At 60.2% G+C, this 115,343-nt stretch carries 92 protein-coding genes, 3 tRNA genes, 1 other RNA gene and 4 pseudogenes (2 of these 100 running past the window's edge); 54 read left to right on the top strand and 46 right to left on the bottom strand.

Going from position 1 to position 115,343, the window contains the following annotated elements; translation table 11 throughout:
* The 5 genes from kynU to Q1W70_RS06575 form a co-directional block, all read left to right on the top strand.
* Positions 1 to 911, top strand: partial view of a kynureninase gene (gene kynU, locus Q1W70_RS06595; RefSeq protein WP_166590373.1) — the 3' portion only. Its footprint begins 334 nt before the window's first position; only the last 911 of its 1,245 coding nucleotides appear in the window; its start codon lies beyond the left edge, outside the window; its stop codon occupies positions 909 to 911.
* A 31-nt stretch (positions 912 to 942) separates the two neighbouring features.
* Positions 943 to 2,358 carry an amino acid permease gene (locus Q1W70_RS06590; RefSeq protein ID WP_166590374.1) on the top strand — a complete coding sequence of 472 codons (1,416 nt, stop codon included), beginning with the start codon at positions 943 to 945 and terminating at the stop codon, positions 2,356 to 2,358.
* A 104-nt stretch (positions 2,359 to 2,462) separates the two neighbouring features.
* Complete coding sequence (locus Q1W70_RS06585; RefSeq protein WP_166590375.1) at positions 2,463 to 3,779, top strand: OprD family porin; 1,317 nt, start codon at positions 2,463 to 2,465, stop codon at positions 3,777 to 3,779.
* Between the two features lie 85 nt (positions 3,780 to 3,864).
* Positions 3,865 to 5,577, top strand: a complete 1,713-nt coding sequence (locus tag Q1W70_RS06580) for an LVIVD repeat-containing protein (RefSeq protein ID WP_185818523.1) — start codon at positions 3,865 to 3,867, stop codon at positions 5,575 to 5,577.
* 97 nt (positions 5,578 to 5,674) lie between these two features.
* On the top strand, positions 5,675 to 6,700 hold the full coding sequence (locus Q1W70_RS06575; RefSeq protein ID WP_166590377.1) for a porin: 1,026 nt from the start codon (positions 5,675 to 5,677) through the stop codon (positions 6,698 to 6,700).
* A gap of 296 nt (positions 6,701 to 6,996) precedes the next feature.
* Here Q1W70_RS06575 and Q1W70_RS06570 read toward each other — a convergent pair whose 3' ends face one another.
* The 9 genes from Q1W70_RS06570 to Q1W70_RS06530 all read right to left on the bottom strand — a co-directional run bounded on the left by Q1W70_RS06570 (position 6,997) and on the right by Q1W70_RS06530 (position 15,195).
* On the bottom strand, positions 6,997 to 7,983 hold the full coding sequence (locus Q1W70_RS06570; protein ID WP_166590378.1) for an amidohydrolase family protein: 987 nt from the start codon (positions 7,981 to 7,983) through the stop codon (positions 6,997 to 6,999).
* Complete coding sequence (locus Q1W70_RS06565; protein ID WP_166590379.1) at positions 7,980 to 8,552, bottom strand: 3-hydroxyanthranilate 3,4-dioxygenase; 573 nt, start codon at positions 8,550 to 8,552, stop codon at positions 7,980 to 7,982. The genes Q1W70_RS06570 and Q1W70_RS06565 overlap by 4 nt, the downstream gene beginning before the upstream one ends.
* 10 nt (positions 8,553 to 8,562) lie before the next feature.
* Complete coding sequence (locus tag Q1W70_RS06560; RefSeq protein ID WP_095169511.1) at positions 8,563 to 8,988, bottom strand: RidA family protein; 426 nt, start codon at positions 8,986 to 8,988, stop codon at positions 8,563 to 8,565.
* Positions 8,985 to 9,773 carry a 2-keto-4-pentenoate hydratase gene (locus tag Q1W70_RS06555; protein ID WP_166590380.1) on the bottom strand — a complete coding sequence of 263 codons (789 nt, stop codon included), beginning with the start codon at positions 9,771 to 9,773 and terminating at the stop codon, positions 8,985 to 8,987. Before Q1W70_RS06555 ends, Q1W70_RS06560 begins: the two co-directional genes overlap by 4 nt.
* Positions 9,774 to 9,831: 58 nt before the next feature.
* Positions 9,832 to 10,851: a 4-hydroxy-2-oxovalerate aldolase gene (dmpG, locus tag Q1W70_RS06550; protein ID WP_166590381.1), complete on the bottom strand. Its 1,020-nt coding sequence runs from the start codon at positions 10,849 to 10,851 to the stop codon at positions 9,832 to 9,834.
* A 10-nt stretch (positions 10,852 to 10,861) separates the two neighbouring features.
* Positions 10,862 to 11,800 (bottom strand): acetaldehyde dehydrogenase (acetylating), encoded by a 939-nt coding sequence (locus tag Q1W70_RS06545; protein ID WP_302098695.1) that lies wholly within the window; start codon positions 11,798 to 11,800, stop codon positions 10,862 to 10,864.
* A complete protein-coding gene (locus Q1W70_RS06540; RefSeq protein ID WP_302098694.1) occupies positions 11,793 to 12,614 on the bottom strand; it encodes a fumarylacetoacetate hydrolase family protein in 822 nt (273 codons plus the stop codon). Before Q1W70_RS06540 ends, Q1W70_RS06545 begins: the two co-directional genes overlap by 8 nt.
* A gap of 17 nt (positions 12,615 to 12,631) precedes the next feature.
* On the bottom strand, positions 12,632 to 14,086 hold the full coding sequence (locus Q1W70_RS06535) for a 2-hydroxymuconic semialdehyde dehydrogenase (protein ID WP_302098882.1): 1,455 nt from the start codon (positions 14,084 to 14,086) through the stop codon (positions 12,632 to 12,634).
* 152 nt (positions 14,087 to 14,238) lie between these two features.
* Positions 14,239 to 15,195 carry a LysR substrate-binding domain-containing protein gene (locus tag Q1W70_RS06530; RefSeq protein WP_095169505.1) on the bottom strand — a complete coding sequence of 319 codons (957 nt, stop codon included), beginning with the start codon at positions 15,193 to 15,195 and terminating at the stop codon, positions 14,239 to 14,241.
* 216 nt (positions 15,196 to 15,411) lie between these two features.
* Here Q1W70_RS06530 and Q1W70_RS06525 point away from each other — a divergent pair, with 216 nt between their 5' ends.
* Complete coding sequence (locus Q1W70_RS06525; RefSeq protein WP_166590385.1) at positions 15,412 to 15,849, top strand: YciI family protein; 438 nt, start codon at positions 15,412 to 15,414, stop codon at positions 15,847 to 15,849.
* Between the two features lie 40 nt (positions 15,850 to 15,889).
* On the opposite strand, the gene Q1W70_RS06520 is transcribed toward Q1W70_RS06525, so the two are convergent.
* The 3 genes from Q1W70_RS06520 to Q1W70_RS06510 form a co-directional block, all read right to left on the bottom strand.
* Positions 15,890 to 16,759, bottom strand: a complete 870-nt coding sequence (locus tag Q1W70_RS06520; protein WP_166590386.1) for a LysR family transcriptional regulator — start codon at positions 16,757 to 16,759, stop codon at positions 15,890 to 15,892.
* Between the two features lie 85 nt (positions 16,760 to 16,844).
* On the bottom strand, positions 16,845 to 17,306 hold the full coding sequence (locus tag Q1W70_RS06515; protein WP_302098693.1) for a hypothetical protein: 462 nt from the start codon (positions 17,304 to 17,306) through the stop codon (positions 16,845 to 16,847).
* Positions 17,303 to 17,686: an MAPEG family protein gene (locus Q1W70_RS06510; protein WP_166590388.1), complete on the bottom strand. Its 384-nt coding sequence runs from the start codon at positions 17,684 to 17,686 to the stop codon at positions 17,303 to 17,305. The genes Q1W70_RS06515 and Q1W70_RS06510 overlap by 4 nt, the downstream gene beginning before the upstream one ends.
* Before the next feature lie 821 nt (positions 17,687 to 18,507).
* On the opposite strand from Q1W70_RS06510, the gene Q1W70_RS06505 reads away from it, so the two are divergent.
* Positions 18,508 to 19,803, top strand: coding sequence for an ATP-binding protein (locus Q1W70_RS06505; RefSeq protein WP_302098692.1), 1,296 nt, complete (start codon positions 18,508 to 18,510; stop codon positions 19,801 to 19,803).
* Between the two features lies 1 nt (position 19,804).
* The gene (locus Q1W70_RS06500; protein ID WP_004416135.1) at positions 19,805 to 20,440 is read left to right on the top strand and encodes an HNH endonuclease; all 636 of its coding nucleotides are present in this window, start codon (positions 19,805 to 19,807) and stop codon (positions 20,438 to 20,440) included.
* 100 nt (positions 20,441 to 20,540) lie between these two features.
* Here Q1W70_RS06500 and Q1W70_RS06495 read toward each other — a convergent pair whose 3' ends face one another.
* The 11 genes and pseudogenes from Q1W70_RS06495 to Q1W70_RS06445 form a co-directional block, all read right to left on the bottom strand.
* A complete protein-coding gene (locus Q1W70_RS06495) occupies positions 20,541 to 23,813 on the bottom strand; it encodes a DEAD/DEAH box helicase (RefSeq protein ID WP_302098691.1) in 3,273 nt (1,090 codons plus the stop codon).
* Between the two features lie 423 nt (positions 23,814 to 24,236).
* Positions 24,237 to 24,512 (bottom strand): hypothetical protein, encoded by a 276-nt coding sequence (locus Q1W70_RS06490; RefSeq protein WP_302098690.1) that lies wholly within the window; start codon positions 24,510 to 24,512, stop codon positions 24,237 to 24,239.
* A complete protein-coding gene (locus tag Q1W70_RS06485) occupies positions 24,509 to 25,489 on the bottom strand; it encodes an integrase domain-containing protein (RefSeq protein WP_302098689.1) in 981 nt (326 codons plus the stop codon). The genes Q1W70_RS06490 and Q1W70_RS06485 overlap by 4 nt, the downstream gene beginning before the upstream one ends.
* Before the next feature lie 950 nt (positions 25,490 to 26,439).
* Positions 26,440 to 27,697: pseudogene (locus Q1W70_RS06480) on the bottom strand (integrase domain-containing protein).
* A gap of 187 nt (positions 27,698 to 27,884) precedes the next feature.
* Positions 27,885 to 28,281, bottom strand: a transfer-messenger RNA (tmRNA) gene (ssrA, locus tag Q1W70_RS06475).
* Between the two features lie 98 nt (positions 28,282 to 28,379).
* Positions 28,380 to 28,655 (bottom strand): PA2433 domain-containing protein, encoded by a 276-nt coding sequence (locus Q1W70_RS06470; RefSeq protein ID WP_166590393.1) that lies wholly within the window; start codon positions 28,653 to 28,655, stop codon positions 28,380 to 28,382.
* Positions 28,656 to 28,870: 215 nt separating this feature from the next.
* Positions 28,871 to 31,681 carry an FAD-binding and (Fe-S)-binding domain-containing protein gene (locus Q1W70_RS06465; RefSeq protein ID WP_302098688.1) on the bottom strand — a complete coding sequence of 937 codons (2,811 nt, stop codon included), beginning with the start codon at positions 31,679 to 31,681 and terminating at the stop codon, positions 28,871 to 28,873.
* Positions 31,678 to 32,350 (bottom strand): annotated as a pseudogene (locus tag Q1W70_RS06460) (LutC/YkgG family protein). The gene Q1W70_RS06465 and the pseudogene Q1W70_RS06460 overlap by 4 nt, the downstream one beginning before the upstream one ends.
* Positions 32,350 to 33,804, bottom strand: a complete 1,455-nt coding sequence (locus Q1W70_RS06455) for a LutB/LldF family L-lactate oxidation iron-sulfur protein (protein ID WP_302098687.1) — start codon at positions 33,802 to 33,804, stop codon at positions 32,350 to 32,352. The pseudogene Q1W70_RS06460 and the gene Q1W70_RS06455 overlap by 1 nt, the downstream one beginning before the upstream one ends.
* The gene (locus Q1W70_RS06450; protein WP_182343479.1) at positions 33,801 to 34,625 is read right to left on the bottom strand and encodes a (Fe-S)-binding protein; all 825 of its coding nucleotides are present in this window, start codon (positions 34,623 to 34,625) and stop codon (positions 33,801 to 33,803) included. The genes Q1W70_RS06455 and Q1W70_RS06450 overlap by 4 nt, the downstream gene beginning before the upstream one ends.
* 142 nt (positions 34,626 to 34,767) lie before the next feature.
* Positions 34,768 to 36,462 carry a lactate permease LctP family transporter gene (locus Q1W70_RS06445; protein ID WP_166590398.1) on the bottom strand — a complete coding sequence of 565 codons (1,695 nt, stop codon included), beginning with the start codon at positions 36,460 to 36,462 and terminating at the stop codon, positions 34,768 to 34,770.
* A 260-nt stretch (positions 36,463 to 36,722) separates the two neighbouring features.
* On the opposite strand from Q1W70_RS06445, the gene Q1W70_RS06440 reads away from it, so the two are divergent.
* Positions 36,723 to 37,490, top strand: a complete 768-nt coding sequence (locus Q1W70_RS06440; protein ID WP_166590399.1) for a GntR family transcriptional regulator — start codon at positions 36,723 to 36,725, stop codon at positions 37,488 to 37,490.
* 50 nt (positions 37,491 to 37,540) lie between these two features.
* Here Q1W70_RS06440 and smpB read toward each other — a convergent pair whose 3' ends face one another.
* A complete protein-coding gene (gene smpB / locus Q1W70_RS06435) occupies positions 37,541 to 38,023 on the bottom strand; it encodes an SsrA-binding protein SmpB (RefSeq protein ID WP_095169483.1) in 483 nt (160 codons plus the stop codon).
* Between the two features lie 117 nt (positions 38,024 to 38,140).
* On the opposite strand from smpB, the gene Q1W70_RS06430 reads away from it, so the two are divergent.
* From Q1W70_RS06430 to Q1W70_RS06420, 3 genes are read left to right on the top strand one after another with little or no spacing between them, the layout of a single operon-like run.
* Positions 38,141 to 39,544 carry a sodium-dependent transporter gene (locus Q1W70_RS06430; protein WP_166590400.1) on the top strand — a complete coding sequence of 468 codons (1,404 nt, stop codon included), beginning with the start codon at positions 38,141 to 38,143 and terminating at the stop codon, positions 39,542 to 39,544.
* Positions 39,545 to 39,551: 7 nt separating this feature from the next.
* The gene (locus Q1W70_RS06425) at positions 39,552 to 39,986 is read left to right on the top strand and encodes a type II toxin-antitoxin system RatA family toxin (protein ID WP_166590401.1); all 435 of its coding nucleotides are present in this window, start codon (positions 39,552 to 39,554) and stop codon (positions 39,984 to 39,986) included.
* A gap of 7 nt (positions 39,987 to 39,993) precedes the next feature.
* Positions 39,994 to 40,287: an RnfH family protein gene (locus Q1W70_RS06420; RefSeq protein ID WP_436799879.1), complete on the top strand. Its 294-nt coding sequence runs from the start codon at positions 39,994 to 39,996 to the stop codon at positions 40,285 to 40,287.
* A 120-nt stretch (positions 40,288 to 40,407) separates the two neighbouring features.
* Here the strand turns inward: Q1W70_RS06420 and Q1W70_RS06415 are convergent, their stop codons facing one another.
* Complete coding sequence (locus Q1W70_RS06415; RefSeq protein WP_166591417.1) at positions 40,408 to 40,932, bottom strand: outer membrane protein assembly factor BamE; 525 nt, start codon at positions 40,930 to 40,932, stop codon at positions 40,408 to 40,410.
* A gap of 97 nt (positions 40,933 to 41,029) precedes the next feature.
* On the opposite strand from Q1W70_RS06415, the gene fur reads away from it, so the two are divergent.
* Positions 41,030 to 41,434, top strand: a complete 405-nt coding sequence (gene fur, locus Q1W70_RS06410; protein WP_166591416.1) for a ferric iron uptake transcriptional regulator — start codon at positions 41,030 to 41,032, stop codon at positions 41,432 to 41,434.
* A 74-nt stretch (positions 41,435 to 41,508) separates the two neighbouring features.
* On the opposite strand, the gene recN is transcribed toward fur, so the two are convergent.
* Positions 41,509 to 43,182, bottom strand: a complete 1,674-nt coding sequence (gene recN, locus Q1W70_RS06405) for a DNA repair protein RecN (RefSeq protein WP_166591415.1) — start codon at positions 43,180 to 43,182, stop codon at positions 41,509 to 41,511.
* Positions 43,183 to 43,432: 250 nt separating this feature from the next.
* On the opposite strand from recN, the gene grpE reads away from it, so the two are divergent.
* The 8 genes from grpE (at position 43,433) to Q1W70_RS06365 (ending at position 53,897) form a co-directional block, all read left to right on the top strand.
* Positions 43,433 to 43,999 (top strand): nucleotide exchange factor GrpE, encoded by a 567-nt coding sequence (grpE, locus tag Q1W70_RS06400; RefSeq protein WP_166591414.1) that lies wholly within the window; start codon positions 43,433 to 43,435, stop codon positions 43,997 to 43,999.
* Between the two features lie 102 nt (positions 44,000 to 44,101).
* Entirely contained in the window at positions 44,102 to 46,018 is a 1,917-nt protein-coding gene (dnaK, locus tag Q1W70_RS06395; protein ID WP_302098685.1) for a molecular chaperone DnaK, read from the top strand.
* Between the two features lie 297 nt (positions 46,019 to 46,315).
* A complete protein-coding gene (dnaJ, locus tag Q1W70_RS06390) occupies positions 46,316 to 47,440 on the top strand; it encodes a molecular chaperone DnaJ (protein WP_095169475.1) in 1,125 nt (374 codons plus the stop codon).
* 10 nt (positions 47,441 to 47,450) lie between these two features.
* Positions 47,451 to 48,257: a 4-hydroxy-tetrahydrodipicolinate reductase gene (dapB, locus tag Q1W70_RS06385; protein WP_166591412.1), complete on the top strand. Its 807-nt coding sequence runs from the start codon at positions 47,451 to 47,453 to the stop codon at positions 48,255 to 48,257.
* Between the two features lie 258 nt (positions 48,258 to 48,515).
* The gene (carA, locus tag Q1W70_RS06380) at positions 48,516 to 49,652 is read left to right on the top strand and encodes a glutamine-hydrolyzing carbamoyl-phosphate synthase small subunit (protein WP_185818540.1); all 1,137 of its coding nucleotides are present in this window, start codon (positions 48,516 to 48,518) and stop codon (positions 49,650 to 49,652) included.
* A 117-nt stretch (positions 49,653 to 49,769) separates the two neighbouring features.
* Positions 49,770 to 52,991 (top strand): carbamoyl-phosphate synthase large subunit, encoded by a 3,222-nt coding sequence (carB, locus tag Q1W70_RS06375; RefSeq protein ID WP_166591410.1) that lies wholly within the window; start codon positions 49,770 to 49,772, stop codon positions 52,989 to 52,991.
* Positions 52,988 to 53,464 carry a transcription elongation factor GreA gene (gene greA, locus Q1W70_RS06370; RefSeq protein ID WP_166591409.1) on the top strand — a complete coding sequence of 159 codons (477 nt, stop codon included), beginning with the start codon at positions 52,988 to 52,990 and terminating at the stop codon, positions 53,462 to 53,464. The genes carB and greA overlap by 4 nt, the downstream gene beginning before the upstream one ends.
* 28 nt (positions 53,465 to 53,492) lie before the next feature.
* The gene (locus tag Q1W70_RS06365; protein ID WP_166591408.1) at positions 53,493 to 53,897 is read left to right on the top strand and encodes an MFS transporter; all 405 of its coding nucleotides are present in this window, start codon (positions 53,493 to 53,495) and stop codon (positions 53,895 to 53,897) included.
* 9 nt (positions 53,898 to 53,906) lie between these two features.
* On the opposite strand, the gene Q1W70_RS06360 is transcribed toward Q1W70_RS06365, so the two are convergent.
* Complete coding sequence (locus Q1W70_RS06360) at positions 53,907 to 54,215, bottom strand: YhbY family RNA-binding protein (RefSeq protein ID WP_103401041.1); 309 nt, start codon at positions 54,213 to 54,215, stop codon at positions 53,907 to 53,909.
* Between the two features lie 101 nt (positions 54,216 to 54,316).
* Between Q1W70_RS06360 and rlmE the strand changes: the two genes are divergently transcribed.
* From rlmE to Q1W70_RS06275, 17 genes are all read left to right on the top strand, one after another.
* Positions 54,317 to 54,946, top strand: a complete 630-nt coding sequence (gene rlmE / locus Q1W70_RS06355; protein WP_095145062.1) for a 23S rRNA (uridine(2552)-2'-O)-methyltransferase RlmE — start codon at positions 54,317 to 54,319, stop codon at positions 54,944 to 54,946.
* Between the two features lie 202 nt (positions 54,947 to 55,148).
* On the top strand, positions 55,149 to 57,059 hold the full coding sequence (ftsH, locus tag Q1W70_RS06350) for an ATP-dependent zinc metalloprotease FtsH (RefSeq protein ID WP_166591407.1): 1,911 nt from the start codon (positions 55,149 to 55,151) through the stop codon (positions 57,057 to 57,059).
* An 8-nt stretch (positions 57,060 to 57,067) separates the two neighbouring features.
* Positions 57,068 to 57,919 carry a dihydropteroate synthase gene (gene folP / locus Q1W70_RS06345; RefSeq protein WP_302098684.1) on the top strand — a complete coding sequence of 284 codons (852 nt, stop codon included), beginning with the start codon at positions 57,068 to 57,070 and terminating at the stop codon, positions 57,917 to 57,919.
* A gap of 16 nt (positions 57,920 to 57,935) precedes the next feature.
* Complete coding sequence (gene glmM / locus Q1W70_RS06340; protein WP_182343489.1) at positions 57,936 to 59,273, top strand: phosphoglucosamine mutase; 1,338 nt, start codon at positions 57,936 to 57,938, stop codon at positions 59,271 to 59,273.
* 66 nt (positions 59,274 to 59,339) lie between these two features.
* Positions 59,340 to 60,095, top strand: a complete 756-nt coding sequence (tpiA, locus tag Q1W70_RS06335) for a triose-phosphate isomerase (RefSeq protein WP_166591404.1) — start codon at positions 59,340 to 59,342, stop codon at positions 60,093 to 60,095.
* Positions 60,096 to 60,099: 4 nt separating this feature from the next.
* Entirely contained in the window at positions 60,100 to 60,483 is a 384-nt protein-coding gene (gene secG / locus Q1W70_RS06330) for a preprotein translocase subunit SecG (RefSeq protein WP_081786369.1), read from the top strand.
* A 22-nt stretch (positions 60,484 to 60,505) separates the two neighbouring features.
* Positions 60,506 to 60,591 (top strand) — tRNA-Leu (locus Q1W70_RS06325).
* A gap of 96 nt (positions 60,592 to 60,687) precedes the next feature.
* Positions 60,688 to 60,764 (top strand) — tRNA-Met (locus Q1W70_RS06320).
* Between the two features lie 138 nt (positions 60,765 to 60,902).
* Positions 60,903 to 61,361, top strand: a complete 459-nt coding sequence (gene rimP / locus Q1W70_RS06315; RefSeq protein WP_159987310.1) for a ribosome maturation factor RimP — start codon at positions 60,903 to 60,905, stop codon at positions 61,359 to 61,361.
* Between the two features lie 59 nt (positions 61,362 to 61,420).
* Positions 61,421 to 62,902, top strand: coding sequence for a transcription termination factor NusA (gene nusA, locus Q1W70_RS06310; RefSeq protein WP_071485563.1), 1,482 nt, complete (start codon positions 61,421 to 61,423; stop codon positions 62,900 to 62,902).
* A 26-nt stretch (positions 62,903 to 62,928) separates the two neighbouring features.
* Positions 62,929 to 65,454, top strand: coding sequence for a translation initiation factor IF-2 (infB, locus tag Q1W70_RS06305; RefSeq protein WP_166591403.1), 2,526 nt, complete (start codon positions 62,929 to 62,931; stop codon positions 65,452 to 65,454).
* 159 nt (positions 65,455 to 65,613) lie between these two features.
* Positions 65,614 to 66,015, top strand: coding sequence for a 30S ribosome-binding factor RbfA (gene rbfA, locus Q1W70_RS06300; protein ID WP_095169461.1), 402 nt, complete (start codon positions 65,614 to 65,616; stop codon positions 66,013 to 66,015).
* A 3-nt stretch (positions 66,016 to 66,018) separates the two neighbouring features.
* Positions 66,019 to 66,936: a tRNA pseudouridine(55) synthase TruB gene (gene truB, locus Q1W70_RS06295; RefSeq protein WP_182343493.1), complete on the top strand. Its 918-nt coding sequence runs from the start codon at positions 66,019 to 66,021 to the stop codon at positions 66,934 to 66,936.
* A gap of 117 nt (positions 66,937 to 67,053) precedes the next feature.
* A complete protein-coding gene (rpsO, locus tag Q1W70_RS06290) occupies positions 67,054 to 67,323 on the top strand; it encodes a 30S ribosomal protein S15 (protein WP_166591401.1) in 270 nt (89 codons plus the stop codon).
* Positions 67,324 to 67,528: 205 nt separating this feature from the next.
* Positions 67,529 to 69,634 carry a polyribonucleotide nucleotidyltransferase gene (gene pnp, locus Q1W70_RS06285; RefSeq protein ID WP_166591400.1) on the top strand — a complete coding sequence of 702 codons (2,106 nt, stop codon included), beginning with the start codon at positions 67,529 to 67,531 and terminating at the stop codon, positions 69,632 to 69,634.
* A 139-nt stretch (positions 69,635 to 69,773) separates the two neighbouring features.
* A tRNA-Thr gene (locus tag Q1W70_RS06280) sits at positions 69,774 to 69,849 on the top strand.
* A 134-nt stretch (positions 69,850 to 69,983) separates the two neighbouring features.
* The gene (locus tag Q1W70_RS06275; protein WP_166591399.1) at positions 69,984 to 70,289 is read left to right on the top strand and encodes a DUF6388 family protein; all 306 of its coding nucleotides are present in this window, start codon (positions 69,984 to 69,986) and stop codon (positions 70,287 to 70,289) included.
* 82 nt (positions 70,290 to 70,371) lie between these two features.
* Here the strand turns inward: Q1W70_RS06275 and nadC are convergent.
* Positions 70,372 to 71,221: pseudogene (gene nadC, locus Q1W70_RS06270) on the bottom strand (carboxylating nicotinate-nucleotide diphosphorylase).
* A gap of 180 nt (positions 71,222 to 71,401) precedes the next feature.
* On the opposite strand from nadC, the gene ampD reads away from it, so the two are divergent.
* The 4 genes from ampD to Q1W70_RS06250 all read left to right on the top strand — a co-directional run bounded on the left by ampD (position 71,402) and on the right by Q1W70_RS06250 (position 75,582).
* Entirely contained in the window at positions 71,402 to 71,962 is a 561-nt protein-coding gene (ampD, locus tag Q1W70_RS06265; RefSeq protein WP_166591398.1) for a 1,6-anhydro-N-acetylmuramyl-L-alanine amidase AmpD, read from the top strand.
* Complete coding sequence (gene ampE, locus Q1W70_RS06260) at positions 71,959 to 72,795, top strand: regulatory signaling modulator protein AmpE (RefSeq protein ID WP_166591397.1); 837 nt, start codon at positions 71,959 to 71,961, stop codon at positions 72,793 to 72,795. Before ampD ends, ampE begins: the two co-directional genes overlap by 4 nt.
* 192 nt (positions 72,796 to 72,987) lie before the next feature.
* On the top strand, positions 72,988 to 75,018 hold the full coding sequence (locus Q1W70_RS06255; protein WP_166591396.1) for a methyl-accepting chemotaxis protein: 2,031 nt from the start codon (positions 72,988 to 72,990) through the stop codon (positions 75,016 to 75,018).
* Between the two features lie 177 nt (positions 75,019 to 75,195).
* The gene (locus Q1W70_RS06250; protein ID WP_166591395.1) at positions 75,196 to 75,582 is read left to right on the top strand and encodes a hypothetical protein; all 387 of its coding nucleotides are present in this window, start codon (positions 75,196 to 75,198) and stop codon (positions 75,580 to 75,582) included.
* A 4-nt stretch (positions 75,583 to 75,586) separates the two neighbouring features.
* Here the strand turns inward: Q1W70_RS06250 and Q1W70_RS06245 are convergent, their stop codons facing one another.
* Positions 75,587 to 76,363, bottom strand: coding sequence for a TatD family hydrolase (locus tag Q1W70_RS06245; RefSeq protein WP_166591394.1), 777 nt, complete (start codon positions 76,361 to 76,363; stop codon positions 75,587 to 75,589).
* Positions 76,364 to 76,366: 3 nt separating this feature from the next.
* Positions 76,367 to 77,362 (bottom strand): catabolite repressor/activator, encoded by a 996-nt coding sequence (cra, locus tag Q1W70_RS06240; RefSeq protein WP_166591393.1) that lies wholly within the window; start codon positions 77,360 to 77,362, stop codon positions 76,367 to 76,369.
* A 304-nt stretch (positions 77,363 to 77,666) separates the two neighbouring features.
* Between cra and ptsP the strand changes: the two genes are divergently transcribed.
* From ptsP to Q1W70_RS06225, 3 genes are read left to right on the top strand one after another with little or no spacing between them, the layout of a single operon-like run.
* Positions 77,667 to 80,528, top strand: coding sequence for a phosphoenolpyruvate--protein phosphotransferase (ptsP, locus tag Q1W70_RS06235; protein ID WP_166591392.1), 2,862 nt, complete (start codon positions 77,667 to 77,669; stop codon positions 80,526 to 80,528).
* Positions 80,528 to 81,469, top strand: a complete 942-nt coding sequence (gene pfkB, locus Q1W70_RS06230; RefSeq protein WP_166591391.1) for a 1-phosphofructokinase — start codon at positions 80,528 to 80,530, stop codon at positions 81,467 to 81,469. Before ptsP ends, pfkB begins: the two co-directional genes overlap by 1 nt.
* 11 nt (positions 81,470 to 81,480) lie before the next feature.
* A complete protein-coding gene (locus Q1W70_RS06225; RefSeq protein ID WP_166591390.1) occupies positions 81,481 to 83,220 on the top strand; it encodes a PTS fructose-like transporter subunit IIB in 1,740 nt (579 codons plus the stop codon).
* 132 nt (positions 83,221 to 83,352) lie between these two features.
* Here Q1W70_RS06225 and Q1W70_RS06220 read toward each other — a convergent pair whose 3' ends face one another.
* A complete protein-coding gene (locus Q1W70_RS06220) occupies positions 83,353 to 85,884 on the bottom strand; it encodes a PepSY domain-containing protein (RefSeq protein ID WP_302098683.1) in 2,532 nt (843 codons plus the stop codon).
* A 133-nt stretch (positions 85,885 to 86,017) separates the two neighbouring features.
* A complete protein-coding gene (locus Q1W70_RS06215; RefSeq protein WP_302098682.1) occupies positions 86,018 to 88,276 on the bottom strand; it encodes a TonB-dependent receptor in 2,259 nt (752 codons plus the stop codon).
* 208 nt (positions 88,277 to 88,484) lie between these two features.
* On the opposite strand from Q1W70_RS06215, the gene Q1W70_RS06210 reads away from it, so the two are divergent.
* The 4 genes and pseudogenes from Q1W70_RS06210 to Q1W70_RS06195 all read left to right on the top strand — a co-directional run bounded on the left by Q1W70_RS06210 (position 88,485) and on the right by Q1W70_RS06195 (position 93,359).
* On the top strand, positions 88,485 to 89,165 hold the full coding sequence (locus tag Q1W70_RS06210; protein ID WP_166591387.1) for a Fe2+-dependent dioxygenase: 681 nt from the start codon (positions 88,485 to 88,487) through the stop codon (positions 89,163 to 89,165).
* A gap of 3 nt (positions 89,166 to 89,168) precedes the next feature.
* Positions 89,169 to 89,924 (top strand): tetratricopeptide repeat protein, encoded by a 756-nt coding sequence (locus Q1W70_RS06205; RefSeq protein ID WP_166591386.1) that lies wholly within the window; start codon positions 89,169 to 89,171, stop codon positions 89,922 to 89,924.
* A gap of 305 nt (positions 89,925 to 90,229) precedes the next feature.
* Positions 90,230 to 92,434: pseudogene (locus Q1W70_RS06200) on the top strand (alpha-xenorhabdolysin family binary toxin subunit A).
* A gap of 52 nt (positions 92,435 to 92,486) precedes the next feature.
* Positions 92,487 to 93,359, top strand: coding sequence for a hypothetical protein (locus Q1W70_RS06195; RefSeq protein WP_166591384.1), 873 nt, complete (start codon positions 92,487 to 92,489; stop codon positions 93,357 to 93,359).
* A gap of 43 nt (positions 93,360 to 93,402) precedes the next feature.
* On the opposite strand, the gene Q1W70_RS06190 is transcribed toward Q1W70_RS06195, so the two are convergent.
* The 5 genes from Q1W70_RS06190 to Q1W70_RS06170 all read right to left on the bottom strand — a co-directional run bounded on the left by Q1W70_RS06190 (position 93,403) and on the right by Q1W70_RS06170 (position 98,481).
* Positions 93,403 to 94,566, bottom strand: coding sequence for a type III PLP-dependent enzyme (locus Q1W70_RS06190; protein ID WP_166591383.1), 1,164 nt, complete (start codon positions 94,564 to 94,566; stop codon positions 93,403 to 93,405).
* Positions 94,567 to 95,015: 449 nt separating this feature from the next.
* On the bottom strand, positions 95,016 to 96,173 hold the full coding sequence (locus Q1W70_RS06185; protein ID WP_166591382.1) for an osmoprotectant ABC transporter ATP-binding protein OsmV: 1,158 nt from the start codon (positions 96,171 to 96,173) through the stop codon (positions 95,016 to 95,018).
* Positions 96,170 to 96,823, bottom strand: a complete 654-nt coding sequence (locus Q1W70_RS06180) for an ABC transporter permease (protein WP_095169437.1) — start codon at positions 96,821 to 96,823, stop codon at positions 96,170 to 96,172. The genes Q1W70_RS06185 and Q1W70_RS06180 overlap by 4 nt, the downstream gene beginning before the upstream one ends.
* 15 nt (positions 96,824 to 96,838) lie before the next feature.
* The gene (locus Q1W70_RS06175) at positions 96,839 to 97,741 is read right to left on the bottom strand and encodes a glycine betaine ABC transporter substrate-binding protein (protein ID WP_166591381.1); all 903 of its coding nucleotides are present in this window, start codon (positions 97,739 to 97,741) and stop codon (positions 96,839 to 96,841) included.
* Positions 97,742 to 97,764: 23 nt separating this feature from the next.
* On the bottom strand, positions 97,765 to 98,481 hold the full coding sequence (locus Q1W70_RS06170; RefSeq protein WP_095169435.1) for an ABC transporter permease: 717 nt from the start codon (positions 98,479 to 98,481) through the stop codon (positions 97,765 to 97,767).
* Positions 98,482 to 98,809: 328 nt separating this feature from the next.
* Here Q1W70_RS06170 and Q1W70_RS06165 point away from each other — a divergent pair, with 328 nt between their 5' ends.
* Together Q1W70_RS06165 and Q1W70_RS06160 are read left to right on the top strand one after the other, a co-directional pair.
* Positions 98,810 to 100,393, top strand: coding sequence for a peptide chain release factor 3 (locus tag Q1W70_RS06165; RefSeq protein ID WP_166591380.1), 1,584 nt, complete (start codon positions 98,810 to 98,812; stop codon positions 100,391 to 100,393).
* 241 nt (positions 100,394 to 100,634) lie between these two features.
* A complete protein-coding gene (locus tag Q1W70_RS06160) occupies positions 100,635 to 100,892 on the top strand; it encodes a hypothetical protein (protein ID WP_166591379.1) in 258 nt (85 codons plus the stop codon).
* Positions 100,893 to 100,955: 63 nt separating this feature from the next.
* Here the strand turns inward: Q1W70_RS06160 and Q1W70_RS06155 are convergent, their stop codons facing one another.
* From Q1W70_RS06155 to Q1W70_RS06115, 9 genes are all read right to left on the bottom strand, one after another.
* Positions 100,956 to 101,936 (bottom strand): peptide ABC transporter ATP-binding protein, encoded by a 981-nt coding sequence (locus tag Q1W70_RS06155; protein ID WP_302098681.1) that lies wholly within the window; start codon positions 101,934 to 101,936, stop codon positions 100,956 to 100,958.
* Entirely contained in the window at positions 101,936 to 102,904 is a 969-nt protein-coding gene (locus Q1W70_RS06150; protein WP_166588793.1) for an ABC transporter ATP-binding protein, read from the bottom strand. The genes Q1W70_RS06155 and Q1W70_RS06150 overlap by 1 nt, the downstream gene beginning before the upstream one ends.
* Before the next feature lie 10 nt (positions 102,905 to 102,914).
* Complete coding sequence (locus Q1W70_RS06145; RefSeq protein ID WP_166588792.1) at positions 102,915 to 103,826, bottom strand: ABC transporter permease subunit; 912 nt, start codon at positions 103,824 to 103,826, stop codon at positions 102,915 to 102,917.
* Positions 103,827 to 103,837: 11 nt separating this feature from the next.
* A complete protein-coding gene (locus Q1W70_RS06140) occupies positions 103,838 to 104,848 on the bottom strand; it encodes an ABC transporter permease subunit (protein WP_159993744.1) in 1,011 nt (336 codons plus the stop codon).
* Between the two features lie 72 nt (positions 104,849 to 104,920).
* On the bottom strand, positions 104,921 to 106,516 hold the full coding sequence (locus Q1W70_RS06135; RefSeq protein WP_302098680.1) for an ABC transporter substrate-binding protein: 1,596 nt from the start codon (positions 106,514 to 106,516) through the stop codon (positions 104,921 to 104,923).
* A gap of 76 nt (positions 106,517 to 106,592) precedes the next feature.
* Complete coding sequence (locus Q1W70_RS06130; protein WP_166588790.1) at positions 106,593 to 108,008, bottom strand: OprD family porin; 1,416 nt, start codon at positions 108,006 to 108,008, stop codon at positions 106,593 to 106,595.
* 171 nt (positions 108,009 to 108,179) lie between these two features.
* Positions 108,180 to 109,781 (bottom strand): ABC transporter substrate-binding protein, encoded by a 1,602-nt coding sequence (locus Q1W70_RS06125; protein WP_166588789.1) that lies wholly within the window; start codon positions 109,779 to 109,781, stop codon positions 108,180 to 108,182.
* A 303-nt stretch (positions 109,782 to 110,084) separates the two neighbouring features.
* Complete coding sequence (locus Q1W70_RS06120) at positions 110,085 to 111,710, bottom strand: ABC transporter substrate-binding protein (protein ID WP_166588788.1); 1,626 nt, start codon at positions 111,708 to 111,710, stop codon at positions 110,085 to 110,087.
* A 415-nt stretch (positions 111,711 to 112,125) separates the two neighbouring features.
* Positions 112,126 to 112,842 carry an SIMPL domain-containing protein gene (locus tag Q1W70_RS06115; protein ID WP_166588787.1) on the bottom strand — a complete coding sequence of 239 codons (717 nt, stop codon included), beginning with the start codon at positions 112,840 to 112,842 and terminating at the stop codon, positions 112,126 to 112,128.
* A gap of 228 nt (positions 112,843 to 113,070) precedes the next feature.
* Between Q1W70_RS06115 and Q1W70_RS06110 the strand changes: the two genes are divergently transcribed.
* From Q1W70_RS06110 to Q1W70_RS06100, 3 genes are all read left to right on the top strand, one after another.
* Positions 113,071 to 114,333 (top strand): ATP-binding protein, encoded by a 1,263-nt coding sequence (locus Q1W70_RS06110; RefSeq protein WP_166588786.1) that lies wholly within the window; start codon positions 113,071 to 113,073, stop codon positions 114,331 to 114,333.
* Positions 114,326 to 114,886 (top strand): response regulator transcription factor, encoded by a 561-nt coding sequence (locus Q1W70_RS06105; RefSeq protein ID WP_095169320.1) that lies wholly within the window; start codon positions 114,326 to 114,328, stop codon positions 114,884 to 114,886. Before Q1W70_RS06110 ends, Q1W70_RS06105 begins: the two co-directional genes overlap by 8 nt.
* Positions 114,887 to 114,983: 97 nt before the next feature.
* A protein-coding gene (locus Q1W70_RS06100) for an ABC transporter ATP-binding protein/permease (RefSeq protein ID WP_302098679.1) crosses the window boundary here: on the top strand, positions 114,984 to 115,343 show its start. Its footprint extends 1,368 nt past the window's final position; 360 of the gene's 1,728 nt are visible here — the first part of the coding sequence; the start codon lies at positions 114,984 to 114,986; the stop codon falls past the right edge of the window.

Raw genomic sequence — 115,343 nt, 5'->3', positions numbered from 1 at the left:
CGGCGACGCGCCTGCGACCTGGGCGCAGCGTGATCCTGGCGGAGAAGGGCAACTTCCCCACCGACGTGTACATCGCCGATGGCGTGGCCGAACTGACCGGCAGCCAACTGCGCTGCGTCGAACCGGACGAGATCCTCGACGCCCTGGATGAAGACGTGGCGATTGTGTCCCTGACTCACGTCAACTTCAAATCCGGCAAGCGCTACGATATGGCGCGCATTACCGAGCGGGCCCATGCGGTTGGCGCGCTGGTGGTCTGGGACCTGTGCCACTCGGCCGGTGCCATGCCGATTGCACTCAATGGGGTGAACGCCGACTTCGCCGTGGGCTGTGGCTACAAGTACCTCAATGGCGGGCCTGGTGCGCCGGCCTTTGTGTTTGTTGCCGAGCGCCACATCCCGCACATTCGCCAGCCGCTCACGGGCTGGCACGGGCACGCCAAGCCGTTCGATTTCGACCATCACTTCCGCCCCCACCCGACCATCGACCGGATGCTCACCGGCACCGCGCCCCAGCTCGGCGTGCTGGCGCTGGAGGCGGCCCTGGAGGTGTTCGACGGCGTCGACCTGAACCTGTTGCGCGAGAAGAGCGTGGCCCTGGGCGATCTGTTCATCCGCCTGTGCGACGAGCAACTGGCCGACCTGGGCATCGACTTGCGCTCACCGCGCAACGGCGAAGAGCGCGGCAGCCAGGTGTCGCTGGCGCATGAGCAAGCCTACGCGGTGATGCAGGCGCTGATCGCCCGGGGCATCGTCGGCGACTTCCGCGCGCCGGACATCCTGCGCTTCGGGTTTGCCCCGCTGTACATCCGCTATGTCGATATCTGGGACAGCGTGGTCGCCCTGCGCGCCATCCTCGAGCAAAAAGAATGGGATCGCCCGGAGTTCCTGGCCCGCAAGTCAGTGACCTGAGTTCCTCCCACCGATTCGGAGTAAACGTGCAATGACAAAAACAACCAGCACCTTCGAACACTTGATAGACCGCGAAAAAGGCTTGAAGCAGAGCCTGACCAGCGGCCAGTTGTCGATGATCGCCATTGGTGGCGCCATCGGCACCGGCCTGTTCCTGGGCAGCGGTTTTGCCATCGGCTTTGCCGGCCCCAGCGTCCTGGTCAGCTATGGCATCGGTGCCTTGATCGCCCTGTTGCTGATGGGCTGTCTGGCGGAGATGACTGTGCGCCACCCGACCTCGGGGTCGTTCGGTTCCTTTGCCGAGTTCTACGTGGCGCCCTGGTTTGGCTTCGCGATCCGCTACGCCTACTGGTCGTCGATCGTGTTTGCGGTCGGGACCGAGATCACGGCGGCGGCGATGTACATGAAGTACTGGTACCCGGACGTACCGGGTGGCTACTGGATGGTCGCGTTTTCCATGGCGCTGATTGTCGCCAACGCCTTCAGCGTCAAGGTGTTTGGTGCCATTGAGTACCTGTTCTCGCTGATCAAGCTCTGCGCGATTGTGGTGTTCATCCTGCTGGGCGCCTATGTGGTGTACGGCGCGCCGGCCGACTCCTCGATCGGCTTTGCCAACTACAGCAACGACCGGGGCTTTTTCCCCAACGGCTGGTGGGGCACCTGGGTGGCGGTGATCGTCGCGTTCTTCAGCTACCTGAGTATCGAGATGATCGCGGTGGCGGCCGGTGAGGCCAAGGACCCGCAGCGCGCGGTGACCCGTGCGTTCCGGATTACCGTGGTGCGCCTGGTGGTGTTCTACCTGCTGACTATCGCCCTGGTCCTGGCGATTGTGCCCTGGGGCCAGAACAGCGGTGGCCAGAGCCCGTTCGTCACGGTAATGGAAGCCACTGGCGTGCCTTACGCCGGCGCGGTGTTCAACGCGGTGATTCTGATTGCCGCCCTGTCGGCCATGAACAGTCAGCTGTACATCACCACACGCTTGATGTTCAGCCTGTCGCGGGCCGGCCAGGCACCGGCGGTGTTCGGTCGCCTCAACAGCAAAGGGGTACCGCTGTCAGCGCTGCTGCTGTCGTCGGTGGGGATCGGTCTGGCGACGCTGTTGTACCTGGCGTACCCGGAAAAGGCCTTCACCCTGATGATGTCGATTGCCATGTTCGGTGCGATGTTCACCTGGGCCGGGATCTTCCTCACGCACCTGTTCTTCCGCCGCCGCCAGGCCGGTCAACCCCTGGCCTTCAAGCTCTGGGGGTACCCATGGACCAGCCTGGGCGGGTTGCTGCTGATGCTGGCGGTGATGGTCACCACGCTGTTCACCGAAGAGTTTGCCCCCACCTTGCTGTGTGGCATTCCGTTCCTGGCGGTGATCCTGTTGATCTACTTCCTGCGCTTCCGGCAGAAGGCCGCCGTCTCGACAGACGCTCCCAAGCCCTTGCCACTGCAACGGTGAGTGGCGCTGCCTGACCAGGGACGGTCCGGCGTTTTCTGAATCCGAAAACATGAGGGCCAGGCACAGCCCTTGTGGGAGCGGCCCACCTTTCACACGGGGTTGTCATGAATCACGCCAGAACCACCGTTCTGTTGTTGGCCAGCGCCTGCGCGGTGACTTCGTTCGCCGCCGAGCCTGCGCGCGGTTTTATCGCCGACAGCAGCGCGCAATTGCTGCTGCGCAACTCCTACTTCAACCGCAGCAAGGAAGACGGCCGCCGCGATGCCCGCGACTGGACGCAAGGCGTGCTGGGCCAGTTCAACTCCGGGTTCACCGAGGGCACGCTTGGGGTCGGCATGGATGCCTTCGCTTACCTTGGCTTGAAGCTCGATGCCCCGGCGGACAAGTCCGGCACCGGCAACCTGCCGGTACACGATGACGGCGAACCGGCCGACAGCTACGGCAAGGGCGGTGCCGCGCTGAAGCTGCGGCTGTCCGACAGCGTGCTCAAGTACGGTGAACAGCGTCCGGAAACCCCGGTGTTCGGCGTCAGTCACTTTCGCATCGTGCCGCAGACCGCCACGGGGCTGTCGCTGGTCAGCCGTGAAGTGGAGGCGCTTGAGGTTCAGGCCGGGCACTTCACCTCCGGCACCAGCCCGGTGACCACCAACGGCGATGGCGACCTGTGGGCGGTGATGGCCGGGGTTCCCACGGCGACAGCGGACTACCTGGGCGGCACCTACCAACTGTCGCCGGGGGTGAGCGCCACGCTGTACGGCTCACGCTTCGAGGACATCTGGAACCAGTACTACGCCAACCTCGACGCGCGCATTGACCTCGATCCGCACAACCAGCTCGGCCTGGGGCTGACGGCCTACCGCACGCTGGACGAGGGGCAAGCCAAGGCTGGCGAGATCAATAACACCAGCCTGGGGCTGTCGACGTTCTGGCGCAGCGGTGGCCATCGCTGGTTGCTGGGGCTGCAGAAGATCGACGGCGATACCCCCTTCGATTACCTCGGTGTCGGCGACAAGGACCGCCACGGCCGCAACGGCAACGACCAGGGCGCCTCGATCCTGTTGCCCAACGCCGCGCAGTTCTCTGACTTCAACGGCCCGCAGGAGCGTTCCTGGCAACTGCGTTACGACCTCGCGCTGGCCACTTACGGTGTGCCCGGCCTGAGCTTCATGAGCCGCTTTGTGCGCGGCTGGGGCATCGATGGCAGCCACATCGCCGCCAGCAGTCCCTATGCCGGGCGGTATGGCGACGACGGCGAGCACCACGAAATCAACCTGGAACTGCGCTACGTGGTCCAGTCCGGCCCGGCCAAGGGCTTGAGTGTGCGTGCCCGACAGGCCTGGCACCGAGCCGATCGCGACCAGGGCTCGGGCGACCTGGATGACTTTCGCCTGATCACCGATTACCCGATCGACATTTTGTAGACCCCCTGCACTGCCCACCCGGGCACTACCACTGGAGTGAATAATGAAAACAATGCGACTCCCCAACACTCGCCGAGCGCCTTTTTTGACCAGTGCGCTGAGCGCCTGCGTGATGCTGGGCCTGTGCGCCAGCGTCCAGGCGGACAGCTCGGCACCGGTCAATATCAGCGACCCATTCGTCAAACAGCAGACGGCCTTGTCGGTGGACAAGATTCCACCGATGCCGGCCCCGGGCAGTTATGGCATGGACAAGGCCACGGGCAAGTTCACCCACCCGGTGGCCACGCCGTTCAGCCATGAAGGTGAGCCGTTCGCCGGCGAGCTGGATTACTGGGACACCAAAAGCTACATCAAGAACATGACCGTCGAGGCCTACTACCCGATCACGGTCGAGCCGTTTCACACCTGGCAGAACATCGTCGACTTCGACGGCAAGCGCTACCTCTACCAGTACGTGCGCCGCAACCTGAAGATCTTCGATATCACCCACCCCAAAGACGTGAAACTGGTGTTCACCAAGGGCTCGACCTGGGGCGCGGACGGCCCGAGCAAGGAAGAAAACCCCTACGCCCCAGACGATATGTTTGGCGCGGCATCGGTGCAGTGGAACAAGAAACTGGGCAAGAACATCATGGTCCAGTCCTTCGAGGTTCGCCGTTTTGGCGTGTTGAGCGACAAGTACCGCGAGCCGGACAAAGTCGAGGCCATCCGCAAGTCCAAGCACCTCAAAGGCTTCAAGGTCTACGAGATGAATGGCCCGTTGCCGGACGACTGGAAACTGATCGCCACCCGCACCACCGACATCGAACACCCGGATGCGCCGATCGGCGAACAGCAGGGCTCCGGCGTGCGTGACATTCCCGCCTACTTCGGGGGCGATGTGATGTACGTGGCCGCCGCACCCAGCGACAAGTACGCACTGACCGAATACCCCAACGACCTGTACAACGCCGGCTACCAGTCCTGGGACATGTCCGACCCGAGCAATCCCAAGCTGCTGGACATGCTGACCATTCCCGGCCAGATCGTCGGTGACCCGCAACACGAAGCGGTATTCAAGGCCAACCCGCGTGCCGGCAACCGTGCGTCCTGGATGGGCGCGCGCATGTCGCTGTTCATTCCGAAAACCGTCGAGCAGGGTGGCAAGTACGGCTACGCCGCCATGGGCGGGATGGGGCTCTATGTGGTCGACATCACCCAGGCCGACAACATGAAAGTGGTCGGTCACCTGGAGTTTCCGGTGAGCGTGGCCGGTACCGAAGGCGACAACATCGACGTCTCGCAAGTGGAGAAGACCGGGATCATCTACTTCAGTGGCTACCCACTGTCGGAAGATTGTTTCGAGGCGAAAAAGGACATCTTCGCGGTGGACGTCAGCAACCCGCAGAAGCCGGCGATCCAGCACGTTCTGCCGCGTCCGACGCCACCGGCAGACGCTGCGTTCACCGACTACTGCCAGCGCAAGGGCAGCTTCGGGCCCAAGCGTTCCGGTTACTACACCCAGCCAGGCGTCTCGCGCGAGGGCATCCTGCCGTACGCGTTCTACAACGCCGGGGTCCAGGTGTTCGATGTGCGTGAGCCAGGCAAACCGACCATCGGCGCCTACTTCGTGCCGCCGTTCGACACCAAGAACGTGGCCAGTTATGCGATGGGCAACCTGACCCATGGCACCTACACCGAGTACGACCGCAACCTGATCTGGGTCTTCACCAACCACGGCTTCTATGCCCTGTCGACGCCATTGCTGGGCAAGCCGAATTTCGAGGCTCCGAGCAAAATCTGGCCGGCCCGGGACTGAAAACCAGACAACTCACCATAACAACAAGTAAGCAAAGTCTGGCGGTGGTTCGACAACGAACCACCGACCAGCGCTTTTGCAGTGTCCGGAGTTTTTCATGCGCAAACTATTGCTCGCCCTTCCGTTGATGAGTGGCGCTTGCTATGCGGAGTTCAAGGTGTCCGGGGTGGTTGACCTGACGTACGAAGTGGCGCGCTCGGGAGGCGATACCGTGGATCGACTGACGGGTGCGGGCTTGAGCTCCAACCGCATCCAGTTCAAGTATTTCCAGGAAGTGACGGACGACATCAAGCTCAATGCCGTCTACGAAGCCATGTACAACCCCCATTCCGATGACTCGACGGGTAAGCGCGAAGTCTATTACCAGGTGATTTCAGAGCGTTGGGGGACCCTCAGCGCCGGTCGCCAGGACACCCCATCCGCCAACAGTTACGGCTATGCCGACCCCCTGTATGGCAACGACTACAGCCTGGTCAACAACGTCCAGGTGTTCTATGCACCGTGGCGTGAAGACGACTCGCTGATGTACATCAGCCCACGCTACGAGGGCTATCAGTTCCGTGGCATGGCCACCCTGGGCGAGAACGATGGCAGTCGCGACGGTGTGGTCTACAGCACCAGCATCGACTACTGGGCGGACAGCCCCTGGTACTTTGCCGCCGCGGTGGATCGCAAGTACCAGCGCAACCTGTGGGACAAGCACACCATGGAGCAGGCGACGGATGCCTACTTCACCGTGGTCTACACCATGGGCACCACGGACCTGATGGCGGTCTATCACCGTTACGTCGGTTACTACGCCTACGCGCCGTGGGTGGATTTTGAATCCAATGGCAGCGACCTGCAGTTGGGTATTCGACACAATTTCTGGGACACCCAGAACATTGCCGTCAGCCTGGTCTACAAGGACGACCGCAAGAACGAAGCCTTGAGCGACGCCACGGGCATCAACCTGGCGTACATCTACAACTTCAACAAGCAGACCGACCTGTACGCGGTGTACGGCTACGTGCATCACAACCGCGACTCGGACGTGCGTTACCCGGTGAGCTGGAACCTGGAAAGCCCGTTGCGCAACGAGAACCCTGAGGGGCTGCAAATGGGGGTGCGCTACAAGTTTTAAGCAACGCTGAAAGCGGGCGCCGAAAGGCGCCTTTTTTGTGCCTGGAAAACCTGCGAGCGACCACGATCCCGGTGGGTGTCCGCGATGGGGCCGGGACATTCAATATTGATGGTGCCTGACACACTGCCATCGCGGGCAAGCCCGCTCCCACACTGGACTGGTGAGTGTCTGCACAATCTGTGGGCAGCCAAGATCTCGGTGGGTGTATGCAAAATCTGTGGGTAGCCAAAACACTGTGTGGGGCATGAAAAAGCCCCGCGGCAATGGCTTGCGGCGGGGCTGGGTGCAGCAATGGGTCAGAGCCCGAAGAACGCCTGGGCATTGCTTCCCAGGATCTGGGCCTTGGTCGCCTGATCCAGTTGCGGATGCTCGATCACGCCGGCACCAATGTTCTGCTCCCCGAGGGGGAACGGGGCGTCGGAGCCGAGCATTACCCGGTCGCTGCCCATCACGTCCACCAGCAATTTCAACGAGCGCGGGTCGAACACGGCGGAGTCGACGAAGAAGCGTTTGACGTAGCTCGATGGCAGGTTCGGGCAGTCTTCGCGGACGATATCGCGGTGTTGCCAGGCGTTGTCCACGCGCCCCAGCAAGAAGGCGAAGCCGCCACCGCCGTGGGCAAAGCACAGGCGCAGTGACGTGGGAATGCGTTCGAAGGCGCCAGACAGGATCAGCGACAGAATCCCCAGTTGGGTTTCCGCCGGCATCGCCACCAGCCACGGCAGCATCCACTTGCGCATGCGCTCGCCGCCCATCATGTCCCAGGGGTGGACCAGCACCGGGATGTCGTCTTCGGCGCAGTGGGTGAAAAACCTCACCAGGCCTTCATGGTCCAGGTCCTGATTGCCGACGTGGTTGCCAATCTGCACGCCCACATGACCGGCAGCCTTGGCCCGGCTGGCCTCGCGGCAGGCGGCGTCGATGTCCTGCAATGGCACCTGGGCCAGGACCTTGAGCCGGTCCGGGGCCACGGCGGTCATTTCCAGGGCGCGGTCGTTCATCAGTTGCGCCCAGGGCAGGGCGCGCTCGATCGGTGCGTCGTAGGCGAACATCACCGGCGTGGCGCACATGATCTGCACGTCCAGGCCCTGTTCGTCGAGGTGCTCGATGCGCCGGTGCATGTCCCACAGAACGTCATGCACCGGACGAAACGGCTGGTCGCCGAGCATGATCTGCCCGGTGCGCCCGCTGGTGTGCAGCCACGGCCCACGGTCGGCACTCAGTCGTGCCGCCTCGGCCTGGCTGATGGTGGGGAAAAAGTGCGAATGCATGTCGATTTTCATGGGCGTTTCACCGCTTCGAGGGTGCGGTGCCAGGTTTGCCAATCGCGACCGGGGTGGATCTCACCGCAACCCTGGCAACGTCGTTCGGCGTCGCTGGTGGCGTAGAACTGTTCATAGACCGGTGGCAGGTCGTTGACGATGCTTTGCAATTGCAACTCATAGCGTTTGACCAGGGTGCCGCAATGGGCACAGGACCACTGCAGGGCATCGAACTGCCCCGGCGGACGGGACTTTTCGATCACCAGGCACAGGCTGCCCGGCTCCGGACGCTGGGGGGAGTGGATCACGTGCGGGGCCATCAGGTACATGTCGCCTTCGCGCAAATCGATGCGCTCGTACTGGCCACGGTCCCAGATGTTCAGGTAGGCGTTGCCCTTGAACTGGTAGAAGAACTCCTCCACCGGGTCATCGTGGAAGTCGGTGCGCTGGTTGGGGCCACCGACCACCGTGACCATGGTGTCGCTGTCTTTCCACAGCTGGCGATTGCCCACCGGGGGCTTGAGCAGGTGGGCGTATTCTTCGATCCAGCGATTGAAGTTCAGGGGTGGACTGAAGTGATGCTTGTCCATCTTGTTGTCCTTAAGCGTTGAGGGGGGCGTAGGCCACGGCTTTGATTTCGATGCGCAAGTGCGGGTGGGGCAGTTGGTGCACGGCCACGGTGGTGCGGGTCGGGCCGGTTTCGTCGAAGTATTGCGCGTAGACCTGGTTGTAACCGTCGAAGTCGTTCATGTCGACGAGAAAACTGCTGAGTTCGACCAGGTCCGCGAGGCCCGCGCCTTCGCTGTTGAGGATGTCGCGGATGTTCTCGATCACGGCGCGGGTCTGTGCGCGAATGTCCAGGCGGGTGGTGCCCAGGGCATCGACTTCCACGCCCTCGAAGCTGTTGTCGGGGCGCCGCGAGCTGGTGCCGGACACGTAGAGGAAATCACCGGCACGCTTGATGTGGGGGAAACGTCCCCGTGGCGTCGCCTTGCCGGCGACCACGGTCGATCGATTGAGGCTCATTGTCCTGCTCCTGGGTGGTTGGCAACGCTGAAGCCGCATTCGCCGAAACCGGCGATCTGTACGCTGACATGGGCGCCCGGGCTCAAGGCTTCGGCGGCGGTGGCGGCACCGGCCATGATCAGGCTGCCGGCCGGCAGGGCGATCTCGGCCTTGGCCAGCAACTGCGAGGCCTGCACCAGGCTGCGTAGCGGGTGGCCGAGGATCGCGGCGGTTGAGCCGGCCTGGACCACCCGGCCATTGACGCGCATCAGCACCCCGGCGTTGTCCAGGGCGGCGAAGTCCCGGGACCAGGCGCCGACCACCAGCCCGGCGGAGGAGCAGTTGTCGGCGACCACGTCTTCGAGGCTGAACTTGAAGGCCTGGTAGCGCGAGTCGATGATCTCGATCGCCGGTGCCACGGCTTCCAGGTAGTCGACTGCTTCCAGGGCGGTCAAGGGGCGGTCGATGGTGCGCCGGGTGAGAAAGCACACCTCGGGTTCGGCCCGTGGATGGATGAAGCGCTGCAGGTCGACGACGCCGCCGTCTTCTTCGAGCATGGCGTCGGTGAGCCAGCCCCAGATCAGGCTGTCGACGCCCATCTGGATCATCTTCGCCCGGCTGGTGAAGCCCAGCTTGAGGCCGATCTGGCGCTCGCCAGCCGCGTAGCGGTGCTGCATCGACGCACGCTGGATCAGGTAGGCCTCATCGAGGGTAAACGGCGACTGGGTACTGAACTGCGCCACGGCTTCGGCTTTGCGTGCTGCCTGGTCCAGGGCCTGGGCGATGTAGGCAATATCGGTGGTCATGGGGGTTGCTCCAAGGGCGAACGTGCCAGCTCGCTCCCACAAGGGGATGTTGTTTGGGTTAGCGTTTGAGCAGGTCCAGGGCGACGTCGACGATCATGTCTTCCTGGCCGCCGACCATGCGGCGCTTGCCCAGCTCGACGAGGATGTCCACTGCCTTGAGGCCATATTTGTGCGCGGCGATTTCCGCGTGGCGCAGGAAGCTGGAATAGACGCCGGCATACCCCAGGGCCAGGGTTTCGCGGTCGACCCGTACCGGGCGGTCCTGCAGCGGGCGGACGATATCGTCGGCGGCGTCCATCAAGGTGTAGAGGTCGGTGCCGTGGTTCCAGCCCAGGCGCTCGGCGGCGGCGATGAACACTTCCAGAGGCGCGTTGCCGGCACCGGCGCCCATGCCCGCGAGGCTGGCGTCGATGCGGTCGCAGCCTTCCTCGACCGCGACAATCGAGTTGGCCACCCCCAGCGAAAGGTTGTGGTGGGCGTGCATGCCGGTCTGGGTCTCGGGTTTGAGCACCGCCTTGAAGGCACGGAAACGATCGCGCACATCCTGCATGCTCATCGCGCCACCGGAGTCGGCCATGTACACGCACGTGGCGCCGTAGCTTTCCATCAGTTTGGCTTGGGCGGCGAGCTGCTCGGCGGGGATCATGTGGCTCATCATCAAGAACCCCACGGTGTCCATGCCCAACGCGCGGGCGTACTCGATGTGCTGTCGGGCGACGTCCGCCTCGGTGCAATGGGTGGCGATGCGCACCACCCGTGCCCCGGCGTTGTAGGCCGCTTTCAAGTCGTGAACCGTGCCGATCCCGGGCAACAGCAAGGTGGTGATCTTGGCGTGGCTGATCACATCCGCCGCGGCTTCGATCCACTCAAGGTCGGTGTGGGCGGCGAAACCATAGTTGAAGCTCGACCCTTGCAGGCCGTCGCCGTGGGCCACTTCGATGGCGTCGACGCGGGCCTTGTCCAGGGCGCGGGCGATGTCCTGCACGTTCTGGAGCGAGTACTGGTGACGAATCGCATGGCTGCCGTCACGCAGGGTCACGTCGGAGATGTAGAGCTTTTTGCCGGGGTTGAAGGTCATCGCAGGCTCCTCAGGCGTTGAGCATCGACTGCGCCATGCGCTCGGCGGTGGCCAAGGCAGCGGAGGTCATGATGTCGAGATTGCCGGCGTAGGCGGGCAAGTAATGGGCGGCCCCTTCGACCTCGAGGAACACCGAGGTCTTGAGCCCCGAGAAGGTGCCCAGGCCCGGGATGTGCAGCGGTGTCTGCTCGGGGATCACGTCGAACTGTATTTTTTGCTTGAGGCGATAGCCCGGTACATAGGCCTGCACCGCAGCCGCCATCTCTTCGATGGAGGCCTGGACCTGGGCTTGATCGGCGGCGTCCGAGAGCACGAACACGGTGTCGCGCATCATCAGGGGCGGCTCGGCCGGGTTCATCACGATGATCGCTTTGCCCTTGCCGGCGCCGCCGATGACTTCGATGGCCTTGGAGGTGGTCTCGGTGAATTCGTCGATGTTGGCCCGGGTGCCGGGGCCGGCGGACTTGCTGGCGATGGAGGCGACGATCTCGGCGTAGTGCACCTTGGCGATGCGTGACACCGCGGCCACCATCGGGATCGTTGCTTGGCCGCCGCAGGTGACCATGTTGACGTTGAGCTGGTCCAGGTTCTGTTCCAGGTTGACCACCGGCACGCAGTACGGGCCAATCGCCGCCGGCGTCAGGTCGATCAGGCGGATGCCTGGCTTGATGGTCCGCAGGAACGCGTCGTTGGCGACATGGGCGCCGGCGGAGGTGGCATCGAACACGAAGTCGATGTCCTGGAACACGTCCATCCGTGCCAGGCCTTCAACCCCTTCGTGGGTGATCGCCACGCCCATGCGTGCGGCACGGGCCAGGCCGTCGGAGGCCGGGTCGATGCCGACCATCACGGCCATTTCCAGGTGCCGGGCGTTGCGCAGGATTTTGATCATCAGGTCGGTGCCGATGTTGCCGGAGCCGATGATGGCGACCTTCAGTTTGTCAGTCATGCTCAGTGCTCCGCTCGAAGGCGGCGGTGACGCTGCCCAGGCCCTGGATGTGGGCGGTGAACACGTTGCCCGGTTGCGCCGCGACCATCGGCCCGAGGGCACCGGTCAGGAGGATGTCGCCGGCGCGCAAGGGCGCACCGAACCGGACCATGGTGTCGGCCAGCCACAGCGCCGCGTTCAACGGGTTGCCCAGGCACGCCGCACCGGCGCCCACCGATACCGGCTCGCCGCCCAGGGTCATGCTCATGCCGCAGTGCACCAGGTCCAGTTGCGCCAGTTGCACCGGGCGACTGCCGAGCACGAACAGGCCTGAAGAGGCGTTGTCGGCGATGGTGTCGACCAGGCGGATGTCCCACTGGGCGATGCGGCTGCCCACCACTTCGATGGCCGGCAGGGCGAAGGCCGTGGCGCGGATCAGGTCGGCCATGGTGTGGCGCTCGTGGCACAGGTCGTGTTCCAGCACCAGGGCGATTTCCGCCTCGACCTTGGGCTGCTGGGTGTCACGCCAGGCAATCGGCTGATCGTCGCCACGGGCCATGCTGGCGAACAGTTGACCGAAGTCCGGCTGATCGACCCCCAGTTGCTGCTGGACCGCGTAGGAGGTCAGGCCGATCTTGCGCCCGACCGGACGCTGCCCAGCCGTGATGGCGGCTTGGGTGTTGTGGTGCTGCACGGCGTAGGCGAGGGCGACCGGGTCTGCCGAGGGATCTGCGGCGAGGGCACTGGTGATCAGTTCGCGAACCGGCGGGCAGGGTTGCCCGTCGCGTTCGGCCTGGCGCAGCCGGTTGGCCGCTTCGATGAGAGCTGCATGCATGGACGAGACTCCGGGGCTCAAGGGTTGACGCAGATGGTGGTGATTTGCGAGTAGAAATCCAGGGAGTGACGGCCCCCTTCACGGCCCAGCCCGGACAGGCGAGTGCCGCCAAACGGGGTGCGCAGGTCGCGCAGGAACCAGGTATTGACCCAGACCATGCCGACCTCGAAGCGCCGCGAAAGCCGGTGCGCGCGTTTCAGGTCACGGGTCCACAGGGCGGTGGCGAGGCCATAGGCCGAGTCGTTGACCCGTTGCACCACTTCCTCGTCGCGGTCGAACGGGGCGATATGGCACACCGGGCCGAACACTTCTTCGCGCACGCAGCGGGCGTCGTCACCGAGGTCGGTCCAGATGGTCGGTTGCACGTAGGCACCGTTGTCGCGCGCATCGCCGAAGTGCGGCACGCCGCCGCCCGTGACCAGGGTTGCGCCTTCGCTGCGGGCCAGTTCGAAGTAGCCCAGGACCTTGTCGCGGTGCTTGTGGGAAATCAGCGAGCCCATGTTCACCCCGTCTTCATCCGGGTAGCCGATCTTCAGCGCCTCGGCACCGGCCTTCATGGCGGCGACGAAGCGCTCGTAGATCGGCCGTTCCACGTACACCCGCTCCGAGCACAGGCAGACCTGGCCTGAGTTGGTGAAGCTCGAACGCAGGACGCCGGCCACTGCCGCGTCAAAGTCGCAGTCGGCAAACACCACCGCGGCGTTCTTGCCACCCAGTTCGAACGACACGTCCCGGATGCCTTCGGCGGCGACTTTCATGATGGTTTCGCCGGTGCGCGACTCACCGGTAAAGGTGATGGCGTCGACGTCCGGGTGACGGGTCAGGAATTCACCGGCCGAGCCCGGGCCGAAGCCGTGTACCAGGTTGAACACGCCTGCCGGCAGTCCGACTTCGTGCATCACCTCGGCCAGCAAGGTGGCGGTGGAAGGGGAGTCCTCGGAGGGCTTGATCACCACCGAGTTGCCACAGGCCAGGGCTGGGGCGACTTTCCAGGTCATCAGCAGCATCGGCAGGTTCCACGGCGAGATGATCGCCACCACGCCGTGGGGCTTGCGCACCGAGTAGCTGAAGACGTCGTTGCCATCGGCGGCGCGCATTTCGAAGCACTCGCTGCCGGCCTGGTTGATCAGTTCGGCGAAGGTGCGGAAGTTGTGAATGCCGCGGGCGATGTCCAGGGTCCGCGCCTGTTGGACCGGGCGCCCGGTGTCGGCCACTTCGGCGGCGACGAAGTCTTCGAAGCGGCGTTCGATGGCATCGGCGATGCGCTGCAACACGGCGGCACGCTGGCTCGCGCTGTAGTCACCCCAGGGCCCGTGCTGCGCAGCCTTGGCCGCCGCGACGGCGCGCGCCACCAGGGCTTCGTCGGCTTCGCAGACCTGGCTGAGGATACGGCCGTCGATGGGCGACACATTGGGGAAGGTCTGCTCGCTGGCGACGAATTCGCCCGAGATGTAATTACGCAGCAACTGCAGGGGTGCAGACACATCAACCTCCGGAAAACGTGGGTAGTCGGAGGGAGTGTAGGGAGGGTGGATATTAGTGAATAATAAAAAGGTCGCGCCTTGATATGTCGATCTGGAATACCAGGTGAGCTGCCGAAGGTTGCGATCTTTCCGAATTTCCCCTATGGGAGTTGATCCGACTCACTACGCGCTTGGTTCAGGCATTCGCGGAACAGCCGTGCTGCCGGCCCCAGGGCGCGGGTGTTGGAGAAGAAGCAGCCGATATCGCCAAACTGCAACGGCGCGCCGAGGTCGAAGGCCTTGAGCAGGCCGGCGCTGACAAACTGCTGCGACGCCTCGTAGGGCATCAGTGCCACGGTCTGCTGGTCTTGCATCAGGGTGATGTTGGTGAGGATCGACAGCGACTCGACCACGTTGCCCGGGGTGCTCAGGTTGGCGTCGGCGAACAGCTTGTCGGCGGTGCGGCGCAGCAGCGAATCGCGGGTCGGCAGCACCCATGGGTAGGCGTGCAGATCGGCGAGGCTGACCGGTGCCTGGCCTTGCAGGGGATGATTGGCCCCGGCCACCACACTCAATTGCTCGGCATACAGCACCTCGACGTCGAGCATCGGCGACTCGTTGCGCCAGCGCCAGTCGTCAGGCACCCGGCCCACCACCAGGTCCACTTCGCCCACGGCCAGTGCCGGGAACAACTGGTCCATCTGCCCGACCCGCAATGACACCAGCACCCCCGGTGCCTGTTGCTTGAGCAACTGCATGGCCCGGGGCAGCAACGAGGTGGACGCGGAGATCAGCGTCCCCACCATCACGTGCCCCGAGGTGCCCTCCTGGAAGGCGTTGACCTCGTCGGTCAGTGAGCGCAGTTCGGCCAGCAACGACTTGGCCCGGCGCACCACCAACTCACCCAGTTCGGTGGCGCTGACCCCACGATTGCCCCGAATCAGCAGCGGGGCATCGAAGTACGATTCCAGCTCATGAATGATCTTGGTCACCGCCGGCTGAGTCAGGTTCAGCGCCTGCGCAGCCCGGACCAGGGAGCCGCTTTGCAGCACCTGGTCGAACACCACCAGTTGGTAGAACTTGAGCTTGCGCGCAACGGAAATGGTGGTGAACTTCATGCAGAGCCTCGGGTGTCGCGTGGGTTCGACGGGGCGCTATAGGTATCACACTTCCGGCATTTTCAGCACCGGGGGCTGCAGCCCTTAGCAGGAATCCAAGGCTTGGCCAGTGCCCCGGGTGGCTGCACGGCGGCAGTTTTTTTGCCCCGTACCGTCGATTGGGGCAGCGGCCATTCGACTACTTGTCAGGTCACTCAATCGAAAGGAGAAACCGCCATGCGCTTCATGATCATCATCAAAGCCAGCCAGGATTCCGAAGCCGGCAAAATGCCCAGCCAAGCACTGCTGACCGCGATGGGCAATTACAACGAAGCACTGCTCAACGCCGGCATCCTCCTCGCCGGCGAAGGCCTGCACCCCAGCAGCAAAGGCGCACGGGTGCGTTTCAGGGGGGACACGCACACAGTCATCGACGGGCCGTTTGCCGAGACCAAGGAGCTGATTGCCGGGTTTTGGTTGTGGCAGGTGAAGTCCAAAGAGGAGGCGGTTGAATGGGTCAAGCGCTGCCCGAATCCGATGCCGGGTACGGAGGCTGAGATCGAGATTCGGCAGGTGTTTGAGATGGAGGATTTTGGGGAGGCGTTTACGCCGGAGTTGCGGGAGCAGGAGGCGCGGGTGTGGGCCGAGGCCCAGGCACAGGGGAAGAAGTGCTAAAGCGCTGACGCAGCGGATGTCGAACCCATGCCGTGGCGCGTCAGTTGGGTGAATGCAGCATCTCGCTCAGCAACGCCATGGCGACTTGCACGGTGGGTCGGGTGTCCTCCCGCTTCGTGGCCAGGTACCAGTTGAAGTGAAACCCCTGCTCACCGATTGGGCGCACCAACAGGTTCCGTTCATCGCCATTGAGCAAGCGCCGAGGCAGCAGACTCATGCCTACTCCCAGGCGGACCAGGGCAATGAGGGCGGGGACGTCCTGGATGTGCTGCAACGAGCCCAGCTGAATCTGCTGTGGGCGCAGGTAACGCCGATACAGATAGGACTGTTCCAGGTCGAAGTGATAGAGCAGGGTCTGTCCGGCGAGGTCTGTCGGCATCAGCCAAGGACGTGTGGCCAGCGCATGGTCGGGAGGCAGGATGGCGACCAGTTCATCGCCGTGCAGTGGCTGAAAGCGAGTGTCGGGAGCGTGGCTGGTTTCGCCGAGGATGATCAGGTCGCTTTCACCCTGTCGCAGGCTACAGAGCAAGTCAGGCACTGGCCTGATCTGCACCTGGACATTGGGCAAACGACTGCGCAGGGCCTGCAGCCAGGTCGGTAGCCAGTCGCAACGGTGCAGTGGGTCGATGCTCAGGCGCAGGCGTCCGGTATCGCCGCGGCCATAACGTGCCAGGTATTCGCTGAGGGCCGCCGTGTCGTCGAGAATGCGCTGTGCATGAGTGTTGAACGCCAGGCCCGCCTCGGTTGGCAGCATGGCCTTGCGCGAGCGGTGGAACAACAGAAATCCCAGGCGATCCTCCAGTTCGGCCAGTTGCTTGCTGAGGGCCGGCTGGGATAGAAACAACTGCTCTGCCGCGCGGGTCAGATTGCCGGTCTCGCAAATACTGTGCACCAAGTGCAAGTGTTTCATTTCCAAACGCACCCTGAGCACTCCCTGGCGGATCGCGAAGCCTTATCTTCACGGCGTTTTCGATAGTCGGCAAGGCTAGCTCAGCTCAATCGAGCAGGCGAGCGGGAATCAGATCTTCGCGCGTATCGCCCAACGGGCGAATGGCAACCTTGCAGCCGCCAGTGACCCGCGGATCGGCACGGGACTGCAGCACCACCAAACGCCCGCCGATCTTCTCCAGCAGGGCGCGGTCGTACTCCATCAGCCGGTGGCACGCGGCAACGTCACCGCTGCCCTCCAGGGAGCAGGGAAAGAGAATGCGGCAGTAAGCCGTGCCTTCACTGATTCGCTCGATGGGCCACAGGTGTGGCAAGCCAAACAGCCGCTGCCACTCCTGGGCGATGTCCGCCACCTGTTGTTGGCGGCGACCGGCATTTTTCCACCAGACCCACTGCGCCAGCAGACGTGCAAGCCAGCGCGTCCGCCAGTGCCAGCGACTGCGCGCCAGCGGTCCGGTGAAACCATTGACCTTGCGGTAGAGGGCAATCTTCTGGCTGTCGGACTTCATGCGCCAACCCCCTCGCTGAGCAACATCACAGCAGTGAGCAGCAGCATCAGCATGCTCAGGCCATGACTCACCTGACGCCCCCGCAAGCGCCTGCTGAACAGTGCCCAGCAATACGTCAGGCGCAACACCACAAAACCTGCGCCCAGCCCCAACACCCACGCCGAATTGAGTGAGGTCGCGGTATCGATGAAGTAGAGCAGCAAGATGAACAGCACGGACTGTTCAAGGCTATTGCCGTGAGCGCGAATGGCCGCCGTCAGCGCCGGATTGCCGGCATCACCAAAACTGACCCGGTAGCGCAGGCGCAATCGGGACACATTGACGGACAGGGCGATCAACAACAACGCCAACACCGCTGCGATGGAAAGGCTGTAGGGCATGCAGGTCTTCCTTGGCTTGAGGAGGGGATACCTTTGCGATGCTAATCAGCGGGTGCGGCGGAGTAAAAGTGCGATTGGTGATGGTGATGATTCTCTGGAGTTATTGCGGAGGGGGAGGTGTGTTGGCGAGGACGAGAGTTGGAACATTAGATGCAGAAAAACCCGTATGGGGCGGGTTTTGGTTTGCTTCCTGTTTGGGCCGGGGTAATTTGAAACAAGTCGGTATCTATCTGTTTTTTCTGATTAATAATTTATTGGTCAACTTGCCTGGAATACCAGTTGGAACGCTGCGTGGTCTGGATTCCGATAGACGGTGCTTTTTGAGCTCCGCCCAAAAAACGAATCGGGATCGAGTCTATCAAGCAAATGGTCGCGCTGTTGATTGTTGCCCCTGCGCGTACGATGTCCCCACTCGCAGGTACAGGGGGGCCTAGCAAACGATACCGTCAGTGATTGCTGTGTTGGCTAAGCCGACTCTCGAAGTACTGCGCAGTCTCTTTGTCGGTGCAGTACAGGTACCGTGGTCACAAACCGCGCGTGAATCCACGTTAGCGCTTGGCTGGCCTGACGGTCGCTTCTCACCCATCAAAGTCCTGGTTGGCTCTGCATTGCTCCTGGTTTCGAGCAGATACCTCGCGCGCCGAGGAGAGGAATCTTGGGCGCTATCCAAGGGGCCGATGATCAATCGGTGATGTCATGTTGACATCGAGGTCGCGCTAACCAAAAATTCCGCTGACGAGCGGTCCCCATAACCCAGCACTAAATTAAGAAAATTGTGATCGTTCTGCTCGCAGGAGCACATTGATTTAAAGGGATGAAGTATGAAGTTCCAGGTTGAGGCAGTTAATGTCGGTGGAGAATTTGTTCAGATTAGCTCTGAAACATATAATTATCAAAATGTATACACCTTATTGGTTGGTCGAAATGCGGTAGGTAAGACCAGGGCGTTGAGTAAAATCGCAAACGCATATATTTTTTCAGATAGACGAGAAAACTCAGCTCATGATGTGGCCGAGTCGCCTAGGTCTGTTTCGCAGCCATCACAAGTGATTGCTGTATCGAATAGCAGGTTTGACCGATTCCCAAAGCCGAATCCATATTTTACTAGAGAGCGTGAGCTGAAGGGATATCATTATCTTGGCCTCTCAGGCTTTCGATCATCACCTGGCTCAGTGATATCAAAATCGATAGCGAATTTGATTTCAAGATTTGAAATCGAAAGGGACCGGTCTGTTAGGTTTGACTATATTTTAGATTACATTGGATTCCTTCCGCGCGTTATTCTAGAGCTGAGAATCAATTCAGCGCTTTCGTCACAAAGAAACGGGAACTCGCAAGCGTACTTGGAAGATGCAATCCGTCGTACAGAGAGTGGCTCTAAATACGATTTTGAAAAGGAAATTTTGCCAGCGATTTCGTTTTTTTCTAATGGATTCAAAACAAGTCGAGCTTCGACTGTTAGGTACGATTTCGATACAGGTATGTGGGGTCAAGATGGTGTGGGCGAGTACATGCATATTTTGCCTGTGCTAATTGAGAGCGGGCTGCTCAAGGTTTTCCGAATACATCTCTATGACAAGAAAACTAAAGATAGAGTGCAGCTGGATCATGCTAGCTCAGGCCAGCAATGTATGTTTTTAATGTTCTTGGGAATGTCCTCTTTGATAAAGGATGGCTCACTGATTTGTATAGATGAACCAGAGATAAGTTTGCATCCCAAATGGCAGTCTGAGTTTATTGAGATCCTTCAAGGGGCGTTTTCAAACTATCGAGGGTGTCATTTCATTATTGCGACACACTCTCCTCAACTAGTTTCGGGCTTGACATCGGAGAACGGGTTCGTCGCAGATTTAGAAACCAGTAATCTTTTGCGCCCAGAGGATTATGCAAAAAAATCAGCTGACTATCAGCTGAGCGAAGTTTTTCATGAGCCCGGCTATAAAAACGAATATCTCATCAGGACTCTCCTCGTTATCCTGTCCAAAATTAATAAGGGGCAGCCTCTTTCAAGGTTGGATAGGTCAAAGCTTAGGGAGTTGGAATATGTGAGAGGCCGTCTAGATGAATCGGATCCAGTGCTTCATCTTCTTGATCAAGTAAAAGTTATGGCTGGTTAACATGATCAAGGTGAATTATGAAGGCGCGATCAAAGACTTTGTTGATGCATATGACAAAGTTGATCATGATCTCTGGAATGGCACTGCTGGGCCAATTTTGGCAGTTCGGAAGTACATTCGTGATCACTACTTGATACAGCAAGGCTATCGGTGTGCATATTGCAAGATTGAGAAAAAAGAAGAGCATGGTTATACATGGGATATCGAGCATATACTAGCCAAGTCTATTTATCCTGAGTTTCTATTTTATCCTGAGAATCTCGCGATCGCTTGTAAGGAGTGCAATAATCCTAAAGATGATCACGATATTTTAGTTGGGGTGAGGTCAGTCTCTTATCCGCGGGGTGTTGGACGCTATAAAATCATTCATCCTCATTTTGATGTTTATGAAGATCATATTGAGATTGCTGTGGTGGATGGAAGGCGTATTTACAGGGTTCTCAATAACGGCAAAGGAAAAGCTACATATACGCTGTGCAATTTGAGTAGGTTTGACTATAAATATGCCGGTTGGGATTCATTTGATTCGGCAATGGTTGCGGAGTTTTCGCGCTTCCTCGACAATTGCCCAGCTGACGCAAATCCGGCCGAGATCAAGAGAATGCTCGGTCATCTGAGTTTCGTTGAGCGCCACTAGTGGTTCGCAGTTAAATAGGTTCCAGTGTTCAAGGGAACCTATTTGCTAAAACCTGGCACTATCTTGATGTGAGGGAGACCTTGGGTACCACCACCGCGGCCTACCCACTGCAAACGATGTCCATATCACACCCAATCGTTTCCTTGAGATATGCCACAGCGGCGGCCAGCACGAGGTTTTGATCAGCGGTACGATTACCAGCAGATAGACCCGGCTGAACAATCAGTATTTCGGCTTCAATGGGTTTGAAGCGTGCTGTCTTGATCAAGTCATTGAGCCTCAACCCATTTCCAGCAAGGTAGCGCGTTGGACGGTGCAGGGAGCGCAGCCGATCCTCACGTCTTTGTATGTGCTTACCGAGTTCAGAAAAGCGCCATTTCCATTTGGCCGACCTGACCGCTTGGGAGCAGACCTCCACGACATCCTTCACTCGTTCGCCAGGGGTGTCTCCTCCGGCATATTTGCAGTGGATCAGCGCAAGTCGTATACGATTATCTTCCTCCTTGAGACAGACAAGATCCGCGGCTTCACCGGCGCCGTCGTCGTCGAAAACGATGTCAAAATCACCCTGGATGAAGTGCTGGGCGGCTTTCCACTGAATAGAGTCAGCACGTGTAATGCCGTCTTTCCAGTAGGATTCTTTTGTGATGTCGACCCCTGCCCAGTCCCAAGCCTCGAAGCGCTCTTCTCCGATTTCAAGATGCCTGGGGTCTTTAGGCTCGATCAGCATGTTTCCGTCCAGCTCACTCAGGTCGACGAACCGTACCAGCGGTGGGTATGAACTCAGATATTGGCTGAGCGCCCTTGACGCTTTCCCGATGGTAAGTTCGACTGCCTCACCGCTTGTCTGTGCGACGACGAAGCCGTTCTCTCCGCCTACCGTTAAGGTGAAATCTGCGAACTGGCCGGTCTCGTCACAGTTCAGGGCAAACCTCATGCTGTTATCTCGCACATCAAGGTATTTCAGATCGACGAACGTGATAGGAAGGCCGTTTGGAAACGCCCGAGTGGTTAGCACGACCCTGTCTTCTGCAATACTCATGATTTCAACCGGCCACTCGACAGCAAGCACATTCCTGTCGCTTGGAAACGCTGTCACTTCCTTAGGAATGAGGACGTTTGCAATGATGTCATCGACAACGATACTGTCATCGAGAAGTTTGGCGCCAGCCGCAGCGCACCAGTGAACGAACTCCGGTATGGAGCCTTGCTCTCGCGACCAGACCCTCCCTTTGTACGAGCAGCCCACAGAAACGCGCTCTCCATTTTCCCATCCGGTACCACTGACATTGTTCTTAACGGAGCCGCTACGCTCGGCCACACCGAGTGCTACCGCAACGTCGGCGCCTGTGTACATGGCGTAGCTCAGATTACGTCGACCGTGTTTCTTGACGCCCATGTTCTGAAACACCAAGCGGTTTACATGGCCGAGTATTCGAAACATCTGTTCGCCATGGACAAGGTCTGCTTGCCCGGTGACTTCTTCCGCTAGCTCTGGGAATAAAGAACTATGATCAGTTGAAGACAGGAATAGCAGTTCAAGCTCCGGATTGTGGTGGAGGACGAAGAGTGTCCACTCACGGTCGAGAACGCCTTTGGTATTAGTCCAGCGAACCCTGCCTTCGGCGCGGGTGACGAAGTAAAGCGTACGCATTTCTCGGTTGAGCCAGACCCCCTCAATGTGAAGTTGTTGGGAAAGCCCGTGGTGGAACCGCTCGGGAAAAAACTGTTGAGCCCTGTAAGCGGCAGTGCTGAAAACTGGGCGGAGTAATTGAGGTGACAGAGAAATTTTCGAGTCGCCTTCCTCATCCAGACGTTCGGACGCTTGCAGGAACTCAATCAACTCCCTGTGCTCCCGGACAGCATTAGAACTCAGCTCGCTCAGTACCTGATTCCAGTCGGCGTCTTCGCTGTATAGGCGCTCCAGTGACTGGGCGACATCTTGATCGCCAATGTTGGCCACCACCGTCGCCTCGCCGATGCTCCTTCCTGCCACGCGTGTGAACCGCCCGATAAACTGGAGCGTGATAGCCAAACTCCGATGACTGTCATGGAGCGCAGCCACTTTCAGCTCGGGCAGATCAAACCCTTCGCCCAACATGTCGACGCAGATCACGACCCGGGACACCCCTGAGCGCAGATCGGCCAGCTTAGCTTCAGTATCGTTGATCTTTGAATGAATCAGGATTGGTTGAAACTCAGGCGCGAGGTGTCGGTAAAGACGTTCTACGTAGGTTGCACGGACGATACTGCTGCATCGGGCTAAGAGCAGGTGATTAAACCCCGCGTTCAAGTCACGTCGTAGCTTAGTTAGGGCTGTCGCGGCGATAGCTTGGTCGGCTTGGGTGCCACCGCACGGCTGGTGAACAGGCTCGAAATGTATTGGCTTGAAATACCCGTCCCGCTGCGCGGCGGCAAGTGAGTAGTTGAAAATCACTTTCCCGTCGACGAGTTCACCATCTCTGCGAAAAGGCGTCGCAGTAAACTGCAAAATGGGCAGCGAGTGAAACGCTGATCTTAGCCCGCTCCAGGTTTTGGCGGGAACATGATGGGCTTCATCCAGTATCAGTGATTTACACCGTTGAGCCATCTCAGCAGCGAGCGGGCTACCAGCTTCGAATGCCAGTGAACTAATGGTGGAAACCACCACATTGCATTGGGTGAAGATGTCCAAATCTGCCAGCGTCTTGGGTTTGGATGTGATCAGCCCGACTACTGGATTTGCCACTTCGTTTGGCAGCACCCCCAGCGCGCGCAACAGTCCCAGGCTCTGAAACTTGTTCGCAGTCTGCTGGCGTAGAAGATCCCAAGGAACGACCACAAGTGTGGTCGAATGGCCGTACGCCGTCAGCGTAGCCAGCATCGTTTCAGTCTTGCCGGTGCCGGTGGGCATCACAATCGTTGCAGGCTGTGTATTGAGGCTCCAGTGAGCCCCGATGGCAAAGAGAGCGCCTAACTGGGGCGGTCGCAATCCCTCCTGTCCTGTTGGGACTTGCCCATTGGCGTCACGTTGTTCCGCTCGATATGACAGTTGATTGTGCCAGCTCCGCGCCGCATCGCGGGCTACATCGGCCCACCCAGATTCGAGGACTCGGGCTTTGAGATCGATAAGGAGGCGATGAGTCCTCCAGACGACTTTGTCCTCCCGCAGATGAATGATTCCATCCACTCCGTCGGGCAAAGTGACATTGGGCCGGTTGGTGAGTAGGACGCGGCTACCACATTCAAGCAGCCACAAGCGTTCTCTGATGCGGGGCGACACGTTCACCAAGGTCTCATTGATGACTCGGGTCGTGATGGCTGGCTGTAGCTGATGCCGGATCTTTCCTACAGAGCAGCGTTGCTCGTAAACCACTGGTGGGAGCACAACCATCAGAATCCTCCTTGAATTGCCCATTGCAGGGCGCTGCTTAGGGGGAGGATTATAAACTGGATGGCTTAATGATGGCGCGGGTGACGCGCATTCGTGCGAATGGCTCACTATCGTAGTGATCACCAATTATGTGCCCGCGAATTGGTGACAACTAAAACTCCGACCTGCGCTGGCCCCAGATTTTGAGGTGCTTTCTCTGCAAGCACGAGGCTTGGCCTAGGCTGAAATCCTGACGCTAGTACTGGTACGCGAAAGCTCCGATCAACGACTGAATAAAAACTGCAAAAGTTGACCTTATTGTCCCATTTCCACATAAGGAAGAGGATAAGGCTCTCAACGCTCGCTGTGATCCTGTGCTGAAAGTCTGATACGCCGCTGACGGTGTCGACGTCACCCATGTGGCGCGATAGCAGCCGGTCTCACTCAGAGATCGAAAACCCATTTTTTTTGTAAACGACGAGCGAGCAACCGCACCGTTAGCAAATAGTAATACCGTGTCGCTTCACCGAGTAAATTTAAGCGATGCTCAAGAAACCAAACCACATGCTTTTTTTGCCAAGCCCAAGGTGATTCTCGCTGCCAGCGCCCTGCAATTTCGGCCTGGATGATTTTTGCCTGTCGCACGTGGCGTTGCCGGGTTGCGTGCGAACCGGTCAGAACGCTAGCCAAGAACAGCTCCATATCGAATGGCTTACTCATGTCCGTCCGCCAATGTAGGCAGCGACCACGTCGATCCGACCGTGCCCGAGCTCGTAGCTGATTCGCCTCCGGGCCTCGCCATCAAGGTTCCTATCTACCTGGTAACATTTGCCACCATTGATTGGCGCGGGGCATTGGGTGATCTGCTCGTAGCGCTCACATGCGTACGCCGCTCGTAGCTCATGGAAGCCTTTGAGGTTGTGTGCATGCAGGATATCCCGCGCAGGGCGGATGATTTGTTGTAGGAGATTGAGGTAGCTTTCGTATGGTGCAATCAGATTGCGGCTACCCGCAGGCGACACCTGCCGTGCAAACCCAAGGGCATCTCGAACATGGTCGTCCACCGCAATCCAGCGCGGCGCCGAGGCTCCGGCGCGGCCTCCTTTGGTGCCATCCTGAATGTTGATCCTACCTAAGTCGTTAGCCTCACGGCTCAACCGTGGCAGGTCCGCCAAGATAGCCTCACGCAAGCGCATGCCGGTGGCTCGTGCCAATAGGACTATCGCGGCGGCCCGCAGCTGATGATGGCTGCAAAGCACATCGACAATCTGCTTAACCTGTTCGCGTTCTTGGCCCTGAGGCACCGAGTGTCGAACCCCGGTGCGCTGCATACCCAATGCCTTGCTCGGACTGGGCAATTTCACGTACTGATCACCGCGAAGCGCTGCCATGGTCCTGTTAACGCTGGATAGCCGATTTTGTGCGGTGCTGACGGCGAGATCACCGCGCCTAACCATGTCGCGTAGATACGCCGCATAGTCGGCCAACACTTTCCGATCAATCTGCCGCGCATCATTGACCCCGGGCCCCGCTTCAGACCGACACCACTTCACGAATGCCAACCACCGATCAGAGTGCGCCTTGACCGTGCCGTAGTGGCCTCCGCCGAACATGTCTTTCAGCGCCTGCGGCCCTGCGTAGCTCAATTGCCTGCCGTAGCCAAAATTGCGGCCTTCTCGCCTGCCTACTAATACCATTTCGGTTACCTCGCCTAATTCACCAGGTCTTCGCCCCACGTCATCCCGCCAAGAATGCTGAGTGTTGTCAGGGATCAAGGCCCCTGCGGCCTGTGGGGATGTCCACTTACGCGGGACTGGCGGCTCCTTACGGCCAAGAGCTTGGGCTTCTCATGATCTGGCCTCCTGAACACTTCCGAGGAAGTGGGCGGGTGGAGGCTGCATTGGCTGACGAGACCGACGCCGCGAGATCCTGAATTGGATGAGGCAGCTATGCGATGACCGGGGCATGCCTGACTGTCAGTCAGATGCAGTCCATTCCGTGGGCTGCGGCACCATCATCTGCATCGCTGTTGATGGTGACTTCGGTGTTTGTCACGCCGATTGTCACGAGAGGAAATGCCGCAAAGCCTTGTACGAGGTGGGCTGCAGCAGCGGTAGGAGCGCCCGTCTCTTTCCAGAAGAAAGAGACGGGCGCAGGTTGGCGCAAGATTCGGCCAAGCGGATAGGTTGCTGCAGGGCAGCGAAGTAGGAAGTGTCGTCTGGCGCACGAGGGCCATGATCTGAAGTAGGCATCCATCACCGGGGAGGTGACCTGGCGAGCTGCCGGACGCGAATCGCCTTTTGGGGGGAACCACCGCGAGAGCGGCGTGACCTTCAAGGTTCGGGCCACCTGGGGTTGCTGTCATCGACAGCGCTTGCACGGCCAGTTCTACGCCTGTGGATAAACCCGGTCAAGGTTCGAAATTCAGCGCCACTTTGGACTTGAAGAGCGGTTATCCACCGGTGGAATTCCGTGGTAAATCCTGGGCAACGTGGTCGCTTTTAGCTCTTCAAAGTAAGGTCCATCCAAACAGGGCGGCTTTGCAGCCCTGTTTGGATGGACCCGCGCTTAGAAGCGGATAAGTGAGGCTGCTTGCCCCGAATCTTGAACGTTCAGTTGTTTCTGCAGTTCTTGCGCCTGTACCGCGCTAGCGAATCGGCACCACGTTCTTGTCTCTGACTTGGCCGTACGCTGAGGCGAGCAAGCTGCCGGTGGCGGCTTTCTGGATGTACTCACTCCACCAGGCCATCATCGGTCGCCGGCGTTCGATGTAGTCGGCTCTGTTGTAGGCGCTGCGCACCTCATCCTTGTCGACGTGCGCCAAAGCCACTTCGATGAGCTCCGGATCCCACCCATGTTCATTCAAGATAGTGCTCGCCATCGAACGCATGCCGTGGCTGACCAAACGATCCTGGAAACCCATGCGCTTCAACGCCATGTTGGCGGTCTGGCTATTGGCGTGGGTGCGCGGATTTCTGTCTGCCGGGAAGACGTACTCGCGATGGCCGCTGTGGGTCTTCAGTGACTCCAACAGTGCGACAGCGTGATCACTCAACGGGATGCTGTGAGGGCGGCGCTTTTTCATCCGCTCCGGTGGGATAGTCCAGACACGCCTTTCAAAGTCGATGTCTGCCCAGCGAGTAGTCGCCGCCTCTGCAGGACGAGTCATGGTGTGCAACTGCCATTCGATCAGGCAACGGGTCGTGCGTTTGATACTGGCGTTCGCGATCTCCAGCATGAGCTCGGGGAGTTCTTCGGGCGGAAGCGCAGCCATGTTCTCTTTCTTGGGCTTCTTGAATACTGCCCGAATGCCGGTGAGCGGGTTGGCGAAGATCAGGCCGGAATTTACGCCGTAGGTCATGATCTCGTTTAGTCGCTGGCTAAGACGTTTGACCGTTTCCAAGCTGCCTTTCGCTTCGATTGGACGAAGCAATCCGATCACCATCGGCGCGGTGATGTTCGCGAGTGGTGTCGTCTTCAAATCGGGGAGCACGTGCAGTGTGAGTGACCGCCAGATGTCCTCGGCGTAGGCCGGGGTGACCGAGTCTTTCTTGAGCTCGAACCAGGCGGTGGCCACGTTCTCGAAGGTGTGTTCCGTTTCCGCGCGCTTGGCTTCATTCAACGTATTGCGTTGCACCTTCGGATCGATGCCCTGGGCGAGCAGCTCGCGCGCGTCGACTGCCTTCTTTCGTGCGTTCGCCAGTGACAGTTCGGGGTAGGTCCCGAAGCCGATGTTGATGCGCTTTTTGGTCACCGGTTCGCGGTAGTTGAAATTCCACAGTAACGAGCCGTTGCTGCGTACGCGGAGACTGCAAACCGTCACCGTCCGTGAGGACGTAATCCTTAGACGCGGGTTTGACTCCCTTGAGCTGTCGATCGGAGAGACGGAGGTTTTGAGCAGGCATGAGATTCTCCTCAGGCACTGATTCGGTATTCCAAAGATTAGCACCGGATGAGGTGGAATACCGTCTGGAATACCCGAATGGCTGGAACTCAAAAACTCTCAAAAGACCGAAAAAGCGCTGGAGGCCACGTATTTACTGGATCGCAGGCACAAAAAAAGACGTCCGTGGACGTCTTTTTTTGATCATTTGGTGGAGCCGGGGGGATTTGAACCCCCGTCCGCCAGTACTCCGCTGTCGGTACTACATGCGTAGCCGTGTCTATTAAGTTAACCCTCAGCGACCCGACGGGCAGGGTGCTTTGGGCGAGTTGTGTAAGTTTTAGCCGCTTCGTCCACAACGTACTGCACGGCGATTCTGTTCTATATGACAATCACTTTGGGTTTACAGACATCCCCTGGTGATTGCTGGACCCGAAGGTACCAGAAGCTCAGGGCTAAGGCTGCTTACGCAGCGAGAGCGAATTCCTGGCCGTAGTTTTCGTCATTGGCAACTATAAGTAGTTGCAACAGTGGATTTACGAGTTCTGTTACCAACTCGGCATGCACCTAAAGTTTCGCAACCGGCGTCGAATCCTAAACGGCCCCGAGCTCACTGCTCTGTGGATCAATTTGAGCGGCAAGCCTGTGCAGTGTACGCCAACCCGGACGATAAGGCCAACCCGAAGGTTGGCCTTGAACGCGCATCAGCCCTTGTCGGGGGTTCGGGTCTGGATTTTGGTCAGGGCCCCGGTGGTGACTTCAATGCAATCCTTGGTGTTACCGGCAGTCCTGGCGTCCTGTGCTTTCTTCAGTGCCGCCTTGGCGTTGTCCATGGCGTTTTCCGAGGTGGCAGGCGCGGTGGCGATGGCATCCTGGAGTTTCTGGATATTGCCATCGCACAGGTCTTCATCCGCAGCAAACACCGGCGAGGCCAACAGTGCAGCGGTGATGAACAATCCAGCAATTGCAGAGTGCTTCATGGGTATCTCCTTGTGCATGAGGGCTCGGTGCTGCCGGTCGATGGGGCTGCTGGCCGAGGGGGTAAGCTCTTTTGCAGGGCTTAGCTAGATGACTATAGACGCGCGCAGGAATTCGGTTTTTTTTTGCGGTTTTGCCGAGGCGGTAGGGGCGGGCGCGCTTGCGGCTTGCTCGCTCCCACACGCTCGCGTACCTACACACCCACCCCGGGTACGCCCTATGCCGGGCGGGCCTGGGTCACTCGGTCTACCAGGTAGACGAGGCCGTGGTAGTCGATCCCGCCGTGCTGGCTGAGGCCGATTTCACAGGTGCGGCTGGTGGAGATGCCTTCGCTGCAATGCTGCACGGCGTCCTTGAGGGTGCGCAGTGAGTGGGCGTTCAGCTCGGGGGTGGTGAAGCCTTTGTCGCCGGCAAACCCGCAGCAGTGGATGCCTTCGGGAATCACCACGTTGTTGCTGCAGCGCCGGACCAGGTCGATCAGTGCCTGGCTTTCGCCCAGGTGCTGGGTGCTGCAGGTTACGTGCACGGCAATCGGGGCGTCTTGCGGGGTGAAGTCGAGGCGTTCCAGCAGGTGGCTGCGGATGAAGCGCACCGGGTCGTACAGGTCCAGGCGTGTGTCGCCCAGGTCCTGCATCAGGCGCAGGGTGCAGGGGCTGGTGTCGCAGTAGATCGGATCGAGCCCGCCGCGGCTGGCGTGGAGCAGGGCGCCGAGCAGTTCCTGGCGTTTGTGTTCGGCTTGTTCGGCATAGCCTTTGGAGGCGAACGGCTGGCCGCAGCAGAGGTTGTCCAGGTTGTCCGGAAACACCACTTGATAGCCGGCTTTTTCCAGTAGGCCGCGGGTTTTGTCGTACAGCGAGGTCTGTTCCTTGTCGCCCGCTGCCGGACCCATGGCGCGTGAGACGCAGGCCGCCAGGTAGACCACTCGCGGGCGCTCATCGCTGACCGTCGGGCTGAAGCGGATTGCCCGCTCCGGCTGGGGCATGGCGTTGCTCCACTGCGGAATCTGCCCTTTGGACAGCTGACTGAGGCGAGCCGAGAGTTTGCTCAGGCGCGGGGCGCCCAGCAGCATCCGCGCGCCGTTGGCCACGTGCAGGGTGAAACGCGCGCCTTGCAGGGCCGTGGCGAAATGCCCTTCCAGCCAGTTGGCGGTTTTCACATGGGTGGCGCTGCGGCTGCGCAGTTTTTTCACCAGTTCGCCGGTGTTGATGCCCACCGGGCAGCGTTGCGCACACAGGCCCGTCGCCGCGCAGGTGTCGAGGCCCTGGTATTGGTAGGCTTCTTCCAGTTCGCGGGTGTCGACACCCGCGCGTTTTTTCGCCTGGATGTCGCGCCAGATCACGATGCGCTGGCGCGGGCTCAGGGTCAGGCCTTTGGAGGGGCAGACCGGCTCGCAGAAACCGCACTCGATGCATTTGTCGACGATCTCGTCGGCGGCCGGCAAGGGCTTGAGGTGCTTGAGGTGGATCTGCGGGTCGTCGCTCAGGACCACGTCCGGGTTGAGGATGGCGTTGGGGTCGAGCAGGCGTTTGAGCTGCCACATCAACTGGTAGGCATCGCTGCCCCATTCCAGTTCGACGAAGGGCGCCATGTTGCGCCCGGTGCCGTGTTCGGCCTTGAGCGAGCCGCCGAATTCCACGGCCACCAATTGCGCCACGTCGTCCATGAACGCCTGGTAGCGAGCGACTTCTTCCGGGCTGTTGAAGCCCTGGGTGAAGACGAAGTGCAGGTTGCCCTCCAGCGCGTGGCCGAACAGGATCGCTTCGTCGTAGTGGTGTTTGTCGAACAGTTCGATCAGGCGGTTGACGCCGATTGCCAGTTGCTCCACGGGGAAGGTGACGTCTTCGATGATCACCGTGGTCCCGGTTTTGCGCACCGCGCCGACGGCGGGGAAGGTGTCCTTGCGGATCGCCCAGAGCTTGGCGTTTTCCGCCGGGTCCTGGGTGAAGTCGACCTGTTTTTCCACCGGGAATGGCGCCAGCGAGGCCATGATCTGCGCCAGTTGCTCTTCCAGCAGCGCCGACGTGGCGGCGCGGGATTCGATCAGCAAGGCACAGGCCTGGCTCGACAGTTGCTGGACGAACGCCGGCATCCCGGGTTTGTCCTGCACCGAGCGCAGGCTACGACGGTCCAGCAGTTCCACCGCCGAGACTGGCTGGCTCTTGAGCACGGTGACGGCGGTGCAGCAGGTTTCCACATCAGGGAAGACGATCAGCGCCGAGGCTTTGTGCGGATGGTCGATCACGGTGTCGTAGGTCACCGCGCTGATGAAGCCCAGGGTGCCTTCGGAGCCCACCAACAGGTGGCTCAAGATATCCACAGGCTCGTCGTAGTCCACCAGGGCATTGAGTGACAGGCCGGTGGTGTTTTTCAGACGGTATTTATGACGAATTTTCGCCGCCAGGCTGGCATTGGCCCGGGTCTCGCGGCCCAGGGTCGCCAGGCGTTCCAGCAGCTCGGCATGACTAACGCGAAAGGCCGCGACGCTGGCGGGGTCTTCGCTGTCCAGGCGACTGCCGTCGGCCAGTACCAGGCGAATCCCGGCCAGGGTGTGGTAGGTGTTCTGGGCCGTGCCGCAGCACATGCCGCTGGCGTTGTTGGCGACGATGCCGCCTATCTTGCAGGCATTGATCGAGGCCGGGTCGGGGCCGATCTTGCGTCCGAAAGGGGCCAGCCAGGCGTTGGCCTGAGCGCCGATGACACCCGGTTGCAGGCGGATCTGGGTGCCCTGGCCACGGATCTCGCGGCCGTTCCAGTTATCCCCCAGCACGATCAGGACCGAGTCGCTGATGGCCTGGCCGGACAGGCTGGTGCCGGCCGCGCGGAAGGTCACCGGGACACGGTCGCGCTGGGCCAGTTGCAGCAGGCTGACCACTTCGTCTTCGGACTCGACGCGGATCACCAGTTGCGGGATCAGCCGGTAGAAGCTGGCATCGGTGCCAAAGGCCAGGGTCGACAGCGGGTCGTCGAAACGTCGCTCGCGGGGGATCAGTTGTTGCACATCGCGCAGGAAAGCCGTCGGTAGAGTCATTGGTCCTCCAGGATCAGTACCACCAGGTCTTTCGGACCGTGGGCGCCGTACGCCAGGACTTGCTCGATGTCGGCGGTCTTCGATGGGCCGGACACCAACAGTGCGTTGGTCGGCATGCCTTGGGCCCAGTTGAATTCGCGTTGCACCTGATAGAAGTTATCGCGGATTTCGCTGGCCTTGAGCAGGGCGAAATGCACCGGCGGCACCAGGCTCATCAGGCGCGGTTCTTCGCGGGTCGGCCAGAGGATCAGGCTACCGGTGGCGGCGATGGCCCCGAGGGTGGTGGTCAGGCTGGCCGGGGTGTCGTTGAACAACTCGGCTTTCCACTGTTCTACCGGCCGGTCGTAGGCTTTTAGCGTCGGCAGCCCGGGGTGTTGCGCCCAGTGCTGGGTGACGCGTTGCCCGTGGGCGGTGGTCGGGGCGATCAACAGGCTGGGCAACTGGCGCTCAGCCAGCAGTCTGCGCGAGCAATGCTGGCCAGCCGTCCGCCGAGGTCAGGTGGATTTCGGTGTGCACCGCTTCCATCAGCTTGCGCAGTTGTGGGATGCGTTGTTCGGCGGTGTAGGTGTAGGGCTCGGTCACCAGCGCTTCATCGAAATTGTCGGGCACCGGTGTGGTGCCCGTCAGGCTGTGGCGCAGCTTGGCGAGAATGTTCTGTTTGGCACTCATCAGCGATCCCCCTGTTTGCCCAGATGCTCGCGGGCCATGTCGTGCAGTGAGCGGGCGGCCGGTTTTGGCGCGCTGTGGTTTTGCGTCCAGGGGCCAACGTTGTTCGGCGTGAGCGCGCGCAGGCGGGTGGCGAAGAAGCCGAACAGCCGATACAGGGTCGGCGAGCTGTTGAGCCTGGCCCAGGCGTTCCAGATGAAACGCTCTTTGAGCGAGTACTTGCTGCCCTGGCCGCGCATGACTTGGTGCGGGCTGTCGGGCGCCTTGACGTTCTCTTCGCGCAGGCGGCGCAGCAGGGCCGGGATCGGGATTTTCACCGGGCACACTTCACCGCAGGCGCCACACAGGGAGGACGCGCTCGGGTGGTCCGGGACTTTCGCCAGGCCGACCATGTGCGGGGTGATGATCTTGCCGATCGGCCCAGGGTAGACCTCGCCATAGGCGTGGCCGCCGATGCGGGTGTAGACCGGGCAGTGGTTCATGCAGGCACCGCAGCGGATGCAGTTGAGGGTCTGGCGCAGTTCGCTGTCGGCGAAGGCCTGGCTGCGGCCGTTGTCCAGCAGCACCAGGTGCACTTGCTGCGGACCGTCGAGTTCGTGGGCCTGACGCGGACCGGAGATCATGTTGACGTAGGTGGTGATCGGCTGGCCAAGGGCCGAGCGGGTCAGCAGCGACAGCAGCGGGACGACGTCGCGCAGGTTCTCGACGACCTTTTCGATCCCGGTGACGGCGATATGCACCGGTGGCACGGTGGTCGACATGCGGCCGTTGCCTTCGTTTTCCACCAGCAGCAGGGTGCCGGTTTCGGCCACGGCGAAGTTGACGCCGGAGACGCCGATGTCGGCTTCGAAGAATTTCTGGCGCAAGACTTTGCGCCCGATCTGAATGAGTTGGTCAACGTCCTTGGTGTACTCCACGCCAAGTTTGTCGTGGAACAAGGACGCGACCTGACCGGCATTCTTGTGGATCGCCGGCATAATAATGTGTGAAGGCTTCTCGTGGTCGAGCTGGACGATGAACTCGCCCATGTCCGATTCCAGGCATTCAATGCCCTGTTCAGCGAGGACATGGTTCATCTCCATCTCTTCGCTGACCATCGATTTGCCCTTGATCACTTGCCGCGCCTCGTGAGCGCGGATGATCTTGAGGACGATGCCATTGGCCTCGTCCACCGTTTCCGCCCAGTGCACGGTCACACCGTTGCGGGTCAGGTTCTGTTCAAGTTGCTCGAGCAGGTCGGGCAGCTTGGATAACGCGCGGGCGCGGACTGCATTGCCCAGCGCGCGCAAATGTTCTCTTTCGTGGGCATCGCTGAAGGACGCTGCCCGTTTTGTCATCAGTGAATCCATCGCAGTGCGAAAGTTGTTTCGCAGTTGCTTGTCGTCCAAGGCCTTGTGAGCCCGGGCGCGAAAATCTTCGTCGACGCTGACCGTCGGAATAATCGTGGAAGTGCTCATCGGGCACCTCCGGTTCGCTGCCAGAGGAAGCTGGCCAGGTGTTGGCCACGCAACGCTGCTTGTTGTTTCTCCAGCGAGCCGTTGATGTTCATCAAGCAACCGCAGTCGGCACTGAGTACCTGGTGCGCGCCGGATTCCTTCAACGCGCGGGTCTTGTCCGCCACCATCGCGCCGGAAATGTCTGGCATACGGACGCTGAACGTCCCGCCAAAGCCACAACATTCGCTTTCGTGATCGTGATTGACCCGTTCCACGTTGCTCAGTTGCGCCAACAACTCGCGACCGTGCAGGTGGGTGTTCATCTCGCGGCGTGCCGAGCACGACGTGTGCAGGGCCACCTTGACCGGTGCGCCGCTGTCCTTGAGCTGCACCTTGCAGACAAACAGCAGGAACTCGGCCAATTCATACGTCCGGGCGGCGAGCGCCTGGACTTGTTGCAGCGTATCCGGCTCGTCCTTGAACAGGTCGGCGTAGTGTTCGCGCAGCATGCCGGCGCAGGAACCCGACGGCACGACCACCGGGTAATCCCCGGCAAACAACGCCAATTGCGAGCGCGCCACGGTCCGTGCCTGCTCGGTGTAACCCGAGGTGTAGGCCGGTTGTCCGCAGCAGCTTTGGCCTTGCGGGTACTCCACGCGAATGCCTTCGCGCTCCAGCAGGTGAATCGCGTCCATCCCGGCTTCGGGATAGAACAGATCGACCACACACGTGCCGAACAGGTAGACCCGTGGCGGTTTTACGCTGGGGTACTGGCGCGGTTCTGGCAGTGGCGGGGCAACGCGGGTCGCGTTCGGCACGGCGTTGTAGAAAAGCTCGCTCATCAGGCGTGTCTCCGGGTGGTCCCGGTTATCCGTCCGCTGCGGTTGCTGACTGTAAAGCGACAAGCTTTCAGCAACCTTGCAGACCGGGTTGTGAGTTGCAGACGCCGCAGGCGGGCCACGGCGTCGGTTCTTTCGCTGTTACTTAGTGCACCAGCATGCCAGTGAACCAATAGGCCTGGGCCAGTGTGATCAGGCCGACAATGGTTGCAAAGAATAGGCTGTGCTTGAGGGTGAAGCGGAACAGGTCCGACTCTTTGCCCACCAGGCCGGTCGCGGCGCAGGCCACGGCGATCGATTGTGGCGAGATCATTTTGCCGGTCACGCCGCCGCTGGTGTTGGCGGCCACGAGCAAGGTGTCGCTGACGCCGATCTGGTGCGCGGTGGTTGCCTGCAGCGAACTGAACAGGGCATTGGAGGAGGTGTCCGAACCGGTCAGGAACACGCCCAGCCAGCCGAGGAATGGCGAGAAGAACGGGAACGCCGCGCCGGTGCCGGCCAGGACCAGGGCCATGGTCGACGACATGCCCGAGTAGTTGGTGACGAAGGCGAAGGCCAACACCATACCGATCGAAAGGATCGGCCAGCGCAGTTCGTAGAAGGTTTCCTTCAAAGTGGTCAGACCAGTTTTGAAGTTGATCTTCAGTACCCACATCGAGATCAGTGCGGAGAAGAAGATCGCCGTGCCGGTCGCCGAAATCGGGTCCAGCTTGAACACCGCAGGAATGGCCGTCGGGTTGGTGACGATCGGGGCGACCTTGATCACCATCTGGTCCAGGTGCGGGATGGCGAAGTTGAACACCCAGCTGTACATCGAGCCGCCCGCGGCAAACATCGCCTTGAAGGGCTTGAGGGTCCAGATGGTCACCAGCACGGTGAGGATCAGGAACGGCGACCAGGCCTTGATGATTTCACCCAGGCTGTAGGGCGAAGCCACGCTGGTGCGTTTCTGCCCGAAACCACCGGCGCTGGCGGTGACTACGGCGTCCGAGGTGACACCGGCGATCTGCGCGCCAGCGGTACGTTTAGGCTGCCAGACCTTGAGGAACAGGGTCAGGGAAATCAGGCTGGCCAGGGCCGAGGTGATGTCCGGCAGTTCCGGGCCGATGAAGTTGGAGGTGAAGTACTGGGTGATAGCGAAGCTCAGGCCAGCGACCAGGGCGGCCGGCCAGGTTTCCCGCACGCCGCGCATGCCGTCCATCATGAATACCAGCCAGAACGGCACGAACAGCGACAGCAGTGGCAGTTGGCGGCCAGTCATGGCGCCGATCTTGAAGGCGTCGATGCCTGTCACCTGGCCGGCGACGATGATCGGGATGCCCAGTGCGCCAAACGCCACGGGGGCGGTGTTGGCAATCAGGCACAGGCCGGCGGCGTACAGCGGGTTGAAGCCAAGGCCGACCAGTAGGGCGGCGGTAATGGCCACTGGTGCGCCGAAGCCTGCCGCACCTTCGAGGAAGGCACCGAAGCAGAAGCCGATCAGCAGCACTTGCAGGCGCTGGTCATCGGTAATCGACAGCACGGAGCTGCGGATCACTTCGAACTGGCCGCTCTTGACCGTGAGTTTGTAGAGGAACACGGCGGCCACGATGATCCAGGCAATGGGCCACAGTCCGTAGGCGAAACCATAACCGGCGGCGGCGAACGCCATGTCGACCGGCATCTGGAAGGCAAAGATCGCCACCAGGATCGACAACGCCAGGGTGATGCTGCCGGCGACGTGTCCTTTGAGGCGGAACACGGCCAGAGCCAGGAAGAAAAATACGATGGGGATAACGGCCGCGAGCGCGGACAAGCCGAGACTGCCGAGCGGGCTGTAGAGCTGTTGCCAGGTTTGCATATGGGGTGGCCCCTAATTGTTGTTGGTCAGGCACTGATCGCGTTCTTGGATAATTGGTAAGACCAATTTACAATCGCTGTGGGCTAGGTTAAAAGCCTTGTGGGTGGTGTGTCAATTTGCCGCCCTAAAACTTTTGTCGAATGAGCGGTGCAGGGGCCATCTGATCCGCTCGATCAAATGTGCTCTGGTAGGTGCTGGCGCGGCGTCTATAGGCCAGAATAGAGAGCCCGGCGAGCCGTCGGGATGGTGGAGAATGAGTTATGGGGTTTGATCAGGTTCGTCAGCGCCGTTTGTCTGACGATATTGTCGAGCAGCTCGAGGGGATGATTCTCGAGGGCACGCTGAAGTCCGGTGAGCGGTTGCCGGCAGAGCGCGCCTTGGCCGAACAGTTTGGGGTGTCGCGACCTTCGCTGCGTGAGGCCATCCAGAAATTGACGGCCAAGGGCTTGCTGGTCAGTCGCCAGGGCGGCGGCAACTATGTGGTCGAGTCCCTGGGCTCGACCTTCAGCGACCCCCTGCTGCACCTGCTGGAAAGCAACCCTGAAGCCCAGCGTGATTTGCTGGAATTTCGCCACACCCTGGAAGCTTCATGCGCCTACTACGCCGCGTTACGGGCGACTGAGGTCGATCGTCAGCGATTGACGGCGGCGTTCGAAGCGTTGCAGGACTGCTACACCCGTCACGATGAGGTGAGTCGGGCGGAGGAGGGGGCGGCGGACGCCAGGTTTCACTTGGCAATTGCCGAGGCCAGCCACAACGCCGTGTTGCTGCACACCATTCGTGGGCTGTTTGATCTGCTCAAGCGCAACGTGGTGACCAACATCGGCGGCATGTACCAGCAACGCACGGAAACCCGCGACATGCTGATCACTCAGCACCGGGAGCTGTACCTGGCGATTATCGAAGGGCGCGCCGAGCAGGCACGGGAAGTTTCCAGTCGCCATATCCTGTATGTGCAGGAAGTGCTGGAAGAGGTGCGACAGCAAGTGCAGCGCGAAGCTCGGGCGGAGCGGCGCAAGGGAATGTGAGCATGATCGTTCCCACGCAGGGCGTGGGAGCGATCCATTCAAGGGGGGAGTTAGTCTTCCTTGCCCTTGTTGCGCACCGCGCGCTGCAGCTCGCGGCCGGCATCACGTTCGCGCTCGGTATCGCGCTTGTCGTATTCCTTCTTGCCCTTGCCCAGAGCGATCTCGCACTTGACCATGTGCTTGCTCCAGTACCAGGACAGGCATACGCACGCATAGCCTTTTTGCTGCACGGCAGCCGCCAGCTTTTCCAGCTCGCGCCGGTTGAGCAGCAGTTTGCGGGTGCGCACCGGGTCGGCAATGACGTGGGTGCTCGCGGTCATCAGGGGCGTGATGTGGCTGCCGAGCAGCCAGGCTTCGCCATCCTTGAGCAGCACATAACTGTCTACCAGTTGCAGCTTGCTCGCCCGCAGACTTTTTACTTCCCAGCCGGCCAGGACCAGACCAGCCTCGAACCGATGTTCGATGAAGTAATCGTGTCGCGCCTTTTTATTCTGCGCGATGGTCCCTGTTGGGTGTTTCTTCTGTTTAGCCATAGGGGCGGCATTATAGGCAGTTGCGCGCAAGTCGGCTACGGGGATCCTGCGTGCTTGAGCGCATTGAGTGAATCCCGGACAATGCGCCCTCTTTTTTAGTGGTTGGGCGTAGTGTCGATGTCGTCAGACAAGGTTTCAGTCCACGGTAGTTGGGCGAGCCGTTGGGTATTCATACTCGCTGCAACCGGCTCGGCCGTGGGCCTGGGGAGCATCTGGAAATTCCCCTACATGGTCGGCGTCTATGGCGGCGGTGCGTTTGTCCTGGTGTTCCTGGCGTGTATCGCGTTGATTGGCCTGCCGGTGATGCTGGCGGAAACCCTGATCGGTCGCCGGGCCCGGCAAAGTCCGGCGAATGCCTTGAAGGTGTTGGCGCTGGAGGCTGGGCATTCGGCGAAATGGTCCTGGGGGGCATTTGCCGGGATGATCACGGCGCTGCTGATCCTGTCTTTTTACAGCGTGGTGGGCGGCTGGTCCCTGGATTACATCATCAGCATGGGCCGGGGGGACTTCCAGGGCGTGGCGGCCGATCAGGTCGGTGCCTACTTTGAGGGGGTGATCGCCAACCCGTGGCGCCTGACACTCTGGCATAGCCTGTTCATGCTGCTATCGGCAGCTGTCATCGCCAAGGGCGTGGTGGCGGGGCTGGAGCGCAGCCTGCGGATCATGATGCCGCTGCTGTTCGTGATGCTCCTGGTGTTGCTGGGCTACAGCATGACCACCGGGCATTTCATGGAGGGCGTGCATTTCATGTTCGACTTCGATTCGGCGAAAGTCCTTGGCGGCCTGTTGCCCGCGATGGGGCATGCGTTCTTTTCCCTGAGCGTGGGCGTGGGCTCGATCATGATCTACGGTGCTTATATGCCCAAGGATTCGTCGCTCTCCGGCACTGTGGTCGGGGTTGCCCTGCTGGATACCTTTGTTTCGCTGCTGGCCGGCCTGGCGTTGTTTCCGATTGTGTTTGCCGGCGGTTTGAATCCGAGTGAGGGGCCGGGGCTGATGTTTGTCAGCCTGCCGTTTGCTTTTGGTAATGTGGCGTTCGGCCAGGTGATGGGGGTGGTGTTTTTTGTCCTCGTGGCCATCGCGGCCTGGAGTTCGGCGATCTCCCTGCTCGAACCCATGGTCGCGTACCTGGTTGAGCGGACGAAAATCCGCCGTGGCTGGGTGACGTTCTGGCTGGCCTTCAGTTGCTGGTTTGTTGGCCTGGGCACGGTGTTTTCCTTCAATATCTGGAAGCAGGCCAAGTTTTTTGTGAACGACGGCGCCGGGTTCCACCTCTACCAATGGGGTGCGCACAGCGGCCTGGACTTCTTTGGCGTGATCGATTTCTTCACCTCGCGGATCATGTTGCCGCTCGGTGGATTGTGTTTTGTGGTGTTTGCGGGTTGGGTCATGAATCGGGGAGCGGTGCGCGACGAACTGTCGATCCGCAATCCGGCGCTGTTTGCCCTGACCTTGTTTTTGATGCGCTATGTGGCGCCCATCGGCATTCTTGTAGTGTTTGCCGCCCAGCTGTGGAAGTGACGCTGACATGACGACCCATATTCAACGTTCGGCTCTGTTGCCGTATCCGGCGCAAGCGCTTTATGACCTGGTCAATGACGTGGCGCGTTATCCGGAGTTCCTGCCCTGGTGTTCCGAGGCCAAGGTGATGGAAAGCTCCGCCGAGCATATGCGTGCCAGCGTGGGGGTGGCCAAGGGTGGACTGAGCCAGCATTTTGTTACGCGAAACACCCTGGTGCCGGGGCATTCGATCGAGATGAATCTTGAGGAAGGGCCTTTTACCCAGTTGCACGGCGTCTGGGTGTTCAAGCCCCTGGGCGAAAAGGCCTGCAAGATCAGTCTGGACCTGACGTTCGATTACGCCGGGCCGATTGTGCGGGCGACGCTGGGGCCGCTGTTCAATCAGGCTGCCAATACCTTGGTCGACGCGTTCTGTCAGCGGGCCAAGCAACTGCATGGGTGAGTCGTTGATGGACATCGAGGTGGTGTATGCCGCCGTTGATCGTCAGGTCTTGCTGACGGTTCAGGTGCCTGCGGGATGCAGTGTGCGTGCGGCGCTGGGGTTGTCGGGGATCGCTGGGGGGTTCCCGGAGCTGGATCTGGCGAGCTGCACGGTGGGGGTTTTTGGCAAGGTGGTGGCTGATCCTGAGCACTGCCTGGTTCGGGCGGGGGATCGTCTTGAGATTTATCGGCCGTTGTTGGCTGATCCCAAGGAGGTTCGTCGGTTGCGGGCTGCGAAGGCGGCGCGGGCTAAGGCTTCTTGATGCCGTGGTCACGGTGACCCAGCGCCCTCTGTAGCGGCAGGCGAGCCAATGCTCGGCCTGTTGTGGTTTTACGCAATAAAAAAGCCCGGCATGCCGGGCTTTTTCTTGTGTCGCATAATGTTACTGCGTGGTGTCCAACGGCTCTGGTGTTGGCACCGGAACGGTTTCTACACCGTCCACGTCCTTCTGGATCTGGTCCAGCAGTGAGCCTGGCTTGACCGGCTTTTCTGGTTTTGGCTGTTCGACGTTTTCCACTGGGGCGGTCACGTTGGTGCCGCTGTCCTTGCCCAGCAGGGCTTCGTCACGGCTTACACCAGGCATGAAGTCGCCCGACAAGCTGACGAGTTGGTCGTCTGGATTGAAGGTAACGCTGATGCGTTCCTGTTGGCGTTCACCGCCACCAGGCTGCAGGCTGTAGAGGTAATCCCAGCGATTGGCATGGAACGTGTCGGTCAGCAGAGGGTTGCCCATGATAAACCGTACTTGCCGGCGGGTCATTCCCGGGCGTAACTGGTCTATCATGTCCTGCGTGACGACATTGCCCTGCTGGATGTCGATTTTGTAAACCCCGGGGAATGAACAACCGGCGAGTGCGAGCAGTCCCACGAAGGTGAAACTGGTTAGCAAGAGCTTGGTGTTTTGCATCGGTGGGCGACTTCCACTATCTTGGCTGGGACAACGTAAACGCCGATCATACCCGCATTAAGAGAAGCTGCGAAGCAGCATCGCGAGAAAGCTGACCATGGTTGAAAATAGCGAACTACGCAAAGCCGGCCTTAAAGTGACCCTGCCACGGGTCAAGATTCTGCAAATGCTCGATTCCGCCGAGCAGCGTCACATGAGTGCCGAGGATGTCTACAAGGCATTGATGGAAGCTGGCGAGGATGTTGGTCTGGCCACGGTTTACCGTGTACTGACTCAATTCGAAGCGGCTGGTCTGGTGGTCCGTCATAACTTCGACGGCGGCCACGCGGTCTTCGAACTGGCTGACGGCGGCCACCACGACCATATGGTCAACGTGGATTCCGGTGAAGTGATCGAGTTCTTCGACGAAGAGATCGAAAAGCTTCAGAAGGCAATCGTTGAAAAGCACGGTTTCGAGTTGGTGGATCACAACTTGGTACTGTACGTACGCAGCAAAAAGTAAGCATGTCGCGCGGACTCAGGTCCGCGAAACGAACGAAGGCGACCCAAGGGTCGCCTTCGTGCTATCTGGCCCATTCAACTCTTGGCCGTTACCACCATTTTTTTCGCGTGAGCCAGGGATTCCTTGGTCAGGTCGATGCCCCCCAGCATTCGTGCCACTTCTTCTATTCGCTCGTTCTTGCTCAGCTTGGAGACCGCCGTGCGTGTGGCCTGCTCACCGCGGACCTTATGCACAAACAGGTGTTGATGCCCCTGGGAAGCCACCTGTGGCAAGTGCGTGACCGTCAGAACCTGGCCGCGCTCACCAAGGCGGCGCAGCAGTTGGCCGACAATTTCTGCAGTCGGACCACCGATGCCCACGTCCACTTCGTCGAATACCAGGGTTGGTATGCGTGAGGTTTGCGCGGTGATCACCTGGATCGCCAGGCTGATACGCGACAGCTCGCCACCCGAGGCGACTTTCGCCAGCGCCTTGAGCGGTTGCCCGGGGTTGGCGCTGACCAGCAGCTCCACCTGTTCCAGGCCATTGGGCAGCAACTCGGCGCTGGTGTTGGCGCGCAGTTCGATGCTGAAGCGCCCGCCCGGCATGCCCAGGCGCTGGATTTCCTGTTCGACGGCGTGGGCCAGGCTGGAGGAGGCCTGGTGGCGCAGGTCGCTCAGCTCCCGCGCTTTCTCTTGATAGTGGCGGGCAAAAGCCCCCAGTTCTTCGCTGAGGCGCTCGATGGATTCATCGTTGGCATTCAGGGTTTCCAGCTCGTCCAGCAGCCGTTGCTGGAGGTCGGCGACCTCGGTGGGCTGGATCCGGTGTTTGCGTGCCAGGGTATAGATGGTGTCCAGGCGCTCTTCGAGTTGTTGCAGGCGTGCCGGATCGGCGTCGAAGTTGTCGAGGAAGCGGTTCAGTTCGCCGACCGCTTCTTCGACCTGGATCTGCGCACTGGTGAGCAGGTTGGTGGCTTCGCCCAGGGCATTGACCGTGTTGTTGACGCTGGACAGGCGATTAAGGCTGGCGGTCAGGGCGTTCAGCACATTGCCGGAATCGCTTTCGCTGCACTGCTCGACCACCTGTCGACAAATGCCCAGCAGGGTTTCCGCGTTGGTCAGGTTTTTATGCTCTTGCTCGAGCTGTTCCAGTTCGTTGTCGCCGAGGCCGAGATTTTCCAGCTCTTCGAGTTGATAGGTGAGCAACTGGTGGCGAGCGCGTTGTTCGTCGCCGGAGTTGGAGAGGCGTTCGAGCTCCTGACGAGTCTGGCGCCAGCGTTGAGCGGCGAGTTGGACCTGGCGGGCCAGGTCGGTGGCGCCGGCGTACTCGTCGAGCAGGCGGCGATGGGTATCGGTTTTGAGCAGTGACTGGTGCTCGTGCTGGCTGTGGATGTCGATCAGCAGTTCGCCGAGGGCCTTGAGGTCGCCAAGGGGGCAGGGCGTACCATTGATGTAGCCGCGCGAGCGACCCTCGGCGGTGATGACCCGGCGCAGGATGCACGGGCCGTCGTTGTCCAGGTCGCGTTCAGCGAGCCAGGTGCGGGCTTCCGGGATGTCGACCAGGTCGAAGGTGGCCAGGATGTCGGCCTTTTCCGCGCCCGGGCGTACCACGCCGCTGTCGGCGCGATCGCCTAGGGTGAGGCCCAGGGCGTCGAGCATGATCGACTTGCCGGCGCCGGTTTCCCCTGTGATCACGCTCATCCCGCGATCGAGTTCGAGATCGAGATGTTCAACGATGGCGTAGTTGTGTACGGACAGGTGCACCAGCATGAAGGCCGCTCCCAGGCTTAATGTCTGGTTATTTATACAGTAGTTTATTTGCCCCTGACAATGCCCTCGTTTAGCTCGATTTGCTTGGTGTCGGTGTTTTTTTAAAACCTGGCGTCAGGCCAATACAGTGGTTTTTGTGTGGGTAATGCGCTTCTGCACACGGCAGGCCCTTGAACCTGCAAATTGCGACCCCATATACCGGAACAGAAGCGCGAGTCGAGTTCGCGCACGATTTTGAAAGGAGAAATCTATGGCTGACGAACAGACGCTGGATACGCAAAATCTAGACGCCAATCAGGCTCCCCAAGCATCGGGTGAAGACCTGGTGGCTCGTGTACAAGTGCTCGAAGAGCAACTGGCTGGCGCTCAGGATCAGGCTTTGCGTGTTGCGGCTGATCTGCAGAACGTCCGCCGTCGCGCCGAGCAGGATGTAGAAAAGGCTCACAAGTTCGCGCTGGAAAAATTCGCTGGCGACCTGCTGCCGATCATCGACAGCCTGGAACGCGGCCTGGAGCTGTCCAGTCCGGACGACGAAAGTATTCGCCCGATGCGTGAAGGGATCGAACTGACCCTGAAAATGTTCCAGGACACCCTCAAGCGCTATCAGCTGGAAGCAATCGATCCGGAAGGTGAGCCGTTCAACGCTGAGCACCATCAGGCGATGGCCATGCAGGAAAGCGCCGACATGGAACCTAACAGCGTGCTGAAGGTGTTCCAGAAGGGCTACGTGCTCAATGGTCGCCTGCTGCGCCCGGCCATGGTCGTGGTCAGCAAGGCCCCGGCGCCGGTTTCGCCCTCGATTGACGAGCAGGCTTGAAATCCGCCGCAAGGCCCCCATCTATAAGTCAAGCGTTTAAGTGCTACCGCAGTTAGCCACCACTGCTGCGGCAACCAAATCCAAAGTTTCGGGAGAGTTAACATGGGCAAAATTATCGGTATCGACCTGGGGACTACCAACTCCTGCGTCTCCATCCTTGAAAACGGTAACGTAAAAGTTATCGAGAACGCCGAAGGCGCGCGTACCACTCCGTCGATCGTGGCTTATGCCAACGATGGCGAAATCCTGGTTGGCCAGTCGGCCAAGCGTCAGGCAGTGACCAATCCGCACAACACCCTGTACGCGGTGAAGCGTTTGATCGGTCGTCGCTTTGAAGAAGAAGTGGTTCAGAAAGACATCCAGATGGTCCCTTACAAGATCGTCAAGGCAGACAATGCCGACGCCTGGGTTGAAGTGAACGGCCAGAAAATGTCGCCGCCACAGATCTCGGCTGAAATCCTCAAGAAAATGAAGAAAACCGCCGAAGACTACCTCGGCGAGGCAGTGACTGAAGCGGTAATCACCGTTCCTGCCTACTTCAACGACAGCCAGCGTCAGGCAACCAAAGACGCCGGCCGTATTGCTGGTCTGGACGTAAAACGTATCATCAACGAACCAACCGCAACTGCACTGGCTTACGGTATGGACAAGGCCAAGGGCGATCACACCGTGATCGTTTATGACCTGGGCGGCGGTACGTTCGACGTTTCGGTGATCGAAATCGCTGAAGTCGATGGCGAGCACCAGTTCGAAGTACTGGCTACCAACGGTGACACGTTCCTGGGCGGTGAAGACTTTGACATTCGTCTGATCGACTACCTCGTCGACGAATTCAAGAAAGAAAGCGGCATGAACCTCAAAGGTGACCCGCTGGCCATGCAGCGCCTGAAAGAAGCCGCTGAAAAAGCCAAGATCGAGCTGTCTTCGAGCCTGCAGACCGACGTCAACCTGCCGTACATCACTGCAGACGCGACCGGTCCTAAGCACTTGAACGTGAAAATCTCCCGCGCCAAGCTGGAAGCGCTGGTAGAAGACCTGGTTCAACGCACCATCGAGCCTTGCCGCATTGCGCTGAAAGACTCGGGCATCGACGTTGGCGCGATCAACGACGTGATCCTGGTCGGCGGTCAGACCCGTATGCCTCTGGTGCAGAAGGCTGTTACCGATTTCTTCGGTAAAGAAGCCCGTAAAGACGTGAACCCGGACGAAGCGGTTGCCATGGGTGCTGCTATCCAGGGCGCGGTACTGGCCGGTGATGTGAAAGACGTGCTGCTGCTCGACGTCAGCCCGCTGACCCTGGGTATCGAAACCATGGGTGGCGTGATGACCGCGCTGATCGAGAAAAACACCACGATTCCTACCAAGAAATCGCAAGTGTTCTCGACTGCCGACGACAACCAGGGCGCTGTGACCATTCACGTGCTGCAAGGCGAGCGTAAGCAAGCTGCCCAGAACAAGTCTCTGGGCAAGTTCGACCTGGCCGAGATTCCACCAGCACCACGTGGCGTGCCACAAATTGAAGTGACCTTCGACATCGACGCCAACGGCATTCTGCACGTAGGCGCCAAGGACAAGGCCACCGGCAAGACTCAGTCGATCGTGATCAAGGCCAACTCCGGTCTGTCCGAGGAAGAGATTCAGCAGATGATTCGTGATGCTGAAACCAACGCCGACGAAGACCGCAAGTTCGAAGAGCTGGCGTCCGCCCGTAACCAGGGTGATGCGCTGGTGCACTCGACTCGCAAGATGGTCGCAGATGCTGGCGACAAAGTGACTGCCGAAGAGAAGGCTGCCATCGAAGCGGCAGTGGTTGCCCTGGAAGCCGCCGTCAAAGGCGACGACAAGGCTGCCATCGACGCCAAGGTTGAAGAGCTGTCGAAAGTCTCCGCACCCGTGGCGCAGAAGATGTACGCCGAACAGGCTCAGCCTGCTGAAGGCGCAGCACCGAAGGATGAGTCGGCGCAAAAGGCTGACGACGTTGTCGATGCTGAGTTTGAAGAAGTCAAAGACCACAAGTAAGTTGTTGGTCGGCCGGTTGACTGCCTTTGTGCGGTGACTGGTAGGATGTCGCCGCGCGGGAGCTTGCTCCCGCGTTGGCGTGTCTGGAGTACACGAATTTTTACCGCGGGCGACAACGTTCGCCTGCCGGTGGTATGGCCGGGAATGCTCCTGCTTTTCGAGCCGCAAGTACCGTATCGAATCAAAGACCAGGATCGTTGAATTGACGTGAGTTGGGTCCGGGCCTGTATTGGGGCTCAACGAGTTTGGCAAGGCTCAGGAGGGGTTTGCCGGACGTCCTTAAGAGTGCAAAGACTTATGGCAAAGCGTGACTATTACGAAGTGTTGGGTGTCGAGCGTGGCACGAGCGAAGCGGACCTGAAGAAGGCTTACCGTCGCTTGGCGATGAAGCACCACCCGGACCGTAATCCTGACGACAAAGCGTCGGAAGAGATGTTCAAAGAGGCCAACGAGGCCTACGAAGTGCTGTCCGATTCCAGCAAGCGCGCGGCGTACGACCAGTATGGTCATGCCGGTGTCGACCCAAGCATGGGCGGCGGCGGTGCCGGTTTCGGCGGGCAGAATTTCTCTGACATCTTTGGTGATGTGTTCAGTGATTTCTTTGGTGGTGGTCGTGGCGGTTCCCGTGGCGGCGCGCAGCGCGGCAGCGACCTGCGCTACACGCTGGAGCTGAACCTGGAAGAAGCGGTGCGCGGCACGACCGTGAATATCCGGGTTCCGACGCTGGTCAACTGCCAGCCGTGCGACGGTTCGGGCGCCAAGAAGGGCTCCTCGCCCGTGACGTGCCCAACCTGCGGCGGTATCGGCCAGGTGCGCATGCAGCAAGGGTTCTTCTCGGTGCAGCAAACCTGCCCGCGCTGCCACGGCCAGGGCAAGATCATTTCCGATCCGTGCAACTCCTGCAACGGCGAAGGGCGTGTCGAAGAGTACAAGACTCTGTCGGTGAAAGTGCCGGCGGGCGTGGATACCGGCGACCGCATCCGCCTGTCGGGTGAGGGCGAGGCGGGGACCCAGGGTGGGCCGACCGGCGACCTGTATGTGGTGATCAACGTGCGCGAGCACTCGATCTTCCAGCGTGACGGCAAGCATCTGTTCTGCGAAGTGCCGATCAGCTTCGTCGATGCCGCCCTGGGTGGCGAGCTGGAGATTCCGACCCTCGATGGTCGGGTCAAGCTGAAGATCCCTGAGGGCACGCAAACCGGCAAGCAGTTCCGGGTGCGTGGCAAAGGCGTTGCCCCGGTGCGTGGCGGCGGTGCCGGTGACCTGATGTGCCGTGTGGCGGTCGAGACGCCGGTCAACCTGAGTCGTCGTCAGCGTGAGTTGCTGGAAGAGTTCCGCAGCTCCCTGGCGGATGACAACAGCCACTCGCCGAAAACCACTGGCTGGTTCGAAGGCGTGAAGCGTTTCTTCGGCGACCTGTAAGGAATCTGGTATGCGACGTATAGCTGTGATGGGCGCTGCTGGGCGCATGGGCAAGATTCTGGTGGAGGCGGTGCAGCAACGCGCACCGCTCACCGGCCTGACGGCGGCCATCGTGCGCCCTGGCAGCACGCTGATTGGCGTGGATGCCGGTGAGCTGGCGTCGCTGGGGCGGATCGGGGTGCCCCTGGTGGGCAACCTGGAGGCCGTAGCGCAAGAGTTCGATGTGTTGATCGACTTCACGCTGCCGGAAGTCATGCTCAAGAACCTGGCGTTCTGCCGTAAGGCAGGCAAGGCCATGGTCATCGGCACGACGGGTCTGGACGCCGCGCAGAAGCAGGTGTTGGCCGAGGCGGGCAAGGATATTCCGATTGTGTTTGCGGCCAACTTCAGCGTCGGGGTCAACCTGTCGCTCAAGCTGTTGGACATGGCGGCGCGGGTGCTGGGTGATGATGCTGATATCGAGATCATCGAGGCTCATCACCGGCATAAGATCGATGCGCCATCCGGCACGGCGCTGCGCATGGGCGAGGTGATTGCCGATGCGCTGGGGCGTGACCTGCAGAAGGTCGCGGTCTATGGTCGTGAAGGCCATACCGGTGCTCGTGAGCGCGAGACCATCGGCTTTGCCACTGTTCGCGGTGGTGATGTGGTGGGTGATCACACGGTGCTGTTCGCCTGCGAGGGCGAGCGCCTGGAAGTGACCCACAAGGCTTCCAGTCGCATGACCTTCGCCAAGGGCGCGGTGCGTGCTGCGCTATGGCTCGATGGCCGCGAGCCAGGCCTGTATGACATGCAAGACGTGCTCGATCTGCGTTAAGATACGCCCGAAATCGGGTTCGAACCTTGCGTTCGAGCCCGATTTTATCCGCCAAGCGACGCCCTGTCGCATTCTCTAGCCTTTCAGGCTCATTGGCGGTAGACCAAAAAAGCCTTTTTCTGTAAGCTACAGCTTTAGTGTGTCCACTAAAAGCGCGCAGAATAATTCAGTGAAGAAGCGGGGTGACGTGTCCATACGTCACTCCGCTTTTTTACAACCTGCGATCGCCCCTTCAGGCTTTATTTACGGGAGGTCTTCTTGACTAAGCCAGCCATACTCGCCCTTGCTGATGGCAGCATTTTTCGCGGCGAAGCCATTGGAGCCGACGGTCAAACCGTTGGAGAGGTGGTGTTTAACACCGCCATGACCGGCTATCAGGAAATCCTTACCGATCCTTCCTACGCCCAACAGATCGTTACCCTGACTTACCCGCATATCGGCAACACTGGCACCACGCCAGAAGATGCCGAGTCCGACCGCGTATGGTCTGCCGGCCTGGTCATTCGTGACCTGCCACTGGTTGCGAGCAACTGGCGTAACACCATGTCCCTGTCCGATTACCTGAAAGCCAACAATGTGGTGGCTATCGCCGGTATCGACACTCGCCGCCTGACACGCATCCTGCGTGAGAAAGGCGCGCAGAACGGCTGCATCATGGCTGGCGACAACATCAGCGAAGAGGCCGCTCTGGCAGCCGCGCGCGGTTTCCCAGGCCTGAAGGGCATGGACCTGGCGAAGGTCGTCAGCACCCAAGAGCAATATGAATGGCGCTCGACTGTCTGGGATCTGAAAACCGACAGCCACGCGACCATCGAAGCCAGCGAGTTGCCCCATCACGTGGTGGCTTACGACTACGGCGTCAAACTGAACATCCTGCGCATGCTGGTCGAGCGCGGTTGCCGCGTGACCGTGGTGCCGGCACAAACCCCTGCGGCCGATGTGCTGGCACTGAAGCCGGACGGCGTGTTCCTGTCCAACGGCCCGGGTGATCCGGAGCCTTGCGACTACGCGATCCAGGCGATCAAGGAAGTCCTTGAAACCGAGATCCCGGTGTTCGGCATCTGCCTCGGTCACCAACTGCTGGCCCTGGCCTCCGGCGCCAAGACCGTGAAAATGGGCCACGGCCACCACGGTGCCAACCACCCGGTCCAGGACCTGGACACCGGTGTGGTGATGATCACCAGCCAGAACCACGGTTTCGCGGTGGACGAAGCGACCCTGCCAGCCAACGTGCGTGCGACCCACAAGTCGCTGTTCGACGGCACCCTGCAGGGTATCGAGCGTACCGACAAGAGCGCCTTCAGCTTCCAGGGTCACCCTGAAGCCAGCCCTGGCCCGAACGACGTAGCGCCACTGTTCGATCGCTTCATCAACGAGATGGCCAAGCGTCGCTGATCGCTGGCCTAGATGCAGCAAAGCCTGGGGGTGGTCACTGTTGCGGTGACCCCTCAAGGCTTCACAGATTGAACAAGACGGCTTGCCGACTGACCTGCGGATTTGAGTGACAAACCCATGCCAAAACGTACAGACATTAAAAGCATCCTGATTCTCGGCGCTGGCCCGATCGTTATCGGCCAGGCCTGCGAATTCGACTACTCCGGCGCCCAGGCCTGCAAAGCCCTGCGCGAAGAGGGTTACCGCGTCATCCTGGTGAACTCCAACCCAGCCACCATCATGACCGACCCGGCCATGGCCGACGCCACCTACATCGAACCGATCAAGTGGCAGACCGTTGCCAAGATCATCGAGAAAGAGCGTCCTGACGCACTGCTGCCAACCATGGGCGGCCAGACTGCGCTGAACTGCGCCCTGGACCTGGAGCGCGAAGGCGTTCTGGAAAAATTCGGTGTGGAAATGATCGGCGCCAACGCCGACACCATCGACAAGGCTGAAGACCGTTCGCGTTTCGACAAGGCGATGAAATCCATCGGCCTGGACTGCCCGCGTTCCGGTATCGCCCATAGCATGGAAGAGGCCAATGCGGTCCTCGAGAAGCTGGGCTTCCCGTGCATCATCCGTCCTTCCTTCACCATGGGCGGCACCGGTGGCGGTATCGCTTACAACCGTGAAGAGTTCGAAGAAATCTGCGCCCGTGGTCTGGACCTGTCGCCGACCAAGGAGCTGCTGATCGATGAATCCCTGATCGGCTGGAAAGAGTACGAAATGGAGGTTGTCCGCGATAAGAAGGACAACTGCATCATCGTCTGCTCGATCGAAAACTTCGACCCGATGGGCGTGCACACCGGTGACTCGATCACTGTTGCGCCCGCGCAGACCCTGACGGACAAGGAATATCAGATCCTGCGTAACGCCTCCCTGGCGGTACTGCGCGAGATCGGCGTGGAAACCGGTGGCTCCAACGTGCAGTTCGGCATCTGCCCGGACACAGGCCGTATGGTTGTCATCGAGATGAACCCGCGGGTGTCCCGTTCCTCGGCGCTGGCTTCCAAGGCTACCGGTTTCCCGATCGCCAAGGTTGCGGCCAAGCTGGCGGTGGGCTACACCCTCGACGAGCTGTCGAACGACATCACCGGCGGCAAGACCCCGGCGTCCTTCGAGCCGTCCATCGACTACGTTGTCACCAAGCTGCCACGTTTCGCCTTCGAGAAATTCGCCAAGGCTGACGCGCGCCTGACCACGCAGATGAAGTCGGTGGGTGAAGTCATGGCCATCGGCCGGACTTTCCAGGAATCCCTGCAGAAAGCCCTGCGCGGTCTGGAAGTCGGCGTCTGCGGCCTGGACGAGAAAGTTGACCTGAGCAACCCGGAAAGCATGAGCGTGCTCAAGCGCGAGCTGACCGTGCCGGGCGCCGAGCGTATCTGGTACGTGGCGGACGCAATGCGCGCCGGCATGAGTGTTGATGACATCTTCGGCATGACCATGATCGATCGTTGGTTCCTGGTGCAGATGGAAGATCTGATCAAGGACGAAGAGAAGGTCAAGACCCTGGGTCTGACCAGCATCGACCGCGACCTGATGTTCCGCCTCAAGCGCAAAGGTTTCTCCGACATGCGCCTGGCCAAGCTGCTGGGTGTGACCGAGAAGGCTCTGCGCCGTCACCGCCACAAGCTCGAGGTGTTCCCAGTCTACAAGCGCGTGGACACCTGCGCGGCCGAGTTCGCCACCGACACCGCCTACCTGTACTCGACCTACGAGGAGGAGTGCGAGGCTGCGCCATCGGGTCGCGACAAGATCATGATCCTGGGTGGCGGTCCAAACCGTATCGGCCAGGGCATCGAGTTCGACTACTGCTGCGTTCACGCGGCACTGGCGCTGCGCGACGACGGGTACGAGACCATCATGGTCAACTGCAACCCGGAAACCGTTTCCACTGATTACGACACGTCCGATCGCCTGTACTTCGAGCCAGTGACCCTGGAAGACGTGCTGGAAATCGTCCGTGTTGAGAAGCCTAAAGGTGTGATCGTTCAGTACGGCGGCCAGACCCCGCTGAAGCTGGCGCGTGCCCTTGAAGAGGCGGGCGTACCAATCATCGGCACCAGCCCTGACGCGATCGACCGCGCTGAAGACCGTGAGCGCTTCCAGCAGATGGTCGAGCGCCTGAACCTGCGTCAGCCGCCTAACGCCACTGTGCGCAGCGAAGACGAAGCCATTCGCGCCGCCGGCAAGATCGGTTACCCGCTGGTAGTGCGTCCGTCCTACGTACTGGGCGGCCGTGCGATGGAAATCGTCTACGAAGAAGAAGAGCTTAAGCGCTACCTGCGTGATGCGGTGAAAGTGTCCAACGACAGCCCGGTGCTGCTCGACCACTTCCTCAACTGCGCCATTGAAATGGACGTGGATGCGGTCTGCGACGGCACCGACGTGGTGATCGGCGCCATCATGCAGCACATCGAGCAGGCCGGCGTTCACTCCGGTGACTCCGCGTGCTCGCTGCCGCCGTACTCGCTGCCGGCGCACATCCAGGACGAGATGCGTGAGCAGGTCAAGAAAATGGCCCTGGAGCTGGGCGTGGTTGGCTTGATGAACGTACAGTTGGCGCTGCAGGGCGATGACATCTACGTGATCGAGGTCAACCCGCGTGCTTCGCGTACGGTGCCGTTCGTGTCCAAGTGCATCGGGGTTTCCCTGGCCATGATCGCGGCTCGCGTGATGGCGGGTAAGACTCTGAAGGAAATCGGTTTCACCAAGGAAATCATTCCTAACTTCTACAGCGTGAAAGAGGCGGTGTTCCCATTCGCCAAATTCCCTGGCGTTGACCCTATCCTCGGCCCAGAGATGAAGTCCACCGGTGAAGTGATGGGTGTGGGCGACACCTTCGGTGAAGCGTTCGCCAAGGCCCAGATGGGCGCCAGCGAAGTGCTGCCGACCGGCGGTACCGCATTCATCAGCGTGCGTGACGACGACAAACCACTGGTTGCCGGCGTAGCGCGTGATCTGATCAACTTGGGCTTCGAAGTGGTTGCCACTGCCGGGACTGCCAAGCTGATCGAGGCTGCTGGCCTGAAAGTGCGTCGTGTGAACAAGGTGACCGAAGGTCGTCCGCACGTGGTCGACATGATCAAGAATGACGAAGTCACGCTGATCATCAACACCACCGAAGGTCGTCAGTCGATCGCTGATTCCTATTCCATTCGTCGTAATGCCTTGCAGCACAAGATCTACTGCACCACTACCATTGCTGCTGGCGAAGCCATCTGCGAAGCGTTGAAGTTCGGTCCCGAGAAGACCGTGCGCCGCTTGCAGGATCTACACGCAGGATTGAAGGCATGATCAAATACCCAATGACCGTCCAGGGCGCGCGCGCCCTGGAAGAAGAGCACGCTCACCTGACCAAGGTCGTACGTCCAAAGCTTAGCCAGGACATCGGTACGGCCCGCGAGTTGGGTGACTTGAAGGAAAACGCCGAATACCATGCTGCCCGCGAGCAGCAGGGTATGGTCGAGGCGCGTATTCGTGACATCGAAGGCCGGATTCAGAATCAGGTCATCATTGATGTCACGAGCATCCCGCACACCGGCAAAGTGATTTTCGGCACCACCGTGGAAATCGCCAACGTCGAGACGGATGAGCGCGTCACTTATCACATCGTGGGTGAGGACGAGGCTGACTTCAAACTCGGTAAGATTTCCGTCGGTTCGCCCTTGGCCCGCGCCTTGATTGCCAAGGAAGAGGGTGATGTGGTGGCGGTCAAGACGCCTGGTGGCGTGATCGAGTATGAGATTGTCGAAGTCCGCCATATCTGAAGGCTGGCGCCCGCTGCGTGCGGGCGCGATGCTTTGGCAGCTGACCCAGATGTTGTGGGTTGGCGGCCTGTGGCTGCTGCATTTGGGTCTGCTGCCGGTGTTGGGTCGGATTGGCCTGGCGCCGCTGCTGATCAATGAAATTTCAAGCATGCTGAATACGCTGCTGGTGGGTTTTTCAGCGGCGTGCGTGGCTTTTCAGGTTTTGGTGCTGGTCCAGGCCAAGGGCCTGGGCAGTCTATGGCGCGATATTCGCGGGCAACTGCTGTTGATGGCGCTGTATGCAAGCACGATGTATCTGGTGGTTCGCATGCAATGGCCGGAGGCAGAGCATTGGCTGTTGTTCAGCTATCTGGTGCTGGGTTTTTCCGGTTTGCTGCTGGTGCTGCAGCCGGTACCAGGATGGGGTGGCAGGGTGCGCGAAGCACACCCTTGACCCGTTTCATCACTTGAAGCGGTGGACGTTCGACAGTTGCTTGTTTACGCTAAAGTTCTTGCGGTAAATCAGCGCCATCTTGCCGATGACCTGTACCAGGTCCGCTTTGCCGACCTTGCACAACTCAGCAATGGCAGCCAGGCGCGATTCACGATCGAGGATGTTGAGCTTGATCTTGATCAGCTCGTGATCGCTCAATGCGCGTTCCAGTTCGGCTAACACGCCCTCAGTCAAACCGTTGTCTGCCACAGTCAATACTGGTTTCAGATGGTGGCCAATGGATTTGTACTGTTTCTTCTGCTCTTGAGTGAGCGGCATAATCTGACCCTTTCGTCTGGATTCTGTAAAATGGCGGCCATTTTACCCGAGGGTGCGTGGATCCGCCCAATTAATCACGACCCTAATCATCGAGGTGCCCAATGGCGCGTTCCAAGACAAGCCTTGGTTGGCTGAAAAGACATGTCAATGACCCCTATGTGAAGCAGGCGCAGAAGGATGGCTACCGCTCGCGTGCGAGTTACAAGCTTCTGGAGGTCCAGGAGAAATACAAGCTGATCCGTCCGGGCATGAGCGTTGTCGACTTGGGTGCGGCACCCGGTGGCTGGTCGCAGGTCACTAGCCGGCTGATTGGTGGCCAGGGGCGTCTGATTGCCTCGGACATCCTGGAGATGGACAGCATTCCGGACGTGACTTTCATCCAGGGTGACTTCACTCAGGATCAAGTGCTCGCTCAGATCCTCGAGGCCGTGGGTAATTCGCAGGTGGACCTTGTGATTTCCGATATGGCCCCCAATATGAGTGGTACGCCTGAAGTGGACATGCCCAAAGCCATGTTCCTTTGCGAGCTGGCTCTTGATTTGGCGGCTCGGATACTCAAGCCCGGCGGTAATTTTGTGATCAAGGTTTTCCAGGGCGAAGGGTTCGATGCTTATGTGAAGGACGCTCGTCAGAAATTCGACAAGGTCCAGATGATCAAGCCGGACTCTTCCCGTGGCAGTTCCCGCGAGCAGTACATGCTGGCTTGGGGCTATCGCGGTCGGAGCGAGTAAAGCGAGGTTTTTTTGCGGGGTGATAGGTTTTTAGTATTTCGCCCTACAAGCTTTAACGAATATTGTGTAGTCAATGTTTCACAAAGGGTTACAGACGGCGCCTGCCAGAGCTGTAGGTAATGTAGTAAGTTAGGCCGGTGAATATCATGCGAAGCGCGCGCCAGTTGCGGAGCTTGCTTCAGAGGGTAGTTAATTGAACGATATGGCAAAGAATCTTATCCTGTGGTTGATCATCGCGGCTGTCCTGGTGACGGTGATGAACAACTTCTCCAGCCCTAACGAGCCACAGACCCTCAACTATTCCGACTTCATCCAGCAGGTCAAGGATGGCAAGGTCGAGCGCGTAGCCGTGGATGGCTATGTCATCACTGGCAAGCGCACTGATGGCGACAGCTTCAAGACCATTCGTCCAGCCATTCAGGACAACGGTCTGATCGGAGACCTCGTGGATAACCACGTGGTAGTCGAAGGCAAGCAGCCTGAGCAGCAAAGTATCTGGACCCAACTGCTGGTTGCCAGCTTCCCGATCCTGGTGATCATCGCCGTGTTCATGTTCTTCATGCGCCAGATGCAAGGCGGTGCAGGTGGCAAGGGCGGTCCGATGAGCTTCGGCAAGAGCAAGGCGCGCCTGCTCTCCGAAGATCAGGTGAAGACCACCCTGGCTGACGTTGCTGGTTGCGACGAAGCCAAGGAAGAAGTCGGCGAGTTGGTCGAGTTCCTGCGTGACCCGGGCAAATTCCAGCGCCTGGGCGGCCGCATTCCCCGTGGCGTGCTGATGGTTGGCCCGCCAGGTACCGGTAAGACCCTGCTGGCCAAGGCCATTGCTGGTGAAGCCAAGGTGCCGTTCTTCACTATCTCCGGTTCCGATTTCGTTGAAATGTTCGTAGGTGTGGGTGCCAGCCGTGTTCGCGATATGTTCGAACAGGCTAAAAAACACGCACCTTGCATCATCTTCATCGATGAAATCGACGCTGTCGGTCGCCACCGTGGTGCTGGCATGGGGGGTGGTCACGACGAGCGTGAGCAGACCCTCAACCAGTTGCTGGTGGAGATGGATGGCTTCGAAATGAATGACGGCATCATCGTCATTGCCGCGACCAACCGTCCTGATGTGCTCGACCCAGCGCTGCTGCGTCCGGGCCGTTTCGACCGCCAGGTGGTGGTTGGCCTGCCAGACATCCGCGGCCGCGAGCAGATCCTCAAGGTTCACATGCGTAAAGTGCCAATGGGCGACGACGTCGCTCCAGCGGTGATCGCCCGTGGTACCCCGGGTTTCTCCGGTGCCGACCTGGCCAACTTGGTGAACGAGGCATCGCTGTTCGCTGCCCGTACCGGCAAGCGCATCGTCGAGATGAAGGAATTCGAACTGGCCAAGGACAAGATCATGATGGGCGCCGAGCGCAAATCCATGGTCATGTCCGAGAAAGAGAAGCGCAACACTGCTTATCACGAAGCCGGTCACGCAATTGTCGGGCGGGTCGTGCCTGAGCACGATCCGGTCTACAAGGTCTCGATCATTCCCCGTGGTCGTGCGCTGGGTGTGACCATGTTCCTGCCGGAAGAGGATCGTTACAGCCTGTCCAAGCGAGCGCTGATCAGTCAGATTTGCTCGCTGTATGGTGGTCGTATCGCTGAAGAGATGACGCTAGGCTTCGACGGCGTCACCACTGGTGCCTCGAACGACATCATGCGTGCAAGCCAGATTGCGCGGAACATGGTGACCAAGTGGGGCCTGTCGGAAAAACTCGGTCCTCTGATGTACGCCGAAGAAGAGGGTGAAGTATTCCTCGGTCGTGGCGGCGGTGGTCAGCACGCCAGTTTCTCGGGCGAGACGGCGAAGCTGATCGACTCCGAAGTGCGCAGCATCATTGACCAGTGCTACGGCACCGCCAAGCAGATCCTGACGGACAATCGCGACAAGCTCGACGCGATGGCCGACGCCTTGATGAAGTACGAAACCATCGATGCCGATCAGATCGACGACATCATGGCGGGCCGTACGCCGCGTGAGCCGCGTGACTGGTCCGGTGGTGCCGGCACTTCCGGTACGCCTCCTGTAGTCCAGGACGAGCGTCCGCAAACCCCTATCGGCGGCCCTGCTGCTGACGTCTAAGGTTTGAAATGACTCTTGTACAGTCCTCGACCCGGTTGCCTTGCGGCAACCGGGTTCTTGATTTGGCCCATACGCATGTCATGGGCATTCTCAACGTCACTCCTGATTCTTTCTCCGACGGCGGTCGTTTCAGTCAGCTCGATGCTGCCCTGAAGCATGCCGAGGCGATGGTGTCCGCGGGCGCTACCTTGATCGACGTCGGTGGTGAGTCGACTCGGCCGGGTGCGCGGGCGGTCTCACCGTTGGAGGAGCTCGAGCGTGTAGCGCCGATTGTCGAGCGCCTGCACCGTGAACTAGATGTGATTATCTCGGTCGATACCTCCACGCCTGCGGTCATGCGGGAAAGTGCGCGCCTGGGTGCGGGGTTGATCAATGACGTTCGCTCGCTGCGGCGAGACGGCGCGCTGGATGCCGCTGCCGCTACCGGTCTGCCGGTGTGTCTGATGCACATGCTCGGCGAGCCGGGAGATATGCAGGACAATCCTCACTATGCTGATGTAACGCGGGAAGTCGCAGACTTTCTCGCCGAGCGCATGGTGCAGTGCGCTGCGGTCGGTATCCCTGCCGAGCGGATCATTCTGGATCCCGGGTTTGGGTTTGCCAAAAACCTGCAGCACAACCTGAGCCTGTTCAAGCATATGGAGGCCTTGCATGCATTGGGGCGCCCGCTGCTGGTTGGGGTGTCTCGCAAAAGCATGATAGGGCAGGCGCTTAATCGCCCGGTTGGCGAGCGACTGCATGGCGGTCTTGCCCTCGCGGCGCTGGCGATGGTCAAGGGGGCGCGAATCCTGCGCGTGCATGACGTCGCCGAAACGATGGATGTGGTACGGATGATCACAGCGGTAGAATCAGCCGAATAAGAATGATGGAGTACTTATGAGTAAAAAATATTTTGGCACCGACGGTATTCGTGGTCGGGTCGGTACCTACCCGATTACACCTGACTTCATGCTCAAGCTCGGCTGGGCTGCAGGCATGGCGTTCCGGAAAATGGGCGCCTGCAAAGTCCTGGTGGGCAAGGACACGCGTATCTCGGGATACATGTTCGAATCGGCACTCGAGGCAGGACTGACGTCCGCCGGGGCAGATGTGATGCTGCTGGGGCCGATGCCTACGCCCGCCATCGCCTACCTGACGCGTACCTTCCATGCTGAAGCCGGCATCGTGATCAGTGCTTCGCACAATCCTCATGACGATAACGGCATCAAGTTTTTCTCCGGGCAGGGCACCAAGCTGCCGGACGACATCGAGCTGATGATCGAAGAACTGCTCGATACCCCGATGACCGTGGTCGAGTCGAACAAGATCGGCAAGGTGTCGCGTATCAACGATGCATCCGGTCGCTACATTGAATTCTGCAAAAGCAGTGTGCCCACTGGCACCAGTTTCTCCGGGCTGAAGATTGTCATCGATTGCGCCCATGGCGCGGTGTACAAGGTCGCGCCGAGTGTCTTTCGCGAGCTGGGTGCTGAAGTGGTGGTGCTCTCTGCACAACCCAATGGCCTGAACATCAACGACAACTGCGGCTCGACCCATATGGGGCAGTTGCAGGCTGCGGTCCTGGCTGAGCATGCCGACCTGGGCATCGCCTTCGACGGTGATGGCGATCGGGTGCTGATGGTCGATCACACCGGTGCGATTGTCGACGGTGATGAGCTGTTGTACATCATTGCCCGTGATCTGCACGAGCGTGGCACCCTGCAGGGCGGGGTGGTGGGCACGCTGATGAGTAACCTGGGGCTGGAGTTGGCCCTGGAAGAGCTGAAGATCCCGTTTGTGCGAGCCAATGTCGGTGACCGTTACGTGATCGCGGACCTGTTGGAGCGCGGCTGGAAGGTCGGGGGTGAAAATTCCGGGCATATCGTTTGCTTCAATCACACCACCACCGGTGATGCGATCATTGCAGCGTTGCAGGTGTTGATGGCCTTGAAAGATCGCGATGAAGGTCTCGCCCAGGCGCGCCAGGCACTACGCAAATGCCCTCAGGTATTGATCAATGTGCGTTTTGCAGGGGGGGTAAATCCTGTGGAGCACGCGGCCGTCAAGGAGGCCAGCGCTCGCGTTACCAAGGCAATGGCGGGTCGTGGCCGGGTCTTGCTGCGCAAGTCTGGTACTGAGCCGCTGGTGCGTGTCATGGTCGAAGGCGAGGACGAAAGCCTGGTTCGTGGGTACGCTGAAGAGCTGGCAAAACTGGTTGCTGAAGTTTCTGCCTGAATTCGGCTTGCCAGCAATGATGTGGTTGGGTAACATCTGCGCCCACTTTGACCGACGAGGTAAAGCATGCGTCGCCCTATGGTAGCTGGTAACTGGAAGATGCACGGTACCCGCGCCAGCGTCGCTGAGCTGATCGAAGGCCTTGGTCATCTGGCCTTGCCAAGCGGTGTTGATGTCGCGGTATTCCCGCCCTGCTTGTTTATCAACCAAGTGGTTGATGGCCTGGAAGGTAAGTCGATTTCGGTCGGCGCGCAGAATTCTGCGGTGGAATCCAAGCAAGGTGCGCTGACAGGTGAGGTTGCGCCGAGTCAGTTGGTGGACGCAGGATGTTCCTTGGTGCTTGTAGGGCACTCCGAACGCCGCCAGATAATGGGCGAGCGAGACGGAATGCTCATTCGCAAGTTCGCAGCGGCACAGGCATGTGGCTTGACCCCGGTGTTGTGTGTAGGGGAAACCCTCGAGCAGCGTGAAGCCGGACAAACTCTTGAAGTTGTCGGGCGTCAGCTGGACAGCATCATCGAGGAGCTGGGTGTTGGTGTCTTTGCCAAGGCAGTCATTGCTTACGAGCCGGTCTGGGCCATTGGCACCGGGCTGACTGCTTCGCCGCAACAAGCGCAGGATGTGCATGCAGCCATTCGCGCGCAGTTGGCGGCAAAGAATTCTGAGGTCGCACAAGGTGTGCGGCTTCTATACGGCGGCAGCGTGAAGGCGGCCAATGCGGTCGAACTGTTCGGCATGCCGGATATCGATGGGGGGCTCATTGGTGGAGCTTCCCTGAATGCAGATGAGTTCGGTGCGATTATTCGTGCCGCGGGAAACTGAGAAAATGCTGGAAACAGTCGTAGTCGTTTTTCATCTGCTGGGTGCATTGGGCGTAGTTGCTCTGGTATTGCTGCAGCAGGGTAAAGGTGCGGACGCTGGCGCGTCTTTCGGAGCAGGTGCTTCAAATACTGTGTTCGGAAGCCAAGGTTCCTCTACCTTTCTTAGTAAGTTTACTGCTATACTTGCCGCAGGTTTCTTCATAACTAGCTTAGGGTTAGGTTACTTTGCTAAAGAGAAAGCTCATCAGCTGACTCAAGTAGGTTTGCCAAACCCAGCGGTTCTCGAAGTACCAGTGCAAAAGCCGGCTTCTGATGATGTACCGGTGCTTGAAGAGCAAAAGTCGGCAACCAATGCGACTGACGTACCTCCAGCTCAAGAGCAAAAGTAAGAAGGGTTTCAAACGTAGTATTGCCGAGGTGGTGGAATTGGTAGACACGCAACCTTGAGGTGGTTGTGCCCATAGGGTGTAGGGGTTCGAGTCCCCTTCTCGGTACCAATTATCAGGAGAGCCCGCTGTTGCGGGCTTTCTTGTAGGTGGAAGGTTACATTGACCCTGTCAGGGATCGGTCGTATACTTCCGCCCCAGCTTTGTCGCGGGGTGGAGCAGTCTGGTAGCTCGTCGGGCTCATAACCCGAAGGTCGTCGGTTCAAATCCGGCCCCCGCAACCAGTTTCAGGAGCCCCTTTTAAGGGGCTTTTTGTTAGCTGGACACTTTCAACGCCGCTATTCGACGGCGTTTCAGGGATGGGCTTTTCGCCCATTTTTTTATTTTGCAAAGCATGCACATACATGCACGAGGGGGTTCAGGTGTCGAGCAAGCTAGAACAGTTGCAGGCCTTGCTGGCCCCGGTGGTCGTGGCCCTAGGCTATGAATGCTGGGGTATTGAGTTTTCGGCTCAAGGTCGCCACTCAATGTTGCGCGTTTATATCGATAAAGAGGGCGGCGTGCTGGTGGACGATTGCGCCATCGTCAGCCGTCAGATCAGCGGTGTGCTGGATGTTGAAGATCCAATCGCCGTTGAATACACCCTTGAAGTTTCCTCGCCTGGCATGGAACGCCCGCTGTTCACTATTGAGCAGTTTGCAAAATTTGCCGGTGAACAAGTGAAGATCAAGCTGCGCTCGCCTTTTGAAGGTCGACGCAACTTTCAGGGCCTTCTGCGCGGCGTAGAAGAGCAGGACGTCGTGGTGCAGGTTGAAGACCATGAGTTCCTGTTGCCGATCGATATGATCGACAAGGCCAACATTATTCCCAGTTTTGACTGAGACGTGCCAGAAACTGCGGATCCCGCGGATCCAATGGCTTGCGAAAGGCGAGGCGTACGATGAGCAAAGAAGTACTGCTGGTTGTTGAGTCGGTATCCAATGAAAAGGGCGTACCGGCTAACGTAATTTTTGAAGCGCTGGAGCTGGCTCTGGCCACTGCTACCAAGAAGCGGTTCGAGGACGAAGTCGATCTGCGTGTGGAAATCAATCGCCACACCGGTGCTTACGAGACTTTCCGTCGCTGGACGGTCGTTGAAGAAGCAGACCTGGACGACCCGGCCATCGAAACCTGGCCGAGCAAGGTTGCGCAAACGCATCCGGGCGCCCAGGTAGGCGATGTCGTCGAAGAGAAGATCGAGTCGATCGAATTCGGCCGTATCGCGGCACAGACTGCCAAGCAAGTCATTGTGCAGAAAGTTCGCGAAGCAGAACGCGCACAAGTGGTTGATGCCTATCGCGAGCGCCTGGGGGAAATCATCTCCGGCACCGTGAAGAAAGTCACCCGCGACAACGTGATCGTCGATCTGGGTAACAACGCTGAAGCGTTGCTGGCCCGTGAAGACATCATTTCTCGCGAAACCTTCCGGGTGGGCGTGCGTCTGCGTGCGCTGCTCAAGGAAATCCGCACTGAAAACCGCGGCCCGCAGCTGATCCTGTCGCGTACCGCGCCGGAAATGCTGATCGAGTTGTTCCGCATTGAAGTGCCGGAAATCGCTGAAGGCCTGATCGAAGTAATGGCTGCCTCCCGTGACCCGGGTTCGCGTGCCAAGATCGCGGTCCGCTCGAAAGACAAACGCATCGACCCGCAGGGCGCGTGCATTGGTATGCGCGGTTCGCGTGTCCAGGCAGTGTCCGGTGAATTGGGCGGTGAGCGTGTGGATATCGTCCTGTGGGACGACAACCCGGCGCAGTTCGTAATCAACGCCATGTCCCCGGCTGAGGTTGCGGCAATTATCGTTGACGAAGATGCCCATGCAATGGACATCGCCGTTGGCGCAGACAATCTGGCTCAGGCCATCGGTCGCGGTGGTCAGAACGTGCGTCTGGCTAGCCAGCTGACTGGCTGGACCCTGAACGTGATGACCGAATCGGACATCCAGGCTAAGCAGCAAGCAGAAACCGGCGACATCCTGCGCAACTTCATCGACGAGCTGGAAGTCGACGAAGATCTGGCACAGGTGCTGGTAGATGAAGGCTTCACCAGCCTGGAAGAGATTGCCTACGTACCGTTGGAAGAAATGCTCAACATCGACGGCTTTGACGAAGACACCGTCAACGAGCTTCGCGCTCGGGCCAAGGATCGTTTGTTGACTAAAGCCATCGCTACTGAGGAAAAGCTGGCAGACGCCCATCCGGCCGAAGACCTGCTCTCGCTTGAGGGTATGGACAAGGATTTGGCGATGGAACTGGCGGTGCGCGGCGTAATTACCCGCGAAGACCTGGCCGAGCAGTCTATTGACGACCTGCTCGACATCGACGGCATTGACGATGATCGTGCCGGCAAGTTGATCATGGCCGCCCGAGCCCATTGGTTCGAGTAATAGGCGCGGCCTGAGGAGAGAAGTGCATGACGCAAGTCACGGTGAAACAACTGGCCGATGAGGTCAAAACACCGGTAGAGCGCCTGCTGCAGCAGATGCGTGAGGCAGGTCTGCCGCACACCGCCGCCGAGGAACATGTGACCGATAGTGAGAAGCAATCTTTGCTGACTCACTTGAAAAGCAGCCACAAGGCGAAAGTGGAAGAACCGCGCAAGATCACGTTGCAGCGTAAAACCACCAGCACCCTGCGTGTTGCTGGCAGCAAAAGCATCAGCGTTGAAGTACGCAAGAAGAAAGTCTTCGTACAGCGCAGCCCGGAAGAAATCGAAGCCGAGCGCAAACGCGAACTGGAAGAACGTCGCGCAGTAGAAAATGCTGCACGTCAGAAGGCTGAAGAAGAAGCCAAGCGTCGCGCCGAAGAAGAAGCGCGTCGCCAGCCTGCTGCTGCGCAAACCGCTGCTTCCGACGCTGTTGCAGCGCCTGCTGCAGCTGCCGAGCCAGTGCGTGAGAGCGCACCGGTGGCTGCTGCTCCAGCACCGTCTGCTGACGTTCGTAACAAGCAGAACGAACAGCGCCGTCCGGACAAACCACGTGCAGACGATAACAATCGTCGTGGCAGTGGCGATGGTGAGCGCAAAAACGCTCCGCATCGTGCTTCGGTCAAGGAAAAAGCGCCTGCTCCACGTGTTGCGCCACGCACGACCGACGAAGAAAGCGACAGCTTCCGTCGCGGTGGTCGCGGCAAGGCCAAGCTGAAAAAACGCAACGCCCACGGTTTCCAGAGCCCAACCGGCCCTGTCGTGCGTGAAGTGAAGATCGGCGAGACCATCACTGTGGGCGATCTCGCCCAGCAGATGTCGGTCAAGGCTGCTGAAATCATCAAGTTCATGTTCAAACTGGGTACCCCAGCGACCATCAACCAGGTACTGGACCAGGAAACTGCCCAACTGGTTGCTGAAGAGCTGGGCCACAAAGTGACCCTGGTCAGCGACACCGCCCTGGAAGATTCCCTGGCCGAGTCCCTGAAGTTTGAAGGCGAGACCTTCTCCCGTGCGCCAGTCGTGACCGTAATGGGCCACGTTGACCATGGTAAGACCTCGCTGCTCGACTACATCCGTCGTGCCAAGGTAGCTGCAGGCGAAGCCGGCGGTATCACCCAGCACATCGGTGCCTACCACGTTGAAACCGAACGCGGCATGGTCACCTTCCTCGACACCCCAGGTCACGCCGCGTTTACCGCCATGCGTGCCCGTGGTGCCAAGGCGACCGACATCGTGATCCTGGTCGTTGCAGCGGACGACGGCGTGATGCCGCAGACCATTGAAGCTGTCCAGCACGCCAAGGCCGCTGGTGTTCCTCTGGTCGTTGCAGTGAACAAAATCGACAAGCCGGGCGCCGATCTCGATCGCATCCGTAGCGAACTGTCGGTTCACGGCGTGACGTCGGAAGAGTGGGGCGGTGATACGCCATTCGTTTCGGTTTCGGCGAAAGTCGGTACCGGCGTAGACGAACTGCTCGAAGCTGTTCTGCTGCAAGCCGAAGTTCTCGAACTGAAAGCAACCCCGTCGGCCCCAGGTCGTGGTGTTGTGGTTGAATCGCGTCTCGACAAAGGTCGTGGCCCGGTTGCAACCGTTCTGGTTCAAGACGGTACCCTGCGTCAAGGCGACATGGTCCTGGTCGGTTCGAACTATGGCCGTGTACGTGCCATGCTCGACGAGAACGGCAAGCCAATCAAGGAAGCCGGTCCTTCCATCCCTGTCGAGATCCTCGGCCTGGACGGTACCCCGGACGCTGGCGATGAGATGAGCGTGGTTGCCGACGAGAAGAAAGCCCGTGAAGTGGCTCTGTTCCGTCAAGGCAAGTTCCGTGAAGTCAAACTGGCTCGTGCTCACGCAGGCAAGCTGGAAAACATCTTCGAGAACATGGGCCAGGAAGAGAAGAAGACGCTTAACATCGTCCTCAAATCTGACGTTCGTGGTTCGTTGGAAGCGTTGAACGGTGCCTTGAACGGCCTGGGTAACGACGAAGTGCAAGTGCGTGTAGTGGGTGGCGGTGTCGGTGGTATCACCGAGTCCGACGCCAACCTGGCACTGGCCTCCAACGCTGTACTGTTCGGCTTCAACGTGCGTGCCGATGCTGGCGCGCGCAAGATCGTCGAGCAGGAAGGCCTGGATATGCGTTACTACAACGTGATCTACGACATCATCGAAGACGTCAAGAAAGCCCTGACCGGCATGCTTGGCAGCGACGTCCGGGAGAACATCCTGGGTATTGCTGAAGTCCGCGACGTGTTCCGTTCGCCGAAGTTTGGCGCGATCGCCGGTTGCATGGTTGTTGAAGGTGTTGTGCACCGCAACCGTCCAATCCGTGTACTGCGTGAAGACATCGTTATCTTCGAAGGCGAGCTGGAATCCCTGCGCCGCTTCAAGGATGACGCTTCCGAAGTACGTGCCGGCATGGAATGCGGTATCGGCGTGAAGAGCTACAACGACGTCAAAGTCGGTGACAAGATCGAAGTCTTCGAGAAGGTTCAGGTTGCTCGCAGCCTCTAACTCGCGCACTTCAAGAGCCGTGATGGGCAGCCGCATGCAAATGCACGGCGCATCGCCCGGACTCTAAACGCAACGCCCGGTCTGGCTTCTGTCAGGCCGGGCGTTTGCCGCTTTCAGACCACACGGGTTTCACCGTGAGGCAGTTACAGGTAACAAGACATGGCAAAAGAATACAGCCGTACCCAACGTATCGGCGATCAGATGCAGCGCGAGCTGGCACAACTGATCCGTCGTGAAGTCAAAGACCCACGTGTTGGCCTGGTCACCATTACCGCTGTTGAAGTCAGCCGTGACGTCGGTCACGCCAAGATCTTCATCACCGTGATGGGCCAGGACAGTGCCGAGGACATCGCACAGAGCATCAAGGTGCTGAACTCGGCTGCAGGCTTCCTGCGTATGCAGCTGGCCCGCGAGATGAAACTGCGCAGCGTTCCCCAGCTGCACTTCCACTATGACGAAAGTGTCGTACGTGGTGCCCATCTGTCGGCATTGATCGAACGCGCCGTGGCTGAAGACAATCAGCACCCGGTCGCGGCAGAAACCGAAGACACCAAGGAGTAATCGGTGGCTCAGGTCAAACGTATCCGTCGTAACGTCAGCGGCATCATCCTGCTCGACAAGCCGTTGGGGTTCACCTCCAACGCTGCCTTGCAGAAGGTGCGCTGGTTGCTCAATGCCGAAAAGGCTGGCCACACCGGCAGTCTCGACCCGTTGGCCACCGGCGTGTTGCCGCTGTGCTTCGGCGAGGCCACCAAGTTCTCGCAATACCTGCTCGATTCCGACAAGGGTTATGAAACCCTGGCGCAATTGGGCAAGACCACCACCACGGCGGATGCCGAGGGTGAAGTTTTGCAGGAACGCCCGGTGACCGTTGGTCGCACCGATATCGAAGCGGTATTGCCCAATTTTCGCGGGAAAATCAGTCAGATACCGCCGATGTACTCAGCCCTCAAACGCGATGGCCAGCCGTTGTACAAGCTGGCACGAGCAGGCGAAGTGGTGGAGCGCGAACCGCGATCTGTTACTATTGCGCGCTTGGAATTGCTGGCCTTTGAAGGTGATACTGCGCGCTTTGCCGTAGATTGCAGCAAAGGCACCTATATCCGTACCCTGGTGGAGGATATTGGTGAGCAGCTCGGCTGTGGCGCTTACGTGGCAGAACTGCGACGTACCCAGGCCGGTCCATTCAGCCTGGCCCAGACGGTCACGCTGGAAGAGTTGGAAGCGGTACATGCCGAAGGCGGCAACGAAGCGGTTGACCGTTTCCTGATGCCATCGGACAGCGGCCTGCTGGATTGGCCACTGCTGCAGTTCTCGGAGCACAGCTCGTTCTACTGGCTCAACGGCCAGCCGGTACGCGCCCCGGATGCACCGAAGTTCGGCATGGTACGGGTACAGGATCACAATGGTCGCTTCATCGGTATCGGTGAAGTGAGCGAAGACGGGCGCATCGCGCCACGTCGACTGATTCGGTCAGAATGACCGGACGAGGGTGGCTGTTAACAGGCACGGTCACTACTCATTTTTAGATACAGGGATTTGTCCCTGGCCTGTTGAAACTGTTTTTCTGAAACAGTTTCCTGATAAAAGGATTGCCTCATGGCTCTCGACGTTCAAGAAAAAGCTCAAATCGTAGCTGACTACCAGCAAGCTGTTGGTGACACTGGTTCGCCAGAAGTGCAAGTTGCACTGCTGACCCACAACATCAACAAGCTGCAAGGTCACTTCAAGGCCAACGGTAAAGATCACCACTCCCGTCGTGGTCTGATCCGCATGGTAAACCAGCGTCGTAAGCTGCTGGACTACCTGAAAGGCAAGGATCTGAGTCGTTATCAGACTCTGATCGGTCGCCTGGGTCTGCGTCGCTAATAAGCGATTGCGCTAGAGGTTGGTTGTCTGTCGTGCGCCAGTGGGTTCCCCGCTGGCGCATGGCAGGCTCCCAGCCTCAAGTTTTATCTGGAACCTGCATTACCTGAGTAGCACCTGGACAATAGAGTCGGGCCGATTCCCGGCGTTGCCCAAGAATTTCGCAAGAAACCAGTTCCCCCAAGAGCCACAAAGAAGGTAGGACACCGTGAACCCGGTAATCAAAAAATTCCAGTTCGGTCAGTCGACCGTTACCCTCGAGACTGGCCGTATCGCCCGTCAGGCCTCCGGCGCAGTATTGGTCACCGTTGACGACGACGTCAGCGTATTGGTGACCGTGGTTGGCGCCAAGCAAGCCGATCCAGGCAAAGGCTTCTTCCCTCTGTCTGTTCACTACCAGGAAAAGACTTACGCTGCCGGTAAGATCCCTGGCGGTTTCTTCAAGCGTGAAGGCCGTCCTTCCGAGAAAGAAACCCTGACTTCCCGACTGATCGACCGTCCGATCCGTCCGCTGTTCCCAGAAGGCTTCATGAACGAAGTGCAGGTTGTCTGCACCGTCGTTTCCACCAGCAAGAAGACCGATCCGGACATCGCTGCGATGATCGGTACTTCGGCCGCCCTGGCCATCTCCGGCATTCCTTTCGATGGCCCGATCGGCGCTGCCCGCGTTGCGTTCCACGAAAGCACCGGCTACCTGCTGAACCCGACTTACGAACAACAGAAAGCTTCGAGCCTGGACATGGTCGTTGCCGGTACTTCGGAAGCGGTATTGATGGTTGAATCGGAAGCCAAAGAGCTGACCGAAGACCAGATGCTGGGCGCGGTACTGTTTGCTCACGACGAGTTCCAGGTGGTGATCAACGCCGTCAAGGAACTGGCCGCCGAAGCCGCCAAACCGACCTGGACCTGGGCTCCACAGCCTGAAGCCACCGCACTTCTGGGCGCTATCCGTGCCGAGTTCGGTGAAGCCATCTCCCAGGCCTACACCATCACCATCAAGGCCGACCGTTACGCTCGCCTGGGCGAACTGAAAGACCAGGTCGTCGCCAAGCTGTCCGGTGAAGAAGGCCAACCGACTTCCGCTGAAGTCAAAGCCGCTTTCGGCGAAATCGAATACCGCACCGTTCGCGAAAACATCGTCAACGGCAAGCCACGTATCGATGGTCGCGACACCAAGACCGTACGTCCGCTGAACATCGAAGTCGGCGTTCTGCCAAAGACCCACGGTTCGGCACTGTTCACCCGTGGCGAAACCCAGGCCCTGGTCGTTGCAACGCTGGGCACCGCCCGTGACGCACAACTGCTGGACACCCTGGAAGGCGAGAAAAAAGACCCGTTCATGCTGCACTACAACTTCCCTCCGTTCTCGGTAGGTGAGTGTGGTCGCATGGGTGGCGCTGGTCGTCGCGAAATCGGTCACGGCCGCCTGGCCCGTCGTTCGATCGCCGCCATGCTGCCTGCTGCCGACGTGTTCCCGTACACCATCCGCGTGGTATCGGAAATCACCGAATCCAACGGTTCCAGCTCCATGGCTTCCGTTTGCGGCGCTTCCCTGGCCCTGATGGACGCTGGTGTGCCAATGAAGGCGCCGGTTGCCGGTATCGCCATGGGTCTGGTTAAAGAAGGCGAGAAGTTCGCCGTCCTGACCGACATCCTGGGTGACGAAGACCACCTGGGCGACATGGACTTCAAGGTAGCCGGTACCGCCAAAGGTGTGACCGCGCTGCAGATGGACATCAAGATCAAGGGCATCACCGAAGAAATCATGGAGATCGCTCTGGGCCAAGCCCTGGAAGCGCGCCTGAACATCCTCGGTCAGATGAACCAGATCATTGGTCAGTCCCGCACTGAACTGTCGGAAAATGCTCCGACCATGATCGCGATGAAAATCGACACCGACAAAATCCGTGATGTCATCGGTAAAGGCGGCGCGACCATTCGTGCGATCTGTGAAGAAACCAAGGCTTCGATCGACATCGAAGACGACGGTTCGATCAAGATCTTCGGCGAAACCAAGGAAGCGGCTGAAGCTGCTCGTCAGCGCGTCCTGGGCATCACCGCAGAAGCCGAGATCGGCAAGATCTACGTGGGCAAGGTTGAGCGCATCGTCGACTTCGGCGCATTCGTCAACATCCTGCCAGGCAAGGACGGTCTGGTTCACATCTCGATGCTGAGCGACGCTCGCGTAGAGAAAGTGACCGACATCCTCAAAGAAGGCCAGGAAGTGGAAGTACTGGTACTGGACGTGGACAACCGCGGCCGTATCAAGCTGTCCATCAAAGACGTAGCAGCAGCCAAGGCTTCGGGCGTTTAATCACGCCCTTCGCCTGACCGCTTCAACGTTCTGAGAAATGCCCCGCAGTGGAAGCTGCGGGGTATTTTTTTGCCTGCAGGAAATTGACATCGCTGGGGAAGTTGCCTGACCCCAAAGTCAGTGCTAGGTTTAGCCCACCGCCCGTGTAGCTCAGTCGGTAGAGCAGCGCACTCGTAACGCGAAGGTCGCAGGTTCGATTCCTGTCTCGGGCACCAGGCAGTACCTGTTTTCAAATGATCCCGAATGGTTCTGAAGGCCAGATACACCAGGCAACACGCGGTTTATTTGCGTCAGAGAGATCCTTGATGATCCAGATCCATCTTCCATTCCTCAGATCAAAGAGAACGCCATGACCGTTAACGCATTGACCCAAGAAGCCAGGCACGAACAAGCGCTGCAGTCCTACCTGCTGGAGTCGCCGCAACTGGCGGAAGAGATCAAGGACCTGAGTGCCGACGATCAGAAAGACCAGATCCAGTGGGCCTTCGAAGACGAGGCAGAATCCCAGGGCTTGCAGCCGTGGGAATTGACGCTCAAGTACACCTCAACCCCTGAAGAGTTCGAGGCTGCGCGCCTTGTTCTGCACAAGGAGGCTGCCGAAGTGTTGGGCGTCGAGTGGCAAGAGTACTGCGAGATGAACAATCTGGTGGTTTGAAAGCAGATTCACGCTTCAAGCAGCAAGCGACAAGTCAAGGCAGATCCGCTGCACCTTGTCGCTTGCCGCTTGTAACTGCTCCTCAGAGGCTCAAGCGCATCGACAGGTCGATCGCCTTCACATCCTTGGTCAGCGCACCAATCGAAATATAGTCAACGCCGGTCGCGGCGATTGGCAGCAGCGTACTTTCGTTGATCCCACCACTGGCCTCCAGTTTCGCCTTGCCGCCGTTCAGGCGTACCGCTTCGCGCATATCATCCAGGCTCAGCTCATCAAGCATGATGATATCGGCACCGGCCGCCAACGCTTCCTTGAGCTCCGCCAGGCTTTCCACTTCCACCTCCACCGGTTTGCCCGGGGCGATCTTGTGCGCGGCGGCAATGGCCTGGGCGATGCCGCCACTGGCAGCGATATGGTTTTCCTTGATCAGGAAGGCGTCGTACAGGCCGATACGATGGTTATGGCAGCCACCACAGGTCACGGCATACTTTTGCGCCAGGCGCAGCCCAGGCAGCGTCTTGCGGGTGTCCAGTAGCTTGACCTGGGTCTGGGCGACGAAGTCGGCCAGGTACTGGGCGCGAGTGGCGACCCCCGACAGCAGTCTGCAGGAAGTTCAGCGCACTGCGCTCACCGGTCAGCAGCGAACGGGCAGGGCCTTCGAGATGAAACAACGGTTGATTGGGGTTCACCCGCTCACCGTCGCGCACCTGCCAGTGCACCGCCACGCGCGGATCCAGTTGGCGAAACACCGCATCGACCCAGGCGGTGCCACTGATGACAGCCGCGTCACGGGTAATGATGGTGGCTTTGGCCAGGCGCTCGGCCGGGATCAGTTGTGCAGTGATGTCGCCGCTACCGATGTCTTCCAGCAGCGCACGGCGCACATTGGCTTCGATTTCGGCGGTCAGGTCGGCCAGGCGTAGATTCGGCATAACGGGCTCCACAAACAAAGTGTCGCGATTATAGGGCCATGCCGGGAGTGAACCCAAGATCACAAATGCCTGGCCGGGTCATTACGCCGCAGGCAGCGCCTCAATCGCGGCAAGTGATCGCACCTGTGGGGTGATCGCGGCATACTGGAGCCTGTCAAAGCCGTTGTTGAAGGAACCTGTATGCAGTTGGACCCCGCGAGTGGTTGGTTTGAAGGTGTGCGTCATTGCCCGTCACCCAACTTCAATGCGCGCCCCACGGGCGAAATTTCCCTGCTGGTGATCCACAACATCAGCCTGCCGCCGGCGCAGTTCGCCACGGGCAAGGTGCAGGAGTTTTTCCAGAATCGCCTGGATGTCACCGAACACCCCTATTTTGAAGGGATCGCCCACCTGCGCGTGTCAGCGCATTTTCTGATCGAGCGTGACGGCGGCGTCACCCAGTTTGTCTCTTGTCTCGAGCGGGCCTGGCACGCCGGTGTTTCGCTGTTCGAGGGGCGTGAAGGTTGTAATGATTTTTCCCTGGGCATCGAGCTGGAGGGCACCGATGATCTGCCGTTCACCGACGCCCAGTACCAGGCGCTGACAGCCTTGACCCTGGAGTTGCAGGGCACGTTTGCGGCGATCTCCACTGAACGTATCCAGGGCCACAGCGACATCGCGCCTGGACGCAAGACTGACCCGGGGCCGGCGTTCGACTGGACGCGTTACCGCGCTGCCCTGGCACAAGGGGAAGGACAATGAGTTTTGTGGTGTTACTGCTGGCCGTGTGGATCGAGAAATTCTCGGCGTTGCGCCACCGGGTACAGCGCGACAGCGGTTGGCTGCGCGAGTTGGCCAAGCTTGAAAGCCATCCACGGCTCAGCCGCCAGCCCTGGCTGGTGCTGGCCCTGCTGGTGTTGCTGCCGGTGGCCCTGCTGGGCTTATTGCTACTGGTGCTCGACCCGGTCGCCTACGGTCTGCTGGCCTTGCCGGTGCATTTGCTGGTGGTGATCTACAGCCTGGGACGGGGCGACCTGCTGGGTGAACTGGGGCCGTTTCGCGATGCCTGGCGCCGGGAAGACCTGCAAGCCGCCGCCCACGTCGCCCAGCGAGACCTGGGGATTTGTGCCGACAGCGGTGAGCAATTGCTGCAACAGGTGCAAGCCCGTTTGTTGTGGCAGGCCTACCAGAGCTTTTTTGCGGTGATTTTCTGGTACTTCCTGCTGGGTCCGGTCGCGGCGTTGAGTTATCGCTTGCTGGCCCTGGCGGCCGAGCACAGCCAGCAGCCGGCGCTGGCCGAACGTGCGGCGCAGTTGCGCCATGCCTTCGACTGGTTGCCGGTGCGCCTGCTGGCCGCGAGTTTTGCCCTGGTGGGCAACTTTGTCGCGGTCAGCCGGGTGATGCTCCATGAATTGCTGAACTGGAACATCAGCGCCGCGCAGTTGATCGAGAAAACCGGCAAGGTCGCGGGTGAAATCCCCGCCCCCGTCGCGGGCCCCGAGGGCATCAACAGCCTGGACCAACTGTGGGAATTGCTGCTGCGCGCCGCCGTGGTCTGGTACGCCGGGTTCGCCCTCTGGACCGTCCTGGTCTAACGGTATCTCGAAGCGACGGCCGCAGGCGGCGTCCGACCGCACGGCGGTCGCCAACCCAGCCTGCGGCTCGTTAACCTTAAGTTACAAAGACTCCTGCCGATTTAAGCTATACAGAAGCAGCGCGCCGTAGTGGCTATCTGCTTCCTCTGCGTGCCTGCCGATAAAAATAAGAAATACAAAGGGGGACTTCTTGTGAAGAGTTTGCTCTATCCCGCCGTGGCACTGATGAATCGCCTGAGCTTCGGCATGAAGTTCAGCCTGATCAGTGTGCTGTTCCTGCTGCCAATGCTGGTGACCAACTTCTACCTGGTACGCGATTCCTATCGCGAATTTCAGGGCACCCGCATTGAATTGCAGAGCCTCGACCTGCTGGGCAGTGGCCTGGCGTTGCGGCGCGACCTGGAGACCCTGAACAATCTGGTGCAGATCAATTCGACCCTGGGGCAGTCGGGCAAGGCCGGCGACATCGAAACGAAAATCAGCGCCCTGGAGCAACAGGTCCTGGCCCGCCTGCAGGGTCTGAGCGCCATGAGCGACGACCCGGAGCATGTCCGGGTGTTCGAGGCCAAGCGCGATGAGATGCTTGCCGCGTTCAAGGCCCAGCAAACGGAGAAGTCCCTGCAGAGCAAAAGCGCGATGATCGCCAAGTTGCTGGGCAATGCGCAGATCTTTGGCCAGATCATCAGCAGCCAGGCGGGCCTGAGCCGCGACAACCAGAGCGATATCCGCCAACTGAGCGAACTGCTGACCAACGTCACCCCACGCATTACCCAGATCCTCGGCGACGGCCGGGCCATGGGCGCGTTTTCCCTGGGGCAGGGGTTCCTCAATTCGGCATCCTCCACCCGCTTCGATGAACTGCTGGCCCAGATCGAAAAGCTCCAGGCCGAGTACGCCCTCAAGCTGCAGGACGCGCTGGGCGCCAGCAATGCGGCGCGGCAGGTGCTGGAACCGCCCGCCACAGCCAGCCAGGCCACGCTCAAGCAAGCCAGCGAACTGTTCGAGGAACAGGTGGTGATGGCCGATACCCTCGATGCGCCCTGGCAGGGTTTCTACGACCAGGTCAGCGCCCTGATGCAACAGACCTATCAACTCAACGACGCAACCCTGAGCTTTCTCGGCGTGCAGTTACAGCAACGCCTTGAACAGAACCGCACGCACATGATCCTGCAGGCCGTGGCCCTGTCGGTGGTGTTCGTGCTGATTTTCTACCTCTACGGCGGTTTCTACGTTTCCACGCGCACCACCCTCAAGCGCCTCGGTGCGGTGATGGACAAAGTCGCTGCAGGCGACATGACCGTCACCTTCACCGCCCACAGCCGCGACGAACTGGGGGAACTGGGCAAGGTATTCAATGGCACGGTGGCGAAAATTCACGACCTGATCGAACTGGTGGGGCAAACCGTCAACGAAGTCGAGCGTCAGGCCGGCCAGGTAGAGACCGTGTCGGCCCGCAGCAATCAGGCAGTGGCCGGGCAGCGCTCGCAGATCGAGCAGGTGGCCACGGCGATGAACCAGATGTCAGCCACCGCCCAGGAAGTCGCACGCAGTGCCGCGACAGCGGTGAACAGCGCGCAAAGCGTCAACGACGAAACCATCAGCGGCCGTGGGCTGGTGGAGTCCCAGCAGGGCAGCATTGCGCAGTTGGCCCATGAGATCGACGCGTCGGTGCTGGTGATCAACCAGTTGGCCAGTGACAGCCAGTCCATCAGCCGGGTGCTGGAAGTGATCAAGAGCATTGCCGAGCAGACCAACCTGCTGGCCCTCAATGCGGCCATCGAGGCCGCCCGTGCCGGTGAGCAGGGGCGTGGGTTCGCGGTGGTGGCCGATGAGGTTCGCACCCTGGCCAAGCGTACTCAGCAATCGACCGAGGAAATCGAGCAGATGATCGCCAGGCTGCACAATGGCGTGGGCGCAGCGGTCAAGGCCATGGGGATCAGCCACCAGATGGCCAGTGGCACGGTGGGGCAGTCGGACAAGGTGCAGAAAGCCTTGGCCAACATCCTTGGGGCGGTGGGCATGATTGTCGATCAGAACCAGCAGATTGCCGCGGCGGTCGAGCAGCAGACGGCGGTGGCCCACGATATCGACCGCAACATCGTCGAGATCAACCGCGCCGGCGAGCGCACCGCCGAAGGGGCGCACCAGACCGAGGACGCCAGCCGTGCGTTGTCGGCCCAGGTGGTGCAGTTGAAACACTTGATCAGTGCTTTTCGAGTGTGAGTGTCGGAATCAAGCCAACGGTGTCGGCCTGATTCCGAATACTCCGTAGTACACGTTTCTCTTATCTGTGGCCTCAGTCCGAAATCACGGCGCGCCCGGGATTTTAGTCTTCAATGAGCTGACGTTCGCGGGTTTACTTGCACCCGCGAATGCGCCACTGCCACGAGGATCACACTCATGACGGCTACCTCCCCAGGAATCACCGGGCAATGTGTCCATTGCCAGGTCACCCTGATGCTCAAGCCCTGGCAACTGAATGCCATGGCAATCAACGAAGCATTTACCTGTCATCACTGCCAGAAAAGCCTGCAGATCAGCGGTCCTGCCGAACTCAAGCGCCTCAAGGCCCTGGATTCACTGACCCTGCTGCGCGCGAGTCTGCGGGTGATGATCGCCAGCGCCTTGCTGGTGGCCCTGGTGATGGAGTGGCTGGGGCTGTTGACGGGCATCGAGCAACTGAATGTGTCGCTGTTGGCACTGTTCATCTACTTCGTGGCGATGCGCTATGCGCGGCAGCGGCAACACCTGAAACTGGTACTGCAGGCCGCCAAGGCGCACGCCTGAGCGGTCACCAATTGAACAGCCGGCAGGCATTGGCGGTGCTGGCCGCGGCCAATTGTTCGGGGCTGATGGCCATGATCCCGGCCAGTGCCGTGCAAATCGCCGGCAGGTGAGCCGGGCTATTGCGTTGGCCGGGGTACATGGCGGGCGCCATGTCCGGCGAATCGGTTTCCAGGACCACCGAATCCAGCGGCAGCCCGGCGATCACCTTGTGCATGCGCAGGGCTTGTGGCCAGGTGGCGGCCCCGCCCAGGCCGAGCTTGAAGCCAAGCTTCACGTATTCTCGGGCTTCTTCCTGGCTGCCGGCAAAGGCGTGGATGATCCCGCCGCGGGGCAGCTTGAAGCGTTTCAAGGTGGCGATGACCGCCGCATGACTGCGGCGCACGTGCAGCAGCGCCGGTAGCCCACAGTCCCTGGCCAGTTGCAGCTGTGCTTCAAACAGCGCCTGCTGGCGCTGGCGATCCAGGCTTGGGAGAAAAAAATCCAGGCCAATCTCGCCCACCGCGCACAGTTGCCGATGACCGGCCAGGCGGGTCAGCCAGTCCGCCAGTTCAGTCAGGTCGGCGGGGCGATGCTGATCGAGATAGACCGGGTGCAGGCCGAATGCGGCGTGCAGGTCCGGGTCACTTTGCACCAGGTCCCAGACGCGCTGCCAGTTAGCCTGATACACCCCCAGCACCACCATGCGCTTGACCCCCAGCGCGCGGCTTTGCGCCAGCAGCGCCTGGCGGTCGGCGTCGAAGTCGGCAAAGTCCAGATGGGTGTGGCTGTCGATCAGCTCCACGGCTCAGTCCTGGTGAATGCGCTGCTTGAAGGTCCGCGCGATGGCCTGGACGCCAGGCTGGTAGTGGGCCTCTTCGATGGCCGCGAGGGCCAGTTGCAGGGCCTTTTCGGCAATCAGTTGATGCTGCTGCGCCATGGCGTTGACCGGCAGGGGCAGGAAGTCCAGCAACTGGGTGTCACCAAAGGTCCCCAGGCGCAGCGGCCGGTTCTTCAGCGGGAAGTCATGCAGGGCATCAAACACACCCTGCAGCAGGACGTAGGAGGTGGTCACCAGTGCATCCGGCAAATGCCCGAGACGCTGCAACAACTCCTCCATCAACTGCCGACCACCGTCGCGGCTGAATGACTCGCTGTGTTCGATCAGCACCTGGCCCTGAAAATCGACCAGCGCCTGCTTGAACCCGTCGGCACGCTCCTGGCTGATGCTCAGTTCGGGTCGTGCGCCGATCAGCACGATCTGCCGGGGCGCCGGTGTCAACAGGCTGCGGGTGAGCTGCAGGCTGGCTTCGCGGTCATCACTGATCACCGAACAGAAATGCTCGGGCTCCATGACCCGGTCGATGGCAATGATGGGTAAACCCTTGGCCTGCAACTGGCGATAACTGTCATCGCCGGCCGGCAGGCAACTGGCGACAAACAGCGCATCACAGCGGCGCGCACGAAACAGCTGGAGCAACTGGCGCTCGCTGTCCGGGGCGTCGTCGGAGCTGGCAATCAACAACTGGTAGCCACGGGCCCGCGCACCTTGCTCCAGGAGCTTGGCGATGCGGGCGTAACTGGGGTTTTCCAGGTCCGGCAGGATGAAACCCAGGGTTCGGGTGTGCCGACTGCGCAACCCGGCCGCCTGCGGATTGGGGGTGAAGCCGTGCTGTTCGACCACCGCGCGTACGCGCTCGACGGTGGCACTGCTGATGCGCTGCTGTTCGGCCTTGCCATTGATGACGTAGCTGGCGGTGGTCACGGACACACCGGCGAGCTGGGCGATATCACTGAGTTTCAACTCGGGAGTTCCTTGTTTTTTCGAGCGTGCCCCGACATTTTCGCCAATCCTACCTGAATAAGGCAGCCGACCAATGTCGCACGCAATCGACCGGTTGGACTTCAAGCCTGAGAGATTATCGAGTAACGTGCCATTTGATCTAGATTAAACGATTCAGCAGGCGTATTTTCTGCACTATTGGCTATTTTTGTCCGGGCTGCCGCGAAACCGCCAAACAATGCCCTGAAAAAGTGCACGGATAAACGCCTAAGCTGATTCATTCAAAACAATACCTGGTGCCCCAAGGCACCAAAAAGGAGAACGCATGCTCGAGCTCACCATAGAGCAGATATCCATGGGCCAGAGCGCTGTGGATAAAGCCGCTGCATTGCACCTGCTGGCTGACAAACTGGTTGCCGATGGCCTGGTGGCCGAGGGTTACCTCAGCGGGTTGCAAGCACGGGAGGCCCAGGGCTCGACCTTTCTCGGTCAAGGCATTGCCATCCCCCATGGCACTCCGGATACCCGCGAGCTGGTGCACACCACCGGCGTGCGCCTGCTGCAGTTCCCCGACGGCGTGGACTGGGGCGACGGGCAGATCGTTTACCTGGCGATCGGTATCGCGGCCAAGTCCGATGAGCATCTGCGCCTGCTGCAACTGCTGACCCGTGCCCTCGGTGAAACCGACCTGGGCCAGGCCTTGCGCCGCGCCAGTACCGCCGAAGCCCTGCTCAAACTGTTGCAGGGGGCGCCGCAGGAACTGGCGCTGGATGCGCAGATGATCGGCCTGGGCGTGTCCGCCGACGATTTTGAAGAGCTGGTGTGGCGTGGCGCGCGCTTGTTGCGCCAGGCCGACTGCGTGAGCAATGGTTTCTCGGCGGTCTTGCAACAAGTCGAGGCATTGCCGCTGGGCGATGGGCTGTGGTGGTTGCACAGCGAACAAACGGTCAAGCGTCCGGGCCTGGCCTTTGTCACCCCGGACAAGCCGATCCGTTACCTCGGCCAACCGCTGAGCGGACTGTTCTGCCTGGCCAGCCTCGGCGAGGCCCACCAGGCCTTGCTGGAACGCCTGTGCGCATTGCTGATTGAAGGTCGTGGCCACGAATTGGGCCGCGCCACCAGCCGGCGCGCGGTGCTCGAAGTGCTGGGCGGCGAGTTGCCAGCCGATTGGCCAAGCGCCCGCATCGCCCTGGCCAACGCCCACGGCCTGCATGCCCGGCCGGCGAAGGTCCTGGCGCAACTGGCGAAAAGTTTTGACGGCGAGATTCGCGTGCGCATCGTCGACGGCCAGGACAGTGCCGTCTCGGTGAAAAGCCTGAGCAAATTGTTGAGCCTGGGCGCCCGCCGTGGCCAGGTGCTGGAACTGATCGCCGAGCCGAGCATTGCCAATGACGCGCTGCCGGCCTTGTTGGCGGCGATCGAAGAGGGCCTGGGTGAAGAAGTCGAACCCTTGCCCGCCATCAGCGCACAGCCGCCCGTCGTCGCCGATATCACCACGGTGCTGGTGGCGCCGGCTTCCGGCAGCCTGATCCAGGCAATTGCCGCGGCCCCCGGAATTGCTATCGGTCCTGCTCATATCCAGGTCCAGCAAACCATTGATTACCCATTGCGCGGCGAGTCCACGGCGATCGAGCGCGAGCGTCTGCACGCTGCACTGGCCGAAGTACGCCGCGACATCGAAGGCTTGATCCAGCGCAGCAAGGCCAAGGCCATTCGCGAGATTTTCATCACCCACCAGGAAATGCTCGACGACCCGGAGTTGACGGACGAAGTCGGTACGCGCCTGAAACAGGGTGAAAGCGCTGAAGCGGCCTGGATGGCTGTGATCGAGGCGGCGGCCCGGCAGCAGGAGTCATTGCAGGATGCCTTGCTTGCCGAACGGGCCGCGGACTTGCGCGACATCGGCCGCCGGGTGCTGGCGCAACTGTGTGGCATCCCGACCCCAAGCGAGCCGGAGCAACCCTACATCCTGGTGATGGACGAAGTCGGCCCCTCGGATGTGGCCCGCCTGGATCCGGCCCGCGTGGCGGGCATCCTCACCGCCCGTGGCGGCGCTACGGCCCACAGCGCCATTGTCGCCCGCGCGCTGGGGATTCCGGCGCTGGTCGGCGCCGGTGCGGCCGTGTTGCTGCTGGCTCCGGGCACGCCGCTGCTGCTCGATGGCCAGCGCGGGCGGTTGCATGTCGACGCCGATGCCGCGACCTTGCAGCGCGCCAGCCAGGAACGCGATACCCGTGAGCAGCGCCTCAAGGCTGCCGCCGAACAACGCCACCAACCGGCCCTGACCCGCGACGGGCATGCCGTGGAAGTGTTCGCCAACATCGGCGAAAGCGCCGGAGTGGCCAGCGCCGTGGAACAGGGCGCCGAAGGCATCGGCTTGCTGCGCACTGAGCTGATTTTCATGGCCCATCCGCAAGCCCCGGATGAAGCCACCCAGGAAGCCGAATACCGGCGGGTGCTCGATGGCCTGGGCGGACGTCCCCTGGTGGTGCGCACCCTCGATGTCGGCGGTGACAAGCCGTTGCCGTACTGGCCGATCGCCAAGGAAGAAAACCCTTTCCTCGGTGTACGCGGCATTCGTTTGACCCTGCAGCGCCCGCAGATCATGGAGGGGCAACTGCGCGCCTTGTTGCGCGCCGCTGACAACCGCCCGCTGCGGATCATGTTCCCCATGGTCGGCAGCGTCGACGAGTGGCGGCAGGCGCGGGAGATGACCGAGCGCCTGCGCCTGGAAATCCCGGTGGCCGACCTGCAATTGGGGATCATGATCGAGGTGCCGTCGGCTGCATTGCTGGCGCCGGTCCTGGCCCGTGAAGTCGATTTCTTCAGCGTCGGCACCAACGACCTGACGCAATACACCCTGGCCATCGACCGTGGTCACCCGACCTTGTCGGCCCAGGCCGATGGCCTGCACCCGGCGGTCCTGCAACTGATCGACATCACCGTGCGCGCGGCCCATGCCCATGGCAAATGGGTGGGCGTGTGCGGCGAACTGGCCGCGGACCCGCTGGCGGTACCGGTGCTGGTCGGGCTGGGGGTGGACGAATTGAGCGTCGGCGCGCGCAGCATCGCCGAGGTCAAGGCGCGGGTGCGTGAACTGAGCCTGGTACAGGTACAACAAATGGCCCAACAGGCATTGGCCGTGGGCAGCGCACAAGACGTGCGTGAATTAGTGGAGGCGCTGTAATGGCACGCATCTTAACCCTGACCCTCAACCCGGCCCTGGACCTCACGGTGCAGGTGCCGCTGCTGGCGCCCGGTCAGGTCAATCGCAGCACCGCCATGCACACCCACGCCGCCGGTAAAGGCGTGAATGTGGCGCAGGTGTTGGCCGACCTGGGGCACCAAGTGACCGTCAGCGGCTTTCTCGGCGAGGACAATCTGCAAGCGTTCGAGGCGTTGTTCGCCCGTCGCGGTTTTGTCGATGCCTTTGTCCGCGTCCCCGGGGAAACCCGCAGCAACATCAAGCTGGCCGAAGACGACGGGCGCATCACCGACCTCAATGGTCCTGGCCCGGTGATCAGTGCGGTGGCGCAGCAGGCCCTGCTTGATCGGCTGGAGCAGATTGCTCCCGGGCATGCGGCGGTGGTCATCGCCGGCAGCCTGCCCCGTGGCGTCAGCGCCCAGTGGTTGCAGGCGCTGTTGCGCCGGCTCAAGGCCAAGGGCCTGAAGGTCGCCCTGGATACCAGCGGTGAAGCGCTGCGCGCAGGGCTGGCGGCGGGTCCGTGGTTGATCAAGCCCAACACCGAAGAACTGGCCGAGGTGCTTGATTGCGAGGTGCTGTCGCTGGCGGCCCAGGCCGAAGCGGCGAGCCGCTTGCACGCGCAAGGCATCGAACACGTGGTGATTTCCCACGGCGCCGATGGGGTCAACTGGTTCAGTGTCGGCTCGGCGCTGCATGCCACGCCGCCCAGGGTCAGCGTGGCCAGCACGGTGGGGGCGGGCGACTCCTTGCTCGCGGGCATGTTGCACGGCCTGCTCAGTGCCGACACCCCGGAGCAGACGCTGCGTACCGCCACCGCGATTGCCGCGCAGGCGGTGACCCAGATTGGTTTTGGCATCCACGACACGGCGCAGTTGGCGCAGCTTGAACAGGCGGTGCGTGTTCGCCCCCTGACAGAACAATAAGAGGGTTGGTCATGAAGTTAGCCATTGTTACTGCCTGCCCCAATGGCATGGTCACCAGTGTGCTGTGCGCCCGGCTGCTGGACGCTGCGGCGCAGCGCCAGGGCTGGAGCACCAGTGTCGAAGTGCACGATGGGGCGCACCCGGAGCGTCAACTGTCGGCTGCGGTCATCGATGATGCCGAGTGGGTGTTGCTGGTCAGCACCGGGGCGGTGGACCTGTCGCGGTTCGTCGGCAAGCGTCTGTATCAGAGCACGCCGTCCCAGGCCCTGCAGGATGTCGACGGGGTGCTGCGCCGTGGCGCCGAGGAGGCGCAGGTCTACCACGCGCCACAAGCCATTGCCGAGCCGGTCAGCACCGGTTCATCGGCGCCGCGCCTGGTAGCGGTCACCGCCTGCCCGACGGGCGTAGCCCACACGTTCATGGCGGCCGAGGCCCTGCAACAGGCGGCCAAGCGCCTGGGCTACGAGCTGCAGGTGGAAACCCAGGGCTCGGTGGGCGCGCGCAATCCGTTGAGCGCCCAGGCGATCAGCGAGGCCGACGTGGTCCTGCTGGCGGCGGATATTGAAGTGCCGACCGAGCGTTTTGCCGGCAAGAAAATCTACCGCTGTGGCACCGGCATCGCCCTCAAGCAAGCCGAGGCGACCCTGAACAAGGCGCTGGCCGAAGGCAAGCTGGAAAGTGCGGCGGCCGCGGCGGGTGCTCCAGTCAAGTCGCAGAAGACCGGGGTCTACAAACACTTGCTGACGGGTGTGTCGTTCATGCTGCCGATGGTGGTGGCGGGCGGCCTGATGATCGCCTTGTCCTTCGTGTTCGGTATCGAGGCGTTCAAGGAAGAGGGCAGCCTGGCGGCGGCCTTGATGCAGATCGGCGGCGAAACCGCGTTCAAGTTGATGGTGCCGTTGCTGGCGGGTTACATCGCCTATTCGATTGCCGACCGTCCGGGCCTGGCGCCGGGGATGATCGGCGGCTTGCTGGCGAGCACCCTGGGTGCCGGTTTCATCGGCGGGATCATTGCCGGTTTCATCGCAGGCTATGCCGCGCAGGCGATCAACCGATATGCACGCTTGCCGCAAAGCCTGGAAGCGCTGAAACCGATCCTGATCATTCCGCTGCTGGCGAGCCTGTTCACCGGGCTGGTGATGATCTACGTGGTGGGCAAGCCGGTGGCCGGGATGCTCTCTGGACTCACCCACTTCCTCGATAGCATGGGCACCACCAATGCGATCCTGCTGGGCGTGCTGCTGGGCGCGATGATGTGCGTCGACCTCGGCGGGCCGATCAACAAGGCCGCCTATGCCTTCTCGGTGGGGCTGCTGGCCTCGCAGAGTTATGCACCGATGGCCGCCACCATGGCCGCCGGCATGGTGCCGCCGATCGGCCTGGGTATTGCCACCTTCATCGCCCGGCGCAAGTTCGCGCAGACCGAGCGCGAGGCGGGTAAAGCGGCGCTGGTGCTGGGGCTGTGCTTCATCTCTGAAGGCGCGATTCCATTCGCCGCCAAGGACCCGCTGCGCGTGATCCCGGCCAGCATCGCTGGCGGCGCGCTGACCGGTGCGCTGTCGATGTATTTCGGCTGCAAACTGATGGCGCCCCACGGTGGGCTGTTCGTGATGCTGATCCCCAACGCAATCAACCATGCGCTGTTGTACCTGCTGGCGATTGTCGCCGGGAGCCTGCTGACCGCGGTGACCTATGCGCTGCTCAAGCGCCCGGAAACCACTGAACTGGCGCTGGAGCCGGCCAAGGCCTGATGCTCCAGATCCGTAGCAGTTGCCGAGCCTGCGAGGCTACGTTCGAGGACGCAGTCCCCGCCGGGTCGGCGGGGGGCTTGGCGTCTGCTTCGCAGCCGAACGCAGCCTCGCGAGCAGGCACTGGCGATGTCCTCAATAGACGTCGCGCCGATAACGCCCTTGCTCGATCAATCGCAGCACCACCTCGGCGCCCAACACCTCGTTGAGCACCTGGTCCACTCCCGAAGCCATCCCTTGCAGGCTGCCGCAGATGTAGATCACGGCGCCGTCGGCCAGCCATTGCTTGAGCACGCCGGCGTGTTCACGCAAGCGATCCTGGACGTAGATTTTCTCCGCCTGGTCCCGCGAGAAGGCCAGGTCCAGGCGTTCCAGGTCACCCTCGATCAACGCGCTTTCCAGCTCATCGCGGCACAGGTAGTCATGTGCGCGATTACGCTCGCCAAACAGCAACCAGTTGCGGGTCTGGCCATCGGCAATCCGGGCCTTGAGCAGGCTACGCAAGCCGGCCAGGCCGGTACCGTTGCCCAACAGAATCATCGGGACCGGGGTGGCCGGCAGATGGAAGCCGCTGTTGCGCCGCACCCGCAGGCTGATCGCCGAACCGACAGGCGCGTGTTCAGTCAGCCAGCCAGAGCCGATGCCCAGGCTGCCGTCGGCGCGACGTTCCTGACGCACGATCAGTTCGAGTACGCCGTCGGCGGCGATCGAGGCAATCGAGTATTCACGCATGGCCAGGGGCACCAAGGCGTCCACCAGGGCCTGGGCATGCAAGCCCACCAGGTGGGCACGATTGTCCGGCAGTTGGCGGCTGGCCAAGGCCTGTTCGAGGGTCTCGAGCAAACCATCGAGTTGCACCGCCGTTTCGCCCGGAATACCCAGCCCTTCAAGGAAGTGTTCGACGGCCCACGGGCAGTTGCGTGGCAGCACTTCGACCAGGTCGCCGGCCAGCCAACTGCTGGTGTCGGGGGCGGTCAGGCCGAGCAAATACACTTCGCTACCGCTGCTGTCAGGGTTCAACAGCTGACGTTTGCTCAAGGTCCAATGGTTGTAGCTGGGGGCTTGCCACTGGGTTGCCGGGGCCTGGCCGGTCAGTTGGCCGAGTTGCTGCTGCCAGTGACTCAAGGCGTAGGGGTCGGCGCTGTCGACTTCCACCGGGGCAAACAGGGTCGTGCCGCCGTGCTCGGCCAGCCAGCCATGCAAGCGCCGGGCGAAGCCACAGAAGTGTTGGTACTGCCGGTCGCCCAGGCCCAGCACCGCGTAGTTGAGGCTGGACAGGTTCGCTGCCCGGCCCAGTACCTTGCGCTCGAAGCCGCGGGCACTGTCCGGTGCTTCCCCGTCACCAAAGGTACTGACCACAAACAATGCATTGCTTGAGTCGCGCAGGTCCTGTTCGCTGAGGGCGGCCAGCGGTTGGACCTTGACCGGTAAACCAGCGGACTGCAGTTGGCTGGCGGTCTGCCAGGCCAGTTGCTCGGCAAAACCACTCTGGCTGGCAAATCCGATCAGCCAGGCCGGTGCATCACCGGTGGCTGGCGCAAGGTCTTTGCGAGCCTGCTGGACCTGGCGTTTCTTGCGCCGCCGATCGAGGTACAGCAGCCAGCCGGTAATGAAGAACAGCGGCATCAGCAACGACGTGACCATCAGGACGATGCGCCCGGCGAGCCCGAAATAACTGCCGACGTGCAGCGCGTAGATGCTGGTCAGAAGCTGCGCCTTGAGGCTCTTGTCGCTGTAGCGATCATGGCGCTTGATGACCCCGGTGGCCGGGTCGAGGCTGATCTGGTTCAGCGCGCGGTCATGGGGCGAGGTCTTGAGCAGGTAGAACACCGTGGCCTGTTGGCCGGCCACCGGCGGCAGGCGCACGTTGTAGGCGCTCAGGTCCTTGCCTGCGACGCTGTAGATGCTGCTCCAGACGGCGTTGTAGTCGACCACCAGCGCCGGGCCGGCCGGGGGCGGCGCACCGCGCTTGGGGCGCACGCGTTCCTGTTGCGGCCCGTCGGAGAGGAGTCGGGTCACGCCCTTGTTGTACCACTCATAGGACCAGGTCAGCCCGGTCAGCGCGGCCAGCAAGTACGCCAGCAGGCACCAGGTGCCGGCCACCGAGTGCAGGTCCCAGTTGAAGGCTCGGCCTTTTTTGCGCCAGTCCAGGGTCAGCCAGGCGCGCCAGCTGCGCCACTGGCGTGGCCAGCGCAGGTACAGGCCGGACAGGCAGAAGAACACCAGGATCAGGGTGCAGGCACCGGTGATTTGTCGGCCGACGTCACCCATGGCCAGAAAGCGGTGCAGTTGCAGCATCAGGCCAAAAAAGTCCTGGCCAACCACATCGCCCATGAACTCGCCGGTGTAGGGATTGACGTAGCGCATCTGCCCGCGTCGTTCGCCCGGCGGTGGCGTGAAGGACAGGCGGGCGGCGTAACCGCTGTCGATGTCGACCCAGAGCATCGAGACCTTTTTGCCCTCGGTGGCTTCGGCTCTGGCCACCAGGTCAGCGGGCGGCAACACCCCGGCGGGGCGTTTTTCCACCTGCAGCACCTGGGGGTTGAGTGCGCGCAGGATCTCGTCCTGAAACGACACCGTCGCCCCGGTAAAGCCCATCAGCGCCAGGACCAGCCCCGCGCTGATACCGAAGAACCAGTGCAGCTGGAACAGGGTTTTCTTCAACACGTCGACCGCCTTGTTCGTTCAGAGATGTATTTTCACGGCGCGCATTATGCCGTGTGTGATCGGTAAGCCAGGTGCTTTACGCACAAAAGCCCCGCTCATCGGGATGAGCGGGGCCTTGGGCTGCACGCTTCCTTTAGAAGTGGAAGTTAGCGTTCAGCAGAGCGGTACGACCCGCCGCCACATGGGCGTAGTGCGTCTGGAAGACCTGGTCGAAATAACGCTTGTCAGCCAGGTTCTGGACGTTGAGTTGCAGGTCAATGTTTTTCGTCAGGCGATAGCTGGCCATCGCGTCATAGCGCCAGTAGGACGGGATCTCTACCGAGTTGGCGACGTTGCCGAACTGCGAATCAACGAAGGTGGCACCCGCGCCGACGGTCAACTTGTCGGGCACCAGGTCATAAGTCGACCACAGGGTAAAGTTGTTACGTGGAGTGCTCGGCATGTGGTTGCCTTCATCGGCGGCGAGGGTGGTTTTGACCACTTCGCTTTCCATGTAGGTGTATCCGCCGAATACTTTCCAGTTACGCGTCAGCTTGCCGCTGTAGCCCAGCTCCAGACCGTTGACCCGTTGCTCGCCGTCCAGCACTTGAGTGGTCGCGCCATCCGGATCGTCAATGCGCGCGTTGGTTTTCTCGGTACGGAACAGTGCGGCAGTCAACGACAGGTCGTCACCAAAGAAGTCCCATTTGGTGCCGATTTCATAGTTGCGGTTCTTTTCCGGATCCAGGTCGCTGTTGGCCACAGTCAGTTCCAGGCCGCCATTGCCGCTGGTTTCGCCAGCCGGGTTGCTGGACGTGGAGTAGGCGGCGTAGATGCTACCGTTGGGCAGCGGGTTGTAGACCACGCCGATCTGGTAGTTCAACAGGTCGCTGGTGTTCTCGCGAGAGAAGGCGCCGGCGGGTGTGTTGCGGCCAGCGTTGGCGTAGCCACTGGATTCTGTCTGGTAGTTGTCGTAACGCAAGCCCAGGTTCAGGGACCATTGCTCGTTGAATTTCAACGTATCGAACACATAGGCCGCTGCGGTTTTGGTGTCCGTATCGGTAAAGGCGGCGCTGTCGGTGATCGTGCCGATCCAGTTATCCCCAGGCGTTGGCTTGTACAGGCTGGTGCAGTCGCCAGAGTTGAACAGGGCAGGGTTGCATTTAGTGCCGCTGGCGCTCGAGGTCAGCGCGTAAGGGCGGTTGTGGGTGTCTTGATAGGAAAACTCAAGGCCGGTAACCAGGCTGTGCTCGATGCTGCCGGTATTGAATTTGGCGTTCAGATCCGTTTGGTTGATCCAGCCACTGGACGTCGAGTTACGGCTCTTGGTGCCACGGTACACGCTGCCGTTGACCACGTTGCCCTTGCTGTCGTCAGGGTTGGTAACGATGTAGTCCAGGGTCGAGCGCGACATGCGGAAACTGTTCGACACGGTCAGGTCGTCATTCAGGTCGTGCTCGATCTTGATGGTGCCGCTGTCGTTGCTGGTCTGGCGATAGTCACGACCGGTGAGGCCGTAGAAGTTATCGCGATCGACATGCACCGGTTTATCGACGTTGTACTTGCTGCGGTTGGGGCTCGAGGCCAACGGAATGCCGTAGTCGGGCATATCGTCGGTTTCGACGTGGTAGTAGCCGACGGTCAACCGTGTATCGGTGCCCAGGCCGAAGGCGAAGGATGGCGCTACACCCCAGCGGCTCACGTCCACCGCATCGCGGCCGGCGACGTTCGCTTCATGCTTCATCAGGTTCAGGCGAAACGCCGAGCTGTCCGTCATTTGCTGGTTCAGATCGAGGGTGGTGCGCTTGGTCTGGTCCGACCCCCACGTGAAGCCACCATTGTAGGCGTTACCCAGTTTGGCGGTCTTGCTCACCAGGTTCAGGCTACCACCGGTGGAGCCGGCGCCAGTGAAGGCCGACCCCGGCCCTTTGCTGACCTCGATCGATTCAACGTTGAAAATTTCGCGGCTCTGGGAAGCCGGGTCGCGCATGCCGTCGACGAACACGTCGCTTTCGGCGTTGAAGCCACGAATGATCGGGCGGTCACCGGCGGGGTTACCGCCTTCGCCTGCGCCAAAAGTGATACCGGGCGTGGTGCGCAGTGCGTCCACAAGGCTGGTGGCAGCCGTGTCGCGAATCACTTGTTGTGGAATCACGGTGACGCTTTTTGGCGTCTCGCGCAGGGGCGCCGTGTATTTCTTGGAGGCCGAAGTATCGGTCTTGTAGGAGGTGTCATCTTGTTCACCGGTCACGCTGGTGGCGTCCAGTGCAATCGCATTGCCGGAAGTTTTCGCGTCAGTCTTTTCTGCGGCGAAAACCATATGGCCGGCGGAGCTGGCGGTGATCGCCACGCCAATAGCAGAAGCGAGCAAACGTGGTGAGCTGACCGGTGATTGTTGTGGCTGGCGTGACATGGTGAATTCCCCTCCCCAAGGATTTGAGGTGGCGGAATATAGAGTAAACACGTATTTGTATCAATTGCGAAACATTGCTATTTGCATTGAATTTACATTCTTTACAATTTGCCCTTACGGTTTATACGTTCTCGTTCGTCATGCCGGTTTTACATAGTCAATAAGAATCAATATCATTGCGCTCCTTTGACTTTCAGGTGTCGCCCCCATGCTGCTGCATATTCCCGGCTTGTTCTCCCGCGAAGAGGTGCAGCGCATCCGCGAGGCGCTGCAGCAGGCCGATTGGGCCGATGGCAAGATCACCGCCGGGTTCCAGTCGGCCAAGGCCAAGCACAACCTGCAACTGCCCGAAGGCCACCCGCTGGCCCAGGAAATCGGCGCCGCGATGCTCGAGCGGCTGTGGAAGCACCCGCGCTTCATGTCCGCCGCGCTGCCGCACAAAGTCTTCCCGCCCTTGCTCAACTGCTACACCGCCGGTGGCAGTTTCGACTTTCATATCGACAACGCCGTACGCCAGCCCAAGGGCAGTGTGGAGCGCGTGCGCACCGACCTGTCGTCGACCCTGTTCTTCAGTGACCCGGACGAATACGACGGTGGCGAGCTGGAAATCCAGGACACCTTCGGCACCCAGCGCGTGAAGTTACCGGCGGGCGACCTGGTGTTGTACCCGGGCACCAGCCTGCACAAGGTCAATGCGGTCACGCGTGGCACGCGCTACGCGTCGTTCTTCTGGACCCAGAGCCTGGTGCGCGAGGACAGCCAGCGCGCCTTGCTGTTCGAGATGGACGAAGCGATCCAGCAACTGACCCAGGACATGCCCGATCACCCGTCGCTGATCCGCCTGACCGGCACCTACCACAACCTGCTGCGTCGCTGGGTCGAGGTCTGAGCCATGAGCTTTCGATTGCGCCGTGAAGAGGTCCTGAGCGGCGAGCAACTCAGCGCCATGCTCGGCGAAAGCCCGGCCCGTGCGGCCCAGGCGATTGTGCTGGCGGCCAAGGCCGGGCTCATCGACGGCCAGGCCCTGCTGGGGCAGATCCTGCTGGAAGGGCGGGGCATCGCCAAGGACCAGGCACTGGCCGTGCGCTGGTTCGAGATCGCAGCCCGGGGCGGACACCTGATGGCGCGCAACATGCTCGGTCGTTGCCATGAGCACGGCTGGGGCTGTGTGGCGGATGCTGCGGTTGCCGCGCGGCACTATGCAATCGCCGCCGATGCGGGCCTGGACTGGGCGCAGTACAACCTTGCCAATCTGCTGGCAACCGGGCGCGGAGTGGCTTTGGATCAGGTCCAGGCGTTGAACCGGTATCGGCGCGCTGCTGAAGCCGGTCACGCCAAATCAATGAACCTGCTGGGGCGCTACCTGGAAGAAGGCCTGGCCTGCACGGCCGATCCGTCAGCGGCGCGCGCCTGGTATCGACGCTCAGCCGAGGGTGGGGATTTTCGCGGGCAATTCAGCCATGCAACGTTGCTGGCGCAGGACGGTCACGTCGATGAGGCGGTCATGTGGCTGAGGAAGGCCTTGGCCGGGGGCAATGTGAACTTCCTGCGAGCCAGCAGTAAATCGTTGCTCGACGCAAATCATCCAACAATCCGTGAGATGGCGCGCGCCTATCAAATGCGGCTAAGTGAATTAGCCGAAGTGTAAGGGCGCACGGTTGTCGCCAGACTCATGGCGATCAATCCTTTAATAATATTAATCAGTACTGCCAACTTAAGTGAGTGGGCGGATTTTCTGTGCGTCAAAAAAAGTGTGGGTTGGCAATACTGTTTTTACTGAAGGAATAAGCGTTGTCTTTATTGTTAACATTTGGTGTGTGGAGGTTATGTCAGTCGGGTACTAGTGTTAGGTGGCGCCAGACGTGGAGCTTGATTGGGTTTGATCATGTGTAAGTGTTGGCGAAGATATCGTATTTGTTATTGCCAATAGTGGCACTGAAATGGAGTTCGGTGATGGATGATAAAGTACTTGAGGCGGCAGTCTTGGCGCCAAAGCTGTTCGTGGACGTTTCACTGGGTGAAGGCGAAGAATATAATCGTGATCCAGGTTTTCAATTAACCAAGGAGCAAATAGTAAACTTACGAAGATATGAAGTTCTTGGTTTGTCTCTTCCCGTGGTAATTGACGCTGTCATCGTGTATCTGGACTACGGTCAAGGGGATGCCGGCGGCCCGGGGCTGACGCCGGGTGACTTCCTGGCGACGTTCAAGAAAACCTACGAACATGCCAGGGGTTGGTCGCCACTGCGTGAAAAAATAATGTTGACGGGCACTGACCTGAAAATCTTTGCCGGCAGCATCCTGCGCATTGGCAATGGTATCGTCGAGATCTACGAGGACCAAAAAGTATCGAGTTACCTGGAGGAACACGGTATCGATACTCCAGAGAAGTATCTGGCTCAACAGTTTCTGAATCCTGGGATTCCTTCCCTGGATTTGTCTGCGGGTGATCTATATGAACTAAGAACCTATCTCGATGAAATGCTGAGCAAAGTACAGAGCGCCCATACCAAGGCGACGTCGGTAAGGGATGAGATCGATCGTTTTGGTACCGCTATGCGCAAGGATGTTTTGCCGAGTGTAAAGCTGCGATTGAAGGCCGTATCGGAGAACACCTATCAGAGTGATATCAAGGCCCTTCAACAGAAAATTGATGACCGCTCGGAAGAGATAGAGCAGCTCAGCAATCAGTATGACCAGATGGTTAAGGACGCGATAATGGCAGCGGCAAGTCTCAATGTCGCGGGGCTGATCCTCGGTATTTACACCGGCGTCAAAGCCGAAGAAATCCGTAAGCAACGAAATGCCCTGAAAGAAGCTCAGGAGCGTGACAATCTGCAAATGCTCAGCAAAAACAAGACGCTGAGTTCATTGAACAGAATACGTACTGATCTTCAGGAGCTCAAGGACGTCACTGTTGAGGCAGAAGTTGCGACGCAGAATCTCATGTTGGTGTGGAATTCGCTGGCGCTCTATGTCAAAGCGTCCAAAGAGGACGCAGACTTACTCGATAATGCGTTGTCGCTCAGGCAGTTTAAAAATCAAGTGCTGAGCATCATCGAGCCTTGGAATCAAATAAAAAATAGTGCAGACCAATTGCTCGGTGTATTTGCAGAGGCGGATAAAGAGTATGAGGCCGGTCAATTGCTGGGTGCAGAGGGGGTGAAAATGTTCAGGTCGTTTTCTGCATCGGATACTCCATCATTCAATATTGTTCAATTGCGTGCCTGTAACGCTCAACTCCAGGATTCCAATGTTACCGCGCAGATGCTTTTCGAACGCTGGGATTATCAACACGGCAATGTTGAAAAAATCAACGGGCTGGCCCTCGCTGCGAACCAGGCTACTGTCAGCTTGCGGGTGCTCAGTGGGACGACAATTATTAATCTGCAACAATCACTCAAGAAGCTGGAGTTGTTGCAGGGGGAGGTTGCATCGCCCATCGATGCGGACGAGGTTCGTAGCGATATGCACAAGGAGCTGAACAGATTATCTGCCCAGCTCACAGCGTCATCCGACGAACTGAAGAACAGTAATCAAAAGTTGCTGGTGTCCTATAGTCGGGATAGTTCGGCGCAGTTGGCGAAGGGCTTGCGAGCTGAGCAGGCGTACGCCGAAGAGCGCATGGCTGTCCTGGAAAAGCAGCGGGATGAATTAGAACCAAAAATCAAGTCGGTGTCTGATGGCATTGACTTGATCGCCAAGGCAGGCATCGAAAAGCTTGGCGAGCAAATGGACTTGTCGAAGGATAAGGTGGTGGAGCTGGGAATGACTCCGCCGCAAGTTGCAGTTGTCATGTTCGCCATTGATACCTTGAAAATGTTAATCTAGGACATCGGTACCACCGTCTCTTATCTGAATATGGTCGCGCAGCTTAATAGGCTCAAAGACCGATTGGCGGAGCTTAAGGATCAAGCGAAAAGATTTACCAGTGATGCCCTGCGTGCTGCTGGACAAATCGAGTTGCTGCAAGCGCTGGATAAAGTGGATGAACAACGCTCGGACTATGTGGCGGAGTTCTCTAGGTTGCTGGCGTATTATGAAGATCTGTCCATCAAGTTTACCCCGGCGCAGGCGGAGCCTGTCGAGGCGCGGGTTGAGTTTGCGATTGCCGAGATTAAAGAGGACATAACCTATTTGACGCCGATGAAGCTGTAAATGCAAAAAGTGGAGGGCTAGTTGCTGACCCTCCACTTTAAGAGGTCAACATATGGCTATCTATACGTTTGACAGTGAACAGCGCTGTACACTTGATCGTTATACCCTGTTCCTGTCCACGATTGTCTCAACGCATGACAAGGTCAATCTGGTGTTTTTCCGGCGCGCAAGTAGCGGCCATCAGCCGACAAGTTTGCCCTACGATTCACGTTTAAATAATGTCGTATGGGATGAGCGAAATCTGCATGGGTTGTGGGCGCGGGTCAAAGCCTTAAGAGACCAAGCCAGTGCTTACATAGAGGCGCTGGTGACATTCAAGCAAGAGGTTTTGCTGTTCATTGCACGCACGTCCAAAAGCGAGTTGCTGGACGGGATGGATATCAGCAACTTCAGCTTGGCTCACTCGCCGATCTGGAACTCGTCACTGCCCCGGACCATCAACGGATTGGTGTATGGGCTGGGCAATCTGTTTTTCGCTGGCAAGGGGGATATGATTCAGGTCGAAAAGATCGTTCAGGATGTATGCGAACATTCGTTTGGGCTGAAATCGATATTCACCAGGGCAATGGGGCATCGCGTTTGTGAATGTCATGCTCAGCCGATCGTGGCTCCCGAGTTGTTTAGGGCAAATGACACGGCCCCTCTCTGGGATATCGAATATTCCTCTGCGGATCCTTTGGTCAAGGCCAGGGAGTATGAGGCCGACGTATTGACGCTCTTTCGGCAATGGGAGTCATTGGGGGTGTGGATGGGAGGTTTTTTTGAGGAGGTCAGTCTCCGTTTTGATGCCGCGAGAATTGATCTCACGCAAACACAGGAGATGACAACCGTCGGCAGGCTAAAAGTGAAGCTGGAGACAGTCCAGGACAATGCTGAAGAGCTTATGGGTATGTTGAATCATGTTGAGTTGTGGTTGAGGAAATAAAAAAGACCCATTTTCATGGGCCTTTTTTACTCGCTGAAGATGCTTAGAGGTAGAACGACTTCAGCGGCGGGAAGCCATTGAACTCAACAGCGCTGTAGCTGGTGGTGTAGGCGCCGGTGGACAGCCAGTACAGGCGGTCACCGATGGCCAGGTTCAGTGGCAGGCCGTATTTGTAGTTTTCGTACATGATGTCGGCGCTGTCGCAGGTTGGGCCGGCGATCACCACTTCTTCCATCTCGCCTTTCTTCTCGGTCCAGATCGGGAACTTGATGGCTTCGTCCATGGTTTCGATCAGGCCGGAGAACTTGCCCACATCCGTGTACACCCAGCGCTCGACCGCGGTACGGGATTTACGCGCGACCAGGACCACTTCACTGACCAGGATGCCGGCGTTGGCGATCAACGAGCGGCCTGGCTCCAGGATGATTTCCGGCAGGTCATCACCGAAGTCTTCCTTCAGGAAGCGGATGATTTCCTCGGCGTAGGTTTCCAGGCTGTTGGTGCGGGTGATGTAGTTGGCCGGGAAGCCACCGCCCATGTTGATCAGCTTGAGGACGATGCCGTCTTCTTCTTTCAGGCGTTCGAAGATCACTTTGACCTTGGCGATCGCGGCATCCCAGACGCTGATGTCACGTTGCTGCGAACCCACGTGGAACGACACACCGTAAGGCACCAGGCCCAGGTCGCGGGCGAGGATCAGCAGGTCCATGGCCATGTCGGTCTGGCAGCCGAATTTGCGCGACAGCGGCCAGTCAGCGGTGGTCGAGCCTTCGGTGAGGATACGCACATAGACTTTGGAGCCCGGTGCGGCCTTGGCGATGTTGCGCAGGTCCGCTTCGGAGTCGGTGGAGTACAGGCGCACGCCCTTGTCGTAGAAGTAGCGGATGTCCTTGGATTTCTTGATGGTGTTGCCGTAGCTGATGCGATCCGGGGTCACGCCCTGGTTGAGGACTTTATCGAGCTCGTAGATCGAGGCGATGTCGAAGCTCGAACCCTTGTCGCGCAGCAGGTCGATGATTTCCACGGCCGGGTTGGCCTTGACCGCGTAATACACCTTGGCAAATTCGAAACCGGCGCGCAGGTCGTCATAGGCCTGGCTGATCATCGCGGTGTCGATCACCACGAACGGGGTTTCTTGTTTGTCGGCGAAGGCCTTCATTTTCTGAAAGGTATCGCGCGCGAAATAGTCTTCGACGTTAATCGACATGCTGGGAACTCCTACTGGCAAACTGAAATTAACAATGGGTGCAAATGAACGTCCTCCGTATCCCCACTTTGGTTCGCCTACTTCCCAAGGCATGTCGCCGAAAGCAAAAAGGCCACGGGCGTGTTGTTGCCCTTGGCCTTGCTGTCTCGTCGTCAGTACTTGAGCCGGATGGATCGTTTCCAGCATGGACGTTCGGCGCGAACTTTAGGGCGTGAGGGGCTTGAGATCAACAAAAAATGTCGCGTTTTTGCACGCTTCCGTCGTGCGGTCCCGGACAGAGACTGATGTAACCGACCTGCATGACAGTGTGATGTTCCCCCAAGAGGGAGATTTGAATACTTGTAGGAGCGAGCTTGCTCGCGATGGACGTCAACGATAACGCATGGAGCCTGGTACCCCGTGGTGCCATCGAGTGCATCGCGAGCAAGCTCGCTCCTACAGTTTTTTTGTCAGGCCACCGCAGTCTCAGCTGGCGAAACGATACTGGTCTTGCCGCCACGGGACTTGCCGGAACTCAAGTACTCGGCAATCGATTCCTGGGTCACCTCGCCGAGGAACACCCGCTCCGCATCCATGACCGGCAACCACGAGCGGTTGAACTCGTACATGCGCGACAGCAGGATGCGCAGGTGCTCGTCGTAGGCGGCAGTGGCGTTGAACTCGCGCAGGTACTGGCCACAGGCGCCGGCCTGGCGGTGCAGGTCGCGACGGCGCACGTAGCCCAGGGCCTTGTTCTCGGCACAGGTGACGACCACATAACGGCGGTCGAGCTCGTCCATCAGCTCCAGTGCTTCGGCCACCGGGGTTTGCGGGCTGACGGACGGGGCGTTGTCCGCGGCGTCTTCGGCCTTGACCAGCAGCAGGCGCTTGAGGGTGCTGTCCTGGCCCACGAAGTTGCTGACAAAGTCGTCCGCCGGGTGGGCGAGCAGGGTGTCCGGGTGGTCGATCTGCAACAGCTTGCCGGCGCGGAAGATGGCGATCTTGTCACCCAGCTTGATCGCTTCGTCGATGTCATGGCTGACCATGATCACTGTCTTGTTCAGCGCCCGCTGCATCTCGAAGAACTCGTTCTGGATCATCTCGCGGTTGATCGGGTCGACCGCGCCGAAGGGTTCGTCCATCAGCAACAACGGGGCATCGGCGGCCAGTGCGCGGATCACGCCGATGCGCTGCTGCTGGCCACCGGACAGTTCACGTGGGTAGCGGTGCAGGTATTGCTTGGGCTCGAGCTTGATCATGCTCATCAATTCACGGGCGCGATCGTGGCACTTCTGCTTGTCCCAGCCGAGCAGGCGCGGGACCACAGTGATATTTTCCTCGATGGTCATGTTGGGGAACAGGCCGATCTGCTGGATCACATAGCCGATGTTGCGACGCAGGGTCACGGCGTCGAGGTCGGTGGTGTCTTCGCCATTGATCAGGATCTTGCCCGAGGTCGGTTTGATCAGGCGGTTGATCATCTTCAGCGTGGTGCTTTTACCGCAACCCGAAGGCCCGAGGAACACGCAGATTTCGCCTTCATTGACGGTCAGGCTTACCGAGTCCACGGCTTTGACGTCTTTGCCGTTGCTGCGGAAGGTTTTGCTGAGGTTTTGAAGTTCGATCATTTCAGGAGTCCTTTGGGAGTCAGCGAGCGTTGCAGCCATTGCAAAAGCAGGTCGGCGAAGATGGCCAGCACACTGACCAGGACCGCGCCGACAATCAGCATCGACATGTCGCTGCGGCTGATGGAAGCGAGAATGAGTACGCCCAGGCCGCCGGCGCCGATGGTCGCGGCGATAGTCATCACCCCGATGTTCATCACTACGGCGGTGCGCACACCGGCCAGGATCACTGGCACCGCGATCGGCAGTTCGACCATGCGCAGGCGCTGGCCGAATGTCATGCCGATGCCCCGGGCGGCTTCGCGAATACCCGGCTCGACGCCGGTCAGCGCCAGGTAGGTGTTACGCATGATCGGCAACAGGGAGTACAGGAACACCGCGGTAATCGCCGGCATCGGTCCCAGGCCCTGGCCGAACTTCGAGTAGAACGGCAACAGCAGGCCGAACAGGGCAATCGAGGGCACGGTCAGCAGCACGGTGGCGCTGGCCTGCAGCGGGCCGGCCAGTGCCGGAAAGCGAGTCATCACGATGCCCAGGGGCACGCCGACGACAATCGCCAGGGTCACGGCAATCCCGACCAGGGTGATGTGCTGCCAGGTCAGGTGCAGGACAAGCGGCCAGTCCAGGTGGGAAAAGGCGTTCAAAAAGTCCATGGCTTTTCCTCCGGTTCAGTTGTTAGAAAGCTGTGGGTGCTGGCGCAGGAAGTCTGCGGCCACGGCCGACGGGCTTTCATGATTGACGTCGACCCGAGCATTGAGCTGGCGCATGGTCTCGTCGTCGAACAGATCGGCCAGCGGCTTGAGTTGGCCAGCCAGTTGCGGATGGGCGTCGAGGTACACCTGGCGTACCACGGGGGCAGCGGTGTAGTCGGGGAAGTAATGCTTGTCGTCTTTGAGCAATTTGAGTTTGAACGCACTCAGGCGCCCGTCGGTGGTGTACACCAGGCCGGCAAACACCTGGCCATTGCGCAGTGCGGTATAGACCAGGCCTGCGTCCATCTGGCGGATATTGCGTCGGGTCAGGTCCATGTCGTAGCGCTCGACCATGCCTGCCAGGCCGTCGGAACGGTTGGCAAACTCGGTGTCCAGGGCCACCAGCGGGTTGTCCTCGGCTTCATTGCGCAGCACTGTGTTCAGCTCGCTGATGCTGTTGACCTCGGGAAATTGCTCGGCGATTTTCTCGGGCAGCGCCAGGGCATAGGTGTTGCTGAATTTCGATGGCGAGAGCCAGGTCAGGCCTTTCTTCGCATCCAGTTCAGTGACCCGCGCCAGGGACTGCTGGCTGTCGAGCTTTTCCGTGACGTGGTTGTAGGACACCAGGGAGACCCCGGTGTATTCCCAGACCATGTCCAGTTGCCCGGTTTCCTGGGCGCTGCGGGCCAGGTTGCTGCCCAGGCCGCCGGTGACCTGGGCGTTGTAGCCCTTGGCACGCAGGTATTGGGCGGTGATTTCGGCGAGCAGCGTCTGCTCGGTGAAGACCCGGGCGCCGATCCGGATCAGGGGTTTTTCGGCGGCCTGGGCAAATCCTGCGCACAGCAGGACGCAGCCCAGTAACAAGCTTGGTAATTTCATCGTGATTCCTTCGCTCAGCCGGATTAGGACTGGGGTAACCCGCGTTCCAGCCAGAGACGGCTGCTCAGTGTCACCAGACCGTCCAGCAGCAAGGCCAGCAGGGCGGTGCACGCCGCGCCGAGGATCAGTTGCGGCTGGTTGTTCAGGGCAATGCCGGGGAATATCAGGCTGCCCAGGCTGTTGGCGCCGATCAGGAACGCCAGGGGGGCGGTACCGACGTTGATCGCCAAGGCCACGCGCACGCCACCGATAATGATCGGCACGGCGTTCGGCAACTCGACCCGCCACAGCACCTGGCGTGGGGTCATGCCGATGCCAACGGCGGCTTCCTTGAGTGAACCCTGGACGTTTTTCAGGCCCTCGTAGGTGTTGCGCACGATGGGCAGGAGGGAGGCGAGGAAGAGGGCGAAGATGGCAGGGCCGCTGCCGATCCCGAGGATCCCCAGGGCGATGGCCAGTACGGCCAGGGGTGGGACGGTGTTGCCGATGTTGAAGATTTGCATGAAGCGTTCGGCGCGTCCGACCAGGGTCGGGCGGCTGAGCAGGATGCCGGCAGGGATACCCACGACAAGGGCGGCCAGCATGGAAGCGAGGACGAGGATCAGGTGAGCTTGCAGGTAAAACAACAAATCGTCGCGGTACAGTTCGATCGTGTTGATGCCGATCCAGTGGATCAGCAGGGCCAGGAGGGCGACGACAACCGCTCCTCCTATCAGCCCTTTGCCATAGCGAATAGCCACAGGCGGACTCCTTTATTTCAGTCGGCGGACACATTCCCGTGTGGCAACGCCATGCCTGGCTGCCGGGAAGGTGTTCGCGAAAAGCAGCTCGCCAATGCCGGCAAAACGGCATGAGGTCGAGCCATGAGCGCAGCCTCGTCAGGCTGACTTGCAGATATTTCAGCCCCTGACGAGTGGTCGTAACAGGGGAGTGGACGTCTCTACGCTTTAAAAGGTTCCCATCTTAGGCAGCATTTGGCCACCCTTAATGTGCTCAACGGTTCGGTTCTGGGTTCAACTTGGGCTATAATCGCCGCCCTTTTTTGAATCACCTGCCAGGCGATTTCCCATGACCAAACAGGCCGCCGAAGTCGCGAAACGCCGCACTTTCGCCATTATTTCCCACCCCGATGCGGGTAAGACCACCATCACCGAGAAGCTCTTGCTGATGGGCAAGGCGATTGCGGTTGCCGGCACGGTGAAATCTCGCAAATCCGACCGCCATGCCACCTCCGACTGGATGGAAATGGAAAAGCAGCGGGGTATTTCGATTACCACCTCGGTCATGCAGTTTCCGTATCGCGACCACATGATCAACCTGCTCGACACCCCGGGCCACGAAGACTTCTCCGAAGATACCTACCGTACCCTGACGGCGGTCGACTCGGCCTTGATGGTCCTCGACGGCGGTAAGGGTGTAGAGCCACGGACCATCGCCCTGATGGACGTTTGCCGACTGCGTGACACGCCGATCGTCAGCTTCATCAACAAACTCGACCGTGACATCCGCGACCCGATCGAACTGCTCGACGAAATCGAAGCGGTCCTGAAAATCAAGGCCGCGCCGATCACCTGGCCGATCGGTTGCTACCGCGACTTCAAGGGCGTGTATCACCTCGCCGACGACTACATCATCGTCTACACCGCGGGCCACGGCCACGAGCGGACCGAAGTGAAGATCATCGAGAAGCTCGACTCCGATGAGGCTCGCGAGCACCTGGGTGATGAGTACGATCGCTTCGTCGAACAGCTTGAGCTGGTGCAAGGCGCCTGCCACGAGTTCAATCAGCAGGAGTTCCTGGACGGCCAGTTGACCCCGGTGTTTTTTGGTACGGCACTGGGTAACTTCGGTGTCGATCACGTGCTCGACGCCGTGGTCAACTGGGCGCCAAAACCCCTGGCACGGGTCGCCAACGAGCGGACCGTGGAGCCGGTGGAAGAGAAGTTCACCGGTTTCGTGTTCAAGATCCAGGCGAACATGGACCCCAAGCACCGCGACCGAATCGCCTTCATGCGGATCTGCTCCGGCAAGTACGAAAAAGGCATGAAGATGCGCCACGTGCGCACCGGCAAGGACGTGCGGATCGGCGATGCGCTGACCTTCTTCTCCTCCGAGCGTGAGCAACTGGAAGAAGCGTTTGCCGGCGACATCATCGGCCTGCACAACCACGGCACCATCCAGATCGGCGACACCTTCACCGAAGGCGAAGCCCTGGGTTTCACCGGTATCCCGCACTTCGCCCCGGAACTGTTCCGCCGCGTGCGCCTGAAGGACCCGCTCAAATCCAAGCAACTGCGCCAGGGCCTGCAGCAATTGGCCGAAGAGGGCGCCACCCAGGTGTTCTTCCCGGAGCGCAGCAACGACATCATCCTCGGCGCCGTGGGTGTGCTGCAGTTCGATGTGGTCGCCAGCCGCTTGAAAGAGGAATACAAGGTCGAGTGCGCCTATGAGCCGATCACCGTGTGGTCCGCGCGCTGGATCGATTGCAGCGATAAGAAGAAGCTTGAAGAGTTCAGCGTCAAGGCCGTGGAAAACCTCGCGGTCGACGGCGGCGGTCACCTGACCTACCTGGCCCCGACCCGGGTCAACCTGGCGCTGATGGAAGAGCGCTGGCCAGACGTGAAATTCCGCGCGACCCGTGAACATCACTAAGCGCTGAGCCGTCACATCCAAAACCCCGTTGCGAAAGCTGCGGGGTTTTTTGTTGGCTGCGCGAGCTTAGCCGGATTGGCTCTAACCTTTATTCAAAACCAATCTGGGGGGGAAGGGGCATTTCCTGGCTTTTGTCGGCGTCCTATCTGGAGAACCCGATGGATCACAACTAGATTGCAGCCAATGCCACGGCGACCGGGTTCTTCGCCGCCGGGCTCTCCCTGAAAGGATGGAATCGGCTATGAGCATTTTTCAACGCAGTGTGCTGTTGCTTAAGGTGTTGCTGTTGCTGTCGGTGGGTATGACGTCGGCCTGGGCCGAGTGCCCTCGCCATGGTGAGCAAGTGTCGAGCGATCAGGTGGGAGACGGCGCCTTGATGCTGGCCAAGTCTGAATCGGAACCTGGGGACAAGGGCCAGGGCGGTAGCGCGGGCGACGATGACTCGACCACCGACGAGCCGGACAGCGATGACCCGGACGAAGGTGATAGCCAGACGTAGTTTGCCATTGCGCCAATCCCCTGTAGGAGCGAGCAAGCTCGCTCCTACACCTACAGCAGTTTGTCAGGCCGCACCCTCGAGAAATTGCTCGGCGTAATGGCACGCCACCTGCCGATTGTCGAGCACACGCAAGACCGGCTCTTCGCTGCTGCAACGCTCGGTGGCGTACGGGCAGCGCTTGTGGAAGGCGCAGCCGGACGGTGGGTTGAGCGGGTTGGGCAGTTCGCCGACGATCTTGATTTTCGGCTTGTCCGGGTCCGGGTGGATGGTCGGTGTGGCCGACAGCAGGGCCTGGGTGTAGGGGTGCAGGGGGCGGGTGTAGATGTCCTCTTTGGGGCCCATTTCCACCGGCCGGCCGAGGTACATCACCATCACGTGGTCGGCCACGTGGCGCACCACCGCCAGGTTGTGGGAGATGAACACGTAGGCGGTGTTGAATTCCTGCTGCAGGTCCATGAACAGGTTCAGCACCTGGGCCTGGATCGACACGTCCAGCGCCGAGGTCGGTTCGTCCGCCACCAGCACCTTGGGTTGCAGCATCATCGCCCGGGCCAGGGCGATGCGCTGGCGCTGGCCGCCGGAGAACATGTGCGGATAGCGCTGGTAGTGCTCGGGCCGCAGGCCGACCTGCTTCATCATCGCCTGGACTTTTTCACGGCGCTCGGCGGCCGAAAGGTCGGTGTTGATCAGCAGCGGCTCGGCCAGTTGGTCACCGATTTTCTGCCGTGGGTTGAGCGACGCATAGGGGCTTTGGAACACCATCTGCACGTCTTTGCGCAACTGTTTGCGCTCGGCCTTGTTGGCCCCGGAGACTTCCTGCCCGGCGATTTTCAGCGAGCCGGAGGACGGCTCTTCGATCAGCGTCAGGGCGCGGGCCAGGGTCGACTTGCCGCAACCGGATTCGCCGACCACGGCCAGGGTCTTGCCGGCTTCCAGTTCGAACGACACGCCGTTGAGCGCGCGCACGGTGGCGTGGCCCTTGAACAGGCCGCGGGAGACTTCGTAGTGACGGGTCAGGTCACGGGCGGTGAGAACGACGGCCATTACGCCACCTCCTGATTCAAGGGATAGAAGCAGCGAGCGAGGCTGTTGCTTTTCGGGTCGAGGGCCGGGCGTTGGGCGCGGCAGTTGTCCTGCACGTACGGGCAGCGTGGCGACAGCAGGCAACCCTGCGGACGGTCATAACGGCCCGGCACGATGCCCGGCAGCGTGGCCAGGCGCGATTCGCCCAGGCTGTGCTCCGGAATCGCCTTGAGCAGGGCTTCGCTGTAGGGGTGCGCGGGGATGTCGAACAGCTGTGGCACCTGGCCGACTTCCACCGCTTGACCGGCGTACATCACGCACACGCGCTGGGCGGTTTCGGCGACCACGGCGAGGTCGTGGGTGATCAGCACCAGGCCCATGTCCTGCTCTTTCTGCAGGGCCAGCAGCAGGTCCATGATCTGCGCCTGAATGGTCACGTCGAGGGCGGTGGTCGGTTCGTCGGCGATCAGCAGCTTGGGTTCGCCGGCAATCGCCATGGCAATGGCCACGCGCTGGCTCATGCCGCCGGAGAGTTGGTGCGGGTAGGCGTCCATGCGGCTGGCGGCGCCGGGGATCTCGACTTTTTCCAGCAGTTCGATGGCGCGTTTGCGCGCCGCGCGGCCGGACATTTTCAGGTGCAGGCGCAGCACTTCTTCAATCTGGAAGCCGACGGTGTAGCTCGGGTTCAGGGCGGTCATCGGGTCCTGGAAGACCATGGCCAGGTCCTTGCCGACGATCTGCCGGCGTTGACGGTTGCTCAGCTTGAGCATGTTCTTGCCGTCAAAGTTCAGGGCGTCGGCGGTGACGATGCCGGGGTGCTCGATCAGGCCCATCAGCGCCATCATGGTCACGGATTTGCCCGACCCCGATTCGCCCACGATGGCCAGGACTTCGCCCTTGTCCACGCTCAGGTCCAGGCCGTCGACCACGGGGACGGCGGTCTTGTCGCCGAAGCGCACGTTGAGATTCTTGATTTCTAACAGTGACATGGGAATCTCCTCAGGCGGCGTTCTTGAGTTTCGGGTCCAGCGCGTCGCGCAGGCCGTCGCCCATCAGGTTGATTGCCAGCACGCTGAGCAAAATGGTCAAACCAGGCAGGCTCACCACCCACCAGGCGCGTTCGATGTAGTCGCGAGCCGAGGCCAGCATGGTGCCCCACTCCGGCGTTGGCGGTTGGACGCCAAGGCCAAGGAAGCCCAGGGCGGCGGCATCGAGAATCGCCGAGGAAAAACTCAAGGTGGCCTGGACGATCAGCGGTGCCATGCAGTTGGGCAGCACGGTGATGAACATCAGGCGCGGCAGGCCGGCACCGGCCAGGCGCGCAGCGGTCACGTAGTCACGGTTCAGTTCGCCCATCACCGCGGCGCGGGTCAGGCGCACGTAGGAGGGCAGGGACACGATGGCGATGGCGATCACGGTGTTGATCAGGCCAGGGCCGAGGATGGCGACAATCGCCACGGCCAGCAGCAGGGACGGCAGGGCCAGCATGATGTCCATCAGGCGCATGATGGTAGGGCCCAGCAGGCGCGGGAAGAACCCGGCGAACAGGCCCAGCAGGATCCCCGGGATCAGTGACATGACCACCGATGACAGGCCGATCAGCAGCGACAGGCGCGACCCCTGGATCAAGCGCGACAGCAGGTCGCGGCCCAGTTCGTCGGTGCCGAGCAGGAACTGCAGTTGCCCGCCTTCGAGCCAGGCCGGTGGGGTCAGCAGGAAGTCACGGTATTGCTCGCTGGGGTTATGCGGGGCGACCCAGGGCGCGAAGATCGCGCAGAAGATCACCAGCAGCATGAACATCAGGCCGGCCACCGCGCCCTTGTTGCGGGAGAAGGCGTGCCAGAATTCTTTGTACGGGGACGGATACAGCAGGCTTTGATCGACTGCTGCCGAGGGGGTTGGCGTACTCATGGGTAATGATCTCAGCGCTGATGACGGATGCGTGGGTTGGCAAAGCCGTAGAGGATGTCCACCACGAAGTTGACCAGGATCACCAGGCAGGCGATTAACAGGATGCCGTTCTGCACCACGGGGTAGTCCCGGGCGCCGATGGCTTCGATCAGCCATTTACCGATGCCGGGCCAGGAGAAGATGGTCTCGGTCAGGACCGCCCCGGCGAGCAAGGTGCCGACCTGCAGGCCGACCACGGTCAGCACCGGGATCAGGGCGTTGCGCAGGCCGTGGACGAACACCACGCGCGACGGCGACAGGCCTTTGGCCCGCGCGGTGCGGATGTAGTCTTCGCGCAGCACTTCGAGCATCGAGGAGCGGGTCATGCGCGCGATCACCGCCAGCGGGATGGTGCCGAGCACGATGGCCGGCAGGATCAGGTGGTGCAGGGCGTCGAGGAACGCGCCGGTGTCATCGGCCAGCAGGGTGTCGATGAGCATGAAGCCGGTGACCGGCTCGATGTCGTAGAGCAGGTCGATCCGCCCGGAAACCGGGGTCCAGCCCAGGGACACCGAGAAGAACATGATGAGGATCAGGCCCCACCAGAAGATCGGCATCGAATACCCGGCCAGGGAGATGCCCATGACCCCATGGTCGAACAGCGATCCTCGCTTGAGGGCCGCGATCACCCCGGCCAGCAGGCCGAGGATGCCGGCGAAGAGCAGGGCGGCCATGGACAGCTCCAGGGTCGCGGGGAACAACGACGTGAACTCGCTCCACACACTTTCACGGGTGCGCAGCGATTCACCGAGGTCGCCCTGGGCCAGTTTGCCGATGTAGTCCAGGTACTGGGCATACAGTGGCTTGTTCAGACCAAGGCGTTCCATTGCCTGAGCGTGCATTTCGGGGTCGACCCGGCGTTCGCCCATCATGACTTCCACAGGGTCGCCGGGAATCATGCGAATCAACGCGAACGTCAGCAGGGTGATGCCGAAGAACGTGGGGATCAACAACCCCAATCGGCGGGCAATAAAACTAAACATCTTCTGGTGTACCTCATCAGCCGGTTAGGCGTACCGGTCAGCCCAGGATCGGGCTGTGGCCGGCGTTTTTTTCTACTTCACCTGGGTGGTGGCGAAGTTATTGGTGGTCAGCGGGTTCATGTAATAACCGTCTACGTTCTTGCGCATGGCGGTAAACATCTTGGGATGAGCCTGATCGACCCACACCACTTCGTCGTGCAGGATAACCAGGGCTTTTTCATAGAGGGCGGCGCGCTCGGCGGTACCGGTCGTGGCCCGAGCCTGGGTGATCAGCGCCTGGAATTGCGGGTTGCACCAGCGGCTGTAGTTTTCGCCGTTTTTGGCGGCTTCGCAACTCAGCAGCGGGCCGAGGAAGTTATCCGGGTCACCGTTGTCGCCGCTCCAGCCAGCAGACACCAGGTCGTGTTCGCCTTTCTTCGCACGCTTGAGCATCTCCGCCCACTCCATGACCCGAATGTCGATGGTGATACCCACCTTGGCCAGGTCTGCCTGGATCAACTGCGCGCCCAATTGCGGGTTCGGGTTGGTCGGGCCACCGGCGTTGCGGGTGTACAGGGTGAACACCGTGCCGGGTGGAACACCGGCTTCCTTGAGCAGGGCGCGTGCCTGGTCGAGGTCCTGGGGCGGGTTCTTCAGCGTGGTGTTATAGCCCAGCAGCGCGGGTGGGTAGGGGTTGACCGCGGCAATCGCGTTGCCCTTGCCGTACAGGGTGTCGACGTAGTTCTGTTTGTCCAGGGCCAGCTCGATGGCCCGACGCACCCGCACATCGCTCAGGTATGGGCGGCTGGTGTTGATCGCGGTATAGCCGGTGGACATCGCCGCGATGGTGGCGATTTGCAGGGCCGGATCGGCCTGGATGCTCGGGACGTCGTCGGGCTTGGGATAGAGCGCCACCTGGCACTCATTGGCCTTGAGTTTTTGCAGGCGGGTGTTGTTGTCCGGGGTGATCGCGAAGATCAGTGGGTCTGCCGGCGGCTTGCCACGGAAGTAGTGCGGGTTGGCCTTGTAGCGGACCTGGGCATCCTTGGCGTAGCGCTGGAAGATGAACGGGCCGGTGCCGATCGGCTTGCTGTTGAGGTCGGCCATTTTGTCGGCCTTTTGCAACTGCGCGGCGTACTCGGCCGAGTGAATCGAGGTGAATGCCATGCCCAGGTCCAGCAGGAACGGGGCTTCAGGGCGGTTCAGGGTGAACCTGACGCTCATGTCGTCGACTTTTTCGACGCGCTTGAGCAGGTTCTGGAAGTCCATGCTTTCAAAGTACGGAAAGCCGACAGCCGATTGCTTGTGCCAAGGATGGTTGGGGTCCAGTTGACGCTGGAAGCTCCAGACCACGTCGTCGGCGTTGAGCGTGCGCGTCGGTTTGAAGTAGTCGGTCGTGTGGAACGCTACGCCTGGGCGCAGGTGGAAGGTGTATTGCAGGCCGTCCGGGCTGATGTCCCAGCTTTCGGCCAGGGCCGGCTGGATCTGCGCGGTACCGGGCTTGAAGTCCACCAGGCGGTTGAACAGCGTCTCTGCCGCGGCGTCGGCCGTAACGGCAGTGGTGTAGAGCACTGGGTCGAAACCTTCCGGGCTGGCCTCGGTGCAGACCACCAAGGGTTTGGCCGAAGCACCGATGGCTGTCATCAGCACGGTGGCTGCGACAACCGCACGCAAGGGAAGCATCTTCATATAAACCCTCCGTATTCCATGAGCCAGATTAGTCGTTGGGACCGATTCGTCGAATCGGCCCCGCAGTTGTCACGCCTTAGAGGACGTTGAACGGAATGGTTGTCACCAGGCGGAACTCGTTGATGCTGCCATCAGCCTGGTTTTCGCTCGCCCGGTGCGCGGTGTAGGTGGCGCGGACGGTGGTGGCTTTCAGCGGACCGCTCTGAATGGCGTAAGTGCTGCCAATGCCATATTCGTAGTGGTGTTCGCCGTCTTGCGACTGGATGCCGTCGTAGCCGGTGCCGGTGTAGTGGGTGCCGTCGATGCCCCAGCCGCGTGCCTGGTAAATGTTGAACTTGAGGCCCGGTACGCCGTACTCGGCCATGTTCAGGCCGTAGGAAACCTGGAAGGATTTCTCGTTCGGGCCGTTGAAGTCCGACAGCAGGGAGTTGGCCAGGTAGATGCCGTTGGTTTCGTGCAGGTAGTCGAAGTACTCGTTACCGTTCACTTCCTGGTAGGAGAAGGTCAGGGTGTGAGCCTGGTGGGTCAGGCCGAACGACAGGGAGTAGGTGTCGTTGTCGATGTTGCCCAGCTTGGCTTTGCCTTCCTCCTGGGTCTTGTAGTAGTTCAGGCCGGTGGTCAGGCTCAGCACCGAGCTGTCGCCCAGCACATGGGTGGCGCCGAAGTAGTACTGGTTCCAGATGTCTTCGGCCTGGGTGGCCCAGAGGCTGGTGGTCAGGCTGGCGAACGGCGAGTAGCTGATGCCGGCGGTGTTGACGTGATCGGCTTCGGCATCGATGGCGCCGTATTCGGAGCGGAATTTGCTCAGGCTTTCTTCGGTACGCGGCGAGTTGCGATCGAAGGTGGCCACGTCGAAGGCCAGGTTGGTCAGCTCTTCACTGTGCAAGGCCACGCCCTGGAAGCTCGAGGGCAGGGCACGGTTGCTGATGACGTCGACTTGCGGGCTGCTGAAGTTCATGCGCCCGGCAGTCAGGGTGGTGTTGGAGATGCGGGCCTTGACGTTGGCCAGGCCCAGCTTGCTCCATTGTCCCTGGGCGTCGCCGCCTTCTTTGGTCAGGGTCCGGTTGTTGCCTGCGCCAGGGCGAGTGCCGGGAGCGCCGCCGTTGTTGGAGGCCAGGTTTTCCCGATCACGTTCCAGCGCAACGGCGTTGTAGGCCGCCAGCTCGGTGCTGAAACCCACGGTGCCCTGGGTGAACCCGGAGTTGTACTTGACGATGGTGCCCTGGACCCAGTTGATCCGGCGATCGGTGGGGGTCGATACGCCGTCTTTCTTGTAGGCGAACTTGCCGCCACGCTTGAGTTGTTCGTTGGCGTACCAGTTGCGGGTGCTGCCGCCGATCGTCTGGCCTTCGATGAAGCCGGTGGCCTCGGATTGGGCATTGCCGGTGTTGATCGTCACCGGGTTGAACGCCTGGCTCTGGGGTTCGGCATAGGCGGTTGCGGTGATGCTGCTGATGGCCAGGGCCAACAGGGCGGAGTTGCTCAGTTTCATCAGTGAAGCTCCTTTTTTTCTCTTGTTATTGCCGGTCTCTTGCACTGATCCGGCTCTTTGGTTTTGAACACAAGCAAGGCATCGCAAACGTTTGCATGGGGCGAGATCGCCGAATTCAGGCAACAGTCTGGTGCGGGGGCGAAAATCGCCCCCAAGGTTCTGGCTAATCAGTTATTGGTCGATACCGACACCCGAGAACACGTTACGACCGAAGGGGCTGACCTTGAATCCTTCGACTTTGGCGCTTAATGGCTGGTTGACCGTGGAGTGGGCGATAGGGGTGATCGGCACTTGCTGCTTGAGCAACTGCTGGGCCTGTTTGTAGAGCACCGTGCGCTGGTCGCGGTCGGTGACGATCTTGGCCTGCTTGATCAGCTTGTCGTATTGCGGGTCGCACCACATGGAGTAGTTGTTGCCGCCAATCGCGTCGCAGCTGTACAGGGTGCCGAGCCAGTTGTCCGGGTCGCCATTGTCGCCGGTCCAGCCGATCAGGCTGATGTCATGTTCACCGTTCTTGGTGCGCTTGATGTACTCGCCCCATTCGTAGCTGACGATCTTCACTTTCAGGCCGATTTTCGCCCAGTCCGACTGCAGCATTTCTGCCATCAGCTTGGCGTTCGGGTTGTACGGGCGCTGCACCGGCATGGCCCACAGGGTGATTTCGGTGCCTTCCTTGACGCCGGCAGCCTTGAGCAGTGCCTTGGCTTTTTCCGGGTCATAGGCGGCATCCTTGATGGTGTCGTCGTAGGACCACTGGGTCGGTGGCATGGCGTTCACCGCCAGTTGACCGGCGCCCTGGTACACGGCGTTGAGGATGCCTTGCTTGTTCACCGCCATGTCCAGCGCCTGGCGCACTTCGAGCTGGTCGAAGGGTTTGTGCTGGACGTTGTAGGCGATGTAGCCGAGGTTGAACCCGGGTTTTTCGATCAGTTGCAGCTTCGGATCTTTTTTCAACGCCTCGACATCGGCCGGGCGCGGATGCAGGGTGACCTGGCACTCGCCGGCCTTGAGTTTCTGCACCCGTACCGAGGCATCGGTGTTGATTGCAAAAATCAGTTGGTCGAGTTTGACCCGGCTCGGGTCCCAGTACTGTTTGTTGCCCGCATAGCGGATCTGCGAGTCTTTCTGGTAACGCTGAAACACGAACGGCCCGGTACCGACGGGCTTCTGGTTGATGTCGCTGGGTTTGCCCGTGGCCAGTAACTGGTCGGCGTACTCGGCCGAGAGAATCGAGGCGAAACTCATGGCGATGTTCTGGATGAACGCAGCGTCGACCGAGTTCAGGGTCATGACCACGGTCAGGGGCGCGGTTTTTTCGACCTTGGCGATGTTCTTGTTCAGGCTCATCCCGTTGAAGTACGGGAACTCGGTGGGGTAGGCCTTACGGAAAGGGTGGTCGGTGTGAAGCATGCGGTTGAAGGTGAACAGCACGTCGTCGGCGTTGAAATCCCGGGTCGGGGTGAAGTACTTGGTGGTGTGGAATTTCACCCCTTCGCGCAGGTGGAAGGTGTAGGTCAGGCCGTCTGCGGAAATATCCCAGCGGGTCGCCAGGCCCGGTACGACGCTGGTGGCGCCTTTCTCGAACTCGGCCAAGCGGTTGTACAGTGGCTCGGCGGCATCGTTGTCGGTGGCGGTGGTGTATTGCGCAGTGTCGAAGCCCGCCGGGCTGCCTTCGGAGCAAAACACCAGGCTGTTGCTGGCGGCCTGGCTGATGGAAGTGGCGGCCAACAGACCGGTGCCCAGCAGGGCGGATAAAACCAAGGTATGGCGCATGACGCTCCCTCTCTTATTGGATGTAAACCATGAGCCCTCGTCCCGTCCGGGGACGTGCGGGTATCACGGGTCCAGAACCACGGGTTTCAGCGATTGCCGGTTCAGGCGCAGTACGGTCGGACGCCTCGGCGTTAGTGGGCCGAGTGTCGGGCGGTAAATGCGAAAGGCCTGAAGAACAGGTAAGAAAAGGCGATGCGTCCTAAACCCGCAGCTGTAGGCCGCAGTGATTTGGGAAGCAGGTCAGTTCCGCTGTCTTGGCAGATAGAGCCGCGGCGACGTCAGCAACGTCGCCGCGGCAATACCTTATTTGCTGACGCTGACGCCGTAGAAGGAGTTCAAGCCAAACGGGCTGATCTTGAAGTCCTGCACGGTGTTGCGCATGGGTTGATACACCGTCGAGTGCGCGATAGGTGTCATCGGGACTGCATCTTTGAGGAGGTGTTGCGCCTGCTTGTACAGCTCGGTGCGTTTGGCGACGTCGGTGGTGGCCTTGGCTTCCTTGATGATGGTGTCGTACGGCTTGTCGCACCATTTCGAGAAGTTGTTGCCGCTCAGGGAGTCGCAGCCGAACAGTACGTTCAGCCAGTTGTCCGGGTCACCATTGTCACCGCTCCAGCCAATGATCATGGCCTGGTTCTCGCCACCTTTGGAACGCTTGATGTACTCGCCCCATTCATAGCTGACGATGTTCACCTTGAGGCCGATTTTCGCCCAGTCCGACTGCAGCATTTCTGCCATCAGCTTGGCGTTCGGGTTGTACGGACGCTGGACCGGCATGGCCCACAGGGTGATTTCGGTGCCCGGCTTGATGTCTGCCTTTTTCAGCAGCTCCTTGGCCTTTTCAGGGTCGTACTTGGTGTCCTTGATGGTGTCGTCATAGGACCACTGGGTCGGCGGCATGGCGTTGACGGCCAGTTGGCCCGCGCCCTGGTAGACCGAGTCGATGATCTGCTGCTTGTTCACCGCCATGTCCAGCGCCTGGCGCACTTCCAGCTTGGCCAGTGGGTTGGCGTCGGTACGGCCCTTGAGGACCGGCATCACGTTGTAGGCAATGTAGCCGAGGTTGAAGCCCGCCTGATGCGGCAGTTTCAGGTTCTTGTCTTCACCCAGGGCCTTGAGGTCGGCCGGACGTGGGAAGAGGGTGACCTGGCATTCGTTTTTCTTCAGCTTCTGGATCCGCACCGACGGGTCGGTGGTGATGGCGAAGATCAGGTTGTCGATCTTGACGTCTTCAGGCTTCCAGTAGTCCTTGTTGCCGGTGTAACGGATGTTGGAGTCTTTCTGGTAGCTCTTGAACACGAACGGGCCAGTGCCGATCGGCTTCTGGTTGATGTCGCCCGGCTTGCCTTCCTTCAACAGTTTGTCGGCGTATTCGGCAGACTGGATCGAGGCAAAGCTCATGGCCAAGTTCTGGATGAACGCGGCGTCTACCGTGCCCAGGGTGAACTTGACGGTCTTGTCGTCGATTTTTTCGATGTGCTTGATGTTGGTGTCCATCCCCATGTCCGTGAAGTACGGGAACTCGGTGGGGTAGGCTTTGCGGAACGGCATGTCTTTGTCGATCATGCGGTTGAAGGTAAACAGCACGTCGTCGGCGTTGAATTCACGGGTCGGCTTGAAGTACGGCGTGGTGTGGAACTTGACCCCTTCGCGCAGATGGAAGGTGTAGGTCAGGCCATCCGGGGACACGTCCCAGCTGGTGGCCAGGCCAGGAATAACAGCGGTGCCGCCACGTTCGAACTGGCTCAGGCGGTTGAACATGGTCTCTGCCGAGGCGTCGAAGTCGGTTCCGGTGGTGTACTGGCCCGGATCAAATCCGGCCGGGCTCCCTTCGGAGCAGAACACCAGGTTAGTCGCAGCGGAGGCGAAAGGTGCGCTAGCGAGCAAGCTGGCGCCGACTAAAAACGGAATGACCGCGTGTTTGAGCATGGTGGCCTCATGATTTGTTGTCATTTTTGGAATTAGAGGACGACCTCGTGAGTCGACCTGCGGATACTTATGCAGGGCCTATACCCATTGCAAGATCCAGAGCGGCTACAAGTCTTAAACAGTGGTACGAACGTACCTTAATGTCGCATTCCTATAAACTTTGACGCATTTGATCGTTTGCGCGGGGTTGTTTCGGTGCAATAGGTGCACCCAATGGGTGCTGAAAGCACGGTTGGCGCACCTTGCCGAAGCAAGGTGTTACCGAACCTACGTACAGCCTAGACGGGTTTTTCGCGATGGCGAGGGGGAAGCAACGGTAGGAGCGCGTTCGCTCGCGATGAACTCAAGGACGCCGCGTGTCGAAAGATTACGCACGTCAGCGTTGAGGTCTTTCGCGAGCGCGCTCCTACACGTGTTACGGCATCAACACTTCGATAGAGCCGTCGGCGGTCATGCTGACCTGGCTGGTGCCGGCTTCGACTTCCGGGGTCACCGGGGCGGAATCCATGGCGGCGGCTTTCATCATCATTGGCGCACGCAGGTAAGGCTGCGGATAACCGTTGCTGTTGAGGTTCAGGTTGACGATTTTGTAACCCTTGCCGCCCAGGGCCTCGGTGGTCAGTTGGGCGCGGGCCTTGAAGGCGTTGACCGCTTCCTTGAGCAGTGCATCTTCGCTGGCCTTGCGGGTCGGGGTGGCGATGGCGAAGTCCATGCCGGCCATCTTCAGATCGCCCAGCAGTTCGCCGGTGAGCTTGGACAGTGCGGCGAAGTCCGAGCTTTCCAGGCGCAGTTCGGCGCGCTCGCGCCAGCCGGTGATCTTCTGCCCCTTGTCGTCGTAGATCGGGTAGCTGTTGCGGCTGCCCTGACGCAAGGTCACGTCCTTGACCTGCCGCGCCTGGCCCAGAGCCTTGTTCATCGCGGTGCTTACCACGGCCGCCAGTTTGGCCGGGTCGGCATTCTGCTCCTCGGTGTAGAGGGTCACGATCATCAGGTCGCGGGCCACTTCCTGGCTGACTTCGGCGCGCAGGGAAATCTGGTTGTAGTGCAACTCGTCCGCGGCCAGGGCCGGGAGGCTGGCCAGGGTGCCGGCACTGAGGGCGAGAAGGGCGGCACTGCGGCGAAATGTGTTCATGAAAGCTCCTTGGGTGGTGCGCAGGGGTAACGGTGCGAGCCTGCGTAAAACCATCAGACTCTAGCTGCTATTGTCCGGTTCAGCCGGTTACAACTTCTATACAGATAGCGCGCAGGCTGTCGCGGCGCGACCCGTTGCCCTGTGTCGCTTTGCCGCACTTTTGCCTGTCAGGCCCCCTGCTTGGTTATACTCGACGCGATCCGCCTGGAGCGCTCATCAGGAGAGCTCATGCTCGCCCCCGTACAACTACTTTCCGCAACTCGCCAGAACCTCTGGCGACTGACGTTCATCCGCACCCTGGTGCTGGCCGCCCAGGCCGGTTCGGTGGGGCTCGCCTATTGGTTCGACCTGTTACCGCTGCCCTGGCTGGAGCTGGCCGCGACCCTCGGCTGCTCGATGCTGCTGTGCGCCTTTACGGCCATCCGGCTGCGCACCTCATGGCCGGTGACTGAGCTTGAGTACGCGGTGCAATTGGCTTGCGACCTGTTTATCCACAGTGCGCTGCTGTATTTCTCGGGCGGTTCGACCAACCCGTTCGTCTCTTATTACCTGGTGCCGCTGACCATCGCTGCCGTGACCCTGCCGTGGCGCTATTCGGTAATCCTGTCGGGCATTGCGCTGACCATGTACACCTTGCTGCTGGCGCAGTTCTACCCTCTGGAAACCTTCCCGATGTACCGGGAAAAGATGCAGATCTACGGCATGTGGCTGAGTTTTGCCCTGGCGGCGGCGGTCATCACCTTTTTTGCCGCGCGCATGGCCGAAGAACTGCGCCGCCAGGAAGAGCTGCGGGCGATCCGTCGGGAAGAGGGGCTGCGCGATCAACAATTGCTGGCCGTGGCCACCCAGGCCGCTGGCGCTGCCCATGAGTTGGGCACGCCGCTGGCGACCATGAGCGTGCTGATCAACGAGATGCTGCAAGACCATCATGACCCGATGCTGCGCGAGGACTTGAGCGTGCTGCAGGATCAGGTGAAGCTGTGCAAGCAGACCTTGCAGCAACTGGTGCGCGCCGCCGAGAACAATCGTCGCCTGGCGGTGGACATGCAGGACGTCAGCGTCTGGCTCAACGAAGCGCTCGACCGCTGGCACCTGATGCGCCCCGAAGCCACTTACCGCCTGCAGCGGAAGGGGGAAGGCAGCGAGCCGCGCCTGGCACCGCCGCCGGACCTGACCCAGGCCTTGCTCAACCTGCTGAACAATGCCGCCGATGCCTGCCCGGAAGGGCTGGAAGTGACGCTGGACTGGGACGCCGTGGAGCTGACCATCAGTATTCGCGACCACGGTGCCGGTGTGCCGCTGGCCATTGCCGAGCAGATCGGCAAGCCATTTTTTACCACCAAGGGCAAAGGTTTCGGCCTGGGCCTGTTTTTGAGCAAGGCCAGCGTGACACGCGCCGGCGGCTCAGTGAAACTCTACAGTCATGAGGAAGGCGGTACGCTCACCGAGCTGCGCCTGCCCCGTGCCGCACGAGGAGACGAACATGAGTGACGAGATCCAAGTCGAAGGCGAAGACCTGCCGCATTTATTGCTGGTAGACGACGACGCTACTTTCACCCGCGTCATGGCCCGCGCCATGAGCCGCCGCGGTTTTCGCGTCAGCACCGCCGGTTCCGCCGAGGAAGGCCTGGTCATCGCTCAGCAGGACCTGCCGGACTACGCCGCGCTGGACCTGAAAATGGATGGCGATTCGGGGCTGGTGCTGCTGCCCAAGCTGCTGGAACTCGACCCGGAAATGCGCGTGGTGATCCTTACCGGTTACTCGAGCATTGCCACCGCCGTCGAGGCGATCAAGCGCGGTGCCTGCAATTACCTGTGCAAACCGGCCGATGCCGATGATGTGCTGGCCGCCTTGCTGTCCGAGCACGCCGACCTGGATACCCTGGTGCCGGAAAACCCGATGTCGGTGGACCGCCTGCAGTGGGAGCACATCCAGCGCGTCCTCACCGAGCACGAAGGCAACATTTCCGCCACAGCCCGCGCCCTGGGCATGCATCGGCGCACCCTGCAGCGCAAACTGCAGAAGCGTCCGGTTCGCCGCTGAACCGTCGCTGAACGAATATCGCCAGCCCCCCGGGACAAAATGAACCGATCATCTATGATCGGTTCGTACTCTCTGTGTTTCCTATCGAGCCTGAATCATGAATCAGAACGCTGAATATTCCGCGGTCAACGATGCGGTGCGCGGTCAGTTTTTCCGCCGTGTCTGGCAGATGATCACGCCTTATTGGCGCAGTGAGGAGAAGGGCAAGGCCTGGTTGCTGTTGATTGCGGTGATCGGCCTGTCGCTGTTCAGCGTGGCGATTTCAGTGTGGATCAACAGTTGGTACAAGGACTTCTACAACGCCCTGCAAAAGAAGGACGATGCCGCGTTCTGGAGCCTGATTCTGTATTTCTGCGGGATTGCCGCGGTGGCGATCCTGGGCGCGGTGTACCGTTTGTACCTGACCCAGATGCTGACCATCCGCTGGCGCGCCTGGCTCACCGAAAAACATTTCACC

Source organism: Pseudomonas kielensis (assembly GCF_030505375.1).
GTDB lineage: Bacteria > Pseudomonadota > Gammaproteobacteria > Pseudomonadales > Pseudomonadaceae > Aquipseudomonas > Aquipseudomonas kielensis.
Note: the sequence above shows the minus strand (reverse complement) of the source record. Positions and strands in the feature narration are given on the sequence as shown.

Bases quoted from the DNA above. Each gene is read 5' to 3' on its own strand.
- Q1W70_RS06590 (WP_166590374.1), top strand. From the start codon at position 943: ATGACAAAAACAACCAGCACCTTCGAACACTTGATAGACCGCGAAAAA.
- Q1W70_RS06585 (WP_166590375.1), top strand. From the start codon at position 2,463: ATGAATCACGCCAGAACCACCGTTCTGTTGTTGGCCAGCGCCTGCGCG.
- Q1W70_RS06575 (WP_166590377.1), top strand. From the start codon at position 5,675: ATGCGCAAACTATTGCTCGCCCTTCCGTTGATGAGTGGCGCTTGCTAT.
- Q1W70_RS06570 (WP_166590378.1), bottom strand. From the start codon at position 7,983: ATGAAAATCGACATGCATTCGCACTTTTTCCCCACCATCAGCCAGGCC.
- Q1W70_RS06565 (WP_166590379.1), bottom strand. From the start codon at position 8,552: ATGGACAAGCATCACTTCAGTCCACCCCTGAACTTCAATCGCTGGATC.
- Q1W70_RS06560 (WP_095169511.1), bottom strand. From the start codon at position 8,988: ATGAGCCTCAATCGATCGACCGTGGTCGCCGGCAAGGCGACGCCACGG.
- Q1W70_RS06555 (WP_166590380.1), bottom strand. From the start codon at position 9,773: ATGACCACCGATATTGCCTACATCGCCCAGGCCCTGGACCAGGCAGCA.
- dmpG (WP_166590381.1), bottom strand. From the start codon at position 10,851: ATGACCTTCAACCCCGGCAAAAAGCTCTACATCTCCGACGTGACCCTG.
- Q1W70_RS06545 (WP_302098695.1), bottom strand. From the start codon at position 11,800: ATGACTGACAAACTGAAGGTCGCCATCATCGGCTCCGGCAACATCGGC.
- Q1W70_RS06540 (WP_302098694.1), bottom strand. From the start codon at position 12,614: ATGCATGCAGCTCTCATCGAAGCGGCCAACCGGCTGCGCCAGGCCGAA.
- Q1W70_RS06530 (WP_095169505.1), bottom strand. From the start codon at position 15,195: ATGAAGTTCACCACCATTTCCGTTGCGCGCAAGCTCAAGTTCTACCAA.
- Q1W70_RS06525 (WP_166590385.1), top strand. From the start codon at position 15,412: ATGCGCTTCATGATCATCATCAAAGCCAGCCAGGATTCCGAAGCCGGC.
- Q1W70_RS06520 (WP_166590386.1), bottom strand. From the start codon at position 16,759: ATGAAACACTTGCACTTGGTGCACAGTATTTGCGAGACCGGCAATCTG.
- Q1W70_RS06515 (WP_302098693.1), bottom strand. From the start codon at position 17,306: ATGAAGTCCGACAGCCAGAAGATTGCCCTCTACCGCAAGGTCAATGGT.
- Q1W70_RS06510 (WP_166590388.1), bottom strand. From the start codon at position 17,686: ATGCCCTACAGCCTTTCCATCGCAGCGGTGTTGGCGTTGTTGTTGATC.
- Q1W70_RS06505 (WP_302098692.1), top strand. From the start codon at position 18,508: ATGAAGTTCCAGGTTGAGGCAGTTAATGTCGGTGGAGAATTTGTTCAG.
- Q1W70_RS06500 (WP_004416135.1), top strand. From the start codon at position 19,805: ATGATCAAGGTGAATTATGAAGGCGCGATCAAAGACTTTGTTGATGCA.
- Q1W70_RS06495 (WP_302098691.1), bottom strand. From the start codon at position 23,813: ATGGTTGTGCTCCCACCAGTGGTTTACGAGCAACGCTGCTCTGTAGGA.
- Q1W70_RS06490 (WP_302098690.1), bottom strand. From the start codon at position 24,512: ATGAGTAAGCCATTCGATATGGAGCTGTTCTTGGCTAGCGTTCTGACC.
- Q1W70_RS06485 (WP_302098689.1), bottom strand. From the start codon at position 25,489: ATGGTATTAGTAGGCAGGCGAGAAGGCCGCAATTTTGGCTACGGCAGG.
- Q1W70_RS06470 (WP_166590393.1), bottom strand. From the start codon at position 28,655: ATGAAGCACTCTGCAATTGCTGGATTGTTCATCACCGCTGCACTGTTG.
- Q1W70_RS06465 (WP_302098688.1), bottom strand. From the start codon at position 31,681: ATGACTCTACCGACGGCTTTCCTGCGCGATGTGCAACAACTGATCCCC.
- Q1W70_RS06455 (WP_302098687.1), bottom strand. From the start codon at position 33,804: ATGAGCACTTCCACGATTATTCCGACGGTCAGCGTCGACGAAGATTTT.
- Q1W70_RS06450 (WP_182343479.1), bottom strand. From the start codon at position 34,625: ATGAGCGAGCTTTTCTACAACGCCGTGCCGAACGCGACCCGCGTTGCC.
- Q1W70_RS06445 (WP_166590398.1), bottom strand. From the start codon at position 36,462: ATGCAAACCTGGCAACAGCTCTACAGCCCGCTCGGCAGTCTCGGCTTG.
- Q1W70_RS06440 (WP_166590399.1), top strand. From the start codon at position 36,723: ATGGGGTTTGATCAGGTTCGTCAGCGCCGTTTGTCTGACGATATTGTC.
- smpB (WP_095169483.1), bottom strand. From the start codon at position 38,023: ATGGCTAAACAGAAGAAACACCCAACAGGGACCATCGCGCAGAATAAA.
- Q1W70_RS06430 (WP_166590400.1), top strand. From the start codon at position 38,141: ATGTCGTCAGACAAGGTTTCAGTCCACGGTAGTTGGGCGAGCCGTTGG.
- Q1W70_RS06425 (WP_166590401.1), top strand. From the start codon at position 39,552: ATGACGACCCATATTCAACGTTCGGCTCTGTTGCCGTATCCGGCGCAA.
- Q1W70_RS06420 (WP_436799879.1), top strand. From the start codon at position 39,994: ATGGACATCGAGGTGGTGTATGCCGCCGTTGATCGTCAGGTCTTGCTG.
- Q1W70_RS06415 (WP_166591417.1), bottom strand. From the start codon at position 40,932: ATGCAAAACACCAAGCTCTTGCTAACCAGTTTCACCTTCGTGGGACTG.
- fur (WP_166591416.1), top strand. From the start codon at position 41,030: ATGGTTGAAAATAGCGAACTACGCAAAGCCGGCCTTAAAGTGACCCTG.
- recN (WP_166591415.1), bottom strand. From the start codon at position 43,182: ATGCTGGTGCACCTGTCCGTACACAACTACGCCATCGTTGAACATCTC.
- grpE (WP_166591414.1), top strand. From the start codon at position 43,433: ATGGCTGACGAACAGACGCTGGATACGCAAAATCTAGACGCCAATCAG.
- dnaK (WP_302098685.1), top strand. From the start codon at position 44,102: ATGGGCAAAATTATCGGTATCGACCTGGGGACTACCAACTCCTGCGTC.
- dnaJ (WP_095169475.1), top strand. From the start codon at position 46,316: ATGGCAAAGCGTGACTATTACGAAGTGTTGGGTGTCGAGCGTGGCACG.
- dapB (WP_166591412.1), top strand. From the start codon at position 47,451: ATGCGACGTATAGCTGTGATGGGCGCTGCTGGGCGCATGGGCAAGATT.
- carB (WP_166591410.1), top strand. From the start codon at position 49,770: ATGCCAAAACGTACAGACATTAAAAGCATCCTGATTCTCGGCGCTGGC.
- greA (WP_166591409.1), top strand. From the start codon at position 52,988: ATGATCAAATACCCAATGACCGTCCAGGGCGCGCGCGCCCTGGAAGAA.
- Q1W70_RS06365 (WP_166591408.1), top strand. From the start codon at position 53,493: ATGCTTTGGCAGCTGACCCAGATGTTGTGGGTTGGCGGCCTGTGGCTG.
- Q1W70_RS06360 (WP_103401041.1), bottom strand. From the start codon at position 54,215: ATGCCGCTCACTCAAGAGCAGAAGAAACAGTACAAATCCATTGGCCAC.
- rlmE (WP_095145062.1), top strand. From the start codon at position 54,317: ATGGCGCGTTCCAAGACAAGCCTTGGTTGGCTGAAAAGACATGTCAAT.
- ftsH (WP_166591407.1), top strand. From the start codon at position 55,149: ATGGCAAAGAATCTTATCCTGTGGTTGATCATCGCGGCTGTCCTGGTG.
- folP (WP_302098684.1), top strand. From the start codon at position 57,068: ATGACTCTTGTACAGTCCTCGACCCGGTTGCCTTGCGGCAACCGGGTT.
- glmM (WP_182343489.1), top strand. From the start codon at position 57,936: ATGAGTAAAAAATATTTTGGCACCGACGGTATTCGTGGTCGGGTCGGT.
- tpiA (WP_166591404.1), top strand. From the start codon at position 59,340: ATGCGTCGCCCTATGGTAGCTGGTAACTGGAAGATGCACGGTACCCGC.
- secG (WP_081786369.1), top strand. From the start codon at position 60,100: ATGCTGGAAACAGTCGTAGTCGTTTTTCATCTGCTGGGTGCATTGGGC.
- nusA (WP_071485563.1), top strand. From the start codon at position 61,421: ATGAGCAAAGAAGTACTGCTGGTTGTTGAGTCGGTATCCAATGAAAAG.
- infB (WP_166591403.1), top strand. From the start codon at position 62,929: ATGACGCAAGTCACGGTGAAACAACTGGCCGATGAGGTCAAAACACCG.
- rbfA (WP_095169461.1), top strand. From the start codon at position 65,614: ATGGCAAAAGAATACAGCCGTACCCAACGTATCGGCGATCAGATGCAG.
- rpsO (WP_166591401.1), top strand. From the start codon at position 67,054: ATGGCTCTCGACGTTCAAGAAAAAGCTCAAATCGTAGCTGACTACCAG.
- Q1W70_RS06275 (WP_166591399.1), top strand. From the start codon at position 69,984: ATGACCGTTAACGCATTGACCCAAGAAGCCAGGCACGAACAAGCGCTG.
- ampD (WP_166591398.1), top strand. From the start codon at position 71,402: ATGCAGTTGGACCCCGCGAGTGGTTGGTTTGAAGGTGTGCGTCATTGC.
- ampE (WP_166591397.1), top strand. From the start codon at position 71,959: ATGAGTTTTGTGGTGTTACTGCTGGCCGTGTGGATCGAGAAATTCTCG.
- Q1W70_RS06250 (WP_166591395.1), top strand. From the start codon at position 75,196: ATGACGGCTACCTCCCCAGGAATCACCGGGCAATGTGTCCATTGCCAG.
- ptsP (WP_166591392.1), top strand. From the start codon at position 77,667: ATGCTCGAGCTCACCATAGAGCAGATATCCATGGGCCAGAGCGCTGTG.
- pfkB (WP_166591391.1), top strand. From the start codon at position 80,528: ATGGCACGCATCTTAACCCTGACCCTCAACCCGGCCCTGGACCTCACG.
- Q1W70_RS06225 (WP_166591390.1), top strand. From the start codon at position 81,481: ATGAAGTTAGCCATTGTTACTGCCTGCCCCAATGGCATGGTCACCAGT.
- Q1W70_RS06215 (WP_302098682.1), bottom strand. From the start codon at position 88,276: ATGTCACGCCAGCCACAACAATCACCGGTCAGCTCACCACGTTTGCTC.
- Q1W70_RS06210 (WP_166591387.1), top strand. From the start codon at position 88,485: ATGCTGCTGCATATTCCCGGCTTGTTCTCCCGCGAAGAGGTGCAGCGC.
- Q1W70_RS06205 (WP_166591386.1), top strand. From the start codon at position 89,169: ATGAGCTTTCGATTGCGCCGTGAAGAGGTCCTGAGCGGCGAGCAACTC.
- Q1W70_RS06195 (WP_166591384.1), top strand. From the start codon at position 92,487: ATGGCTATCTATACGTTTGACAGTGAACAGCGCTGTACACTTGATCGT.
- Q1W70_RS06190 (WP_166591383.1), bottom strand. From the start codon at position 94,566: ATGTCGATTAACGTCGAAGACTATTTCGCGCGCGATACCTTTCAGAAA.
- Q1W70_RS06185 (WP_166591382.1), bottom strand. From the start codon at position 96,173: ATGATCGAACTTCAAAACCTCAGCAAAACCTTCCGCAGCAACGGCAAA.
- Q1W70_RS06180 (WP_095169437.1), bottom strand. From the start codon at position 96,823: ATGGACTTTTTGAACGCCTTTTCCCACCTGGACTGGCCGCTTGTCCTG.
- Q1W70_RS06175 (WP_166591381.1), bottom strand. From the start codon at position 97,741: ATGAAATTACCAAGCTTGTTACTGGGCTGCGTCCTGCTGTGCGCAGGA.
- Q1W70_RS06165 (WP_166591380.1), top strand. From the start codon at position 98,810: ATGACCAAACAGGCCGCCGAAGTCGCGAAACGCCGCACTTTCGCCATT.
- Q1W70_RS06160 (WP_166591379.1), top strand. From the start codon at position 100,635: ATGAGCATTTTTCAACGCAGTGTGCTGTTGCTTAAGGTGTTGCTGTTG.
- Q1W70_RS06155 (WP_302098681.1), bottom strand. From the start codon at position 101,936: ATGGCCGTCGTTCTCACCGCCCGTGACCTGACCCGTCACTACGAAGTC.
- Q1W70_RS06150 (WP_166588793.1), bottom strand. From the start codon at position 102,904: ATGTCACTGTTAGAAATCAAGAATCTCAACGTGCGCTTCGGCGACAAG.
- Q1W70_RS06145 (WP_166588792.1), bottom strand. From the start codon at position 103,826: ATGAGTACGCCAACCCCCTCGGCAGCAGTCGATCAAAGCCTGCTGTAT.
- Q1W70_RS06140 (WP_159993744.1), bottom strand. From the start codon at position 104,848: ATGTTTAGTTTTATTGCCCGCCGATTGGGGTTGTTGATCCCCACGTTC.
- Q1W70_RS06135 (WP_302098680.1), bottom strand. From the start codon at position 106,516: ATGAAGATGCTTCCCTTGCGTGCGGTTGTCGCAGCCACCGTGCTGATG.
- Q1W70_RS06130 (WP_166588790.1), bottom strand. From the start codon at position 108,008: ATGAAACTGAGCAACTCCGCCCTGTTGGCCCTGGCCATCAGCAGCATC.
- Q1W70_RS06125 (WP_166588789.1), bottom strand. From the start codon at position 109,781: ATGCGCCATACCTTGGTTTTATCCGCCCTGCTGGGCACCGGTCTGTTG.
- Q1W70_RS06120 (WP_166588788.1), bottom strand. From the start codon at position 111,710: ATGCTCAAACACGCGGTCATTCCGTTTTTAGTCGGCGCCAGCTTGCTC.
- Q1W70_RS06115 (WP_166588787.1), bottom strand. From the start codon at position 112,842: ATGAACACATTTCGCCGCAGTGCCGCCCTTCTCGCCCTCAGTGCCGGC.
- Q1W70_RS06110 (WP_166588786.1), top strand. From the start codon at position 113,071: ATGCTCGCCCCCGTACAACTACTTTCCGCAACTCGCCAGAACCTCTGG.
- Q1W70_RS06105 (WP_095169320.1), top strand. From the start codon at position 114,326: ATGAGTGACGAGATCCAAGTCGAAGGCGAAGACCTGCCGCATTTATTG.